This is a genomic window from Bacillus sp. ISL-55, from assembly GCF_018613155.1.
Lineage (GTDB): Bacteria > Bacillota > Bacilli > Bacillales > Cytobacillaceae > Mesobacillus.
Genome location: NZ_JAGGQU010000021.1, coordinates 1 through 115,343, shown reverse-complemented (window position 1 = coordinate 115,343; position 115,343 = coordinate 1). Strand labels below are relative to the sequence as shown.

The 115,343-nt window shown below is 44.2% G+C and carries 104 protein-coding genes, 1 tRNA gene, 1 other RNA gene, 1 riboswitch and 1 other annotated feature (1 of these 108 running past the window's edge); of the genes, 74 read left to right on the top strand and 32 right to left on the bottom strand.

The features are described from left to right. Together chrA and J7E32_RS11540 are read right to left on the bottom strand one after the other, a co-directional pair. Positions 1 to 802, bottom strand: the 5' portion of a protein-coding gene (gene chrA, locus J7E32_RS11545; RefSeq protein WP_214907380.1) for a chromate efflux transporter. The gene continues 392 nt to the left of window position 1, outside the view; the window shows 802 of its 1,194 coding nt (coding positions 1-802); the start codon lies at positions 800 to 802; its stop codon lies off the left edge, out of view. Positions 803 to 851: 49 nt separating this feature from the next. Next, positions 852 to 1,160, bottom strand: coding sequence for a PadR family transcriptional regulator (locus tag J7E32_RS11540; RefSeq protein ID WP_214907378.1), 309 nt, complete (start codon positions 1,158 to 1,160; stop codon positions 852 to 854). Positions 1,161 to 1,468: 308 nt separating this feature from the next. Between J7E32_RS11540 and J7E32_RS11535 the strand changes: the two genes are divergently transcribed. The 11 genes from J7E32_RS11535 to J7E32_RS11485 all read left to right on the top strand — a co-directional run bounded on the left by J7E32_RS11535 (position 1,469) and on the right by J7E32_RS11485 (position 15,233). Next, positions 1,469 to 1,990, top strand: coding sequence for a hypothetical protein (locus tag J7E32_RS11535; RefSeq protein ID WP_214907377.1), 522 nt, complete (start codon positions 1,469 to 1,471; stop codon positions 1,988 to 1,990). Positions 1,991 to 2,389: 399 nt separating this feature from the next. After that, positions 2,390 to 3,238: an ABC transporter permease subunit gene (locus J7E32_RS11530; RefSeq protein WP_214907375.1), complete on the top strand. Its 849-nt coding sequence runs from the start codon at positions 2,390 to 2,392 to the stop codon at positions 3,236 to 3,238. Continuing rightward, on the top strand, positions 3,235 to 4,167 hold the full coding sequence (locus J7E32_RS11525; RefSeq protein ID WP_214907374.1) for a peptide ABC transporter permease: 933 nt from the start codon (positions 3,235 to 3,237) through the stop codon (positions 4,165 to 4,167). The genes J7E32_RS11530 and J7E32_RS11525 overlap by 4 nt, the downstream gene beginning before the upstream one ends. 213 nt (positions 4,168 to 4,380) lie before the next feature. After that, positions 4,381 to 6,240: a GAF domain-containing sensor histidine kinase gene (locus J7E32_RS11520; RefSeq protein WP_286183029.1), complete on the top strand. Its 1,860-nt coding sequence runs from the start codon at positions 4,381 to 4,383 to the stop codon at positions 6,238 to 6,240. Next, entirely contained in the window at positions 6,215 to 6,871 is a 657-nt protein-coding gene (locus tag J7E32_RS11515) for a response regulator (RefSeq protein ID WP_214907373.1), read from the top strand. Before J7E32_RS11520 ends, J7E32_RS11515 begins: the two co-directional genes overlap by 26 nt. Before the next feature lie 610 nt (positions 6,872 to 7,481). Next, positions 7,482 to 8,912 carry a S8 family serine peptidase gene (locus J7E32_RS11510; RefSeq protein WP_286183027.1) on the top strand — a complete coding sequence of 477 codons (1,431 nt, stop codon included), beginning with the start codon at positions 7,482 to 7,484 and terminating at the stop codon, positions 8,910 to 8,912. Positions 8,913 to 9,362: 450 nt separating this feature from the next. After that, a complete protein-coding gene (locus J7E32_RS11505) occupies positions 9,363 to 11,819 on the top strand; it encodes a S8 family serine peptidase (RefSeq protein ID WP_214907372.1) in 2,457 nt (818 codons plus the stop codon). A gap of 236 nt (positions 11,820 to 12,055) precedes the next feature. Next, complete coding sequence (locus J7E32_RS11500; protein WP_286183025.1) at positions 12,056 to 12,742, top strand: HAD family hydrolase; 687 nt, start codon at positions 12,056 to 12,058, stop codon at positions 12,740 to 12,742. Beyond that, complete coding sequence (locus J7E32_RS11495; protein WP_214907371.1) at positions 12,729 to 13,136, top strand: GNAT family N-acetyltransferase; 408 nt, start codon at positions 12,729 to 12,731, stop codon at positions 13,134 to 13,136. Before J7E32_RS11500 ends, J7E32_RS11495 begins: the two co-directional genes overlap by 14 nt. A 147-nt stretch (positions 13,137 to 13,283) precedes the next feature. Further along, positions 13,284 to 13,850 (top strand): helix-turn-helix domain-containing protein, encoded by a 567-nt coding sequence (locus J7E32_RS11490; protein WP_286183024.1) that lies wholly within the window; start codon positions 13,284 to 13,286, stop codon positions 13,848 to 13,850. Between the two features lie 141 nt (positions 13,851 to 13,991). Continuing rightward, positions 13,992 to 15,233 carry an EAL and HDOD domain-containing protein gene (locus tag J7E32_RS11485; RefSeq protein ID WP_214907370.1) on the top strand — a complete coding sequence of 414 codons (1,242 nt, stop codon included), beginning with the start codon at positions 13,992 to 13,994 and terminating at the stop codon, positions 15,231 to 15,233. A gap of 61 nt (positions 15,234 to 15,294) precedes the next feature. On the opposite strand, the gene J7E32_RS11480 is transcribed toward J7E32_RS11485, so the two are convergent. Beyond that, entirely contained in the window at positions 15,295 to 15,432 is a 138-nt protein-coding gene (locus J7E32_RS11480) for a hypothetical protein (protein WP_214907368.1), read from the bottom strand. A 281-nt stretch (positions 15,433 to 15,713) separates the two neighbouring features. On the opposite strand from J7E32_RS11480, the gene J7E32_RS11475 reads away from it, so the two are divergent. Next, positions 15,714 to 18,344, top strand: coding sequence for a PAS domain-containing hybrid sensor histidine kinase/response regulator (locus tag J7E32_RS11475; protein ID WP_214907366.1), 2,631 nt, complete (start codon positions 15,714 to 15,716; stop codon positions 18,342 to 18,344). Positions 18,345 to 18,399: 55 nt separating this feature from the next. Here J7E32_RS11475 and J7E32_RS11470 read toward each other — a convergent pair whose 3' ends face one another. Next, positions 18,400 to 18,762 carry a PilZ domain-containing protein gene (locus J7E32_RS11470; protein ID WP_214907364.1) on the bottom strand — a complete coding sequence of 121 codons (363 nt, stop codon included), beginning with the start codon at positions 18,760 to 18,762 and terminating at the stop codon, positions 18,400 to 18,402. A gap of 168 nt (positions 18,763 to 18,930) precedes the next feature. Further along, on the bottom strand, positions 18,931 to 19,686 hold the full coding sequence (locus J7E32_RS11465) for a sporulation initiation factor Spo0A C-terminal domain-containing protein (RefSeq protein WP_214907362.1): 756 nt from the start codon (positions 19,684 to 19,686) through the stop codon (positions 18,931 to 18,933). A gap of 337 nt (positions 19,687 to 20,023) precedes the next feature. Here J7E32_RS11465 and J7E32_RS11460 point away from each other — a divergent pair, with 337 nt between their 5' ends. After that, entirely contained in the window at positions 20,024 to 21,136 is a 1,113-nt protein-coding gene (locus tag J7E32_RS11460; RefSeq protein ID WP_214907361.1) for a SpoIIE family protein phosphatase, read from the top strand. Between the two features lie 149 nt (positions 21,137 to 21,285). Here the strand turns inward: J7E32_RS11460 and J7E32_RS11455 are convergent, their stop codons facing one another. Continuing rightward, a complete protein-coding gene (locus J7E32_RS11455; RefSeq protein ID WP_214907359.1) occupies positions 21,286 to 23,850 on the bottom strand; it encodes a sensor domain-containing protein in 2,565 nt (854 codons plus the stop codon). Between the two features lie 488 nt (positions 23,851 to 24,338). Here J7E32_RS11455 and J7E32_RS11450 point away from each other — a divergent pair, with 488 nt between their 5' ends. Further along, entirely contained in the window at positions 24,339 to 26,345 is a 2,007-nt protein-coding gene (locus J7E32_RS11450) for an ATP-binding protein (protein ID WP_214907356.1), read from the top strand. Between the two features lie 14 nt (positions 26,346 to 26,359). Then, complete coding sequence (locus J7E32_RS11445; protein ID WP_214907354.1) at positions 26,360 to 27,100, top strand: LytR/AlgR family response regulator transcription factor; 741 nt, start codon at positions 26,360 to 26,362, stop codon at positions 27,098 to 27,100. Positions 27,101 to 27,199: 99 nt separating this feature from the next. Here J7E32_RS11445 and J7E32_RS11440 read toward each other — a convergent pair whose 3' ends face one another. Beyond that, on the bottom strand, positions 27,200 to 27,379 hold the full coding sequence (locus J7E32_RS11440) for an aspartyl-phosphate phosphatase Spo0E family protein (protein WP_214907352.1): 180 nt from the start codon (positions 27,377 to 27,379) through the stop codon (positions 27,200 to 27,202). 204 nt (positions 27,380 to 27,583) lie between these two features. Here J7E32_RS11440 and J7E32_RS11435 point away from each other — a divergent pair, with 204 nt between their 5' ends. The 7 genes from J7E32_RS11435 (at position 27,584) to J7E32_RS11405 (ending at position 36,775) form a co-directional block, all read left to right on the top strand. Further along, complete coding sequence (locus J7E32_RS11435) at positions 27,584 to 30,988, top strand: MHYT domain-containing protein (RefSeq protein WP_214907350.1); 3,405 nt, start codon at positions 27,584 to 27,586, stop codon at positions 30,986 to 30,988. 436 nt (positions 30,989 to 31,424) lie between these two features. Next, positions 31,425 to 32,159, top strand: a complete 735-nt coding sequence (locus tag J7E32_RS11430) for an EAL domain-containing protein (protein ID WP_286183020.1) — start codon at positions 31,425 to 31,427, stop codon at positions 32,157 to 32,159. A gap of 87 nt (positions 32,160 to 32,246) precedes the next feature. After that, positions 32,247 to 32,888 carry an ATP-binding protein gene (locus J7E32_RS11425; RefSeq protein WP_214907346.1) on the top strand — a complete coding sequence of 214 codons (642 nt, stop codon included), beginning with the start codon at positions 32,247 to 32,249 and terminating at the stop codon, positions 32,886 to 32,888. Positions 32,889 to 32,929: 41 nt separating this feature from the next. After that, entirely contained in the window at positions 32,930 to 35,035 is a 2,106-nt protein-coding gene (locus tag J7E32_RS11420) for a flagellar assembly protein A (protein WP_214907344.1), read from the top strand. A 213-nt stretch (positions 35,036 to 35,248) separates the two neighbouring features. After that, positions 35,249 to 35,566, top strand: coding sequence for an STAS domain-containing protein (locus J7E32_RS11415; protein WP_214907342.1), 318 nt, complete (start codon positions 35,249 to 35,251; stop codon positions 35,564 to 35,566). A gap of 174 nt (positions 35,567 to 35,740) precedes the next feature. Continuing rightward, complete coding sequence (locus J7E32_RS11410) at positions 35,741 to 36,475, top strand: LytR/AlgR family response regulator transcription factor (RefSeq protein WP_286183017.1); 735 nt, start codon at positions 35,741 to 35,743, stop codon at positions 36,473 to 36,475. A gap of 102 nt (positions 36,476 to 36,577) precedes the next feature. Next, on the top strand, positions 36,578 to 36,775 hold the full coding sequence (locus tag J7E32_RS11405) for a hypothetical protein (protein ID WP_214907340.1): 198 nt from the start codon (positions 36,578 to 36,580) through the stop codon (positions 36,773 to 36,775). A gap of 189 nt (positions 36,776 to 36,964) precedes the next feature. Here J7E32_RS11405 and J7E32_RS11400 read toward each other — a convergent pair whose 3' ends face one another. From J7E32_RS11400 to J7E32_RS11385, 4 genes are all read right to left on the bottom strand, one after another. Then, complete coding sequence (locus tag J7E32_RS11400; protein WP_214907338.1) at positions 36,965 to 39,043, bottom strand: HD domain-containing phosphohydrolase; 2,079 nt, start codon at positions 39,041 to 39,043, stop codon at positions 36,965 to 36,967. Between the two features lie 7 nt (positions 39,044 to 39,050). Continuing rightward, complete coding sequence (locus J7E32_RS11395) at positions 39,051 to 39,560, bottom strand: DUF5317 family protein (RefSeq protein ID WP_214907336.1); 510 nt, start codon at positions 39,558 to 39,560, stop codon at positions 39,051 to 39,053. A gap of 279 nt (positions 39,561 to 39,839) precedes the next feature. After that, a complete protein-coding gene (locus J7E32_RS11390; protein ID WP_214907334.1) occupies positions 39,840 to 40,619 on the bottom strand; it encodes a PP2C family protein-serine/threonine phosphatase in 780 nt (259 codons plus the stop codon). Further along, the gene (locus tag J7E32_RS11385) at positions 40,616 to 40,924 is read right to left on the bottom strand and encodes an STAS domain-containing protein (RefSeq protein WP_214907332.1); all 309 of its coding nucleotides are present in this window, start codon (positions 40,922 to 40,924) and stop codon (positions 40,616 to 40,618) included. The genes J7E32_RS11390 and J7E32_RS11385 overlap by 4 nt, the downstream gene beginning before the upstream one ends. Positions 40,925 to 41,020: 96 nt before the next feature. Further along, positions 41,021 to 41,103: riboswitch (cyclic di-GMP riboswitch) on the bottom strand. 403 nt (positions 41,104 to 41,506) lie between these two features. On the opposite strand from J7E32_RS11385, the gene J7E32_RS11380 reads away from it, so the two are divergent. The 8 genes from J7E32_RS11380 (at position 41,507) to J7E32_RS11345 (ending at position 49,808) form a co-directional block, all read left to right on the top strand. Further along, entirely contained in the window at positions 41,507 to 41,740 is a 234-nt protein-coding gene (locus J7E32_RS11380) for a CsbA family protein (RefSeq protein ID WP_214907506.1), read from the top strand. 513 nt (positions 41,741 to 42,253) lie between these two features. Continuing rightward, the gene (gene uvrB / locus J7E32_RS11375) at positions 42,254 to 44,233 is read left to right on the top strand and encodes an excinuclease ABC subunit UvrB (RefSeq protein WP_214907330.1); all 1,980 of its coding nucleotides are present in this window, start codon (positions 42,254 to 42,256) and stop codon (positions 44,231 to 44,233) included. A 7-nt stretch (positions 44,234 to 44,240) separates the two neighbouring features. Continuing rightward, positions 44,241 to 47,120 carry an excinuclease ABC subunit UvrA gene (uvrA, locus tag J7E32_RS11370; RefSeq protein ID WP_214907328.1) on the top strand — a complete coding sequence of 960 codons (2,880 nt, stop codon included), beginning with the start codon at positions 44,241 to 44,243 and terminating at the stop codon, positions 47,118 to 47,120. Between the two features lie 374 nt (positions 47,121 to 47,494). Continuing rightward, complete coding sequence (locus tag J7E32_RS11365) at positions 47,495 to 47,695, top strand: hypothetical protein (RefSeq protein ID WP_214907326.1); 201 nt, start codon at positions 47,495 to 47,497, stop codon at positions 47,693 to 47,695. A 94-nt stretch (positions 47,696 to 47,789) separates the two neighbouring features. Next, positions 47,790 to 48,104: a magnetosome magnetite crystal formation protein family gene (locus tag J7E32_RS11360; RefSeq protein WP_214907323.1), complete on the top strand. Its 315-nt coding sequence runs from the start codon at positions 47,790 to 47,792 to the stop codon at positions 48,102 to 48,104. Between the two features lie 14 nt (positions 48,105 to 48,118). Further along, positions 48,119 to 49,228: a DUF4097 family beta strand repeat-containing protein gene (locus J7E32_RS11355; protein ID WP_214907321.1), complete on the top strand. Its 1,110-nt coding sequence runs from the start codon at positions 48,119 to 48,121 to the stop codon at positions 49,226 to 49,228. Between the two features lie 29 nt (positions 49,229 to 49,257). Next, positions 49,258 to 49,449: a PspC domain-containing protein gene (locus tag J7E32_RS11350; protein WP_214907319.1), complete on the top strand. Its 192-nt coding sequence runs from the start codon at positions 49,258 to 49,260 to the stop codon at positions 49,447 to 49,449. Positions 49,450 to 49,451: 2 nt separating this feature from the next. After that, positions 49,452 to 49,808, top strand: coding sequence for a phage holin family protein (locus J7E32_RS11345; RefSeq protein WP_214907317.1), 357 nt, complete (start codon positions 49,452 to 49,454; stop codon positions 49,806 to 49,808). A 35-nt stretch (positions 49,809 to 49,843) separates the two neighbouring features. Here the strand turns inward: J7E32_RS11345 and J7E32_RS11340 are convergent, their stop codons facing one another. From J7E32_RS11340 to J7E32_RS11305, 8 genes are all read right to left on the bottom strand, one after another. Next, positions 49,844 to 50,584 carry an N-acetylmuramoyl-L-alanine amidase gene (locus tag J7E32_RS11340; protein ID WP_353654036.1) on the bottom strand — a complete coding sequence of 247 codons (741 nt, stop codon included), beginning with the start codon at positions 50,582 to 50,584 and terminating at the stop codon, positions 49,844 to 49,846. Positions 50,585 to 50,735: 151 nt separating this feature from the next. Next, positions 50,736 to 50,963, bottom strand: coding sequence for a DUF2164 domain-containing protein (locus J7E32_RS11335; RefSeq protein ID WP_214907315.1), 228 nt, complete (start codon positions 50,961 to 50,963; stop codon positions 50,736 to 50,738). A 185-nt stretch (positions 50,964 to 51,148) separates the two neighbouring features. Further along, positions 51,149 to 51,874, bottom strand: coding sequence for a GntR family transcriptional regulator (locus J7E32_RS11330; RefSeq protein ID WP_214907314.1), 726 nt, complete (start codon positions 51,872 to 51,874; stop codon positions 51,149 to 51,151). A 40-nt stretch (positions 51,875 to 51,914) separates the two neighbouring features. After that, positions 51,915 to 52,640 carry a glucosamine-6-phosphate deaminase gene (nagB, locus tag J7E32_RS11325; protein ID WP_483297606.1) on the bottom strand — a complete coding sequence of 242 codons (726 nt, stop codon included), beginning with the start codon at positions 52,638 to 52,640 and terminating at the stop codon, positions 51,915 to 51,917. A 26-nt stretch (positions 52,641 to 52,666) separates the two neighbouring features. Continuing rightward, the gene (gene nagA / locus J7E32_RS11320; protein ID WP_214907313.1) at positions 52,667 to 53,836 is read right to left on the bottom strand and encodes an N-acetylglucosamine-6-phosphate deacetylase; all 1,170 of its coding nucleotides are present in this window, start codon (positions 53,834 to 53,836) and stop codon (positions 52,667 to 52,669) included. Positions 53,837 to 53,966: 130 nt separating this feature from the next. Next, positions 53,967 to 54,881 (bottom strand): N-acetylmuramic acid 6-phosphate etherase, encoded by a 915-nt coding sequence (gene murQ, locus J7E32_RS11315; protein WP_214907312.1) that lies wholly within the window; start codon positions 54,879 to 54,881, stop codon positions 53,967 to 53,969. Then, a complete protein-coding gene (locus tag J7E32_RS11310) occupies positions 54,862 to 55,947 on the bottom strand; it encodes a DUF871 domain-containing protein (protein WP_214907311.1) in 1,086 nt (361 codons plus the stop codon). The genes murQ and J7E32_RS11310 overlap by 20 nt, the downstream gene beginning before the upstream one ends. Positions 55,948 to 56,028: 81 nt before the next feature. Continuing rightward, a complete protein-coding gene (locus J7E32_RS11305) occupies positions 56,029 to 57,405 on the bottom strand; it encodes a PTS transporter subunit EIIC (protein WP_214907310.1) in 1,377 nt (458 codons plus the stop codon). Positions 57,406 to 57,677: 272 nt separating this feature from the next. Between J7E32_RS11305 and hprK the strand changes: the two genes are divergently transcribed. The 5 genes from hprK (at position 57,678) to J7E32_RS11280 (ending at position 61,747) form a co-directional block, all read left to right on the top strand. Then, positions 57,678 to 58,613, top strand: a complete 936-nt coding sequence (hprK, locus tag J7E32_RS11300; RefSeq protein WP_214907309.1) for an HPr(Ser) kinase/phosphatase — start codon at positions 57,678 to 57,680, stop codon at positions 58,611 to 58,613. A 129-nt stretch (positions 58,614 to 58,742) separates the two neighbouring features. Further along, entirely contained in the window at positions 58,743 to 59,555 is an 813-nt protein-coding gene (lgt, locus tag J7E32_RS11295) for a prolipoprotein diacylglyceryl transferase (RefSeq protein ID WP_214907308.1), read from the top strand. Positions 59,556 to 59,627: 72 nt separating this feature from the next. Beyond that, positions 59,628 to 60,572: a nucleoside recognition domain-containing protein gene (locus tag J7E32_RS11290; RefSeq protein WP_214907306.1), complete on the top strand. Its 945-nt coding sequence runs from the start codon at positions 59,628 to 59,630 to the stop codon at positions 60,570 to 60,572. Next, entirely contained in the window at positions 60,562 to 61,206 is a 645-nt protein-coding gene (ppaX, locus tag J7E32_RS11285; protein WP_214907304.1) for a pyrophosphatase PpaX, read from the top strand. The genes J7E32_RS11290 and ppaX overlap by 11 nt, the downstream gene beginning before the upstream one ends. A gap of 1 nt (position 61,207) precedes the next feature. Continuing rightward, positions 61,208 to 61,747 (top strand): acyltransferase, encoded by a 540-nt coding sequence (locus tag J7E32_RS11280; protein WP_214907302.1) that lies wholly within the window; start codon positions 61,208 to 61,210, stop codon positions 61,745 to 61,747. A 590-nt stretch (positions 61,748 to 62,337) separates the two neighbouring features. Here the strand turns inward: J7E32_RS11280 and J7E32_RS11275 are convergent. Further along, positions 62,338 to 62,697 carry an HAD hydrolase-like protein gene (locus J7E32_RS11275; RefSeq protein WP_286183013.1) on the bottom strand — a complete coding sequence of 120 codons (360 nt, stop codon included), beginning with the start codon at positions 62,695 to 62,697 and terminating at the stop codon, positions 62,338 to 62,340. Beyond that, entirely contained in the window at positions 62,661 to 62,888 is a 228-nt protein-coding gene (locus J7E32_RS22875; RefSeq protein ID WP_286183012.1) for an HAD hydrolase-like protein, read from the bottom strand. Before J7E32_RS22875 ends, J7E32_RS11275 begins: the two co-directional genes overlap by 37 nt. A 231-nt stretch (positions 62,889 to 63,119) precedes the next feature. Here J7E32_RS22875 and J7E32_RS11270 point away from each other — a divergent pair, with 231 nt between their 5' ends. The 8 genes from J7E32_RS11270 (at position 63,120) to hisIE (ending at position 69,846) form a co-directional block, all read left to right on the top strand. Further along, complete coding sequence (locus J7E32_RS11270) at positions 63,120 to 64,295, top strand: ATP phosphoribosyltransferase regulatory subunit (protein ID WP_214907299.1); 1,176 nt, start codon at positions 63,120 to 63,122, stop codon at positions 64,293 to 64,295. Between the two features lie 20 nt (positions 64,296 to 64,315). After that, entirely contained in the window at positions 64,316 to 64,915 is a 600-nt protein-coding gene (hisG, locus tag J7E32_RS11265; protein WP_286183040.1) for an ATP phosphoribosyltransferase, read from the top strand. A gap of 29 nt (positions 64,916 to 64,944) precedes the next feature. Further along, on the top strand, positions 64,945 to 66,213 hold the full coding sequence (hisD, locus tag J7E32_RS11260) for a histidinol dehydrogenase (protein WP_214907295.1): 1,269 nt from the start codon (positions 64,945 to 64,947) through the stop codon (positions 66,211 to 66,213). A gap of 24 nt (positions 66,214 to 66,237) precedes the next feature. Beyond that, positions 66,238 to 66,825: an imidazoleglycerol-phosphate dehydratase HisB gene (gene hisB, locus J7E32_RS11255; RefSeq protein ID WP_214907293.1), complete on the top strand. Its 588-nt coding sequence runs from the start codon at positions 66,238 to 66,240 to the stop codon at positions 66,823 to 66,825. Positions 66,826 to 67,035: 210 nt separating this feature from the next. Then, positions 67,036 to 67,677: an imidazole glycerol phosphate synthase subunit HisH gene (gene hisH / locus J7E32_RS11250; protein ID WP_214907291.1), complete on the top strand. Its 642-nt coding sequence runs from the start codon at positions 67,036 to 67,038 to the stop codon at positions 67,675 to 67,677. After that, positions 67,674 to 68,405, top strand: coding sequence for a 1-(5-phosphoribosyl)-5-[(5-phosphoribosylamino)methylideneamino]imidazole-4-carboxamide isomerase (gene hisA / locus J7E32_RS11245; protein ID WP_214907289.1), 732 nt, complete (start codon positions 67,674 to 67,676; stop codon positions 68,403 to 68,405). Before hisH ends, hisA begins: the two co-directional genes overlap by 4 nt. Next, positions 68,405 to 69,163: an imidazole glycerol phosphate synthase subunit HisF gene (gene hisF / locus J7E32_RS11240; protein WP_214907287.1), complete on the top strand. Its 759-nt coding sequence runs from the start codon at positions 68,405 to 68,407 to the stop codon at positions 69,161 to 69,163. The genes hisA and hisF overlap by 1 nt, the downstream gene beginning before the upstream one ends. Further along, positions 69,160 to 69,846 carry a bifunctional phosphoribosyl-AMP cyclohydrolase/phosphoribosyl-ATP diphosphatase HisIE gene (gene hisIE, locus J7E32_RS11235; RefSeq protein ID WP_214907285.1) on the top strand — a complete coding sequence of 229 codons (687 nt, stop codon included), beginning with the start codon at positions 69,160 to 69,162 and terminating at the stop codon, positions 69,844 to 69,846. The genes hisF and hisIE overlap by 4 nt, the downstream gene beginning before the upstream one ends. A 220-nt stretch (positions 69,847 to 70,066) precedes the next feature. On the opposite strand, the gene J7E32_RS11230 is transcribed toward hisIE, so the two are convergent. Continuing rightward, positions 70,067 to 71,038 carry a nuclease-related domain-containing protein gene (locus J7E32_RS11230; protein WP_214907283.1) on the bottom strand — a complete coding sequence of 324 codons (972 nt, stop codon included), beginning with the start codon at positions 71,036 to 71,038 and terminating at the stop codon, positions 70,067 to 70,069. A gap of 394 nt (positions 71,039 to 71,432) precedes the next feature. On the opposite strand from J7E32_RS11230, the gene J7E32_RS11225 reads away from it, so the two are divergent. The 7 genes from J7E32_RS11225 (at position 71,433) to J7E32_RS11195 (ending at position 78,341) form a co-directional block, all read left to right on the top strand. Further along, positions 71,433 to 72,941: a tetratricopeptide repeat protein gene (locus tag J7E32_RS11225; RefSeq protein ID WP_214907281.1), complete on the top strand. Its 1,509-nt coding sequence runs from the start codon at positions 71,433 to 71,435 to the stop codon at positions 72,939 to 72,941. Positions 72,942 to 73,154: 213 nt separating this feature from the next. Further along, the gene (trxB, locus tag J7E32_RS11220; protein WP_214907278.1) at positions 73,155 to 74,105 is read left to right on the top strand and encodes a thioredoxin-disulfide reductase; all 951 of its coding nucleotides are present in this window, start codon (positions 73,155 to 73,157) and stop codon (positions 74,103 to 74,105) included. A 493-nt stretch (positions 74,106 to 74,598) separates the two neighbouring features. Beyond that, positions 74,599 to 75,057 (top strand): NUDIX hydrolase, encoded by a 459-nt coding sequence (locus J7E32_RS11215; RefSeq protein WP_214907277.1) that lies wholly within the window; start codon positions 74,599 to 74,601, stop codon positions 75,055 to 75,057. Positions 75,058 to 75,088: 31 nt separating this feature from the next. Next, a complete protein-coding gene (gene rapZ, locus J7E32_RS11210) occupies positions 75,089 to 75,982 on the top strand; it encodes an RNase adapter RapZ (RefSeq protein ID WP_041967462.1) in 894 nt (297 codons plus the stop codon). Continuing rightward, a complete protein-coding gene (locus tag J7E32_RS11205; protein ID WP_214907275.1) occupies positions 75,979 to 76,962 on the top strand; it encodes a gluconeogenesis factor YvcK family protein in 984 nt (327 codons plus the stop codon). The genes rapZ and J7E32_RS11205 overlap by 4 nt, the downstream gene beginning before the upstream one ends. Before the next feature lie 151 nt (positions 76,963 to 77,113). Further along, entirely contained in the window at positions 77,114 to 78,061 is a 948-nt protein-coding gene (gene whiA / locus J7E32_RS11200; RefSeq protein ID WP_214907273.1) for a DNA-binding protein WhiA, read from the top strand. 22 nt (positions 78,062 to 78,083) lie between these two features. Further along, positions 78,084 to 78,341 (top strand): HPr family phosphocarrier protein, encoded by a 258-nt coding sequence (locus J7E32_RS11195; RefSeq protein WP_041967465.1) that lies wholly within the window; start codon positions 78,084 to 78,086, stop codon positions 78,339 to 78,341. 68 nt (positions 78,342 to 78,409) lie between these two features. Here the strand turns inward: J7E32_RS11195 and clpP are convergent, their stop codons facing one another. Further along, positions 78,410 to 79,015, bottom strand: a complete 606-nt coding sequence (gene clpP / locus J7E32_RS11190) for an ATP-dependent Clp endopeptidase proteolytic subunit ClpP (RefSeq protein WP_214907271.1) — start codon at positions 79,013 to 79,015, stop codon at positions 78,410 to 78,412. Between the two features lie 365 nt (positions 79,016 to 79,380). On the opposite strand from clpP, the gene J7E32_RS11185 reads away from it, so the two are divergent. The 16 genes from J7E32_RS11185 to ssrA all read left to right on the top strand — a co-directional run bounded on the left by J7E32_RS11185 (position 79,381) and on the right by ssrA (position 96,374). Further along, positions 79,381 to 79,452, top strand: a tRNA-Arg gene (locus J7E32_RS11185). Between the two features lie 199 nt (positions 79,453 to 79,651). After that, positions 79,652 to 80,746 (top strand): hypothetical protein, encoded by a 1,095-nt coding sequence (locus J7E32_RS11180; RefSeq protein WP_214907269.1) that lies wholly within the window; start codon positions 79,652 to 79,654, stop codon positions 80,744 to 80,746. 145 nt (positions 80,747 to 80,891) lie between these two features. Continuing rightward, complete coding sequence (rpoN, locus tag J7E32_RS11175; protein ID WP_214907267.1) at positions 80,892 to 82,235, top strand: RNA polymerase factor sigma-54; 1,344 nt, start codon at positions 80,892 to 80,894, stop codon at positions 82,233 to 82,235. Between the two features lie 333 nt (positions 82,236 to 82,568). Next, the gene (locus tag J7E32_RS11170; RefSeq protein WP_214907266.1) at positions 82,569 to 82,829 is read left to right on the top strand and encodes a glutaredoxin family protein; all 261 of its coding nucleotides are present in this window, start codon (positions 82,569 to 82,571) and stop codon (positions 82,827 to 82,829) included. A gap of 123 nt (positions 82,830 to 82,952) precedes the next feature. Beyond that, a complete protein-coding gene (locus tag J7E32_RS11165; protein ID WP_214907265.1) occupies positions 82,953 to 83,981 on the top strand; it encodes a sugar-binding transcriptional regulator in 1,029 nt (342 codons plus the stop codon). Between the two features lie 49 nt (positions 83,982 to 84,030). Then, entirely contained in the window at positions 84,031 to 85,038 is a 1,008-nt protein-coding gene (gene gap / locus J7E32_RS11160) for a type I glyceraldehyde-3-phosphate dehydrogenase (protein ID WP_079506865.1), read from the top strand. 129 nt (positions 85,039 to 85,167) lie between these two features. Further along, positions 85,168 to 86,352 carry a phosphoglycerate kinase gene (locus tag J7E32_RS11155; RefSeq protein WP_214907264.1) on the top strand — a complete coding sequence of 395 codons (1,185 nt, stop codon included), beginning with the start codon at positions 85,168 to 85,170 and terminating at the stop codon, positions 86,350 to 86,352. 180 nt (positions 86,353 to 86,532) lie between these two features. After that, positions 86,533 to 87,294 (top strand): triose-phosphate isomerase, encoded by a 762-nt coding sequence (tpiA, locus tag J7E32_RS11150; protein ID WP_214907263.1) that lies wholly within the window; start codon positions 86,533 to 86,535, stop codon positions 87,292 to 87,294. Beyond that, the gene (gene gpmI, locus J7E32_RS11145) at positions 87,287 to 88,825 is read left to right on the top strand and encodes a 2,3-bisphosphoglycerate-independent phosphoglycerate mutase (protein WP_214907262.1); all 1,539 of its coding nucleotides are present in this window, start codon (positions 87,287 to 87,289) and stop codon (positions 88,823 to 88,825) included. The genes tpiA and gpmI overlap by 8 nt, the downstream gene beginning before the upstream one ends. A gap of 12 nt (positions 88,826 to 88,837) precedes the next feature. Next, positions 88,838 to 90,136 carry a phosphopyruvate hydratase gene (gene eno / locus J7E32_RS11140; protein WP_214907261.1) on the top strand — a complete coding sequence of 433 codons (1,299 nt, stop codon included), beginning with the start codon at positions 88,838 to 88,840 and terminating at the stop codon, positions 90,134 to 90,136. A 434-nt stretch (positions 90,137 to 90,570) separates the two neighbouring features. After that, positions 90,571 to 91,419 (top strand): polysaccharide deacetylase family protein, encoded by an 849-nt coding sequence (locus tag J7E32_RS11135; RefSeq protein WP_214907259.1) that lies wholly within the window; start codon positions 90,571 to 90,573, stop codon positions 91,417 to 91,419. A gap of 89 nt (positions 91,420 to 91,508) precedes the next feature. Next, positions 91,509 to 91,742 (top strand): preprotein translocase subunit SecG, encoded by a 234-nt coding sequence (gene secG, locus J7E32_RS11130; RefSeq protein WP_214907258.1) that lies wholly within the window; start codon positions 91,509 to 91,511, stop codon positions 91,740 to 91,742. A gap of 172 nt (positions 91,743 to 91,914) precedes the next feature. After that, positions 91,915 to 92,661, top strand: a complete 747-nt coding sequence (locus J7E32_RS11125) for an alpha/beta hydrolase (protein WP_214907256.1) — start codon at positions 91,915 to 91,917, stop codon at positions 92,659 to 92,661. Positions 92,662 to 92,748: 87 nt separating this feature from the next. Next, positions 92,749 to 95,139, top strand: a complete 2,391-nt coding sequence (gene rnr, locus J7E32_RS11120) for a ribonuclease R (protein WP_214907254.1) — start codon at positions 92,749 to 92,751, stop codon at positions 95,137 to 95,139. Positions 95,140 to 95,414: 275 nt separating this feature from the next. After that, positions 95,415 to 95,882 (top strand): SsrA-binding protein SmpB, encoded by a 468-nt coding sequence (smpB, locus tag J7E32_RS11115; RefSeq protein ID WP_214907252.1) that lies wholly within the window; start codon positions 95,415 to 95,417, stop codon positions 95,880 to 95,882. 156 nt (positions 95,883 to 96,038) lie between these two features. Next, positions 96,039 to 96,374: a transfer-messenger RNA gene (gene ssrA, locus J7E32_RS11110) on the top strand. Positions 96,375 to 96,738: 364 nt separating this feature from the next. Here ssrA and J7E32_RS11105 read toward each other — a convergent pair. Further along, the gene (locus J7E32_RS11105) at positions 96,739 to 96,942 is read right to left on the bottom strand and encodes a hypothetical protein (RefSeq protein WP_214907250.1); all 204 of its coding nucleotides are present in this window, start codon (positions 96,940 to 96,942) and stop codon (positions 96,739 to 96,741) included. A 183-nt stretch (positions 96,943 to 97,125) separates the two neighbouring features. Between J7E32_RS11105 and J7E32_RS11100 the strand changes: the two genes are divergently transcribed. The 3 genes from J7E32_RS11100 to hpaB all read left to right on the top strand — a co-directional run bounded on the left by J7E32_RS11100 (position 97,126) and on the right by hpaB (position 99,802). After that, positions 97,126 to 97,566 (top strand): GNAT family N-acetyltransferase, encoded by a 441-nt coding sequence (locus J7E32_RS11100; protein ID WP_214907248.1) that lies wholly within the window; start codon positions 97,126 to 97,128, stop codon positions 97,564 to 97,566. 148 nt (positions 97,567 to 97,714) lie between these two features. Next, a complete protein-coding gene (locus J7E32_RS11095; protein ID WP_214907534.1) occupies positions 97,715 to 98,152 on the top strand; it encodes a hypothetical protein in 438 nt (145 codons plus the stop codon). Positions 98,153 to 98,365: 213 nt separating this feature from the next. Further along, entirely contained in the window at positions 98,366 to 99,802 is a 1,437-nt protein-coding gene (gene hpaB / locus J7E32_RS11090; RefSeq protein ID WP_214907247.1) for a 4-hydroxyphenylacetate 3-monooxygenase, oxygenase component, read from the top strand. Positions 99,803 to 99,885: 83 nt separating this feature from the next. Here the strand turns inward: hpaB and J7E32_RS11085 are convergent, their stop codons facing one another. Beyond that, a complete protein-coding gene (locus J7E32_RS11085) occupies positions 99,886 to 100,620 on the bottom strand; it encodes a YwaF family protein (protein ID WP_214907245.1) in 735 nt (244 codons plus the stop codon). Positions 100,621 to 100,854: 234 nt separating this feature from the next. Here J7E32_RS11085 and J7E32_RS11080 point away from each other — a divergent pair, with 234 nt between their 5' ends. Then, positions 100,855 to 101,769 (top strand): ABC transporter permease, encoded by a 915-nt coding sequence (locus tag J7E32_RS11080; RefSeq protein WP_214907243.1) that lies wholly within the window; start codon positions 100,855 to 100,857, stop codon positions 101,767 to 101,769. 113 nt (positions 101,770 to 101,882) lie between these two features. Further along, entirely contained in the window at positions 101,883 to 102,446 is a 564-nt protein-coding gene (locus tag J7E32_RS11075) for an FAD-dependent oxidoreductase (RefSeq protein WP_214907241.1), read from the top strand. A 99-nt stretch (positions 102,447 to 102,545) separates the two neighbouring features. Here the strand turns inward: J7E32_RS11075 and J7E32_RS11070 are convergent, their stop codons facing one another. The 4 genes from J7E32_RS11070 to J7E32_RS11055 form a co-directional block, all read right to left on the bottom strand. After that, positions 102,546 to 102,812, bottom strand: a complete 267-nt coding sequence (locus J7E32_RS11070) for a DUF2188 domain-containing protein (protein ID WP_214907240.1) — start codon at positions 102,810 to 102,812, stop codon at positions 102,546 to 102,548. Positions 102,813 to 102,926: 114 nt separating this feature from the next. Continuing rightward, entirely contained in the window at positions 102,927 to 103,370 is a 444-nt protein-coding gene (locus tag J7E32_RS11065; RefSeq protein WP_214907238.1) for an Hsp20/alpha crystallin family protein, read from the bottom strand. A gap of 24 nt (positions 103,371 to 103,394) precedes the next feature. Continuing rightward, a complete protein-coding gene (locus tag J7E32_RS11060) occupies positions 103,395 to 103,637 on the bottom strand; it encodes a spore germination protein (protein WP_214907236.1) in 243 nt (80 codons plus the stop codon). 120 nt (positions 103,638 to 103,757) lie between these two features. Beyond that, positions 103,758 to 104,027 (bottom strand): spore germination protein, encoded by a 270-nt coding sequence (locus J7E32_RS11055; protein ID WP_214907234.1) that lies wholly within the window; start codon positions 104,025 to 104,027, stop codon positions 103,758 to 103,760. Between the two features lie 372 nt (positions 104,028 to 104,399). On the opposite strand from J7E32_RS11055, the gene J7E32_RS11050 reads away from it, so the two are divergent. From J7E32_RS11050 to J7E32_RS11040, 3 genes are all read left to right on the top strand, one after another. After that, positions 104,400 to 104,828, top strand: coding sequence for a cell wall hydrolase (locus J7E32_RS11050; RefSeq protein WP_214907232.1), 429 nt, complete (start codon positions 104,400 to 104,402; stop codon positions 104,826 to 104,828). Positions 104,829 to 104,982: 154 nt separating this feature from the next. Beyond that, positions 104,983 to 105,438, top strand: coding sequence for a MarR family winged helix-turn-helix transcriptional regulator (locus tag J7E32_RS11045; RefSeq protein WP_214907230.1), 456 nt, complete (start codon positions 104,983 to 104,985; stop codon positions 105,436 to 105,438). Between the two features lies 1 nt (position 105,439). Further along, on the top strand, positions 105,440 to 108,559 hold the full coding sequence (locus J7E32_RS11040) for an MMPL family transporter (RefSeq protein ID WP_214907228.1): 3,120 nt from the start codon (positions 105,440 to 105,442) through the stop codon (positions 108,557 to 108,559). Positions 108,560 to 108,606: 47 nt separating this feature from the next. On the opposite strand, the gene J7E32_RS11035 is transcribed toward J7E32_RS11040, so the two are convergent. From J7E32_RS11035 to brnQ, 3 genes are all read right to left on the bottom strand, one after another. Then, complete coding sequence (locus J7E32_RS11035) at positions 108,607 to 110,301, bottom strand: glycoside hydrolase family 66 protein (RefSeq protein ID WP_214907226.1); 1,695 nt, start codon at positions 110,299 to 110,301, stop codon at positions 108,607 to 108,609. Positions 110,302 to 110,418: 117 nt separating this feature from the next. Next, entirely contained in the window at positions 110,419 to 112,950 is a 2,532-nt protein-coding gene (locus tag J7E32_RS11030; protein WP_286183007.1) for a glycoside hydrolase family 31 protein, read from the bottom strand. A 489-nt stretch (positions 112,951 to 113,439) separates the two neighbouring features. Then, positions 113,440 to 114,783: a branched-chain amino acid transport system II carrier protein gene (brnQ, locus tag J7E32_RS11025; protein WP_214907222.1), complete on the bottom strand. Its 1,344-nt coding sequence runs from the start codon at positions 114,781 to 114,783 to the stop codon at positions 113,440 to 113,442. Between the two features lie 95 nt (positions 114,784 to 114,878). Continuing rightward, positions 114,879 to 115,121: a binding site (T-box leader), on the bottom strand. Positions 115,122 to 115,343: the final 222 nt, after the last annotated feature.

Below are 115,343 nucleotides of genomic sequence, written 5' to 3'. Positions count from 1 at the left end.
CAAGGAACGCTTCTTCACTAAGCCAGCCTGTTGGCACGAATTCGCGCTCAAGCAACGGTAGGACAACATGGCCGCCGCCGAAAACGAGTGAGCCTGATCGGTAAAAACTGTCGAACATCGCGACCCAGTTCAATGAAGTCGCTTCTCGTAAAATAGGCAGCAGGATGAGCAATCCGAAAAATAATGCCAGGCTGATATATCCAACGCCTTTTGAAATCGGGAAAGTCATCCTATTATCAGCGACGGCAGTGTGGGACTTGAATAAAACGTATCCTAATATTCCAGCGATAATAATGACGCCGATTTGTGTGAATGCAGTCTGCCACAGCAAAGTGACTGCCAGCGCGAATAAAGCAATCGTCTTCCGCGGTAAATCAGGAGTCAGCTTCTGAGCCATTCCTAGAATAGCGTGTGCAACGACAGCGACAGCGACGATTTTCAGGCCATGAATCCAGCCAGCGTCCCCAATATCAAAACCCTGTAAGATGATTGCGAAAATGATAAGTGCCAAAACAGAGGGCAGCGTAAAGCCAAGAAAGGCGAACAATCCCCCGAGCAATCCTCCGCGCATCAACCCTACTCCGATGCCGACCTGGCTGCTTGCGGGTCCGGGCAGGAACTGGCATAATGCCACCAAATCTGCATAAGTTTTTTCATCCATCCACTTTCTGCGGCGGACATATTCCTCATGGAAATAGCCAAGGTGGGCAACAGGCCCTCCGAATGATGTCAGGCCAAGCCTTGTCGAAACCATTAATATCTCAAGCAACGACTTGAATGTAACACTTTTTTTCTCTGTCATTTTTTTAACTCCTTCATAACTAATTGAAAACGGTTAAAGATTTATAATTTCAATCCTTGATTTCCCTGAACAATTCATAAGCCTTCTGTTGGGCTTCTACTAGCACGCTGTTCCCTTTTTCGGTTGTCCGATAGTATTTGCGAATTTTGCCCTCGACATTTCTCTCTTCTTTTACAAGCAATCCGTCAGATTCCATACTGTGCAATATCGGATATAGGGTGCCAGCGCTCAAACTGTAACCATGCTCCTTAAGCTCCTCCAGCATCCACAACCCAAAAATCGGCTGTTCCTTCGCATGATGTAAAATATGAATCTGGATGAAGCCAAGAAATAGCTTTCTGAGAACTCTTTCCTCCATAAAAAATTCCTTCTTTCGTTGATATAGGAATCCAATAACGAATTACGATATTATTCTACCTCAATCAAAACATACATCCAAGTAAATACATTTTGTAAATGCAGTTTTGGAATTGGTCCTGGCTTTTCGTACATGTTGTTTAAGTAATCGCGTGGGGCTATTATAAAGGTAATGGATAAGGAAGCAGCGAAGTTCACAAAAAAGACCTCAGCTAATTAATAGAATTGGCATATATTTTGCCATGGGTGTAAAAATGAGCATAAAGGCAATTTTCTTCTGTCATTCTCTTAATACAAGGAGTGGAACTGATGTCCCCGGTTGTTATTTCAAAATGGATCAGGTTTGGTGGCTACAGCGTTTTGGCGGTTTGTGCCGCACTATTGTTCCTCGGCTTAGTCATAGGTGAGACAGATTTGATGAGCGAGTTTTACGAGAAAATTGGAACTATAGCGGAAATAGGGGCAATCACAGCCTTTTCATTGTGGATCATCAGACTGCTGTTCCTGCAGCTGAAAAAACGGGATTTTGTTTTGCTGAAATGGATCCAACTGGCTTTCAAACTATTAAGGGAGCATCATACACTGATTGGCTGGGCAGCTTTTTCTGCGGCGCTGGCACATGGATCTTATTTTTTCCTGCAGACAAATGAGGAATGGGAAAGTATCTATAGCGGATTAGCCACTTTGATCGGATTTGGCGTACTTGCATCCTTTGGTTTGTTTTTGGATAAGCGGGCGAGAGGGAAGAAGTATCTTGCATATAAAAAGATTCACCAGGCAATCTCCATTGTATTTGGAGTTGCATTAGGCATTCATCTTTTATTTGGTTAAAGCTCGATCTTGACCCAAGCATACAGCTTCGAAGCTGTATGCTTATTTTTAATTTCAGATGTGTAGGATGCCTGGAGATGGACAGTAAAGAGTGTAAAACTTTTATTTAAGGATGTTTTTATGGCTCTTTCAATTCACATAACGATTAGCTCAAAATCATTCCTTATATCCTATTATGGTCGGCCCTCTCGATGCTGCTGGAGTATATTGGGCTCAAGGTCGGCCTGTTCCATTTTGACAAAGGCTATAAGATGTATTGGTCGTTCCCAATCTACCTGCTTTCTCAGACGATGATTATTGTCTTCTATTACTTAAGTACCAGTCATGAAAAAACTGGAAACAATCAAAAAACTCAATTATAATTTTAAGGACTAAGAGCAGAGGCTGTGGGGATTCGTTATGGTGGTAAAAAGTGCAATAAGATTCATAACTATTATTTTGCAGTACATAGCAGGTGTGCTCCTGTTTATAGCCATCGGGAGCCTGCCAGTCCTTTTGAGGGATTTGACGTTTGATACAGAGGGGTATTTTTACAACATAAAGGATTTGTTTTTGAAAATCTTCACCTTGAGTAATCTAACTTACGATGGAAAGCACGAGATGCTGCCGGCGGTGATGGACCGCTTTTTCTACTCGATGAAGACATTGGGGATTGCCTTTTTGACGGCGTTGGCCCTTGCATTCCTGCTTTCTTATTTGATCGTCCTCTTTTTTGAAAAGAAAAAAGACTATATTCTGAGTTTTATAGAGATCATTCGCTCAGTCCCTGATGTTTTGTGGATGTTCCTGCTGCAGGCGGCTGTGATTTGGGTATTTAAAACCTTCGGGGTGAAATTCGTCCAGACGACCTCGCTCGGCAGCGATAACCAGGCAGTCCTGCTTCCACTCATCAGTTTGAGCCTGCCAATTTCGCTTTTTTTGACGCAGATTGTCGTCCTTAAAATCTTTGAAGAACTGGATAAGCAGTACATATTATTGGCGAAAGCAAAAGGACTGTCCTATTTTTACATGTTGAATATCCACGTGGTCCGCAATATCAGTCAGGATTTGAAAGGGCACTTCAAGACGATTGTGTGGATGATGCTCTCGACGCTGGTCATGGTCGAATACATATTTAATCTGAATGGTTTGATGCTGTTCAATATCAGGTATGTTTCCGTCGAGCTTTTCGTGTTCAGCTGCATTCTGTTCTTTACGCCATTTTTCCTGATTTATAGACTAATAGATTTTAGAAGGTTATCGATATGATCAGATTGCTGAAAACGAAAAAATTCATATTTGGGATATCATTTCTGATGGTCCTGCTGACACTAAGCATTTTGAACACCGTTGTGAATGACGGGAAAATCAGGCAGGTCCAGTTCATTTACAATGAAGATGGAACCCTCGAAAAAGCGCCGCCATATCCGCCGTTTGATGTTTTTCTGTTTGGCTCGGATATGTATGGCTATGATATGCTCCACACCGTGATTGAAGGAGCAAAATATTCAATTGGCATCGTCCTGATCGTCGCTTTTTTCAGGATGGCGCTTTCCATTCTGCTCAGTTACTTTTTATTTCGTGTTCCAGAAAGAACTTTCAATCTGATAAAAGCAATCTCTGAGCCATTGTCTTTTTTTCCGCAAACGCTGATTTCTTACTTCCTTTTAAGCACAGTGGTCATTTATACAATCGAAGGCTTCCATCATCCTTTTTGGGTCAGAGCGCTGTATGAATTCATCATCTTGATTTTGATTGCGCTGCCGGCTCTGACTGTCCAGTTAATTGAGCAGAAACGAAGGGTGTGGAGGGAAGAGTTCATTGAATCGGCAATCACGCTGGGCGGAAGCAAACGGCATATATACTTCAAACATGTCCTGCCGCAGCTGTACGAGGAATGGATATTGATGTTCGGCCAGCAGTTTCTGCAAGTGCTGACACTTCTTGTCCATCTTGGCGTCATGATTATCCTATTTGGCGGAACCATCATCGGGGACGGCGACCCGCCAACTTCTGTGACCCATGAATGGTCTGGCTTAATCGGATTGAACAAGCGTTTCATGCTCGCATATGAATGGATCGTCTATGTGCCGATCCTGTTCTTCACATTGACCGCATTGAGCGTAGCGATGATCAATAAGGCTTTGAGCGACTTTTTCAACTATAAGGATATGGTGAGGAAGAACAGAGGGGTATAACACTTTCGTACTATAAAAATACCCCGTTTGATGAATAGTCTGCAGGCAAAAATTTTGCCATAATAGTGTTCAACAAAACTCTTCGGGAGTTTGGCCCATTCATTGGCTAGTGGTATCCCCATTCGGCCAGTGAGTGGGTTTTATTTGTGTTTTGGGCACTCCCGCGATAAAATTAATTAACTGAAAATTCTAAACTTAAAGGAGGTGCGCTGTTTGGAAAAGGCCCTTTCACAAAGAAGGGAAAAGACCGCAAAGTTGTTCATGAACTCGGTATCATTGATTGGCTGGCTGCTCATCCTTCTCTCTCTTGTAAAATTGGAACCGCCAGGCGAACCGGTTGTTTTAGCATTGTTATTTTTATTCCTGCTTATTAGCGAGTACTATCCGATGCCGGTTTGGAGAGGGCATACAGCGATCACATTCCCGGTGGTCTACGTTTTATTTTTGCTGTATGGATTTCCGTACACTGCAATCGCTTATGCTAGCGCGGTCCTGATCGTGAATCTCGTCCATAGGAGGCCGCTCAGGACAGTATTGTTCAACCCCGCCCAGCTCGTGATCAGTTTTTATGCTGCCGCAACGGCACTTCCTCTAATGGAACCTCTCTTGGAAAAGCTGGCACTTACTCCGATTATTGAGGGGATGTTAGGTTACATTTTCCTGCTGGCTGTCTATGTTCTGGTCAACAACGTGATTGTCGACCTTGTGCTCGTAATCAGGCCGCAGCATTATTCTTTTAAAATGTGGAAGCAAAAGAGTCTTACGGAACTGAATAGTGCCGGTATTTCGTTGATTTACGGAATTACCCTTTATGTCGTTGGCAGCCAAAATCGCGGCGAAATCGATGTCTTTGCATACTTCTTCTTTTTCTCGCCGCTAGTCGGCATCTCCCTCTTGAGTGCGACGATTGCCAGGCTGAAAAGAGAGAAGAACCGCTTGAAGCTTCTTTTTTCGATCACTTCCGAGTTGAATCAGATGCTTCCTTCACAGGGCTGGCTTTCGGCTTTACGAGGGAGCTTCAATGAATTGATTGGTGCAGAGGCCAGTTTATTATGGATCAAAAAAGATGGCGAATGGGAGCTTAGCTTTAAAGATGGCAGGACGGCATCAAATTGTGAGATGCCGCCAGAGGCGTTAGCTGAATTTGATAGAATGCGCAGCCCAGTGGTTTTTAATGATCGCAAAAAGGATGGCGGAGTTGCGGCTGCCTGTTTTGAAGAAGACGTTAAGGCTTTCGTCTATTCGCCCCTTGTCATTGAGAACGAAACAATCGGGATGTTCATCATCGCCAGGAGCAGGACGAAAAGCTTCGAGGACCACGATGTCCAGTCGATTGCAACGCTTGCCAACCAGCTGGCCGTCATCATCAAGACGCGGATGCTTTTTACCGAAAAAGAAAAGGTGATTGTCCTTGAAGAGCGGAACCGGATTGCCCGTGACATCCATGATGGGGTGGCTCAGACGCTTGCCGGGGCAGTCATGAAGCTGGAAACGGCGGGAAAGAAGTTCACAAAAAATCCTGAAGAAACAAGGAAGCTTGTGGACGAGAGTGTCATTGGCCTGAGAGAGAGCCTGAAGGAAGTGCGTGAATCCATCTATGCATTGCGCCCGTATCCGACTCAAAAAGCGACACTGGCTGAAGCGATTTTAAGAAAAATCGAAGCGGTTCAGAAGGAATACCGGCAGGACATCGAATTCGAGATCAGGGGCCAGGAGCAGGAGCTTAGCCCGATGGTCGAAAAAGTGCTGTTCGACACATTCCAGGAAAGCCTTCACAACGCCATCAAGCATTCACAGGCTACGAAGGTAGAAGTTCTCTTAAGCTATCAAACGGAGCATATACTGTTGAAAATCAAGGACGAAGGAAAAGGGTTCTCGCTGTTCCAGGCGATGCTGAAGGCGAGGAACCAGCCGCATTTCGGCATTTTGCAAATGAACGATGCTGCTGAAAAAATCAACGCCTCCCTGCAGATCGACAGCAAGGAAGGTTCAGGAACGGAAGTCAGCATCACCGTTCCTAGAATGGGAATCGAGGGGGAAACCACGAATGATCAGGCTCATGCTAGTGGATGACCATGCCGTGCTCCGCGATGGACTGCGGAATATTATATCTGTTGAAGAAGATATCGAAGTCGTCGGCGAGGCCGTATCAGGCGACGACGCACTATTAAAGGTGGAAAATTGCAATCCGGACATGATCTTGATGGATATCAACATGCCGATGAAAAATGGCGTTGAAGTCACAGGGATTTTGAAGAAGAAATACCCGCACATTAAAATCCTTGTGCTGACGATGCACAGCCATGAGGAATACTTCATGTCGGCGATCCGCGAAGGAGCGGACGGCTACTTATTGAAGGACGCGCCTTCCGACCAGGTCGTCGAGGCAATCCGGACCGTAGCCCGTGGAGAATCGGTCATCCATCCTTCGATGACGAGGAAATTGCTCGCCTTCCATCAGCAAAAAGAAACACAGCAGGAGGACACAACCCTGACCGAGCGTGAAAAGGAAGTGCTGCTCTGCCTGGTTGAAGGGCTCAGCAACAAAGAAATCGCCGACCGCCTGTTCATCAGCGACAAAACCGTCAAAATCCATGTCAGCAAAATCTTCAAAAAACTGAACGTCAAAAGCCGCTCCCAGGTCGTCATCCATGCCGTCCAGCACCAGCTAGTACCAATCCCGCCGACATCAAGCGGGGCATAGATTGATTTTTTGAGAGTCCCTGAGAAAGGGGCTCTTTTATGTTATGTAGGAAGCAGGGATTATTGACAGGATCTCGCGTCCTATTGTATCACTCCCGAATTTTGCGATGATCTGTGTCAGTCTATGCAAAAATGGTTCATTATTTGTACTTTGAGATGAATTCCGCATTTTTTGACAATCTACTAGCAGATTTGAGGAGAAAAAACTGTTCGAGAGCCGACGTGTCTGATCAGGAATCAATCTGGTAGATTAATCACTACGAAAATGATCAGAATCACTACGAAAATCGCGATAATCACCCCAAAAAACAAGATAATCACTACGAAATTTCCCATAATCACTACGAAAACAACCATAATCACTACTTTTTACATTTTTTTGTAAAATACATGAGGTGTATTTATTGGAAAAGCCACTCCAATTAATTGCAATCAAAATAGAATGCTAAGAGGAAAATCATAACATTCATTATCAGGCTATTCTTGGATACTACTTTAGTAGTATCCAAGATTAGTACAGAGGATATTATTTTTTAAATACAATGCAGAATGGTTTTCATGTGAATATTGTGGGAATATTAAGAAAAATAGCTAAGGAGCTGAAAAATTGAATGAAGTTTAAAGCTGCATTTTTATCATTTATTCTTATGGCTGCGACGGTCTTTGCCTCGATTATTCCTGGAACAACGACAAAGGCAGTTGAGCCTGTCAAAGCTGTGGTTGACTCTGAACTGACGAAAACGCTTTTGACAGCCATCTCCCCCGTTGAAGCAATCGTTACTTTTAAAAGTGATGAGGCTGTTCTGCCTGAGCAGGTAAATCTTCTGAAGACGCTTGGAATCACGAAAGGTTTGACGCTGAACAGCCTGCCGATCGCTGGAATTCTCGCAACTAAATCACAGATTGATAAGCTTGCTCAAAGTGATCAGGTCGTATCTATTTATCTTAATAAAAAGCTGAAATATGAAAATGGTGAAGCGACAGATATCACCGGAGTTGACCAGGTTCGTACAGATGACACGATGAGAAAGCTGAATGGCGGCTTGCCGGTGACAGGTAAGGGAATTGGCGTCGTCATCAATGACAGTGGAGTTGACGGGACGCATCGTGACCTGGAGTTTGGCAGCCATCTTGTCCAAAACGTATTGGGCTCGACAAACTTGAATGCTATTGATGCTACCTTGCTGCCAGTAACTTATGTTGAAAATGTACCGAACACCGATTCAAGCTCCGGACATGGTACACATGTAGCTGGCATTGTTGGCGGAACTGGCGAAATGTCAGGCGGGAAATATGAAGGAGTTGCTCCTGGCGCGAACCTGATTGGCTATGGATCAGGCGCGGCGGTCGCGATGCTTGATACTATAGGCGGTTTTGATTATGCACTGACCCATCAGCAAGAATATAACATCCGCGTGATCACGAATTCCTGGGGAGACACAGGCGACGCTGGAACGGACTTTGATCCATATAACCCTATTAATATCGCAACAAAAAAACTGTATGACCGCGGAATCGTAACGGTTTTCTCCGCAGGGAATTCAGGTCCGGACGCTAAAACCATTTCCGGAAACTATAAAAAAGCTCCATGGGTCGTTACTGTAGCAGCTGGAGATAAGTCCGGAAAGCTGGCAGATTTCTCTTCACGCGGCGAAGAGGGACGGGGAGGAACCGTAACTGTCGATGGAGAGACATGGAATTGGGTTGACCAGCCGACAGTGACCTCACCTGGAGTCGACATCATTTCGACGAGAGTCATCAGCCCGCTCGTAGCGCTGGGTGCTACTGCCGATGCTGAGTATATTGAACCGGCACATCTGCCGTATTACACGACGATGAGCGGAACATCGATGGCAGCTCCGCATGTCGCCGGCATCATCGCCTTGATGCTCGAAGCTAATCCGTTGCTGTCGCCTGCCGAGGTAAAATCCATCCTCGAAAAAACAGCAACATCAATGCCAAATTACGCTGTATGGGAAGTCGGCGCAGGCTATGTGAATGCTTATAATGCGGTCGATGCTGCTTTTAAAAAGAAAAAATGACGATTAGTTGATCTCCCTTGCTTGTGCAAGGGAGATTTTTACTCCGCCGCGTAGGTTTTTTTGCAGTGCTGAGGAGAAAACTCACGAATTAAGCGAGAAATCGGCCAGAAAATATTTTTATTACTGGAATAGGGACTCTAAATCTAGAAAATTTTCAAACTGGAAAAATTATTCTCTTGCTCAGCGGAGCTAATTGCGCGGAACTCCATCGGAATTGCACGTTCCAAGACAGTAATTGCACCAACCTTGCCGAAAATTGCACCGTCATCCTAATTTTGGAAAATCTTAACCAAAAAACATCAGCACTACCCATCTATAACTTTTGTACGATGCCAGAATAGACATTCCGGAATTTGATTTTATAACCTTTGAAGAATAGTTTTATTGCTGGGATTTCATGATAATTAAGTTAGGAATATTCGAAATTTTATAGAATGAGAGGAGAATATCATGAAACGTTTTATGTATCTGCTGTTAGCCTTGTTGCTCATTTTCCCGGTATTTGCTGCACCCCAGGGGAAGGCGAGCAGCCTGGCGGTTATTGATCCGCTGGTCAGCAAGGCACTCGACACTGCTAGCTCACTCGAGGTTATTGTTACTTTTAAAGGCGATGGTGCACCTACGAACACCCAGCTGTCGCTGTTAAAAACGCTCGGCATTGAAACGGGGATTAGTATGAAATCATTGCCGATTTCCGGAGTCATCGCTACAAAAACGCAAATCGAAAAGCTTGCGGCAAATCCGGAAGTACAATCGATTTACATGAACAGAAAACTTACTTACTTCAATGCGGATGCCACTGCAATCACTGGCGTCGATAAAGCGAGGACGGACGACAGCTTCCGCAAAGCGAACGGCGGCCTGCCTGTTTCCGGAAAAGGAATCGGTGTTGTCGTGAACGACAGTGGAGTTGACGGAACACATAAAGACCATGAACTTGGCAAAAACCTTGTCCAGAATGTAATGGGCTCCACAAACTTGAATGCACTTGCACCAGGCTTGCTGCCAGTAACTTATCAGGAAAACGTACCGAACACAGATACTAACTCTGGACATGGTACACACGTTGCTGGCACGGTCGGTGGAACTGGCGCAATGTCTGGCGGAAAATATGAAGGTGCTGCACCAGGTGCGGACTTGATCGGTTACGGTTCAGGAGCAGCGTTGTTCGTGCTTGATGGCATCGGCGGTTTCGACTACGCGATCACACATCAGTCACAGTACAATATCCGCGTCATCACGAATTCATGGGGTTCATCAGGAGACTTCGATTCCAACGACCCGATCAATATTGCCAGCAAAAAAGCGCATGACCGCGGAATTACGGTTCTTTTTGCAGCAGGGAATGAAGGTCCTGGAGAAAATACGCACAATCCTTATGCAAAAGCACCTTGGGTCATCTCCGTGGCAGCCGGAGTGAAGGACGGCAAACTGGCTGATTTCTCCTCACGAGGAACGAAAGGAGTCGGCGGAACTTTTACAATGGATGGAAAGGAATGGACGTGGAAGGACGAACCGACCGTAACGGCACCTGGTGTGGATATCGTTTCAACTCGTGTCATTAGTCCAGTCGCAAGCCTGGCGATCGATCAGGATGCCCAAACAATCGAAACGGCGTACCTGCCTTACTATACTACAATGAGCGGTACATCGATGGCGACTCCGCATGTTGCGGGTATTGTTGCATTAATGCTCGAGGCAAATCCATTATTATCTCCTGCTGAAATCAAGCAAATCCTTGAGCAGACAGCTACCAATATGCCAGGCTATGAAACATGGGAAGTCGGCGCAGGCTATGTGAATGCTTATGCTGCAATTGATCAGGCATTCAATGACATGGATTATGGTTCGACGTTGAATTCAAACCAGACCTTTTATAGCACTGTTGAATCTTCAACGGAACGCAAGGAATTTTCGGTTGACTACAACCCGCTGACATTTATTTCTGACAATCAATATGAATTTACAGTCGAAGAAGGAATGTCCAGCCTTGTGGCAAAAGTAGACGGAGCTGGTCTCATGGAACAAACGGGCAATCCGATCAACCTTGTGCTGAACGCTCCGGATGGCACAGAATACAGCTCGGGTGTCAGCCTGCTGTTCCCGCTCTACTATGATCGCACAGTATCGGTGACTTCTCCTGCACCAGGAGCATGGAAGGCTGAAATCCGCGGACTACGCGGCGCTGATTCGAATCCACTTGGCCTGGCATTGCCTGAAACGGTAAAAGGAGAAATGGCCTTCACAAAGGTCAGCGGTTTCTCCGGATTGAGCGATATTGCCGGACACCCGGCAGCCGATGCGATTAAAATGGGCGTAAGTGAACGATTATTCGACGGCTTTTCGAATGGAGCCTTCAAACCTGATGCGCTTTTAACAAGAGCAGAGCTGGCTAAATACCTGGTGATGGGAGCTGAAATTAAGCAGTCATTGCCAACAACACCGAGTTTCTCTGATGTCTCCAGTACAGACCTTCCATTCGTAGAAGCAGCCACAGCAAAAGGAGCTTCCTTCCGTGACCAGCAACACATCCAGAAGGGTGTCATCTTGCCGAGAGCAAACGGCAAATTCGCACCAAAGGAAGGCGTAACCCGAGCTGAGCTGGCATATTCACTGGTTCAATCATTAGGTCTGCAAAAAGAGGCAGAGGAATTCGATGGACAGCTGACAGTCCTGTATAATGACGAAAGAATTGCAATCTCGGACGCAACAGAAGTTCCTGACCATTTGAAAGGCTATGTCCAGGTGGCTCTCGACCTGAATATCCTTAATGCAAAATTCGCTGTCACACAGGGGCCTTATGATCTTAAACCTAAGGTAACAGCAAGCTTCAACCCTTCTGTAAAAAATACACGCGGTGACTTTGCGGTTGCAATGACACGCTACTATAACGCTTTCCTGAAATAAGGTAAAATGAGAACAGGCCGAAATGGTCTGTTCTTTTTTACACAGGAGCCCTGCATTACCCGAAAATCGTCCTGTAAGAGAAAAACGGTAAAAGTAGGAGCTCTGCTTTGGCCGAACTTCGCTCAAGAAGTCAAAAAACAGTAACCTAATAAATAGGCTCAAATCAATACCATATATCGTGCAGAAATCGACTATTATTCGTAAAGATCCATTCTTGTTAAAGAGGGGGAACTTGGTTGAGACATATAGAAGCATTCTTTTTTGATTTTGACGGAACCTTGCTTGACCGCGAGACATCTCTTGTGAAATTTATTGATGAACAATATGAACGCTTTAAGCCTGAATTGATTGGGATAGATGAGCAGCTTTATAAAAATAGATTCATTGAATTGGATGCCCGCGGATACGTGTGGAAGGACAAAGTTTACAGTGAGCTTTTACAGGAGTTTAACGTATTGGACCTGACATTGGAACAACTGCTGGAAGATTACATAATGAATTTCAAGCATTCATGTGCAGGATTCCAAAACCTGCATGAAGTTCTTGGGCAACTAAAGCAAATGGGTATGAAGCTGGGCATCATTTCGAATGGAAAAACCCACTTCCAGATGGCCAATATAAAAGCTTTGGGGATCGAGGGTTACTTTGATTCCATTCTAATCTCGGAAGCAGTGGAGTTGAGGAAGCCGGATTCCCGGATCTTCCAGAAGGGGATGGAGGCTCTTTCAGTATCAGCAGCTGGCAGTATATTTGTAGGTGACCATCCTGAAAATGATGTGGCAGCGTCCAAAAGGGCCGGAATGATAGGGATTTGGAAGCGAGATGACTATTGGCACAGTTCGGAAGCGGATTTTACCATCGAGGAGCTGGAAGAATTATTAGGTATTATACAAAAGGGAGTTGAACTGAATGACCGATTTTAATGTTTCATATGATGCCCCGAGCCCCTCAGCCTACATCAATCTTCGTCTTGAAGCGGGGATGAGCGGGAAATCACAGGAGGCGGCGCGAATCGGACTGAAGAATTCATTGTTTGCTGTCACAGTTTATGATGAGTCGACGTTGGTGGCGATGGGCCGGATTATTGGTGATGGTGGCTCATTTTTTCAAGTAGTCGATATCGCCGTCAAGCCTGCCTTTCAGGGGAAGGGACTTGGGAAACTGGTGGTGGGGGAGCTCGTGAAATACCTTGATAAACACACCTATGAGGGTTCATACGTCAGTCTAATTGCGGATGCCCCGGCAGACAAGCTGTATGAACAATTTGGTTTTGACTATACATACCCTAATTCATATGGGATGTATCGAAAGTACTAACCATTTTCATATGGAAAAAAATCCCTCGGTTATTAAATGGTAGGAAAGGGTGTATTTATACTGGGCGAGGTATTCTTCTTGACCTTTAAATGTGTTTTAATAAGCCAAGTGAAACTCAATAACTGGTAATTTTAGATTAAAGGATGGATGAAATCTAAGATGAAATATGCACCTGAAGATATACAGATGATCAAAGACCAGCTTGGCAGCCAATCGTTATCTATTATTGCCAGAAGGCTGAATCGCAGTATCGTAGCCCTTGAAGTAAAAATCACTAGAATGGGTCTTTCCCACACAAAATCCTACACAGGTATGCTTACAGCAGGAGAACTTGCTAAAATCCTCAAGGTTGACCGAAATACCGTCATGCAATGGATCCTCAATCATGACCTTGATTCCCATCTGCGAATTACCCGAAGTAAGAAGAAATTCACATTTATCAATACCGATGATTTTTGGGCGTGGGCAGAGAAAAACCGTCATAAAATTGATTTCTCCAAGCTCGAACCGGACGCACTTCCGCCTGAACCCTATTGGGTGGCAGAAGAACGTAAAATTCCACGGCAAGTCACGAATTACAAAGCATGGACCAAGCACGAAGAAAATCTCGTCCTTGAATGGCATTGCTGCGGAAAAACGCTGGCAGAGATTTCTGATATGCTCGGGCGGACAAGAGAGTCCATCCGCAAAAAAATCAAACGCCTCACTGAATGAATTCATTATGAAAAAGCCTGCAATATATGGTAAATATTTTTAGACTCTTGTAATACTTGTAAAATAATAGTATATTTTTCCTACAAAAGTATTGTTTTATATTTACAGAAATGTCGTCTCACGTCCTCGGGAGGAGTCTTTATGGATATTTATGTTGCCAGGCAGCCTATATTTGATATAAATGAAAAGACAGTTGCTTATGAATTGCTATACAGGAACAGCTCGGTCAATAATTATCAGCACACTGATGGGGACCAGGCTACAACAGATGTAATCGTAAATAGTTTCTTGAATATTGGAATTAAAGAATTATCGAATGGCAAGCCTTGTTTTATTAATTTTACTGATAAACTATTAAAACTCGGTGTACCTTCCTATTTCAATCCATTATCCATCGTTGTCGAGATCCTGGAAACAGTGGAGCTGAATGAAGACATTCTGGGGATTTGCAAAGAGCTGAAGAAGCATGGATACACGATTGCGCTTGACGATTTCTTTGTTTCTCAGTGGAACGAATTGACTGTTCGAATTTTAGATTATGTAGATATTATCAAGATTGATTTCCGGACGACGAGCCGAAGTGACAGGCAGGAAATGATCCGTTTTATTAAGGAGCGTAACATTCAGTTTCTTGCTGAAAAAGTCGAAACGATTGAAGAGTACATAGAGGCAAAAGAAGACGGATTTGTCTATTTCCAGGGTTTTTATTTCAGCAAACCAGTCATTCTGAACAGCTATGATATCCCATCTTACTATCATTCGTATTTTCAAATCTTAAAAGAAATAGAGAGTCCGGAGCCTGATCTTGAAAGGATAAAGGATGTTATCGAAAAGGATATATCCCTTTCCTATAAGCTTCTGAGGCTGATCAATAACCCGGTTTTCAGGCCAAGGAATGAGGTTTCCTCGATAAAGCAAGCCATCATTCTATTAGGTCTCAATGAAATCAAAAAGTGGATTTATGTATTAGCGATCAGGGGAGCCGACAAAGGTTCGGGCGATACCAAGGAACGGGAAATCATCGAGTTGTCGCTAAAGCGCGGGAAACTAGGCGAACTGATCGGCAGGAAAGTAGGCAGAGAAGTGCTGGCGTCAAAATACTTCCTGCTCGGAATGTTCTCCTTGATGGATTCCTTACTGCACCATCCGATGGAGGAGCTGCTTGAAGACCTGCCGTTAAGCAATGAGCTGAAAGATGCCTTATCCGGTGAGAAGAACGACGAATATGTCATGCTCCAATTTTTAAAAGACATCGAACACGCCTTTCACGAAGATGTGGAGCTGACCTTCAATCCAACCCCTATGCCGGTGGAAGAGCTATTCAGGCTCTATGGCGAGGCGAGTGACTGGGCGACCAAGGTTTTAAGTGAAGTGAATATATAAATAATAAGCATGCATCCGCATGCTTCAGACTGTAGACAAACTCGATGAAAATCATTTTTGTTTACAGTTTTTTTGTTGTTAAATAAATTATAAAAATTTCTATTTGTGGATAACTACGTGTAGGCTTCTTAATCCAGCTCCAGCGCCTAGCCCCTCGAGTCGCTTCGGTCCGCCCCATGAAGTTAAAGAACGACTTCACTGGTCGGCCCTCCAGCGCTTGTCGGGGCTGAACGAGGCGCTTGCGCTTTTTGTTCGTTGGAAGGGAAATGGGGCGGTTGATTTCCGTTCCAGGCGCTTCGCTTTCCGCGGCGCTGGCGCTGAGCCGCATTTCTCTCTGGAGGATATTGAAATAAATCTTAAGTTGTTCAATTGTAATCGTAGGAACTCTGAAATTATAGTAAAATAGAACTAATATAGATTCCGTGGAAACGAAGAAAATAACGGATCCCTAATAAACTGCTGCAGGGGGAGAGAAGGAACATGAATTTTTTGCAAATGGGACTGGAAGGGCTTGAACAAGGGATTATCATCATTTCGAAGGATCATTCCATTCAATACATAAACCAAGCCTTCGAGCGGCTGTTGAAAACAAACCGTGAAGATGTGATAGGGAAGACTATGTTGGAGGCTTTTCCGAAGGCTCCCGAAGATATCCGTATCATCACAAGGTCCTTAGTGTTAAAAAAAGAGCATTCGCTACATTTTCATCCCATTTTGCTCAGGGATTTGAATATCCATGTCAGTGTAGAAACTAAATTATTGGAAAACCAAGGTGAGTTCCAGGGAGTTATGGCCATCTTTACAGACAAGACTCTGCAGGTAGAGTTAGCCCAGGAGCACCAAAAGAAAACTGACAGCTGGAAGATGCATTTTGAAACCATCCTGCATCATGCAGGTGATGCGATGTTTTTAGTTGACTTTGATAAATCAATGCCGAAGTTCATTGAAGTGAACCAAAAGATGCTAGAAGTGCTAGGTTATTCAAGGGATGAATTTCTTGCCCTGAATGTTTTTGATTTATTGCATCCGGATTCTTACGACATAACGATAGAGGTATATCACTCATTAAAGGAGAAGGGGACGGCGACGATCCAATGCCAGTATTTGACGAAGGAGAAGTCAGCTGTGCATGTCCATGTGACCTTCACGAAGTATATGACAGATGAAATTCGTCTGTTGGTTATTGTGCGCGATATTTCGCTGCAGCAAGCGATCCATACAGGGCTCAAGGAAGCGTTGACTTTTGATGAAACACTGCTCGATTCCTTGCAGATGTGCATGACGGTCATAGAAGATGATTATGTTAAACTGTCGAATCAAAAGAGCTATGAATTATTTGAGGTGAGCAGACAGGAGAATTCATTTATTGGCCAATCATCCCTAGTATGGCTAGAAAGGATTAGCAGAAGAATGGTCGATGGTGAAGGAGCAATAAGACAAGCGGTATCAATTATGGAAGGGCATGAGCTCGTCAAAGACTGGGAGATTGAACTCTTTAATAACAAGTATCTGAGTGTCGATTATATCCCCTTACATTTGAATAGCAGCAAACGAATCCATATATGGGTAGGAACGGATATTACCGAGAGGAAAAGGGATGAACAAAAACTTCGGGATGCCCATCATATCGAAACCAAGCTGATTAACTCCCTGCAGGAAGGGATTTTGCTTATTAAAAATGACACTATAGAACTGGTTTCTGAAAGTTTATCCGCGTATTATCCTTTCGAAAAAGAAATCTCTTTCAAGCAACGACATATTAAGGAATTTTATAAACATCTGCTGCAGATTGTTAAATATCCTCATTCTGAAATGAAAAAAATTCAAACGATTGTCCAGCAGAATGAATTGGTGACAGGACAGGAACTGGAACTGGTCAATGGTGCATTTATAGAATACGATTTTATTCCATTCGTACTGCAAGATGAAACACAGGCGAGGCTATGGGTATTCCGCGATATCACAAAGTCGAAAAAGACGATGGAATCGCTCGAAGAAGCTACACGCAGCGCGGAAAAAGCCAATCAGTCGAAAAATCTGCTTCTATCACAAATTAGCCATGACTTAAGAACACCTTTGAATAGTATTCTTGGTTATTCGCAGCTGCTGACATTGGATCAGTCGATAAATGAAAATGTCAGGCTTCAATTGGAAAGAATTCATTATTCTGCCCAATTATTAAATGGATTGATCCAGGATATCCTGGACTTTACGATGCTGGAGACAGGCCATGTGAAAACCGAGCTGCAATCTTTGTCTGTCGGAAAGTCGATTAATGATGTGACCCATATAGCGCAGGGACTGGCTGCAAGTAAAAAGATTAATTTTAAAGTGGAAAAACTAAATCTGGATGGATTCGTTGAAGCCGACCCAATCCGGCTGACCCAAATCCTGCTCAATCTGATTTCAAATGCCATCAAATACAATTCCCCCGGTGGAAGCGTCATATTGAAAGTGACAAAAGAGAATGACACTATTACCTATACAATCATTGACGATGGAATTGGCATAGAGCAAGAGCACTTGGAATATATAAAGCAGCCATTTTACCGGGTGAAAGGCCAATCAACAGAGGATGGATCGGGTCTTGGACTGGCTATAGTGGAAAAGCTGACCAGGAATATGAATGGTTCGTTCGGAATCGAAAGCAAATTGGGAAAAGGAACCACGGTTTGGGTACGGTTTCCTGTCAAAGAATGCGATGGTCAGTGTGATAACCGGCCATTCAGCCTGAATCAGGAAGAAAGTTCTTTAAAAGTTTTGTATATTGAAGATACGCAGATGAATATCGAAGTGATGAGGGGAATGCTGGAATCCATTACGAATGTTCAGTTGTTGACAGCAAAAGAAGGGAAGCATGGGCTTAAGCTGGCTGAAGAAACACAAGTCAATTTCATCCTGCTCGATTTGGGCCTTCCTGATATAGACGGCATGGAAGTTCTCCGGGAGCTGAAGGGTAAGCCACAAACAAAGGACATTCCTATCATTATTGTCACCGCCAACTCACTGGAGGAAATCAAAGAAGAGGCCATGCGATCAGGAGCATCCGACTACATCACAAAGCCGATTGAATTAGCAAAGATTAGAGAAGTTGTAAACCAATTCAAATAACAGAGGGAGGGTAACCTGGATTGCAAGTTGCAAACTGGGTGCCCTCCCTTTGCTTCTATGTTCTTTTCTTGGCAAAGATTTTGAGTTCTTCAATCAGTTTCTCTTGCTGACCTTCTTCAAAATGGGCCTGAATACCATAATGGAAGTCTTTGTACTGCTGTTTTTTCCAAAGGATTTCGCCTTGCGTGACAAAGTGAGTATCATTCAAGGTAAAGCGGATGCCCAGGAAGACGGTTTTATCGGTTATGGGTACATCCAGTGAAGTAGATAGCTTCATTCCATTCGGACTAATATCAACCAAGAAGGCAGAACCCTCCGAAGTGTCCATCAGCTCCTGGTCGATTTTAACGATGGAAAAATAGGCGGGAAGTGGGCTGCCGAATGCAAACCGAAAGCTTTCACCTCTTTTATATCTCATTTATACCACCTCGAAAAAGTTATTTTAATGGCTCATGCCTATGTGATGATGGCTCTTCTATTAAACAAGGAAAAACCGTACCATCTAATAAGTTTTCTTTTTGCTGAAGACTTAGAATGTTACTGTGTTTTTTAGCTTGCTGCCAATTTAGATCAGACAGCCGACACACTAGTTTTTTTCCTGAGGATAGAGAATCATAGCATTGACGACAAACCGGATGAATTTTTTTAATGATGGAGAGGATTCATCGGGACTCAAAGTTTGAAATCTTTGCTTAATGGGATTGGTGTTCTTGTATCTTTGATCCCATGCAGCTTCAATCGCGTATTCCATCCGGCGCATGACATTCAGCGTGGATGTTCTGTTTTTTTCAGCGATGAGTGGAAAGAGTTTATTAGTAAAAGAGTCATGAATTGATATGTTGTCATGATTTAAGACTATGGCTTCCTGAATGTAATGAAACCCTATTAAATGGTTTGGGATTCCGATTGCTTCGAGAGTATCTTTTATCTTTGAGTTTAAGTCCCTTAAGGAATCGGAGGAGACAGGCTGTTGTCGCTTGGATTTCCTGATAACAGCCAGTAATTCCTCAGGCTTGACAGGCTTTGGGAGAATGAAATCGACCTGCTGTTCTGCAGCCAGTTTTTGGACATAATCATTAATAAATGTTGTGATAAGAACCACGATGGATGGAGTAATACCATGTTCGTGCATCTTTTGCAATAAAGAGAAACCATCTATATGGCTCAGGATATCATTAAGAACCAATACATCAGCTGAAGGCAATTTTTCCGATGTGAGGCAGCTCATCCCATCATTCGCTACTCCGGCAACTTCCATATCTGGTTCGGAACCGATCACGCTAGATAATTCACTAGATAGGAGCGGATCATGTTCAGCGATAAAAACTTTTAATTTACCCAACTATAAGACATCTCCCTTCTGATGGACTTACTTAAATAGTAGAAAGGATTGTCCTCTGATTCAATAAACCTGCGCGAAATGTCCTATTTTCCTACTGATATGTATGTATTACAGAAGATGGGGAGGGTTCTTCGGTTCGGTATGGTTGAAAGTATCTTCCCCATTTTGCAATAGGAAGGTTTTCAAGTTACAAAAGCATATATCCCCTTAGTTCACATATTCCATTCTCTTGTCAGGAATGATAAGATATTCCTATATAATCATATGTCGAAATAAAGCGCTGTGTGTCGGCCCTTCAGCGCTTTATATCGTTGAATAGGTCGGGGTGAAATGAACTATGAGGACATTGGTTGAGACAGGTTTGGGGCACGTGAATACAGGAGAGTTTGACCTGGCTGTTCTCGATTCGCTTATCTATCAGGTAGCGGTTATTGACTTGCAGGGGACGATCATCGCAACAAACAGGGCTTGGAATGAATTTTGCCTTGAGAATGGCGGGACTCTTCAGCACTGTGGTCGAGGCGTGAATTATTTCCAGGCAGCCAATCAGGGAACCGTGCAGGGGATTGTTGAAGTGCTCTCAGGTAAAATAGATAAGTACCGGGAAGAATATCCTTGTCATTCTCCAAATGAGATGCGGTGGTTCATCATGACCGTTACACCATACAAGAAGAAACAAGAATCTGACCAGATCGATGGCGCCGTTATCATTCATTTGAATAACACCGATCGGAAGCTTCTTGCCCTTGCACATGAAAAGGAAATGGAACTTGCCAGGCAGCTGCAAAAAAGCGTCCTGGTACCTCCAATGAAGAGTATTGATATTGAGGTTGAGGGAGTGTATCTACCTTCTCATCAGCTATCGGGAGACATGTATGCCTGGTATCAAATCAATGATCACCAGTATGGAATCATTTTGCTCGATATCGTCGGTCATGGAATCACTTCCAGCTTGATCAGCATGTCAGTCAGGTCATTGTTGGAAGGCATCATAAAAAGAGCGAGTAACCCGATTGATGTCTATTTAGAACTGAACAAGCACTTCAATCAATTATTCCATTCGAAGGTGAAATATTGTACTGGTATCTACTTGCTGGTCGATACAAATAAAAAGTCAGTTCACTATTTCAATGCAGGAAGTCCGAATGGATTAGTATTTGGCAGGAATGGCGAAGCGGTGGAGTTGAATGTTAAAACTGTGCCAATCGGTCTGGCAGCACATCCGAACATCAAGGTTGGTTCAATCAACTACACGTACGGAGACATGATCTTTCTATTTACTGATGGTATTGCAGATACCCTGAAAGTGAGACCCTCAGAATGTGAGGATCTGCTAAAAAGAGAAGGACTGTTTAGTCTTCATCGTATGCGTCTTGAACATTTTGTCAAGGGCATTCTCGCGGGTGCTGAGCAGGCAGATGATGTTACAGTGGTGTCTGTGCGGCTATAATGTCGATACATCATAAGAAAAGGATGGGAGTTCAAGGCTCCCATCCTTCTTGGCTTCCGGTATTGCAAATCATAATCCATATCTTTAAGGGCTTTTTTGATCTTAGTAGCATTCACTTAACGCTTTTATGGATATTTTCGCTCGCTGTTTCATCTGTTTTCTATCAAATCATAAGCATAGGGAGAGAAGCTGCTAATACAGCCGCTTTTCTTTATTTTGTTTGCCGTCATCGGTTTATAGTAATAGTAACCCTGTGCCAGCTGGCAGCGGTTCTGTTTAAGGAACATCACCTGATCTGCTCTTTCGACTCCTTCACAAACACATTCCATGCCGATTTCCTCCACCAGCGCCATAATGGATTGAATGATGGCCTTGTCTTTCCTCCCATTAGTACCGTTGATATCGTGAATGAAAACACGGTCAATCTTTATTTTATCAATCGGCAACTGCCTGAAGTAGCTTAATGATGAATACCCAGAACCGAAATCATCCAGGGCAATGGAAACTCCTGTTTTTTTCAATTCTTGCAGTTTGATTGCGACTTGATCCAAATCATTTAAAAAGGCCTGTTCAGTAATTTCGAGTTCTAAATACTCAGGAGAGATTCCTGCTTCTTTTATTGCCTTGCTGTACAGAGTAGTGAAATCCTTGCTTTTAATGGAAACGGGAGAGAGATTGATAGAAAATTTAACTGGATGGTATCCTTCAATCATCCACTGATAAAATTGTTTTCCTGCTTCTGCAATAATCCACGTCGTTATTTCATCGATGATGCCTAAACGCTCGGCAATCGGAATGAACTCTGCTGGAGAAATCAATCCCAGATGAGTGTGGTGATAGCGCAATAAGACCTCGAGGCAATGAGTTTCACCAGTAAATACGTTGACTTGGGGCTGGTAGACGATTTGAAATTCTTTGTTAATAACCGCTGATTTCAACCCTTCCTCAAGTCTCATCATCCGAAGATAATTCTCCTCGATATCTGCCGTGAAAAATTGATACATATTGCGGCCGGATTCCTTTGCCTTATATAATGCTTGGTCAGCCTGGGAAATCAGCTTTTCGCATCGATCCGCCATTAATGGATAAACACTAATGCCAATGGAAGAGGTCGTTACAAATTCATGATCCTGTATTTTCCACGGTTCCTGAAGAGCGTTTATCAGCCTTTCGGCAGCCATGGTAATGTCTTCTCTTGAGGAAATTTGGGGCAACACGACCATGAATTCATCGCCGCCAAGTCTGCCGATCACATCAGAAGGACGAATCACTGCCTGGATTCGCTGTACGAATAGCTTCAGCAGTTCATCTCCGATATCGTGTCCCATTGTATCGTTGACCCATTTGAACCGGTCAAAATCCAAAAAGAGAAGGGCCACTTGCGAATCTGTTCTGCCAGCATCTCGCAGCGTTTCTTCAAGTAGCTGCTGAAAATACCTTCGATTCGGCACGCCTGTCAACGAATCATAATAGGCGTAGAACTCAAGCTTTTCCTTATGTTCTTTTTTCTCGGAGACATCCCGCGATACAACGATATAATGGCTTAATTTCCCCGCATCGTCCAATACGGGTGCGGTATTCGCCTCGACCCAGATATACTCCCCTTTTTTGTTCCTTTTCCTGTATTCCATTACCACTGGTTGGGGGTCATCATTATTCCTGAAAAAGTGTTCTCTGATTTTCTCCTGGTCTTCAGGGTGGATATAGAGGTCGAAACGACTTCCCTCCAGCTCCTCTGGTTTATATCCGAGCAGGACTTCATGTGAAGGTGAAGCATATTTTACAATTCCTTCAGCGTCTATCATCCTAATCAGGTCGTCGGAATTCTCGGCAATCAGCCTGTACTTGGCCTCTTGTTCTCTTACCTCTATTTCGGCTTTCTTCCTCAATGTCTCATCCCTTGTGATTGCGGTAAACGCTGTTACCTTTTGGTTTGCATCGCGCAAAGGAGTCAAAGTGACACTGACATCAAGAAATGCACCGTCTTTGCGGATAAATTGAGTTTCAATGATATTGATACTTTTTCCCTTAATTAATTCCTGCCGCTGCCGATCTTCTTCCTTTTTCAATTCGTCAGGGATGATTGGGAGTGGTTTTCCCAACAGCTCTTCGGCCTTCCAGCCATACATCTTTTCAAATGATGCATTCATATATAGGACATTTCCGTTTAAATCTGTGATGTTAACAGCATCCTTTGTGTTTGCAAGAAAGGATTCCAATCGCCCGTTTGTCTCTGTTAGTGAATCCTCTGTCCATTTCTCTTTTGTCAGGTCATGGACAATCAGATATTCGCCAATCGTTTTGGAATCCAGGATGAGGGGTACAGATTTAATGCTGACAAAGATATTCCCGCCATTCTTCGTACTGCACCAGATGGCTCCTGTTGACTCTCGTTGCGGAAGGTTCGTCTGAAAAGAAAATGAATTTCCATCATGTCTCACTAGAGATGAAAAGGGTCTGCCTTTGATTTCTTTTTTTTCATAGCCTGTCAATTCAGTGGCAGCAGGATTCAAATTGATAATCTGTCTCTTATCATTGAGGATGAAGATGCCATCCGGGTGGTTTTTGAATAAAGATTTATATTTCTGGCCTTTCAGCTTGACGTATCCAAACTGTTTCTCCCTATATAAGTAAAACAAAAATGGAAGGACCGCGATGATGGTAATGAAAATGGAAAATGCGGCTAAAACATATTCACTTACTGGCATAGCCATTGTCCATCCCTCCTAATGTTGTGGTAAATCTATCTTAATTCTCTTTTGGTGATCCGACAATGAGTCTATCTTAAAATGTCCTTATAAAGGGATGAAGTGTCCTAATCGCTAAAGTGAATGTGTCTTTTGAAAGAATTCCAAGTAGGTCTTCCTTCCTGAATTGACTTGAAGCAGAAAGAAGATGGGATTTGTGGCAGAGTTTGGTTAAAGAAACTACGAGGAGAAGTAAAACGTCCATTTCGGAATAGCTTTACGACATTTTAGGTGATCAAAATGACATTTCGGGATATGTATGTGTCATCTGCCAGTTAAATATTGTAATGTTTTTATACATATTAATGCACTTTGGATGTAGTGAAAAGGTCATAAATTACCATTAACTTACATGCGCGAAGGGTTAAAAAAAAGGTGGATTTATTGTAGGATAATAAAGGTGAATAGTTTTCACTATTAGCTTGTTGTTAATCCTCTTGATAAAGGTGATAGAAATGAATTCATTAGATGTGACTCAAATTGAATCTTTTTTAATAGAATGTATATCCGATAGTTTGATTGTGGTCGATCGAGAATTGAACTTAGTTTATGCCAATGAGGAAGCAAAAGAGCTGTTCTCATTGAACAGTTATGGAAATCATTTTTTAATGTTGCTTGATAAAGGTCCCGCGCAGATTATTGGGGAGAAGCTTTTGAAGGCGAAGCAACAGAACGAAGCGGTTTATTTTGATCTTTATTTGGATCGAAAAGAGCGGCTTTGGTTTGATGTGCATTTGTATCCATCTGACAAAGGCGCAACAATCCTTCTCAGAGATATCACGGCCAAGAAACAGGTTGAGGAAACGATTGAGCAACAAAATAATAAACTGCGGATTTTAAGTGAGGCGGCCAATCACATCCTGGTCAAACAGGAGCCGGGAGAGCTGTTGGAATCCTTGTTCAAAGAGCTTAACAGTTATTTGGATCTCGATGTGTATATCAACTATATGTTTAATGAAACGACGAAGCGATTGGATTTAATGTACTTTCATGGAATTGATGAACATGATGCAGAGGATATCCGCTATCTGGATTTAGGCATGGCTGTCTGCGGTACTGTAGCGCGCGATCAAATAAGAATTGTTGTAGAAAATATCGAACAATCCACTGATCCAAGAGTAACAATCGTGAAAGAGCTTGGGATAAAGACTTATGCGAGTTATCCGCTTCTCTCAGGCGGGAAGCTTCTTGGAACTCTTTCATTTGGATCCCGGAATCGAACAAGCTTTAGAGAAGAAGAACTAGAGCTATTGGACACGATATGCAGCCAGTTAGCTATCATGTTCGAACACACACTCCTTATCATGGAATTAACGAAGAAAAAAGAAGAAGCAGAAGCTGCAAATGCGGTAAAGAGCAATTTCCTTTCGATGATGAGTCATGAGTTAAGGACACCGTTGAATTCCATTTTGGGCTTTGCTCAAATCCTTCAGGATGATCCAAGCGAGCCTCCGACTATCAGGCAAAACCAAAAATTGTCCAAAATTATGAAATCCAGCCGCCATCTTCTTAACCTGATCAATGATCTGCTCGAATTGGTCAAGTCGGGTGTGCACGATCCGGAAGTAAAAAAAGAATCTATATCAGTGGAAAGCATTGTAAATGATGCATTGAAAATCCTCCAGCCGCAAGGAAAGGAAAAGGATATCCGGATTTATGACAGGACGCATTCCTGCTCGCATATCCATGTACTTGCGAATCGGACCAAAGTAAATCAGATCCTATTAAACCTGCTGGAAAATGCATTTAAATATACACCTGCAGGTGGGCAGGTTCTAATTGCCTGTCAGGTTGAAGGACAAAAGTTGAAGTTCTCAGTCACTGACAATGGTGTGGGTATCCCGAAAAAAGAGCAGGACAAGATTTTTGAATCCTTTTATCGAATTTTCCATCTTGAGAATAATATTGAAGGAACTGGGATTGGCCTGACACTTGTTAAGCAGCTTGTCGAGCAGATGGGTGGAAGTGTTGGCGTTAAAAGTGCTATTGGTTTTGGAAGCAGCTTCTGGTTCACTCTTCCAATTGACGGTGAAAAAGTTTCATATGATCATACGTATGAAACCAAGGGTAACAAAGAATTGGTTCTGGATGGGCTGGACGGGAAGATTTTATATATTGATGACAATTATAACGATCTTTCATTGCTTGAGACCATTTTTGAAAACCATTCTCGCGTGCAATTCATCTCTGTCCTGACAGGAAAGGAAGGAATGAGTCTAGTAACTGAAACTGTTCCTCCCAATCTTATTTTACTGGATATCCATCTTGCTGATATTCATGGGTTTGAAGTGCTTAAAAAGCTGAAAAGCGATCCTGAAACTCGTGACATCCCAATTATCGCTATCAGTGCGGATACAAGCAAGGAGACAAAATCCCGAGCAATAGAATTGGGAGTCTGTGAATTTTTAATAAAGCCACTGGATCTTACGGAATTGTTGATGACGATCAGAAAGTATCTATAGAAAGAAGGTAAAGAATGGAGCCCATCCGTGTCGTGTTGGTAGATGATCATGAAGACTCCATTGAAATATTGCGTTTTTTTATCAGTGGAATGAGTTCTTTTGAAATTGTTGGAGAATGTTCGAATGGGGAAGAACTGATTGAAGCCGTGATGCTTCAAAAACCCGATCTTGTACTGTCAGATATCAATATGCCGAAAAAGGACGGGATTCATGCCGTAAAGGACTGCTTATCTTTCCAGCCTAACCTGAAATTCATCTTTATCACTGGATATGATAATCATGCGATTACCGCCTTCCAGATGGCAGCCATTGATTATATTGTCAAGCCAATTGAAAAGGACCGGCTCCTCAAAGCGCTGGAAAAAGCAGAGAATGTGATTCGTTATGAACAAGGGAGCATCGAAAACGTTGTTAAGGAAAGGTCAATCAAGAATCTTGTAATAAAAGATCCTCAATGCACAAGATACATCCCGTTAGAGGATATATATTTCATTGAGAAATCAGGAAAGAAGTGTTTTATCCATACAGCGGATGAAATATATGAAACCTATGAAAATATTGGCAAACTATATGAAAAGTTGACGGATGATATCTTTTATTCTGCACATCGCTCTTTTATCATTAACTTGAAAAAAGTTACACATATCACACCGCACCATGAAACGTATATCGCTTATTTTCAACAATATGATCAGCAAGCCAGCATTTCAAAATTGAAAATTAATGATGTGAGAGAAAAAATCGCTTCACTTTAGCAGGGTTCGTTTAAGAATCACACTTAAAAGAGTTAAAAGAGGCTCTCCTAACGGGTAACTGGAAGAACCAGATGCCCTAAGGAGAGCATCGTTTTACATTCATCGTTTTTGTATGTCAGTACACTCAACAGCTGAATGCTTTTCATCCATCATCACATGGATCAGAACATCCAGCTCCTGGCTGCATTTTATTACTTCACTGGAACTCATCCCATGCAGCTTAGAAAGCTCTATCATCTTTTTGCGATTCAATTCAATCAGCGTCGTCAAATGGCTCATAGCTAAGTCACTCCTTTTAGTTGTAAGTGGTATGCCCCAGGGTCTATCTATTAAGTTACATAATATCAAAAATATTCCTTTCGTTAAGCCGCTAGCATTCAAATGACGGATTCATTGCCTGATATGTCATAATATCGGTGTCACATGCGTAAATGATGCTGTCAAAAGTGCCAATATCGAAAGACTGTGTTAGGAGAACTTTTTATGACGGTAACCCCATCCTATCTGCCAGAAATCGTCGTGCTCTCGATCATTGTTTCAGTGATATCCTCTTACTTTGGATTGACCCAGCTTAATAAAACCTACCGTAATAAAAGTGATTATGGCTCTTCTACACTAGTAAAAGGAGCAATCATATCAGGTGCAGGTATATGGACCATGCATTTTATCGCAATGCTCAGTTTCTACCCATACACCCCTGTTAGCTACAACATATGGATTATTATGTTGTCTTTATTGATTGCTATTTTCATGAGTCTCTTGTCCTTTGCCCTTGTCCTTCGCTCTGAAGGGGAAAAATGGCTTCTTTTTCATAGCTCAACCAGTCTGGCATTAGGGGTTGCGATCACCCATTACGCTGCCATGGGAGCGATGAGAATGGGCCATGATGTCGACTATCAGTTGGAGTATGTACTGGCATCCATTCTGATTGCGATTATTTTTTCCTATGGAGCATTCATCTTCACGTTTGCAAATTCTATAAAAAAATTACAATCCAAGCAATCGCTCATTCTCGGGACTCTTCTCCTCGCTATCGCTATTTCCGGAATGCATTATACCGGCATGTATGCCATGGAAATCCATCAAGAATCGAGCAGTCTGAAACCGAATGAGATTTATATTCCAAATGACGCTTTCACGATTACGGCTGATACACTCGCATTATGGCTTGGCTTGTTTACACTGTTTTTCTTCATTGTCATATTAGCCATTGCCATTAAGGCTAAAAACAACTTTGAGAAGAAGCTGAGATATTCTGAGTTGCAGTACAGATCCTTGATAGAAAACAGTCCTTATACGGTCATTGCTTTTGATATTGGACTTAAAATCACCAGTGTGAATCCTAAGGGGAAAGAAGAATTGAGGGTTGAGAGCAATGAAATAGTCGGCATGTCCCTTTATGATTTGTTTGTAGAGCAGGAGAAACTACGGAATATTATCGAAAACTTGACTACAGAAGGTCCGCTAGAGCATGCACTTAAGATAAAAACCATGGATGGTAGACAACTCCCGATGGCGATCACTTTTGTGCCCGTCATTATTGACCAGAAAATCGAGGGTTTTTTTGCCGCTGGTAAAGATATATCTGAATTGATTCAATATAGAGAGCGGATTAAGAAGGTACAGAAGGAATTGCTCGATACGGTCCGATTGCAGCAGGGGATGATCTTCAAGTACATCAATTATAACGGCCATTTTATCCATACATTAGGTGATGGGGAGTTGTTGAGAAGGCTGGGGGTTGAACCAGGGATGTTGATAGGCAAATCATTATATGATTTGTTCCCCTATGAAATGGCCGCAAGGAAATCGAAAATCTACCAGGAAGCTTGGGAGGGCAAAGTCGCTCATTATGAAGGTAATATCAATGGGGTCGACTACTTTGCAAGTTTAACTCCTGTTTTTAAAAATGGACAAGTAATTGAGGTCATTGGATCTGCTGCCGACATCACCGAGCGGAAGCGAATTGAAGCCAGCCAGAAGCGAAATGAACAATGGTATAGGAATCTGCTAGGAGTAATGACTGAAGGAATTCTGTTATATGATGAAAATGACCAGATGACAGTGTTAAACGATAATGTGTATGACATTTTTGAAATGGATAAAGAAACGTTCCATGCCCAGTCTTTGGCCGATAACGAAATTGTGTTTATCGATGAAGCAGGGGAGATTCTTACAATGGAACAATATCCTATTGTCCAAACATTCAGGACTGGTAAGTCTTTTAAGCAAAAGACACTTGGAATCAAAAAGAAAGATGGAAGGGTTACCTGGATTAACACTTCCACCAAATTGCTTGAACCATTTGAGCCAGGGGACTTGGCTAAAGTTTTGCTTACTTTTTCGGATATCACACTGCAAAAAGAACAAGAAATGAAGCTCACTGAATCTGATGCGCTGAGGAAAACGATTCTGAATAGTCTTCCGGTCGGGGTCTTGGTCGAGAATATTGACCGGAATATCGTCCTGGCGAATGATTTCTTCAGGAAACTGTTTAAAATTGAGAAAACTCTAAGTGAAATAGCAGGGGAGGCTTCGACTCCATTCCACTTATCTTTGTTGTCTGATCCTGAACGCAATCAGCAAGATATTACTGATATCATACAGAATCAGCGTCCGCATGAAGAGGAGATCGCCACTGCTGATGGCCGGACACTAAGGCGAAAGTATGTACCATTTTATATGGATAATGAATTGAGGGGGCATCTCTGGACGTTTGAAGATTATACCGAACGAAAGCAAATTGTCCAGGAATCTATTTTTGCGAAGGAAGAAGCGATCAAGGCCAATGATGCCAAGTCGACGTTCCTGTCCAATATGAGCCATGAATTGCGTACCCCGCTGAATGGGATCCTTGGTTTTTCACAGCTGCTGGAAATTGATGAAAAGCTTAATGGACAGCAAAGTCTATATGTCGATGAAATCCTTAAGGGCGGCAGGCATCTTCTAGATTTAATTAATGAAATTCTTGATCTTTCCAGAATTGAGACCGGCAAATTGAAAGTGGCGTTTAAATTAATCAATGTCAATTCTTTGATTGAGGAGTGCATAAGTCTTGTCAGCCCAGCAGCGCAAAAAAGGAGGATTTCAATTGAAACTCATTTATCTGGCTGCCAGGATGCTTATGTCAAAATTGATGAAATCCGTTTTAGGCAGATCATACTGAACCTATTGGATAACGCGTTGAAGTATAACCGTGAAGCGGGGACCATCACGATAAAGTGCCTTAACAAAGATGGATTCCTTGAAATCCATGTGTTGGACACGGGGATTGGGATCGCTGAAGATCATCTATTTGATATTTTTGAACCATTTTTCAGAGTAGGCAACACGACTGCCGAGGGAGCTGGGATAGGTTTATCACTTGTAAAGAAACTGACGATGCTGATGGGGGGCAATGTCGGTGTCGTCAGTGAAGTTGGGAAGGGCAGTGATTTTTGGATCAGTCTGCCGGTTGTCCGCCAATCTGCTTTCAAACAGGGGAGAATTGTTGAAGAGCCCCCACTTCTAATACAAAATGGAGACAAGAAGAAGATCGTGTATATTGAAGATAATCCATCCAATATTGAATTGATGGAACATGTCATGAAGCAAATACCTAACATTAAGCTCAGTACAGCACGGAGTGGGAGGGAAGGGATCCAGCTTTTGGAAGAGGACAAACCAGATGTCATCTTGTTGGATATACAGCTTCCGGATCTAAACGGTTTTGAAGTCCTGGAGCAGCTGCAATCGAAAGGACTTGTAAAAGAACTGCCGGTCATCGCAATCAGTGCGAATGCAATGCCCGCAGATGTGGATGCTGCTTTAAAGGCAGGTTTCAATGAATATATTACGAAACCAATCAATATCTCCAGCCTATTAAAATGCCTTTCTGACTATCTGTGAATGGCTGACTGAAAAAACAGGACCTACGTGACTTAGATTCAGAATATTAAATGTGGATTCTAAAACTTTATATATGAATCTCTGTTCAAACTATTCTTTAAAAACCGCTGTACTGCAAATTGGCAGTACAGCGGTTTTTTATTTCTCCAATTAAAATGTACGTATTGCTGCAGGTGTAGCTGATGGATGATACAGAAGTATAGAAGGGCACCAATACTAAAAAAAATGACGCTCACCAAAAGGCCCGCTATTCAGAAAAATGTCGTTAAATGTACCATTTGTGTCTTATTCTGTCAGTTTATCAGGGTGAGATGTCTTGATATACACCTGATATGTCCTTTGGTGATTAGACAATATATAGGACTAAAGTTACATTTATTGTATACCTGATTATCACTATTAATATATTCGAATTGAAGGAGGGGAAATCATGAGGATGTTAAATAAAGCGGACATTAGGCATATCTATCAGCCAATGTGGAATCTGGATGGATGGAAAGTATTTGGATACGAAGCCTTGATGAGAATCTCAAATCGCGCAAATGTGGAAATAGAAAATGTTTTTATTGAAGCAAGAATGAAAGGCCGATTATTTGAACTGGATACAATCGCAATCGAGAGTGCCATCAGACATTTCCCGCTGCATATACTTGAAGAAGGACTCCTATTTATTAATTTTTTCCCCTCTACTTTGATGGATGAACGGTTTTTAACTTTTGTTATGAATTTGATAGATCAATACTCAATTCGGCCAGAAAATATCGTTTTTGAATTGAATGAGACGATAGAAGAAGAGCATATATGGAATTTGCCCGAATTTAAAGAAAGAATGGCCACTTTAAGGGACATGGGATTTAAAGTCGCACTTGATGATATAGGCAAAGGTGCGGCTACAATACAGAAAATAGTTGAATTTTCTCCAGATTATATCAAACTTGATCGTTACTTCTCAGAAAACCTATCGACTTCCAAAGAAAAACAAGAAATGATCACATTACTTATTGAATATGCCAAGCAGAAAATGGGCCTGATTTTAGAAGGCATTGAAACTGATGTTGATTTGGCGTATGCCAAGATGATTCGTGTTCCTGTCGTACAGGGCTATCTGCTTGGCAGGCCACAACGGATGGATGAGCCATCCGGTTTGTCCATGAAAGCATTGAATTTTTAATAGATGACAGAACAAGATAAACGGCAGCAGAACAGCCACTTTTTTTAAAGTGGAAATAGAAACAATCATGAAAGTAGGTGAAAGAAAATGACCGGAAAATATACAATACCTAAAACGAACATAAAGGAAGCGACATTCAGTGAATCTAAACTGACTATTGGTAAAAAGGAACAAAATATTAAAATTAGCCACCTGGCAGAATTTCGTTATTTTCGTGAGGAAATATATGCGGCAACTGAAAAGAAGATGCTCCTTGTAACAGAACAGGAAATCAAAGAGCATAGTGTGGGAAGGCTTCTCTTCTTTAAAAAATTGAGAACGACAAAAGATATTCCCAAGACGCGAGAAATGCTGAGTAAGGTTTTAGAGACGAAAAATGTAGAAGATGGCTGTTACATGAACATGCTGCTTGCTGTTTCAGAACTGACCACGAATGTCATTAAGCATGCTGAGCGAGGCAGTATCATGGTCATTGAAACAGACGAAGAATATATTTGCTTGATTCAGGACAAAGGACCAGGCTTCGAGCTGAGAGATTTGAAGGATAAAACACTGGCTGCTGGTTACTCGACAAAAGATTCTCTTGGGTTCGGGTTTAGCATCCTCCTAAAACTGACGGATCAGCTTTTATTAGCTAATACAGACCATGGTTCGATCATCGCAGCCAAGTTCCGGAAGGATGCAAGTGACAGAATTTTTTATGGTGACCCGTTCCCATTGGCAAAATAAAAGCAGCGGATTTGGGACTTTTATAGAAGGGCAGAGGGAAAATGAATCAATCCATTCTTTCTAGAGGTAAAGATGTCATTGAAGCGGTTGATATTGGATTAGAGATTCTAAAGACAGACCGAAATCAAGTATCTATAGAAATCGTTCAGCATGAAAAAAAAGGATTCCTTAAGCTCGGCACTCAGCCAGCCATTGTTAAGATCACAAAGATAGAAAGTAACGAGCCCCTCCAGAATCAGAAAGATGCTGCCCCCGATGAAAATCAGACGGGCCGGAAGCTATCCCTCATTCATGAAATGGAAAAGGCAATAAACGAACTGCATGTTGAAGAAATCGAAATGAATGAACGGAAAAACAGGGATGATGATGATTTAGATAAAACCGAAGAGGAACAAACAGCAGGCAAGGTGTGGGTCAGGGACGGCATTCTCTATGGAAAACCCTCGGCTTTCCAGTATCCGACGATTACACCGGGGAAGCATGTGAAAATTTATAAAAATCAGGAGCCTGTCACGGAAACGACCCTTGTGACGGGCTCTGACAGGTTTGAGATAAAAACAGAAGAAGAAACAAAGGAAACAAAATGGCATATTACTTGTGATTCGCACTATCTCAATGTCACCTTGCATGTTGAGCCGGGGATGAAAAAGTATTACAAAGTTGTGGATCAAGACCCTGACACTCATCTCGTCATTGAGTCGGAGGAAATCATTGATATACAGAATGAGTTGGAATATAAGGTCATTTTAGGCGAGCTTGAGAGATTAAAAGTCGTACATGGTTTCAACCATGCTGAAATCATGAAGGCGATCCATGCGGAAGAACAGGGGGACTTCATTATTGCCTCTGGCACTAAACCCAAAGAGGGAAAACATGGGGTGTATGAGCTTTTGGTGAATACAAGCCGGATGAAAGGTCCGCAGCAACGTTCGGACGGGACCATGGATTTCAGGGAGGTACAGATCATTCCAACAGTCAACAAAGGACAAGTGATCGCTGTCATCCATCCCCCGATTCCTGGAATCCCTGGAGTAAGTGTATCCAATACACCCATTCCCCCAGAACCTACTTATCCATTGATTGTCCAGGCTGGTAAAGGAACGGCCCTGATCGAGGAAGGAAATAAGGTTGTGGCTACCGAAACAGGGAGGCCTATGGTAGAGCAACGGGGGCTACTGGCAAAGTTCTCAATCATTCCAAAACTTGTGCACTACTCTGATGTGGATATTACCTCGGGCAATATTCGTTTCAAAGGAGACGTTGACATACTGGGAAACATCGAAGAGGGAATGGTCGTCGAAGCTGATGGCCATATCAATATCCTACACAATGCAAATAAGGCTATTGTTTCTTCGAAAAACTCCATTATTCTCCAGAAGAATTCGATTGGCAGCACACTGTCTGCCGGTAAACACAATATTTTTGAATCTGAAATGATCAATCTGCTGGCTATCATTCTTGAAGAATTCAAGAAACTGCTGAATTCTATTCATCACCTGCTGCTTTTGCCGGCTTTCAAAATGACTGATTTTCAGAAAAAAGGGCTATATCCAGTCATCAAGCTTTTGTTGGAGCAAAAATTCAAAACAATCATTCCGCCCACAAAGCAATTAATTGAAGTCTGCACGCAAGGCAGCCATGTCCTTGGACTAGAATGGATGACGATTGCTGAACAGCTTAAACTTAGCCTTTTATCGAGCATTACGAATGAGTACCACTCGATGCACCGGCTGGAGGAGCTGGCAGAGCGGATGGAACTGCTGATTGAAAAGCATAAAAATCTAAATGATGATGATTGCCAGATTTCAATGATGTATGCCATCAACAGTACCATCTATTCAGGAGGGAACGTGTCCATCCATGGGCAAGGGTGTTATAATTCAAAAATACATGCAGGTGGAATGTTAGTGGTATCAGGGGTTCTACGCGGTGGCGAGGTCTATGCCCGCAAAGGAGTTTCCATAAAGGAAGCGGGTTCGGATGGGGGAGCGGTAACGAAGATAATGGTACCGGCCAATAAGAAAATATTGATCGATCTAGCCAATGAAGGTACAGTCATTCAGATTGGAAAAGTAAAATACACCTTCCAGGAACTGCAGAAGAACATAACAGCCTTTTTAGATGAAAAAGGAAAATTGTGTTTCTAAATAGAAGGTTGTTTTCGTAAAGATTGTAGTTAAAATCCTAAAGCCGATTTTAACGTGATAAAAAGCCATTTTATTGTTCGGTATTGAGTGTGCAAGCTCTTTTCTCATAATAAGTTTTAATTTTATGAATAAACATAGTTCATCCAATCCTATTTTGTAGTTTATAGCAACGAAGTTTGAGAAAAGAGCCAAATAGAAAGAAGGGGAACATATATGTTTTCATATAATATTGAAGCGAATGAAAATGAAGTAAGTGTTAAGATGTTCGGGGATTTGGATATAGATGTTACGGAGATGGTAGAACAGGAAATTCTGCCTCGACTGATCCCTTATCAGACTGTTACCCTGAACTTAGGTTCCGTTCCCTTTGTGGATTCGACTGGTATCGGTGTTTTGATCAATCTTGTTGAAACTTTGAGAAGCAGCGGTGAGGAACGACAAATTTTTATCAAGGAAGTACAACCACTGGTGCAAGAGGTCTTCGAGATGATTCAATTGAAAGAGATTTTGGGCGAAGAGGTTTTAGTGTAGCCTATTGGGAAATGACATTTCCAGCAGCTTATCCGCGGTCGCGTTTTGTCGAAATTTTTGATATTATTGGTATTATTGGTATAAAGCGTATTCAATAAGTATCTGTCTCATACACCTTTTTGAGAGCATTTGCCTGATGAGCAAATGCTCTTGTAATAGAGAGAAAGAGGGATAATGATGGAAAAAATAAAAATGATCATTGCTGATGATGATTCCTCATCGAGATTGTTACTGGAGCATATGATTAAAGTATTTTCAGATTTTGAGATCATCGGAGAAGCCACTAACGGAGAAGAACTACATCAGCAGGCAATAGAGTTAAAACCGGATTTGGTACTCGTTGATATAAACATGCCAGGCCTGACAGGGCTTGAGGCTGTGAAATTGTGCAAAGAAACCATGCCATCTCTTCAAGTCATTTTTACAACTGGTTACGAGGAGTTTGCTGTTGAAGCTTTCAATATGTCTGCAGTTGATTATTTAGTGAAGCCGATTGATCGGACTAGACTGTTCATCGCATTAGATAAAGCAAAGAAAGCGATCCAATTGGAACGGACACTCTCCCAGAAATCAAAACATTATAATAAACTGTCGATTAAGTCGAATAATAGTTTTTTATATATACATATTGATGAAATTCTTTACATTGAGAAAGAGGGAAGGAAGACGATTCTGCATACGAAAGACGATCGCCATGAAACGACAGAATCGTTAGCAGATCTCGAAAGGCTGCTGCCAGACTATTTCTATAAGACACATCGCTCCTATTTAGTTAATCTCTCCAGGATTACACGCATTGAGCCTTCTGGTGAGACTTATTTAGCCTATTTCGCTAACACGAAAAAAAATGCATACATATCCAAATTGAAAATTAACGAGGTCCAAGAACAAATTGAGATGAAAAAATAAGAAAATATCAATTTTATAGAAGGAAACTCGCCTTGCATGTAGAAATATAATCTCTATGCGAAATATTGGGAAAATTTTAATTAACTAGGTAACGGGGGATAAATGGTGAAAATGGCTAATCGATACATAGAATTGATTGATAAATATCAATCTATGCTAGACCGCGATTTGACAATTGAAGAAATCCAGTTCGTTAAATGGGTTGTGGCAAAAGAATTCAACCAACATGCTGATTATACTTTTACCAACATAAAAGAAAAACTCATCGATGAAGCTCCTGTGTTATCCAGCATCATGTAATTCCCTCATTTGATTGAACAACTCACTTCATTCTGCAAATTCCAACAAATGGTACTATTCGTGAATGCTAAGTTTACAGGCTTCTCTAGCAGCGTTTTTGATGGCGTTTTGTTTTGCTGTTCCAACGCCGTACTTAAGCTACAATGTAATACCAGAAAGCAAAGACACTGCCGCTAAGCAGTGTCTTTGTTAATGATTTTTGATCCCCATGACCAACTTGCCATTTTGTTTGGTTGAATCGTTTTGGAGTTGGAACTCTATTAACATGCATGTCCCCTCTGAAGCTGTGTGAATTTGCACTCCATCCGAGTAATTTCCTATCAAGTTGAAACCTCGTCCCAATGACCTTTTACTAGAGTAACCTGCAATCAGGATAGCAGTCGGTATCTCATGCAGAGGGATGCCAGACCCACGATCGGAAAGAAGAAGCTGAAGTTTCGTTGAGCTATGGTAAATAGCGAACCGGCCATCTGATGCATGCTTGACGATATTTGATGTTGCTTCTGAAACAGCTACTAATGCCTTCATATTCGAGATTGTCACCGGATATTGCTCGAGTATTTCCTTCATGAATGCGCGGCTTTTCGGAACATCTGACGCACTTCTTATGCACATCTCACCAACTAAATCTCCTAATTGTCCTTGGAGAATTTCAATGGAGGTAAGCAATTTGATCTTTCCTTGAGAGAAGACGTTAATTACGTTAACATAGGACTCCAGAACGCTCATCTCAAGTGTTTTCCTGTACTCCATATACGGAGTTATATTATGGACGAACACAACGACATCCTGACTTGAAACAGGGAGTGCATGAAGATAATAGAGTTCTTGATGATGGACACATGTTTCAAGAACGGCTCCTTTTCTTTTAAGAGCTGTCTCAGCCAGTTCCTGAACAAATTCATGGGACGGTTTTCCCCTTTTATTGAACACGACTCCATTTTTGACAAGAAGGTAGAAGGTTTCCCCGATTTGTGTGTATGTATCTGTTTCATGATAGATGTCCTCGGATGTTTCCGAAACTTCAGTCAATTCCTCGCGCACTAACTCCTTTTCCAGGCTTATAAGCATTTCCTCTATATGCGATAGGGTGATTTTCTCCACTAGCTTAGGGTCCAGAACTGTTCCGCTTTTATCATTGATTAAATTCAAGACGGTTTCTGGGTCCTGATGGCGTTGTAGGAGATGTTCCAATTCATTGCCGGTGGCTAGAATTCGCGCACCCAGAGGGATGTCTGCACCTGCCAATCCCGAAGGAAAACCATCTCCATCCCAGCGTTCATGATGATGCAGGATCCATTTGGAAAAAGACTCCTTTGGGAACATCGTTTTTACAATTTCCATGGCCTTTTCGGGATGTTTCTTATATTCACGTTCTTCTGATAAGGTGAGCGCGCCTTTTTTTCTGAAAATATGCGAAGGCAAAATGGCTTTTCCAATATCATGGATGATGGCTGCCTGGATAAGATCATGGCGCTTGCGTTTGGGATAAGCGAAATCGTCAAGCAGGACCTCGCATATCGCAGCAACCCTGCTTCCGTGACCAGTTAAATCGGATTTGATACGTCCCTCCATAACCTGTATAAAAGCGTTGGAAGTGGCCTTTCGCAGCTCAAGCTGTTTAATATACTCATGAGAAAAAAAGATGACAATCAGCAGGAAGAACAAAGTGTAGATCATTAAATGAATCAGTTCGATTTCCCCTGAATGGGCAGTGAACATTGTCAGGACAAAGATACTGATCAAGATTGGAATGATCAGTTCGATAAATTTTTGTTTGAAATGGCTAAACATTCTTTTGCCAAAAACAGTAGCTTCGATGCCTTCGATGAAAAGAAAGTTGGCGAATTCAAAAGTGATGGCGGCAAAGGCTATTTCGATGTAGTTATGTTGCCATTCAATAAAGTGGATAGCACTGCTGGCAATCAATAAAGAACCGGAATACATCCCAATGGTGACGAATAAGCGGATGGGATGGGGAGCCCCTCGTCTTATGTTTTTTAAATAATAAGCAAAAGCGGCAAGGTAAATCGCTAAAATTGAATGTGAAAACCCGCTGTACAGCAATAAAAATAAAAAGCCGATGCTTCCTGCTGAGTAGTGATCACCACTTGGAAGGCGAAGGGGAAGAACTTCAAGGATGATGACAATAATCACAGCAACTATGAAAACATTGTTATCTACCCACTGGATTTCCGATATGGAGTAAATGAGGGCAGCAAAAGCTAATATGACTAGACTGATAGTATACCAATTGATGAGTTTCATATGCTCCCTATTTCCCCCATACAGTGGAATTAAGATAAACAAGTGTGATTATGCCTGTGCCTACTAAAAGATCCCCTGGACTTAATACATATTTCAAGACGGGTATCCAGTCGCCGAGAATCCAGGTAAAAGTGGAGTCCATCAGCTGGTGTCGAGAATCATTCCCGAGGGAGGATACATCCTGTCCTGTCAGAGTCATCGCTTTTTCGGAGACAGGCATCAGGCCGCCATGTAACAGCAAAGCGAGTAAATTCAAGGTGGAGCCTGCCAGTATGAACTTAAGTCCTGGGATTTGACGATTTTTCCATAGCCACAGGATGATACCTGAAAAAGTAGCGATCAGCACCAATTCCAGCTTTACCGCTGTCCTTATAGTGAAAAAAGCCAGGGCAATTTGTGCACCAAAGCTGACAATGATGAGAAGAGGCCATTGAAATTCAACATTTTTAAAGAATGTTAGTGGGTTTTTTTTAAGAGAAAATGTGATGACAAATGCCAGCAATAAAAAATATTTCAATTTCAATGACCTCCTTTGAATTTCAAATCCATTTTTGTACTCAATAGCAACAAAGTTTTAGAAAAGAGCCTAGAAAATAAAGACTTGGATGATTATCATGCCGGCCGTCAGGAAAATCACCAAGTCTTTATCTGGATCTTACCACCAAGGCTTTCCAACAACCGGACCTAGAGCCAGGGCGATCAATGCAGCAATCTGAAGAGTGTACTTTACCTTTGCCTTCATTATTAACACCTCCTTTCAAAGGTTCATTGACAATCATCAACCAGTGAAACAAAATTAATGTGCCATTCGTCGGATCGTCACCAGCGTTACATCGTCTCGCTGATCGAAATTCGAGAATGATAGTACTTGCTCAGTAATGGTTTTTACTAATGAAGGGTAGTCAGAGTGCTGGTTTATCATTTTGATTATTCTGTCTTTTCCGAACTGATTTCGCTGATCATCCATTGCCTCCAAGATACCGTCAGTGTATATACAGACATAATCATTGGGTCCAAGAATCACTCTCTCTTCTGTATATTTACGGTTAGGCAGGAAACCGATCGCAATTCCATTTGCTTTCAGGAATTCGCTAGGATGTTTTTCCCTCTTCAGAATCGCACTTGGATGCCCGGCGGATGCGTAGGTAAATGTGTTTTCAGCTAAATCATACATTCCGCAAAATAAGGTCGCGAAGGACTTGAGCAGTTTTAAATCTTCATATAAAATCATGTTCACTTTCTGCAATAATTCAGAGGGGCTCGAGCTTTGAGGAACGAGCGTCCGGATCGCGGTTCTAAGCATCGCCATTTTAGCGAAAGCAGGAATTCCCTTTCCCATCACATCACCCGTGAACACCCAATATCTCTGTTTTTCCTCTTCATAGATAAAACCATAATAATCTCCCCCTAAATAATGGGCTGGAATAGAGACACCTTTGCATTCTAGAGATTCACAAGCAGGGGGCTCGTGCTGGAGCAGGACACTTTGGACATTGGCTGCTTCCTTCAAATCAGCACTTAGTCTGTTTTGTTGTATATATTTATTTGTGTTTTTTTCTTCGGAATGGATCATCATTGGCTATAAACTTCCTCTAGTATTATGAATGCTCCCATTTCTTCCATCACCTCATGGACAACAGGCTGAAAATCGGAAATGGTTAAAGTGCGGCCATTCTCTTTCCAATCCATGACTTTCCTGATCAATAAACCAATTCCAGAAGAATCAATAAAAGATACTCCATTCAGATTCACATTGCATTCAGGAGCTGAAATCGAATCGATCTTTTGGATAACGGATTCGATTGTGAAAATGTCTAATTCTCCTTCAAGGAAGACATTAACCTGATCATTGACACTCTCTTCAGTCATCTTAAAAGACATTTCTCATCACCTTTCATGAGTTCCGGGTAATAATACCTATAAAGGGTATAAAAAAATCCCCCTCGAAAAAAGGCGGATTGATAGATTTCCGTCTTCTTCGGCGGCCCGGCTGCCCTAGCAATTGCTTTAGGCCCGTGGCTTTGCGTCCCTGCCTTTCAACAGGTTTGCCTTTATCGGTAAGATAAAGAGTATTTATTTTAAGTACTTTATTAATATCATATATAGGTATAAAGTATCAAACCAATTTTTGTCAGAAACAATTGAAATCACTCATTTTTCCATCATTTCAGACAGGAAAAGAGGTCTTCCATTTGTCTAAAAGGACATAACAGGTTGGATTTTAGGCATTTCAATACTAAACTCATATATCCTTGGTAATAAGGTTTATGGTCATCACCTTTTTCGTAATTCCCCTAGACTTAATAGCTTTTACTACCACAGTAAAAAAAGCATGCGGATGCATCCAATGCGAAAACAAACTTCTTTTAAGAGGAGATTCTTGTAACCAGCCTCTAAAAAAGTTATATTTTAAAAAGATGATTCTAAATTTTCGTTATTTCTCTGAATGAGGTGTTTAATCAATTGGTGCTGAAATATTTGTCCGCACTGTTACTGCCTGGTTTAATGGTTGTGTTTTTCACCAGGGTTGCCTATAACCACATCCTTGCGCTCGTATTGACGGTCGCGTTGATTGCGGCTTCTGTTTATAAAGGTTACACAGATTCCTTCCTGCTGATTGTCGTCGATGCCTTTTCATTGACCGTGGGTTTCTATCTGGCGAACCGGATGATGAAGCGCAACAAGAAGCAGTCATAATTTAAAAAGTAGGTCTCTTTTCTCACTATTTGTTGCTATTGAATACAAAATTGGATTGAATTACCTATATTCCATCGTTAAGTTGACGCTTCTTATGAGAAAAGAGCATGCAAACTTATTACCGACCTACAAAATGGGATATATTACGTTAAAATCGGCTTGAGGATTTTAACAACACCCTTTACGAAAACATACTAAAAGTAAGCCTGTCGGATTGTGTCCGGCGGGTTTTTCTTATGAATAAAGGGATGGCTCCACTTTAATCAAACGTTTGATTAACGAGGATTCGACAATCTACAGCATTCTCTTTTAAAACAAAGATATAAATTCGAATGTTTGTTCGCTTTTTGTTGGTTTGTTTTCCCTTCTTTGTGGTAGAATGAGGATATGACTTTTTGACAACTATGTAAGGCTTATATATAGGAAAGTTCTTTTCGAAAAAGTTTCTGAATCAAAGAATGCGACTAAGTTTACGAAAAGAGCCTAGAAATTTAAATTACAGGAGGCTTTTCTGTGAAGGACCAATTTGAATTAGTCTCGAAGTATTCTCCGCAGGGAGACCAGCCTGCAGCAATCAAAGAGCTGGTACAAGGAATCCGCGATAATAAGAAGCATCAGACGCTCCTTGGCGCAACGGGAACAGGAAAGACGTTCACGATTTCCAATGTGATCAAGGAAGTGAACAAGCCGACGCTTGTCATCGCCCATAATAAAACCCTTGCCGGCCAGCTGTACAGCGAGTTCAAGGAATTTTTCCCGAACAACGCGGTTGAGTATTTCGTCAGCTATTATGATTATTATCAGCCAGAGGCTTACGTGCCGCAGACGGATACATTCATTGAAAAGGACGCAAGCATCAATGATGAGATTGACAAGCTGCGCCACTCGGCTACATCGTCGCTATTCGAGCGCAAGGATGTCATCATCATTGCCAGTGTTTCCTGCATCTACGGTCTCGGTAATCCGGATGAATACCGCGACATGGTCGTGTCACTCCGGACTGGCATGGAAATTGAGCGCAATAAGCTTCTTCACAAGCTGGTTGACGTCCAGTATGAACGAAATGATATCGACTTCAAACGCGGGACGTTCCGTGTCCGCGGCGATGTCGTCGAGATTTTCCCGGTCTCACGTGACGAGCATTGCATGAGGATCGAATTTTTTGGCGACGAGATTGACCGGATCCGCGAGGTTGATGCGTTGACTGGTGAGATTATCGGCGAACGTGACCATGTCGCGATCTTCCCGGCATCCCACTTCGTAACCCGCGAGGAAAAGATGAAGATTGCGATCGAGAACATCGAAAAAGAGCTGGAGGAGCGACTGGAAGTAATGCGCGCCGAAGAAAAGCTTCTTGAGGCGCAAAGGCTCGAACAGCGCACAAGGTATGACCTTGAGATGATGCGTGAGATGGGCTTCTGCTCCGGCATCGAAAACTATTCGCGCCATCTGACCTTAAGACCTGCTGGTGCGACTCCATATACATTGCTTGATTACTTCCCGGATGACTTTTTGATTGTGATCGATGAGTCGCATGTTACATTGCCGCAAATAAGGGGAATGTTTAATGGTGACCAGGCCCGTAAACAGGTGCTGGTTGACCATGGTTTCCGCCTGCCGTCAGCAATGGATAACCGGCCGCTGACATTTGCTGAATTCGAAAACCATGTCAAACAGGCTGTTTTCGTATCGGCGACTCCAGGTCCATATGAGCTGGAGCATACTCCAGAAATGGTACAGCAGATCATCCGCCCGACAGGATTGCTTGATCCGACGATTGATGTAAGGCCAATCGAAGGCCAGATTGATGATTTGATCGGAGAAATCCATGAGCGGACGAAGCGGAATGAGCGTGTGCTTGTCACGACATTGACGAAAAAAATGTCTGAGGATTTGACCGATTACCTGAAGGAAATCGGCATCAAAGTCCAATATCTGCACTCAGAGGTCAAGACGCTCGAGCGGATTGAAATCATCCGCGAACTCCGCCTTGGCAAATATGATGTTCTCATCGGAATCAATCTGTTAAGAGAAGGACTTGATATTCCTGAAGTTTCACTCGTGGCCATTCTCGATGCCGATAAGGAAGGCTTCCTTCGTTCTGAAAGATCACTCATCCAGACAATGGGCCGGGCAGCCAGAAATGAACGCGGGCATGTCATCATGTATGCAGACAAGATGACGAACTCGATGGAGCTTGCGATCGGCGAAACGACACGGCGCCGTGCGATTCAGGAAGCATATAATGAAAAGCATGGCATCACACCACAGACCATCCAGAAGGAGATCCGCGATGTGATCCGCGCAACGATGGCTGCAGAGGAACAAGAAGACTACAATCCGTCAGAGGGTATGAAGAAGCTCACAAAGAAAGAGCGCGAGCAGGTAATATTCAACATGGAAAAAGAAATGAAGGATGCGGCAAAGGCCCTCAATTTCGAACGGGCCGCTGAATTGCGCGACCTTATTCTTGAGTTAAAAGCGGAAGGATGACGATAACATGGCTATGGATAAACTGATAGTTAAGGGCGCCAGAGCTCATAACTTGAAAAATATAGATGTCACCATTCCGAGAGATAAGCTTGTTGTATTGACAGGACTTTCCGGTTCAGGAAAGTCCTCGCTGGCGTTCGACACCATCTATGCTGAAGGACAGCGCCGTTATGTAGAATCACTTTCTGCCTACGCGCGCCAGTTCCTCGGCCAGATGGACAAGCCGGACGTAGATTCAATTGAAGGATTGTCCCCGGCGATATCGATCGACCAGAAGACGACGAGCCGAAATCCCCGTTCAACAGTTGGTACGGTGACAGAGATTTATGATTATTTGCGTTTGCTATTCGCCAGGGTGGGACGTCCAACCTGCCCGGTGCATAATATAGAGATTTCATCGCAGACAATCGAGCAGATGGTCGACCGTGTGCTCGAATATCCCGAAAGGACAAAGCTGCAGATCCTTGCTCCGCTTGTTTCCGGAAGGAAGGGGACACACGTCAAAGTTCTTGAAGATGTGAAAAAACAAGGCTATGTCCGAGTCCGTATTGACAGAGAGATGCATGACCTCGGAGACGATATTGAGCTGGAGAAAAACAAAAAGCATTCGATTGAAGTTGTCATCGACCGGATTGTCGTCAAGGAAGGGATTGCTGCCCGCCTGGCGGACTCGATGGAAGCCGCGCTTAAATTAGGTGAGGGCAATGTGCTGATTGATGTAATCGGTGAAGAAGAATTGATGTTCAGCGAAAACCATGCCTGCCCGATTTGCGGCTTCTCGATCGGCGAGCTTGAGCCCCGGATGTTCTCATTCAACAGCCCATTTGGCGCATGCCCTGAATGTGACGGTCTTGGTGCGAAGCTGGAGGTCGACGTTGATTTAGTCGTCCCGAACAAGGAGCTTTCATTAAAACAGCATGCAATCGCTCCGTGGGAACCGACGAGCTCACAGTATTACCCGCAGCTTCTTGAGGCGATCTGCAATCATTATGGAATCGATATGGACGTACCGGTAAAAGACCTCCAAGATCATGAAATGGATAAAATCCTTTACGGTTCAGACAAGGACCGGATTTATTTCCGCTATGAAAATGACTGGGGACAGGTTCGTGAAAACTATATTGTTTTTGAGGGCGTTTTGAAAAATATCGAGCGCCGTTATAAGGAAACAGGCTCTGATTATATCCGCGAGCAAATGGAGAAGTATATGGGCGAGCATGCCTGCCCAACTTGTAAAGGATACAGGCTTAAACGTGAAACGCTGGCTGTTCTTGTTGACGGCCGCCATATCGGTGAAGTGACGGCATTGTCGGTAGAGGAAGCACACCAATTTTTCGAGAGTCTTGAGCTTTCGGAAAAAGAAATGAAGATTGCTAATATGATTTTCCGTGAGATTACGGAACGTCTCGGCTTCTTGATCAATGTCGGGTTGGATTACCTGACGATGAGTCGCTCGGCTGGAACACTATCAGGTGGTGAGGCCCAGCGAATCAGGCTGGCAACCCAGATAGGATCACGCCTCACGGGTGTCTTGTATATCCTTGATGAGCCATCCATCGGTCTTCATCAGCGCGACAATGACAGATTGATCGATACGCTGAAAAACATGCGGGACATTGGCAATACACTGATTGTCGTTGAGCATGACGAAGATACGATGCTCGCAGCGGACCACTTGATTGATATCGGTCCTGGAGCAGGTGTTCATGGTGGTGAAATCATCTCCCAGGGAACCCCAGCAGAGGTAATGGATGATCCAAACTCACTGACAGGTCAGTACCTGTCCGGTAAAAAGTTCATCCCGCTGCCGATCGAGCGCAGAAAACCGGATGGCCGTTATATCGAAATCAAAGGCGCAAAGGAAAATAATCTTAAAAATGTAAATGTGAAGTTCCCTCTTGGAACCTTCATGGCCGTGACGGGTGTTTCCGGTTCCGGTAAAAGTACACTGATCAATGAAATCCTGCACAAATCGCTCGCAATGAAGATTCACCGAGCAAAAAGCAAGCCAGGGGAATTCAGGGAAATCAAAGGTGTCGACCACCTTGATAAGGTCATCGATATCGACCAGTCGCCAATCGGCCGTACACCAAGATCCAATCCTGCTACCTATACTGGCGTGTTTGATGATATTCGCGACGTGTTCGCATCAACCAACGAAGCAAAGGTCCGCGGCTATAAAAAGGGACGCTTCAGCTTCAATGTAAAAGGCGGGCGCTGTGAAGCATGCCGCGGTGATGGAATCATCAAAATCGAGATGCACTTCCTGCCCGATGTGTACGTCCCTTGTGAAGTGTGCCACGGCAAACGCTACAACCGTGAGACTTTGGAAGTAAAGTACAAAGGCAAAAACATTTCCGATATCCTTGATATGACAGTTGAGGCAGCGGTTGAATTCTTCGCTAACATCCCGAAAATCGCCCGCAAGCTGCAGACGATATACGATGTCGGACTCGGTTATATCACACTTGGCCAGCCAGCGACGACCCTTTCCGGAGGGGAAGCGCAGCGTGTCAAGCTGGCGTCCGAGCTGCACCGCCGTTCGACCGGCCGTTCGCTTTATATTTTGGACGAGCCAACAACTGGTTTGCATGTCGATGACATTGCCCGCTTGCTGACGGTCCTTCAGCGTCTCGTCGAAAATGGCGACACGGTGCTCGTAATCGAGCATAACCTCGATGTCATCAAGGCTGCCGACTACATCGTCGACCTCGGACCCGAAGGCGGTGACCGCGGCGGAACAATCGTCGCCACCGGAACACCGGAAAAGATCGCCGAAGTGGAGGAATCCTATACAGGCAAGTACCTGAAACCGGTACTGGAACGAGACAGGCTGCGAATGAAAGCACAAATTGAGGAAAAAGAAAAAAGCACAAGCAATGCATAGCCCTTCCCATCAGGAAGGGTTTTTCTTTTTGTGGAGCGATGTTGGATTCCAAAATTAGGTAAACGGTGCAATTATTATGGCTATCGGTGCAATTATGATTAACATCCGTGCAATTAACACCCATCTTCGTGCAATTATCATGATTATTGGTGCAATTAATAAGGTTGAGTAAGAGAATAATTTTTCCAGTTAACGAATTAAGGAGAAAATAGTCACTCATGAAGCTCATTGGCGCCCGAAATAATTAGAAAGTGGAAAAAGAGGTCACCAATGAAGGCCATTGGCGCCCGAAACTCCGAGAAAATAGAAAAAGAGGTCAGCAATGAAGCCCATTGGCGCCCAAAATTGCGAGAAAATACGAAAAGAGGTCACCAATGAAGGCTATTGGCGCCAAAAATTACGAGAAAATAGAAAAAGAGGTCACCAATGAAGCCCATTGGCGCCCAAAAAAGCGAGAAAAAGAGAAAATAGGTCACCAAAGAAGCCAAGCCACAATTCCCTCTGAATCTAATACCCAAGGAAATCCCCCATATCTCCCATTCACACAACTTTCACCAGCCGGAATACGACTTTGACAAGGTTTCCTTTCACATTTTGTCGAACTCTTTTCATAAAGAAATGAAACTTCTCAGGTTCCCGAGCGTATTAATTTTTAAGGAGATGAAGAGGATGGATACGAAAAGGATTCTGTCTGCTTTGTGCTATTTTAGTATTATGTTTGCCGGGATTTTGTTTCCCCTAGTTGCTTATTTTGTATCAGAGGATAAGGATGTAAAGGTTCATGCGAAGAAGGCGCTGCTGTCGCATTTGATTCCGCTGATCCCGCTGCCGCTTATTCTTATTGATGTATTCATCGATATGAGCGGAGGAACGGGGGATTTCCCAGCGCTTATGTTTAGCAGTGCTATATTGATGGTAATATTGAGTTTCATTGTATTGATTTGGAACCTGGTTAAAGGGATAAAAGTACTTAATATAAAATGAGGGGGATAAATCTTATGAAGGAAGAACGGAAGCGAATTCTCAAGCTAGTTGAGGAAGGGAAAATGACGGTTGATGAAGCTTTATTTTTAATCGAGCAGCTGGAGCAGGGAAAAACGCCTCAGCAGGAAAGCTCTACGTATCTGTCAACGGATGTAAAGTTTGAAGAAGCGAAGAAAGAAGAGTACAAAAAGGAAGATTTTAATACTTACAAATTTAACTCTATGAAAGACAAAGTGCTGGATTTTGTCGATTCAGCATTCAAGAAAATAAAGGATTTCGATTTGGATCTTAACTTCGGCCAGTCCGTGGATATCTCTCACATTTTCCAGCAGGGAGATGCTTATTTGAACCAGGTCGATATTGATATGGCGAATGGTTCGGTAAAAGTCGTGCCATGGGAGCAAAAGGATGTACGTATCGAGTGCAGCGCGAAAGTGTATCGTGTCGAAAACCAGGATGAAGCGCGCAGGAAGTTCTTAGAGGACGCCATTTTCACAATTGAAAATCAGAAGCTGCGGTTTTCCGTTCAACAGAAGTGGATGAAGGTTGATGCAGTCATCCATATTCCGAAAGAAGAATATGAAAATGTTCGAATCCGTTTGTTTAATGGATCCATTGAAGGTGAAAACTTAACAGTGAAGGATTGCCGGGCAAAGACTGCAAACGGGAAAGTTTTGCTTGGAAATCTTGAGTGCGGCAAGCTGGAAACTGAAACAGCGAATGGAACAATCAATATCTCAAGAAGCGCAATCAAGGATCTTGAGGCTGAAACAATCAACGGAGCAATAAAGGCTGATGGCTCTTTTGACCATGTCGATCTTCAGTCATTCAATGGAAATGTGACTTGCACTGTAAATAACAATGATTGCGAAAGTGTGGAAGTGAAGGCTACCACTGGAAGCATCGAAGTCTTCCTGCCAGAGAAGACGCCAGCGAGTGGCGAGTTGAAATCGAACCTTGGCGGCTTTACGATTGAACTCGACGGCATCCAGGTTGTTGAAGAGAAGAGCGACATGGTTCAAAAAAATCTTCGCTTCAAGCCGGCTGATTCAGGCCAAAAAGCTGTCAGGCTGCATGCGGATACCAAAACCGGCTCAATCACCGTAAAAAAAATAATCCATTAGTAATGTTGAAATAGGAAGGGTGATATGAAATGAAATTAACCCGCTCACGTAAAAATCGAATGCTGGCAGGGGTGCTCGGAGGAATGGCTGATTCCTTCGGGATGAGTCCTGCGCTGTTACGCATATTGTTTGTAATCTTGACGTTCAGCACGGCATTCTTTCCCATGGCTATGATCTACCTTGTGCTTGTGTTTGTGCTGCCAAACAGGGAAGGGTATTAAAAATGAGATGGTTGTTAGGAATTGTCATTAACGCCGTTCTCTTCATGGCGCTTGCTGGTTACTTCGAGAATGAAATTTATCTATCTGGTTTTGGCGCCGCTTTAGGAGCCAGTTTCATTCTCTCGATATTGAATGTTCTCGTTAAACCGATCTTGATATTGCTGACGCTGCCTGTAACGGTGCTCAGCCTGGGACTATTCTTGTTTGTCATCAATGCAATCACACTGATGCTGACAGATAGTTTGATGGGGAGTTCATTTGAAATATCCAGTTTTGGGATGGCGCTGCTTACGGCGATCATTATGTCAGCCGCAAACTTGATCATCCAGAACACGTTCTTAAGAGAATCAAAAGACTAGGCTAAAGGCCGGCACATATATGTGTCGGCCTTTAGCTATTCTTTATCAATATAGACATCAAAACCGGCTTTCCTTAAACGGTCGGCAAGCTCTTTAGCGTTTTCCTCATTATCGAACGCTCCTGCCTGGACCTTATATAGTCCGTCCTTCTTGGCTGGCGAAGGAGATTTGGCCGGTGGCGGAGTGGGCGCAGGTGCAGGTGCAGCATTTGCCTTCCTCTGCAGTTTGAATTGCTCTGCCAATGCTTTAACAATGCCTTCTGCTATTGTTTTGCGGTATGTTTCGGAACGCAGCAGCTTAATTTCATTGCGGTTAGTCATGAATCCGCATTCCACTAGCACGGCATCCATTTTCGTTTCCCTCAGGACGTGGAAATCGGCTGTTTTTACACCGCGGTTATCGAGACCCGTTGCGATGACAAGATGGCGCTGAATCTTTTGGGCTAACTGATAAGCCACAGGCGGTCTGGTTGGATAGACAAATGTTTCAATACCGCCGACATTGCTCCAGCCGCCTCCGCCAAAAGCATTGGCATGAATCGAAACAAATATATCTACATTCAGGCTGTTTGCCTTATCTGTCCTGGCCTTCAATGATACATCTCGCTGATCGGAATGAGAAAAATACACTGTCACATTCTTATAGTCTGCCAGCAGCTGTTTGGCATAATTCGCCACAGCCCTGTTAAACTCATATTCTCTCATACCATCAGGACTTCGCTTACCCGGGGTGTTGTAGCCATGCCCAGCATCTAGCATGATCTTCACTATTTTCACACCTTCCGATAAAAGATTTCCTCATCAGTATATATATATGACCAAAGGCGGAAAAAGGACATAGTGACATCAGATATAGGCGGTTTTAAAACTGAGTATTCTATAAACCGTTTGGCTTCAGAGTATCCATCCACCCACGAAACGCAAATGATCACTTATTCAATTCAAAGATATCTTCCACCCGCTGCGACAGGAACTCATGGGCATCCTGGATTCCAATGTTATAAAAATGAGGAGCGAGTTTGTCAGCAACAAATTCAAGAATCAGCAGTGCAGCCAGGTCTCCCAATTCTTCCCCGCGTTCTTCAAGGAAATACCTTTTTATCTCATCTGTCATCTGGTTCTTTACATGATCATCAACCTGGAAATTCTTTAGCATAGTATCTGCTCCTTCTCTATGTATTACCCTCATTTTAAGCTAATCAGACAAATAATTCGACAAGAGGGTTCGATTATTTCCGTGGAAATAAGCTGAATGTTATTTTCTATTTCGACATTTCGCGAGGACCTATTAATGGAATATCTGCAAAAAAAAAGAGACCCGGATAGGATCTCTGCTGATAATTAGCTGCGCTGCATCGTGTGCACGAATTTGTATCGGTCAGCGCGATAGGCTGATTTGACGAATTCAAATGGCGTGCCATCCTTTAAATGCGAAGTCCTGAGAATCAGCAAAACAGGGGAGCCTTTTTCAATTTCGAGGAGGCGCAGTTCCTGTTCCTTAGCAATCGACGCTTCGATTTGCTGGGTGGCTTCGTGGATCGTAAGCGATAATTTTTCTTCAATATACTGGTAAAGTGACTGGTTGATGATTTCCTCTGTCAATCCCTTGACTAGATTAGCCGGAAGATAAGTGGTCTCGAGGGCCATCGGAACATTGTCTGCAAGCCTGACACGTTTGATTTCATATACTGGAGTATTTTCACTGAGTCTCAGACGTTCGGCTATTTCCCGTCCTGATGAGATGATTTCAAATGAAACCAGTCTGCTTCCAGGGGTAAATCCGCGTTCTTTCATATCTTCAGTGAAACTTGTCAATCCGTGCAAGCGCTGTTCGACCTTCTTTTTGTTCACGAATGTGCCTTTGCCTTTTTGACGGTACAAATATCCGTCATTGACAAGGATCGTCAATGCCTGCCTGATCGTCATCCTGCTGATCTGGAACATATCGGCATAGACGCGTTCGGAGGGAATGGCTTCATCTGGTTCGATGTCACCATTATCAATCTGGGCTTTTATGTATTCCTCAAGCTGGTGGTAAATAGGTATTGGTGAATTTTTATCAATCATAGGTCATTCTCCTGACTGCTTACAATTTTTCAGAAGATGCTTAAAGTAATGCTGCCGCATCTTTATCAGCGAATATCGTGACATTTCCATGGTTTTTGAGAGCCGAGGCAGGGAAATCTTCGCTCACATCGCCTTTCACTAAAGCAGCGAGTGCCTTTGCCTTGGAAGCACCGGAAATAAGCAGGAAGATTTCCTTGCTGTCCATAATTGAGGCAATCCCCATGGTAATTGCTTGCTTAGGAACGTCTTCCAGTGATTCAAAAAATCTTGAGTTCGCCTTGCGCGTGCTTTCTGCCAGGTCAATGATATGCGTTCTGCTGTCAAAGGGGGTTCCTGGTTCGTTAAAGCCGATATGGCCGTTCTGTCCAATTCCGAGAATTTGCAGGTCGATGCCGCCATGCTCATGAATGAACTGTTCATAGCGTCTGCATTCCTCATCAAAATCCTTGGCTGTTCCATCTGGTATATGCGTCTGTTCAAGCGGAATGTCAATGTGCTCGAATAAATGTTCACACATAAAGTAGTGATAGCTATTCCGGTCTTTTTTCGAGATGCCGATGTATTCATCAAGGTTGAACGTGTTGATTTTCTTGTAGGAGGTTTGGTTCTGCTTATGGTCCCTTATGAGCTCCTGATAAAGGCCTGTTGGTGTGCTTCCGGTAGCAAGTCCAAGATTTAGCGCTGGATTGCTCTTGATTCGCGTGATTATTTCCTCTGCGGCTTGTTGGCTAAGCTGCTCGTAATTTGAAGTTGTAATCAGTTTCAACGTCATCACCTCTTTCAAAGCAGAATTTATCGGGTATAACTCGCAACTCCCCGGCAAAACGCCATGGAAACTTCGTGGTTGGAGTCGAGTACGACAAGATCTGCGTCTTTTCCTGAAGCAATGCTCCCTTTCCTGTTAAATATCTTCAGCTGCCTGGCGGGATTCTCACTGGCTAGCTTCACAGCTTCTTCAAGACTGATGCCTGTGAATTCCATCATGTTTTTTAAGGAATCTTTCATTTTTAAAATACTGCCGGCAAGGGTGCCATCAGCTAAAAGTGCTTTTCCATCTGCAACACTAACTTCCTGTCCGCCGAGATCATAGCTGCCATTTTTAAGACACTTGGCTCGCATCGAGTCGGTGATTAAAATAACACCATCAGTTCCTTTGGCGCGAATCGATAAATCCAGCATTTCGGGAACGACATGGATTCCGTCTGCAATCATCTCTATTTTCAATTCATCAAAAAGCAGGGCGGCACCAGCGACACCCGGATCTCGATGATGCATTCCGCGCATGCCATTGAACAAATGGGTCACATGGGTAGCTCCTGCCTTCACGGCTTCAGCCATCTGTCCGTAAGTGGCATCCGAATGGCCAACCGAAGCGATGACCTCATTTTCAGCCAGGTATGCAATAAGCTCAAAGCCATTTTCCTTTTCCGGAGCGAGTGTCACGAGCCTGATATTATTGCCAGAAGCCTTCTGCATTCTCGCAAACAGCTCGATATCAGGTGTAATGATGTGTTCGGCAGGCTGTGCTCCTTTGCGGGATTCATTGATAAATGGCCCTTCTAAATGGAGCCCGAGCACCTCAGCCTTACCTGGGGTGTTATGGTGGCTGATATAATGTGCGGCATTCTCCAATGCTTTGATAATTGCCTTTTGATCCTGGGTGATTGTCGTTGCCAGGAAGCTCGTTGTACCTTCCTCAGGCAGGATGGAAGCCATCGTCGTCAAGGCTTCAGTGGTACCATCCATCGTGTCCGCTCCGCCAGCTCCGTGGATATGCACATCGATGAATCCTGGAACTACCGTGCTGTCCTCAGGAAGCTCGATGATATCAGCCTGATAATGGGGGAGGGAGGAGGCCAGCCCTGTTTCAGCAATCTTCCCATCCTTTATATAAATGTAACCTTTTTCAATCATGCCATCTTGAGTTAAAACTCTAGCGTTCATTAGGAATAAATCGTTCATTCTATATCACCTGAAAGTTATGTCCTCTTTTTTCTATACCCTCTGTTAATTATATTATACAAATACCTGTAGGGGTTGTCTATACCACAGTGTGTTAAGTATGGTAACCTTATTGGTGGTATAGACAATCTTAATTTGCGCTCCCTTTGTAAAAGTCCCTTATCGCATCCCGCAGGTAGCCATTGTGCTTTTCCAATAGTCCTTTTACCTCGGTACCCTTGAGTCCTGTCGTGATTTGAAGGATGGCGGCTTTCGTATGGTAGTTTTGCTCCTTGATTGCCGTTCGTGCTTCCTCATCAGAAGCCCCGGTTGCCATCTTGACGATATTGACAGCGCGGTTATGTAGTTTTTCGTTCGTCATCTGCACATCAACCATCAGGTTGCCGTACACTTTGCCCAGTTTGATCATTGCAGCGGTGGAGAGCATGTTTAGAATCAATTTTTGGGCAGTACCGGCTTTCATCCTTGTGGAACCGGTAATGACTTCGGGACCGACGACCGCGGAAATGGTGTGGTCGGAGATTTTCTCCATTTTGGAATCCTTGCTGCAAACGACTGATACCGTTAATGCACCGATTTCCTTGGCGTGCTCCAGTGCTCCGATTGTATATGGGGTGCGCCCGCTGGCAGCGATCCCGACAACGATGTCATCAGCGGTAAGACCGATATTTTCCAGATCAGCCTGCCCCTGTTTTTTATCATCCTCGACGCCTTCAAGTGCCTCGGTCATTGCTTCCTTGCCACCCGCAATAATACCAACAACAAGCCCGGGATCGGTTCCGAACGTCGGAGGGCATTCGGAAGCATCGATGATTCCGAGTCGTCCGGAAGTCCCTGCACCGATATAAATCAGACGGCCGCCTTTTTTGAAGGCAGCGACAATCCTGTCAACGACCTCCGAAATGTTCGGAACCTGCCTTGCGAGCACGTTCGGAACGAGGGTGTCCTCCTGGTTGATGACGGTGATGATTTCCTCTGTCGACATCAAGTCGATATTCATTGTTTTCGGATTTTGCTGTTCTGTATTAAGCTTTGCGATCTCCATGTCCATCCCTCACAATAAATTGAAATTTTTGCCCTGCCTTGATTTCCTTAAGCAAAGGCAGATCTTCTTTGATAACTTTTCCGATACAATTCACTTTTTCATCCAGTGGCAGGTCATGAATGGCTATTTGCAATTCGCCTGCATACCGTCCATAGCGTTCGTTGTCGATGGTGATTGTCCCGCGTGGTCTTTCCTGCTGATTAGAAGGGGAGACCCGTTTTTCCCCCATTGAAGCGAAGGAACGAGATTCAACTGCTCTGATGACATCGCGGGCAGGATCCATCCGGTTGGTCAGCGGCCTGCTCAATAGGTCGGAATGCTCCCGACTATCGGTCACAATACGAAGTGGAATTACTTTTTTATCAAGGAAAGCCAGTAACTCCAACTGTTCATCCGATGCAGCGTGATCTCCAATCGAAATTTTATCGGTAAAACAAGAGACCATCAGCTCTGCAGCAGCTATGTGCGGCTGTTGGCCGCGGTGCTTCTCAAGTGTAGGGAGACCAGAAAACACAGGTCCACGCAAATCTTTGTCCCCAGGCACAAAAGCCATTGTCGTAATGCCGAGAGAACGAAGCATGTTATTCCTTTCAATTAGGAACTCCTTGTCCAACCCCGTTTCAGGTCTCGGGTAAAAATTGTGCCATGCTTCGACGTTCCCAGTATTTAAACCAGCATCAATCCACGCCTGAAGTTCATCTCTAGTTACCGTGCTGGCATTGATTCCTATCTTCATTTTATGCGAAAGCTCCACAATCTGCTGTGATGTGAACCCATAATCAGCCCTGATTCCTGATAGCCCCCAATGAAGCAGTTCATCATATTGCTCCCAATCCAGTCCGAGGTAATCCAATGAGCGGGGAGATACATCCGCCATCAGCTCCATGTTGTGCTTTTTCGCAAGTTCTCCAACCCTTTGTAAAAGTTCTTTATACTCAGCTGGATTATCTTCTGGTATATGTAAGGAAGTGAAAATCGATTTAAGTCCGTACTGAGCCGCTTTTTCAATCCAGGCAGCATTTTTCTCCATCATATCCTTTTTCAAATATACGGAAATGCCAAGCAAGGGCAAGCCCTCCAATCTAGAGAAGTTAATAGAATAGAAGAAAGGAGGAAAATAGCTCTCCTCCTTTTCTTTATTTGCATCTTAAATATCTTTAGCCATTTCTTCCTTGAAGCCAAACGTCCAGGTGAAGATGAACCCGAATACATAGGCAAGCAGAAGTCCAAGCAAGTAGAGCAGTATTTGATTTGTATGGACCAGGAAAGCAAGCGGGATACCCGAAACGCCGATCGCAATCGTTGCGATTTTAAAGAATGCCTGGAATGCTCCTCCGACTGCTGCCCCTAGACAGGCCGTGATGAATGGACGGCCAAGCGGCAGGGTGACACCGAAAATAAGCGGTTCACCGATACCGAGCATACCAACTGGCAGCCCGCCCTTGATGACTTTTTTAAGTCTTTCATTCTTCGTTTTAAAGTAAATTGCGAATGCTGCACCAACCTGGCCGGCACCACCCATTGCGAGGATTGGCAGCAGCGGGTCATCACCAATCGTGTTGATCAATTCCATATGCACAGGAGTCAAGCCCTGGTGCAAACCTGTCACAACAAGAGGAAGGAATGTTCCGGCAAGGACCAGTCCTGCCAGGATTCCGCCGACATCAAGCAGGCCAAGCAAGCCCTTTGTGATCAAATCGGAAATCAAGCCGCCAACAGGCTGAAGCACGAATAGTGTAGCAATACCAGTGATTAATAATGATAGAGTAGGAGTAATGATGATATCTAAAGAAGACGGAACGAATTTACGGATTCGTTTTTCAAGCATCGCGATGAAAACTGCAGCAAGCATAACTCCGATCAGTCCACCACGGCCAGGAACCAGTGCTTCGCCAAACAATGTGATGTTTGCCAGACCCGGGTTGATGATCAGGATACCGGCAGCACCGCCAAGAGCAGGTGAGCCCCCAAATTCACGAGCCGTATTGATGCCGACAAATACACCGAGATAACTGAAGATACCCCAGCCGATCAGGTTAAGAACCTGGATGAAAGCAGACTCTGGGTCAATGATTTCAGAACGGACAATGACATTCGTAATTCCCGCAATCAAACCGGATGCGACAATCGCTGGAATCAGCGGAATGAAGATACTGGCGATTCTGCGCAGGAATAGTTTGAACGGAGTCGCATTTTTCTTGTTGAGTTCGTCCTTGGTGCGGCCGGCAAGTCCTTCGAAAGGATCCGGGTCGGACTCGTCTACTAGACTGGCAGTCTTGCCGGTAATCTCAGAAACTTCATTTGCCACTTTGGTGACAATTCCCGGTCCCAAAATAATCTGTAATGTCTCTTCTTCTACGACACCAAGCACGCCATCAATTTTTTTGATGCCGGCGATATCCACTTTGCTGTAGTCTGCCGGCTTGACGCGCAGGCGGGTCATGCAAGACGCAACATCAGCAATATTGTTCGCGCCGCCAAGCTGCTCAAGTATCTCTCTTGCCAGGCGTTCTTCATTACGCATGGTGTTTCCCCCTCTTATTGTATAATAGTCAGAAAAAAATGAATTCGCTTACAAAATGATGATAACAAGTCTACTGTATAGTTGTCTATACCTTTTCTGAAAAATATAGCTTTGGTACTAGCAGGAAGGGGTGGATCATACCGATTCAGATAATCTCAGGAAACTCAGCTTGTTTTTTATCTCCTTATATTTGGTTCTTCTTAAAAAAGTGCTAAAATAAAAGGTATTGTTATCATGTGGGAAATAAACGTTCTAATAAAGGAGGAACTTCTTTGCCTAAAGTCCGTACTAAAGACCTCATCAAGAAATTCGACATGGAATTGATCAGTGGAGAGGAAGGAATCAACCGTCCGATCACCACGACTGACATTTCTAGACCAGGACTAGAAATCGCTGGTTATTTTGAATATTATCCTGCAGAGCGATTGCAGCTTCTTGGAAAAACAGAGCTGACCTTCTTTGAAAAATTGAATCCCCGCGACAGAGCAGAGCGTATGGAAAAGCTTTGTACAGATATTACGCCAGGAATCATCGTCACAAGAGACATGGAGATTCCTGTTGAACTCGTCGAGGCAGCCGAAAGGGAATCAGTTCCACTCTTGCGTTCGAAGCAGAAAACAACAAGGCTCTCGAGTCATCTGACAAACTATCTCGAAAGCAAGCTGGCACCGACGACTGCAGTCCATGGGGTACTGGTCGATCTCTATGGAATCGGTGTCCTGATCACCGGCAAGAGCGGAGTTGGTAAAAGTGAAACCGCGCTTGAATTAGTCAAAAGGGGACACCGTCTTGTAGCGGATGACTGCGTAGAAATCCGCCAGGAGGATATCGGGACCCTGGTTGGAAATTCACCTGATTTAATTGAGCACCTTCTCGAAATCCGCGGCGTCGGCATCATCAATGTGATGACGCTGTTCGGTGCTGGTGCCGTCCGTTCGCATAAACGGATTTCCCTGATCATGGATCTAGAGATTTGGGACCAGAAAAAATCATATGACAGGCTGGGACTTGATGAAGAGAAAATGAAAATTCTCGACACCGATGTCACCAAGCTGACGATTCCCGTCCGTCCGGGCCGAAACCTCGCTGTCATCATCGAGGTAGCAGCGATGAACTTCAGGCTGAAGCGCATGGGCGTCAATGCCGCTGAACAATTCACCAACAGGCTTTCAGACGTCATTGAAGACGGCGATCATGACGAACATTAAGCAGTAAGGTGCTTTATGAATAACTGCGGCACTCGCAGTTTTACGAAAATTATTCTTAATCAAACGTTTGATTAAGAACGGCCAAAGTGCTGGTGCGACTGACTTTTATATAGAAAAAGGGGAAATGATATGGAAAAAAATATTCAGCCAATCGACCCGATTGCCTTTTCGCTGGGACCGATCGAGGTGCACTGGTATGGTGTCATCATTGGACTTGGAATTGCTCTCGCATTGTGGATTGCCATGCGTGAAGGCGAACGCCGCGGACTGCCGAAAGATATTTTTGCGGACCTGATGCTCTGGGCAATTCCGATCGCGATCCTATCTGCAAGGCTTTATTATGTAATCTTCCAGTGGGATTACTACAGCCAGTATCCTGGCGAGATTTTCAAGGTTTGGAATGGCGGCATTGCGATCCACGGTGCGTTGATCGGTTCCGTTGCCACAGCTTATTTTTACACGAAGTCAAAGAATGTTTCGTTCTGGAAGCTTGCTGATATCGCAGCGCCAAGCATCATCCTGGGACAGGCAATCGGGCGCTGGGGCAACTTTATGAACCAGGAAGCACACGGCGGTGAAGTAACAAGGGCATTTTTGGAAAACCTGCACCTGCCTGAGTTCATCATCAACCAGATGTATATTAATGGAGCATATTATCATCCAACGTTTTTATATGAATCAATCTGGAATCTGCTCGGTTTCATCCTGCTCATGTCATTGCGCAGAGTCAACCTTGGCCGCGGGGAGATTTTCCTCAGCTATGTCATCTGGTACTCAATCGGCCGCTTCTTTGTTGAAGGAATGCGGACTGACAGCTTGATGCTGACAGAATCATTGCGGATTGCCCAGACCATTTCGATTGCATTGGTTGTTTTTGCAATTGGATTATGGATTTTCAGAAGAGTCAAAGGTTATTCGAAGGTACGATATTTAGAGAACTAGAATTTCGGATTACTAAAAAAGAAACTCAATCAATAAAATGAATCAAGGCTGAAAAATGGGAGAGATGATTCAATGGGTTCTACATTAAAAAGAGGGTTGATGGTTGGCTTGAACACAACATGGGCGCTCGGGAAGGTCATCTTTCCCGTCACCTTGATTGTGTCGATCCTGCAATACACACCAATCCTGCCGTGGGTAATCAAACTGATCACGCCTTTGATGTCGCTGCTTGGGTTGTCAGGAGATGCGGCGATTCCGCTTGTCATCGGGAACTTCCTTAATCTTTATGCGGCCATCGGAGCGATCCTGACGCTTGATTTGACGGTAAAAGAAGTCTTCATCATTGCGGTGATGCTGAGCTTTTCACATAATATGCTTGTGGAATCAAGTGTGGCTGTCAAGGTCGGCGTCAAGCTTTGGATTATCGTCCTCGTCCGCCTCGGGCTTGCGTTCATATCTGCTGCAGTCATCAATCTTGTTTGGAACGGCGGTTCTGAAATCGCACAATATGGAATGGTCCCTGCTAAAAGTGAAGAGGTCTCTGGATGGGGAGCGATTTTGCTTGAAGGAATCACGAAGGCGGGAATCGGCATATTCCAGCTGGCCATCATCGTCATCCCGCTGATGGTCATCGTGCAAATCATGAAAGATAAGCAATGGCTTGCCGTTTTTTCAAGATGGCTGGCGCCGGCAACAAGAGCGCTTGGCATGAAGGAGAACACTTCGACGACAATGGCAGCCGGACTGCTGATCGGGCTTGCGTACGGCGCAGGTGTGATGATTCAGGCAGTCCAGGAAGATGGAGTCAGCAAAAAGGATGTCACGCTGGCATTTATTTTCCTCGTTGCCTGCCACGCCGTCGTTGAAGATACTTTGATTTTTGTTCCGCTTGGCATTCCAGTCTTGCCGCTGCTGCTGATCCGTCTTGGAGTGGCAATATTACTGACAATAACAGTCGCGATCATCTGGAACCGCGCGGACATTGCAAAAAGAAAGGAAGCAGTATATGAGCAATAAAATAGATACAGTCCTGTTCGATCTTGACGGGACTCTGATTGATACAAACGAGCTGATTATTTCATCTTTTCTCCACACAATGGAGACCTATTATCCCGGCCAATACAAACGGGATGACGTCCTTCCGTTTTTAGGGCCGTCTCTTCAGGATACGTTCCAGCCAATGAATCCTGAAGGCTACGAAGAAATGATCACCACTTACCGGACATACAACCTGGCTAATCACGACCTCTTGGTAAAAGGATTCGAGGGAGTATATGAAACGGTCCGAACATTGAAGGAGCGCGGCTTCCATTTAGGAATAGTGACTACGAAGCGTTTGGATGTCGTCCAGATGGGCATGAAGCTGACAGGATTGGACGAGTTTTTCGAAGTCGTCGTTGCGCTCGACCACGTTGAAAAAGCGAAGCCGGATCCTGAGCCGCTTTTAAAAGCATTGGACATGCTAGGTTCCTCTCCAGACCGTGCGATCATGGTCGGCGATAACCACCACGATATCCTTGGCGGCAAAAATGCTGGCACAAAAACGGCCGGAGTTGCCTGGTCCATCAAGGGAAAAGAGCATCTTGAGCAGTACAACCCGGATTACATGTTAGAGAACATGGCTGACATCCTGCCAATCTTGGGAGTATAACATGAGAAGGACGACTCGTTATCGAGTAGAAGGAGCAAACTCGCTCTGGCATGTGTATAAAACCGTCCCGTTCTGGAAAGTCGTCAAAAATTTCGTCGTCATCCAGGTGGCACGCTACACGCCGTTTCTCGGCATGAAAAACTGGCTGTACCGCAATTTTTTGCGGATGAATGTCGGCGACCAAACATCCTTCGCGCTGATGGTCATGCTTGACGTCATGTTCCCGGAAAAAATTTCCGTTGGCCGCAACACGGTCATTGGCTATAACACAACCATTCTGGCTCATGAATACTTGATCAAGGAGTACCGACTCGGCGACGTCGAAATTGGCAGCGAAGTCATGATCGGCGCCAATTCCACGATCATGCCAGGCATCAGGATCGGCGACGGCGCCATCGTCTCCGCCGGAACACTCGTCCACAAAGACGTTCCAGCCGGAGCCTTCGTCGGCGGCAACCCAATGCGTGTGATCTACACAAAGGAAGAGCTTGCTGAACGCTGGGCTGATGATGAGATTTATGGAATGAATTCCACTAAATAAAAGGCTCTGTTAAAGCTAAATGTTGTTTTTACATCCTGTTGATTGTAGTGGAAGGCGCGAAGACTCCTGCGGGATGAGCAAGTCATGGGGAGACCCCGGAGGCGCTTAAGCGCTGAGGAGGCTCCCCGACTGCAAGGAAGAATTTGATCTTTGAAAAATCCGGATTTTGGGATTTTTCATAATTCTTCCCCGCGGAAAGCGAAGCGCCTGGAACGAAAATCAACAGCCAAGTTTAAAAGAGCCGAATAAAAAAAGCGAAACGGAATGAACAGCTCCGTTTCGCTTTTTTTGTGCATTTTTTGTACATATTTGATCATCGGATTGACGATATTTGCAACCGAGCGAGGCACCTGGCTCGTTTCTGAGCATTATGAACTGGAAAAAATCAACGATAATTTCCAAGTCGCCAATAAAAATTGATTTTCGCCAATAAACAGTTCATTATCGCCAATAAAATCAAATTATCGCCAATATATTTTGAAAATCGCCAATAAAAATATTTTTCCCCCAATAAAAGTCTCATCCCTCAAAAACAGGCAGCCGACAACACTCAAACCATACAAGAAAAATATACTTTGGGCCATTTTGGTCTATTTATAAGGGAATTCTGAATAACAATAGATGGTTTTGTCGGCAAACTCGTTTGCTTCACGGAAGGAGCAGGTCTTCAGGCCGATCTTCCTGGCCGGAATCAGGTCGGTGCTTTGGTCCCCGACAGCGAGGTCCAAACGATATCTGTCATGCAGGTACTTATATGCATGGATATCCGGCTTTAACGAATATCCATCATCAGCAGGGCAAATCACTTCCTCGAAAAATTGGCCCAGATTCCAGTGTTCCAGCAGCTCTTCTGTTGAGCGCCGATTGCGATGGGTCACGAGTACATTTGCGTCAGAGGCAGACAATACATCTTTTACATACGGGAAAAGCGGTTTTCGATCATTTGGCAAAGTGCGTTCAATTTCTCGGAATTCTCTACCTTATTTTTATCGACACCGTAAAAATCATATGCTGTACCATATTTCAGATGAGGAAGGACTTCTTCATACGGCAGGTCTTTTTTCGAAACGACCGTGAAGGCCTCGACCAATGTCGGCCATGTGTCAAGGATGGTCCCGTCCAGGTCCCAGAGGATTTTCATTGCACCCAGCCTCCTTAAAAGCAAAATAAATTTAGCACCAACTATTAATAGGCTTTCTGATTGCCACCATTCTACCAGCACCATTTTAAAAAGCAAACATGAAGAGCTTATGGTTGACGGATAATAGAATGAGCGATAAAATACTTATAACTTCATCTTGTTACCATATTAGCGAACTAAAGGATTTAGATAATTAAGATAGAAACACCAGCAACGAAGAGGGTGAAAAAAATGAGCAGATTATTCATGTTTGAAAAGCCGCTTGGCATGCGGGATACGCTCCCGGAATTATACGAAGCGAAGGAAAAAGTCCGCAGCTCAATTGAAAAAGAAATGAAGCAATGGGGTTTTCAATTTATCGAAACGCCGGCGCTAGAATATTACGAAACAATCGGCACGGCTTCTGCTATCCTTGATCAGCAGCTGTTCAAGCTGCTGGACCAGCAGGGGCATACGCTTGTACTGCGTCCGGATATGACCGCGCCGATTGCCAGGGTCGCGGCCTCAAAGTTATTCAAAGACCAGGTTCCATTAAGACTGGCCTATTCTGCAAATGTCTACCGTGCCCAGCAGCGTGAAGGAGGCAGGCCGGCGGAATTTGAGCAGATTGGCGTCGAATGTATTGGCGACGATTCGATCAGCGCTGATGGCGAGATGATTTCGCTGGCGATTTCCTCGCTGAAAAAAGCTGGATTGGAACAGTTTCAGCTTTCTGTGGGGCATGTTGGCTTCGTCAATGAATTGTTCGTTCAGATTCTTGGCACAGAGGAACGAGCCAGGGAATTGACGAAATTTTTATATGAGAAAAATTATGTCGGGTACCGCGAGCATGTCAAATCACTGCCGCTGTCATCAATTGATTCACAAAGGCTTCTGGCTTTCCTTGAACTGCGCGGCGGTCCGGAAGTGATTGGCAAAGCATCCGAACTGATCGAGAACGGAAAGGGCAGGGCAGCACTTGATGAATTGAAGCTGCTCTGGGAGATCATTGAAGACTTCGGTGAAAACAGCCGGATTAAATTTGACTTAACGATTGTCAGCCACATGAGCTACTATACAGGCATTTTATTCGAGGTTTACGCAGGAATGGTTGGCTTCCCGATCGGCAATGGCGGCCGTTATGACAGATTGCTGGAGAAATTCGGGAAATCGACAGGGGCAACAGGATTTGCGATCAGGCTCGACCGGCTGCTTGAAAGTCTCGGCAACCTGGGTGAACCCGAGCCTGTCACTTGCATTCTTTTCAGCCCTGAACGAAGAAAAGAAGCTTACCAACTTGCAGCACAGCGCAGGGACGACGGGGTACGGGTTATCCTACAGGATATCAGCTCCGTACGCAATCTTGATGCTTGCTCTGATACGTTTGCTAACGTCGTTTACCTTGTTGGGAAGGAGGGAGTGCAGTGAATGAACAATTGACCATTGCGATGCCAAAGGGCAGGATTTTTACCGAAGCAGTTGATCTGTTGCGAAACGCTGGCTTTGATTTGCCTCCTGAATTTGATGATTCCCGCAAGTTGATTATTGATGTAAAAGAAGAGAATTTCCGATTCATCTTAGCGAAGCCGATGGATGTGGCTACATATGTTGAACATGGTGTCGCGGACCTCGGGATTGCCGGAAAGGACGTCCTGCTTGAGGAGGAACGTGATGTGTATGAGCTGCTAGATTTGAAAATCAGCGGCTGCTATCTTGCCGTCGCCGGACTTCCGGATACAAAAATGAATGATGTCGCCCCGAAAATCGCGACGAAGTACCCAAATATCGCTGCAGCCTATTTCCGTGAACAGGGTGAGCAGGTAGAAATCATCAAATTGAACGGATCAATCGAGCTTGCGCCATTAATCGGGCTCGCCGACAGGATTGTCGACATCGTTTCAACCGGCAGGACCCTGAAGGAAAATGGCCTGGTTGAGTACGAAACGATTACAAACGTAACATCGCGGCTGATTGTCAATCCAGTCAGCTACCGGATCAAGGATGATCGGATCAGCGAGCTTGTTAAAAGGCTGAACGCAGTGATATAGATTGTGAATCTGAAAGGATTTGATTCCCGATGGATATTTTACAGATAGATGGAAGCTTGTCATTAAAACGGACCGTTGATGGCGGAACCGAAGAGCAGCGGAAAGCCGTGCAGGCCATTATAGCGGAAGTCCGTGCTTCCGGTGACCAGGCACTCAGGAATTTTACCGAAAAATTTGATTCTGTTGTGCTGGATGAATTTCTGGTGACGAAGAATGAAATTTCAGAAGCCTATAAAAATGTAAGCAATGAGCTTGTGGACATCATAACTGAAGCTGCCTCCAATATACGAAAATATCATGAAAAGCAGCTGCGGCCTTCATGGATGACGACGGAGGAAAATGGCACAATGCTGGGCCAGAAGGTGACACCGCTCGATTCTGTCGGTGTCTATGTGCCTGGTGGAACGGCTGCCTATCCATCCTCGGTTTTGATGAATGTCATCCCGGCAAAAACTGCGGGTGTCGAGCGGATTGTGATGGTATCACCGCCTGGCCGGGACGGGAAGCTTCCGGCAGGCGTGCTCGTTGCAGCAGATATTGCCGGGGTAAAAGAAATCTATAAGGTCGGCGGAGCGCAGGCGATTTCCGCACTCGCTTACGGAACTGAAACAATCAAGCCTGTTGATAAAATCACTGGTCCGGGAAACATCTATGTCGCTCTCGCCAAGCGTGAAGTATTCGGTGACGTCGCCATTGATATGATCGCTGGACCAAGTGAAATCGGAATCCTGGCTGACGAAACGGCACGCGCCAATGAAATTGCTGCCGACCTGCTTTCACAGGCAGAGCATGACCCACGGGCGTGTGCGGTTCTAGTAACCACATCACGTACGCTTGCCGAAGACGTACAAAATGAAGTCTATAAGCAGCTTTCGCACCTGCCGAGAAAAGACATCGCCACAGAAGCCATCGAAAACTTCGGAGCGATTTATGTGGCAGCTGATATGGAAGAGGCTGTTGCCGCAATCAACCAGCTTGCACCGGAGCATCTTGAAATCGTCACGGAGAATCCGATGGAACTTCTCGGTAAAATAAAGCACGCCGGCGCGATTTTCCTGGGAAGATACAGCTCAGAGCCTGTAGGTGATTATTTTGCCGGACCGAACCATGTTCTGCCAACAAACGGAACAGCGCGATTTTCAAGCCCGTTGAGTGTTGAGGATTTCCAAAAGAAATCCAGTATCATCCTTTACAGCGAGAAAGCGATGAACGATAACGGTGCTAAAATCGCTGAATTCGCAAGGCTTGAAGGGTTAGAAGCCCACGCCCGGGCCGTGGAAGCAAGACTGAAATCGTAATGATAGTGGATGGAGGGAAATTTGATGGAACGCAACGCAACGGTGAATCGATATACAAATGAAACAAAAATAGATTTGGATTTTAGCATCGATGGCGAGGGTAAAACGGAACTGGAAACTGGAGTGCCTTTTCTTTCTCACATGCTCGATTTATTCGCGAAGCATGGCCAGTTTGATTTGAAGGTGGATGCGAAGGGCGATGTTGAGGTGGATGGCCACCATACAACTGAAGATATCGGCATCTGCATCGGACAGGCGCTTCGTGAAGCACTTGGCGATAAGAAAGGAATCAAACGCTACGGAAACGCATTTGTCCCAATGGATGAGGCACTGGCGCAGGTCGTCGTCGATCTTAGCAACCGCCCGCACCTCGAAATGCGCGCAGAATTCCCTGCCCAGCAGGTTGGCACTTTCGATGTCGAGCTAGTCCACGAATTCCTGTGGAAATTGGCGCTTGAAGCAAGAATGAACCTTCATGTCATCGTCCACTACGGAAAAAATACTCACCACATGATCGAAGCGGTATTCAAAGCCCTTGGACGCGCGCTTGATGAAGCGACGACCATCGACCCGCGGGTAAAAGGCGTCCCTTCAACGAAAGGCCTGTTGTAAGGAGCGGGAAACGTAGTAAAGAAATGTTGTAAAGTCAGGGGAAACGTAGTAAAGGGATGTTGTAAAGGGTCGGGAACGTAGTACGAAAGAGATGTTGCAAGGGAATCTCTACGGGTATTATAAGAGACATGATTATTCATTTTTTGGAGAGGCATGGAGCTCTTATGCCCCCCTGGTATGAAACCTCTGTAAAAGGAAGGAAGTTAACTTATGATTGGCATCGTCGATTACGGCATGGGCAATCTGTTCAGCGTCAGCAAGGCGCTCGAACGGCTTGGTGCGCCATATTTTATTTCACAACATAAGGGCAATTTGATGGATGCAGATGCACTGCTCGTCCCTGGCGTCGGTTCATTCCGTGATGCGATGCAAGTGTTGAACCGCACTGGTTTGACAGAATTGATCCAGGCTTTCGCAGCTAGCGGCAAGCCTGTGCTCGGAATCTGCCTCGGCATGCAGCTGTTATTTGAAGAAAGCACGGAAAATGGCCAGACGAAAGGCTTGAACCTGCTTCCTGGTAAAGTAGAGCGCTTCAGCGGCCAGACGGCAGAAGGGGAAAACTATAAAGTTCCGCATATGGGCTGGAATAAGCTTCGTTTTAGCGGTGATTCACCATTGGTGGCATCGCTTGAAGAAGATTATGTGTACTTTGTCCATTCCTATTATGTAAAAACAAACGACCCGGACGTCCTGATAGCAGTCGGTGATTATTATGATGTAGAAGTGCCGGCCATCGTAGGCCGGAACAATATATATGGGATGCAGTTCCATCCGGAAAAAAGCAGCGATATGGGGATGGCCCTGCTCCGCAATTTTGCCAACCTTGCAACAGAAAGGAAGACAGAAGAATGAAATTCACAATCTACCCGGCGATCGACATGCGCGGCGGCAAATGCGTAAGGCTGCTGCAAGGCGATTATGACAAGGAAACTGTATATGGTGATTCTCCTTTTGAAATGGCCAAGAAGTTCGCTTATGAAGGTGCAGAGTGGATTCATATGGTCGACCTCGATGGTGCACGGGACGGCAGGCGGGTCAACGATCAATATGTCATCCAGGCAGCAAAGGAGCTCGGCGTGAACATCCAGATTGGCGGCGGAATCCGCAGTGAAGCTGATATCACTCACTATCTGGATAACGGCGTCAACCGTGTCATCATTGGCAGCATTGCCGTTTCCAATCCAGAGTTCGCCGAGGAAATGGTCAGGAGATACGGTGACAGAATCGCGATCGGTCTTGATGCAAAAAACGGCTTCGTCGCAACTCATGGCTGGCTGAACACTTCTGAAGTGAGTGCTGTCGAGCTTGGCAAAAGATTTGCTGATGCCGGGGCGGAGACATTCATTTTTACCGATATCGCTACTGACGGCACGCTTTCTGGACCAAATGTGGAAGCAACCCGCCAGCTCGCTTTGGAAACAGGCAAAAGCGTCATCGCTTCCGGCGGCGTCAGCTCACTTGATGACTTGGCCGCTCTGCGACAGTTAAGTGATGATGGAGTCAACGGTGCGATTGTCGGCAAAGCCATTTATGAAGGCCGTTTTTCTGTAAAATCTGCGCTGGAAGCGGGTGGTGCCTGATGCTGAGCAAAAGAATCATTCCCTGTCTTGATGTAAAAGAAGGCCGCGTTGTAAAAGGAGTGCAATTTGTGCAGCTCCGTGATGCCGGCGACCCTGTCGAACTTGCACGTTTTTATGATGAGCAAGGAGCCGATGAACTAGTATTCCTTGATATATCAGCTTCCGTTGAAGGAAGAAAGACGATGGTCGAGGTAGTCAGGGAAGTAGCGTCAGAGCTGGCCATCCCGTTCACAGTTGGCGGTGGCATCAACACGCTTGAAGATATGAAGAGGATGCTCCGGTCCGGTGCTGACAAGGTTTCCTTGAACACCGCGGCTGTCAACAATCCGAAATTGATTTCACAAGGTTCCGATTTCTTCGGGGCACAGTGCATAGTCGTCGCCATCGATGCAAAATACGACCCGGAACTCGGGTCATGGCGAGTTTACACCCACGGCGGCCGGACACCGACCGATTGGGAAGTGATAAAATGGGCAAAAGAGGCTGTCCGTCTTGGGGCAGGGGAAATCCTGCTGACCAGCATGGACAGCGATGGTGAGAAGAAAGGCTTCGACCTAAAGCTGACCCGTGCCGTGAGTGAAGCGGTCACAGTCCCGGTCATTGCTTCAGGCGGTGCCGGAAACGCCGAACATTTTGCTGACGCTTTTAACGAAGGAAAAGCAGATGCCGCACTGGCTGCATCAATCTTCCACTATCGCGAAACCTCTGTAAAAGAAGTGAAATCCCACCTGCGTGAAAAGGGAGTGACCGTAAGATGAAAATGGAAGAATTGAAGTTTGATGAAAGTGGCCTGATTACTGCAGTCGTCCAGGATGCAGCAACACGTGAGGTCCTGACTGTAGCTTACATGAATAAAGAATCCCTTGGTAAGTCACTTGAAACACGAGAAACCTGGTTTTACAGCCGTTCCCGCCAGGAACTCTGGCACAAAGGCGCAACGAGCGGCAATACACAAAAAATCGTCGAGATGAAATACGACTGTGACGGAGATGCTCTCGTTGTGCTCGTCGAACCAGCCGGACCAGCATGCCATACCGGTGCAGTCAGCTGTTTTTCGGAAAATTTGCTGGAGCGTTCTGCAGCTTCCCTGGATTTTTCAGAAAACCCCATGGAGCGTCCCGCGGATCAGCTAGCGTCATTGAGTGATTTCGCCGTCATGCTCGAACTGGAAAAAACAATCCGCGTGCGCGAACAGGAGATGCCGGAAGGCGCGTACACCACTTACTTATTCGAAAAAGGCGTTGACAAGATTTTGAAAAAAGTCGGCGAAGAAGCATCGGAAGTCATCATCGCAGCGAAAAACCGTGACCCCGAAGAACTGAAGTGGGAAGCCGCCGATCTGCTCTACCACCTGATGGTCCTGCTGCAGGAACAGAAACTGCCGCTAAAAGAAGTATTGGCAGTGTTGAATAAAAGGAAGAAGCCCAGCGCAGAAGAGTAGTATTGCGCTGGGTTTTTTCTGCCGAAAATTAATCAAGGCTATTTTCGTAAAGATTATTGTTAAAATCCTAAAGCCGATTTTAACGTAATATAAAGTCATTTTGCAGGTCGGTATTAAATCTGCATGCTCTTTTCTCATATAAAGAATCAACTTTGCGAAGAAAAATAGGGCATTCAATACTATTTTTTAGTCAAAAGCAACAAAGTTTGAGAAAAGAGCATTAATCAAAGAAGCTTTTGCCCGGAAAGTAGGTGCGCCCTTTGGTTGTACCGTCAAACGTCAAACTCATAGAAGCTAACAGCCGTTTCGCAGTTGAAGGAGACCCAACTTTCATGTATTTACGGAATTGCTTGCTAGTAATAGAAGGGCCGTAAATAAGGAAGTAATCCCTCAATGCCTGAATATGAGCATCCGCCGTTTTATGTCCACAGCTAAAACAAGTCCATTTACCCTGGTGGTAGTCCATTCCGAATGCCTCGCAGGCAGGGCACTGCACACCCTGAATCATTCTATCAAATGGGAGGTTCATCAATTTTGGATCGGGAATCAACGGTTCATGCGCTTTAATTAAATGTCTGGTGAGTTTCTTCATGTCATTTTTTGAAAGGAGAGATTGGGTATATTTTTGATAGAAAGGAGGAATCTTGAAGGCGACATTTGAGGACCGAAAGACTCTATAACTAACCTCTTTGTCATTGGTAGGATTTTTAATGATGGCCAGCGTATTGCTAATTGCGACAAGATTTTCAATCGGCAAAGGTATAATATGAAGCTTTTTAAGAAATGCGTTTAATTGAGATGCCTGGATTTTTGTCTGGAGAATCGGGTCAGGAAAAACTTCTTCTATTTCGTTTTGGACTCTTATCAATTGATTGAATTCTGGAAGGAAAATAAGTGTGCCTGCGTAATTTTTGGCATCGATAATGAGAAGAAAATATGGGGTGATGATGAGGGTGTCGATTTGGAAGTGTGTCCTGTTGATCGGTATTCTTAAATCATGCAAAATCAACATCTCAGAATGGTCAATTTGCTCTAAAAAGTAATCCAGCGTCTTTTCACCTTTGTAACCTGCCCGTTTTCGGTAAAGTTTCTTCTCGAATTCAGCTTTTTTGAAGTCATCAGGAGGAAAACGCCTTACTATGGCTTCCAAAATCATGAGTTCTTTAGGATATTCTCTTGTTTTCCCAATCAAAGCTATCACTCCTATTAATTTTTACTGTAATTATTCGATTTCATCACTGAAAATACCTTCTTGTTTAAGTCGGATATAAATTTATTGGCGAAAATTAAATTAATTCGACCACATTTTGAATTATTTTGGCGGATTTTTAATTTATTCGACCACATCTAAAGATAATTCGACCACTTTTCCCAATAATTCGACCAACCGCTAATAAAACACGCTTTTTTAACCAACTGGATACACCCTCCAAACCACAAATTCAAATCCACACCTTCTCGAATACTCTGTCCGTATGTTATACTACATTAGTTAAAGTTGCTTCGATAAAACACTGTATGTGTATTCTTATACAAACAAAAGGTTCAAAGGATATAGTTTTACTAAAATATAAATGGAGGATCATATGGGAAAAGACTCTAAAGCGATGAAGCAAAAAGGTCAATTGCTGTCATTTGTTCCTACTGGTGAATATTACTTCACCAAAGGGGTCAAGGCTTTCCACAGGCGGGACCTAAAAAAGGCTGAAAAGTATTTCCAGCGTGCGATGCACCTTGAGCCTGGCGAGCCGATGATCGTTTGCCAGCTGGCAATCGTGCAGTCGGAGCTGGGTGAATACCAGCAGTCTAACCGTCTTTTGCACTTGGTCCTCGAAGAACTTGATGAAAACATGGCAGAATGTCACTATTTCTTAGCGAATAACTACGCTCATTTGGGCTTGTTCCGCGATGCGTTCAGGCATGCTAATCTTTATATGGAATTGAATGAAGATGGCGAGTTTGCCGAGGATGCAAGCGATTTGCTTGAGCTTCTCACGATGGAAGCAGAAGAGATGGATGAGGATTACTATGAAGAGGATGACCTGATCGTCAAGCAGGAGGAAGCACGCAATCACCTCGAATCAGGCGAATTCCCGAAAGCGATCGAGATTTTTCAGGAAGTCATCGAGGAGTATCCGGAATATTGGTCGGCTTACAACAACCTGGCATTGGCGTACTTCTATCTTGGTGAAACAACAAAGGCCCGTGACATCCTGAACGATGTCCTGCAGCAGAATCCCGGCAACCTGCATGCATTGTGCAATGCCCTCGTGTTTGCGCATTATCAGGGACAGGAGAAAGAAGGCCAGGACCTTAGAAACTCTCTTGAAAAAATCCACCCGATCCACGTGGAGCACCAGTTCAAGCTTGGTGCGACATTTGCGCTTGTCGGCGAATATGAACTGGCTTACCGCTGGCTGAAAAAACTGCAAAAAACAGGTTTTGAAGGCGACGGTGCTTTCTATTACTGGCTGTCTCATGCTTCTTATTTTACCGGCAGAGAAAATACAGCGCGGAATGCCTGGAAAAAGGTACTCGAGTTCAGTCCTGAAAAAGAAGGAATGGAGCCGTGGGCAGACAAATCGGGCGTAAAGTTCGAAGCGCAGGTTTCGGCCATCCTGAACCAGCTGAACAGTGATTATCCAGAGGAGCGCCTGTTTGCGCTATTCCTCACATCCGTTTCCGCGAAAAAGAAGGAAATTCTCGCAGCGGATACCTCAACGGATAAAATGACGGAAATGGAAAAATCATACCTAGATTATGTAACTTCAGGCAAACTGAGCAGCAAGGAAGAGGAAGTGAAGGGCGCACATGAAACAGCGAAGCTCCTTTATGACCACCACCAGCCGATCGGCAAAAATGAAGCTGGTGTCTACATCATGTGGTTCTCAGTTTTTGAGCAGGCAGCACAGGCTGGCTATGACTTCAAAAACAAAAAGGCATGGGCCGCAGCAGTTGATTATCTCTGGGATAAGCTTAGAAATATCAAGACATCGAAAGCAGCAGTAGCAAAAAAATACGGATTGTCTGTCTCAACGCTTTCCAAATATATTAATTTGGCAAACGAGTTTCTTCAGGAAGAAGACAGCATTTAAGAGGGTAAACTAAGTCTGTGATGAGCAGACGAGGTTTACCCTTTTTTCTCTTTTTAGAATATACAATTAAGGGTATAGAAAAACTATATGGCAATTCCGTGAACTTAAGCATATTTTTGGACTATGCGCGTCCTGTTTTATAGGATATGTTTAGGAAGGAAATACTATCTTGGATGAAAATACAGGGGATTTTTATAAAAGGAGTTGTACACCATGTCAGAAGAGAAAATTTATGACGTCATTATCATCGGTGCCGGACCAGCTGGTATGACGGCCGCTGTTTATACTTCACGTGCGAACTTGTCGACACTGATGCTTGAGCGCGGCGTGCCGGGCGGACAAATGGCGAATACAGAAGAAGTTGAAAACTATCCTGGTTTTGATCATATTCTTGGACCTGAGCTTTCAACGAAAATGTTCGATCACGCGAAAAAATTTGGTGCTGAATATGCTTACGGTGATGTAAAAGAAGTCATCGACGGCAAAGAATATAAAACAATCAAGGCTGGCAATAAGGAATACAAAGCACGTTCCATCATCATCTCTGCTGGTGCAGAGTACAAGAAACTGGGAGTTCCTGGCGAGCAGGAGCTTGGCGGCCGCGGTGTTTCTTACTGTGCGGTTTGTGACGGCGCATTCTTCAAAAATAAAGAGCTTGTTGTTGTCGGCGGTGGAGACTCAGCGGTTGAAGAGGGCGTTTACTTGACTCGCTTCGCTTCAAAAGTGACAATCGTTCACCGTCGCGATGAGCTTCGTGCGCAAAAAATCCTTCAGGATCGTGCATTTGCCAATGACAAAATCGATTTCATCTGGAATCACACTGTCAAGCAAATCAACGATAAAGAAGGCAAAGTTGGCAGCGTGACCCTTGTTTCAACACAGGACGGAGCTGAGCAGGAATTCGCGGCTGATGGTGTGTTCATTTACATCGGCATGGTTCCGTTGACAAAGCCATTCGAAAGCCTTGGGATCACGAACAGCAATGGCTACATCGAAACGAACGAACAAATGGAAACGAAAGTCCCAGGTATTTTCGCAGCTGGTGACATTCGTGAAAAAACACTCCGACAAATTGTCACAGCAACTGGCGACGGCAGTATCGCGGCGCAAAACGCTCAGCACTATGTCGAAGAATTGATGGAAGAATTAAAAGCAAACGTATAATACAATGCCAAACCCGCTGGATCTGATTCAGCGGGTTTTTCCAACCTGTTGGTAAAAACATCCCGTCTCGGCAAAAATTACAAAACGTAATTATATATTAATTCTCCTGTAACAGTAGTGAAACAATCGTGGGGTATTATAGGAGTAGAAATTGACCCCCTTTTAAAAATATAATCCTTTGACGGCACAGGTTATCCTGTGCTCTTTTTTTTACATAAAAATGAAACAGGCCCTAGTAAAGGATTATAACACCATTCGTTAGCAGGATTTTGAATCTGCATTTCCCACATACTTCTTAACAAAAATATCATCTTTGTATTCATTGTGGCGAAAAACTAAAAATAGTATAATGGAAAGAATAAAAGTTGAGCAGATTTTCAGAACTGCTCTTTTCAGAATGCTGTTTTTTGTTATTGATTTGAATCGAAAAACGGCAAATCATCACGAAGATTTTTAAAAGCCTAGTTGGCCTACATATAAAGAGGTGGATTGGATGCAGCGAGTGACGAATTGTGTTTTAGTAAAAGATGATAAGATTTTGCTGCTGCAAAAGCCGCGCCGAAATTGGTGGGTGGCTCCAGGCGGAAAAATGGAACCAGGAGAAACCGTGAAGGATTCATGTGTCAGGGAATTTCGCGAGGAAACAGGAATTTACCTGAGAAATCCCCAAATCAAAGGGATTTTCACATTTGTCATCAAGGAAGACGATCAAGTCGTTTCTGAGTGGATGATGTTCACGTTCTACGCGACGGAGGCAGATGGCATCAATCTCGATGTATCAGAGGAAGGCACGATTTCCTGGCATGAGCTTGATCACATCAAAGACCTGCCAATGGCAGCGGGAGATTATCACATCTTAGAATATATGGTCCATGGACAAGGAATTATCTATGGCACTTTCACTTATACACCGGATTTTGAGCTGATAAATTACAGGCTCGATCCAAATTGATAAATAACTTAATTTGCAGGGGGAAAGAGAAATGAGTACCGGTTCAAGCACTGATACCCAGCTCGTGATTATAACAGGTATGTCTGGCGCTGGTAAAACTGTCGCCATCCAGAGCTTCGAAGACCTTGGATTTTTCTGCGTCGACAACCTGCCGCCAACGTTGCTGCCGAAATTCCTCGAGTTAATGAAGGAATCTGGCACGAAAATGAACAAAGTGGCACTTGTGATGGATTTGCGCGGACGCGAATTTTTTGACTCTCTTTTCAAAGCGCTGGATGATCTGGCGGAAACGTCTTGGGTGACACCGCAGGTATTGTTCCTTGACGCGGATGATTCCACTCTTGTGCGCCGCTATAAAGAAACGAGACGTTCGCACCCGCTTGCTCCGTCAGGATTGCCGCTCGAAGGCATCCAGCTGGAACGAGAGCTTTTGGAAGAGCTGAAGGGCAGGGCACAGCTTCTTTATAAAACAACGGGCATGAAACCGAAGGACCTCCGCGAAAAAATCCTTGAGGAATTCTCGGTGAACAAGAAGACGATTTTTACCGTCAATGTCATGTCCTTCGGTTTCAAGCATGGAATACCAATCGACGCCGATCTTGTTTTCGACGTCCGCTTTTTGCCGAACCCGCATTATATCGAACATATGCGGCCGAAAACTGGTCTCGATGAAGACGTGTCGACATATGTTTTAAAATGGAACGAGACAAGTAAGTTCCTTGAAAAGGTGACAGATTTGCTGAGTTTCATGCTCCCGCATTATAAGCGGGAAGGAAAGGCCCAGCTCATCATCGCCATCGGCTGCACAGGCGGCCAGCACCGTTCCGTGGCATTGGCAGAACACATCGCCAAGTTTTTCGAAAAAGATTACCATACCCGTGTGACTCACCGTGATATCGAGAAAAGGCAGGGACATATAAAATGATGGCGGATGGATTGCCAAGAATCGTCATCATCGGGGGTGGAACGGGCCTCCCAGTCCTGCTGCGGGGGTTGAAAAAGCACCCTGTCGATATCACTGCGATCGTCACTGTTGCTGATGACGGCGGCAGTTCGGGCCGGCTGAGGGAGGATATGCAAATCCCTCCGCCAGGTGATATCCGGAATGTCCTTGCTGCACTATCAGATGTGGAGCCGCTGATCGAAGAGATGTTCCAGCACCGGTTCAATACAGCCAACGAATTGTCCGGCCACTCGCTCGGCAATCTGATTCTTGCTGCGATGACGTCGATCACCGGCAATTTTGTTCACGCGATCCAGGAAATGAGCAAGGTCCTGAATGTGCGCGGAAAAGTGCTGCCGGCAGCGAACAGAAGCGTCATGCTGAATGCCGTGATGGAAGACGACAGCATTGTCAGGGGAGAATCCAAAATTCCTTACTCAGGAAAAAGGATCAAAAGGGTGTTTTTGAATCCAGAGGGCGTTAAGCCATTGCCCGAAACGCTCCAGGCAATAAGGGAAGCAGATTTGATCGTGATCGGTCCTGGCAGCTTGTATACGAGCATCCTGCCGAATTTGCTCGTGAAGAGACTCGGCAAGGAAGTATGCAAAGCGAAGGCACGGAAAGTGTATATATGCAACCTTATGACCCAGGCAGGGGAAACACATGATTTTGCTGCCAGTGATCATATAAAAGCGATCTATGACCACATGGACTGTGCTTTTATCGATACAATCCTTGTCAATAGTGAGACCATCCCGCCGGATGTTGAGCTCCGCTATAAGGAGGAGCTTGCCCAGCCTGTCCATTTTGACCTCGACCGGCTGATGTCTCTGGGAATAGAAGTCGTCCAGGAGGAAATTGCTGAGCTCGATGGCAATGTTATCAGGCATGACACAAAAAAAGTTTCAGAAATTTTATATTCTATGATAATAGATGAAACCAAAAAGAGATATAACGCGTAAATATAGGATGCAAGCGTTTGTCTCTTTTTGAATAAGTGCTTTTTTTAGGCATCAAGCCTAAAAAGCCATTTTCGCAATAAAATAAAAAGACAGCTGCTGCGCTTGCTGATTTACCAGAGTGACAGCGCTATTGAAACAGGGGGGTGAGAAGGTGTCGTTCGCTTCGGAAACAAAAAAGGAACTCACGAATATTGACGTGAATGGCTGCTGCGCTGACGCGGAACTGTCCGCTTTAATCCGGATGAATGGATCCCTTTCCTTCTCAAATCGAAAACTCATCGTAGACATACAGACTGAAAATGCCGCGATTGCCAGGCGGATCTATACCTTAATCAAAAAAAGTTATCAGGTACAGGTAGAGCTGCTGGTGCGTAAAAAAATGCGGCTGAAAAAGAATAATGTTTATATTGTCCGCCTTAAGGAATCTGCCAGGGATATTCTGGAGGATTTAAAGATTATTGGAGAAGGCTTTGAAATTATCCATGAAATTTCACCTGAACTGGTGAAAAAGAAATGTTGTAAGCGTTCTTATTTAAGAGGTGCATTCCTTGCAGGAGGTTCTGTGAACAATCCGGAAACGTCCTCCTATCATTTGGAGATTGCCTCCATGTACCAGGAGCATAATGACTCATTATGTGAGCTGATGAATACATTCGGACTGAACAGCAAAACACTAGAGCGAAAAAAAGGCTTCATCACCTATTTGAAGGAAGCAGAAAAAATCACTGAGTTTTTGACCATCGTAGGCGCATATAATGCGCTTCTGCGATTCGAGGATATCCGGATTGTCCGCGACATGAGGAACTCGGTTAATCGTCTTGTGAATTGTGAAACAGCTAACTTGAATAAAACGATTGGCGCTGCACTTAGACAGGTAGAGAATATCCGCTTTATCAGGGAGACGGTCGGCCTGCAAATACTACCGGATAAGTTGAGAGAAATCGCTCAGCTCCGTGTCGACTACCAGGATGTCACCCTTAAAGAGTTGGGCGAGATGGTAAGCGGAGGTGCGATCAGCAAATCAGGAATCAATCACCGGCTGCGAAAGATCGATGAAATAGCAGATAAACTGCGTGCCGGACAAATTACAAATAAATAGAGGGCTAGAGGAGGAAAACGCAATGGTGGAAAAACAGGTGGAAGTAAAATTGAAGACTGGTTTACAGGCTCGCCCTGCGGCTTTGTTCGTACAGGAAGCAAACAGGTTCTCATCTGATATTTTTCTTGAGAAAGACGGAAAAAAGGTAAACGCGAAAAGCATCATGGGATTGATGAGCCTTGCCGTAAGTGCTGGAGCATCTGTGAACCTGATTGCTGAAGGCAATGATGAAGAAGAAGCTGTGGAAAAGCTGGCTGAATATATCCAGAAAGAGAATTAATTTTTTTAAAAAAATATAGCCCATTAAAAAACTCGCTTCTGGAAACCAGGAGCGAGTTTTCATTCAGCTTATTTATCTTTCTTTTCTTCAAGTACGTTGCGGGTGATGATCTGGTCAACAAGACCATATTCCTTCGCACGCTCAGCTGTCATGAAGTTGTCACGGTCAGTATCTTTCGCGATGACTTCAAGCGGCTGGCCAGTGCGCTCTGAAAGGATAGTATTCAGCTTTTCACGAAGGAAAAGAATGCGCTTCGCAGCGATTTCGATTTCTGTCGCCTGTCCCTGAGCACCGCCGAGTGGCTGGTGAATCATGACTTCTGCGTTAGGAAGAGCATAACGCTTGCCTTTTGTACCAGCAGCGAGCAGGAATGCACCCATTGAAGCAGCCATACCGATACAAATTGTTTGTACATTCGGTCTGATGAACTGCATGGTATCGTAGATTGCCATGCCAGCGGTGATGCTGCCGCCCGGGCTATTGATGTAGATGGAGATGTCTTTTTCCGGATTTTCAGCTTCCAGGAAAAGCAGCTGGGCTACGATTGAGTTGGCAACATTGTCATCGATTGCGCTTCCCAGCATAATGATGCGATCCTTTAAAAGGCGGGAATAAATATCATATGCCCTTTCGCCCCGATTCGTTTGTTCAATAACTGTAGGAATCAAGTTCATGTTTGTTTTCCTCCTTTAACGTAAAGATCTTTTTACTGCACTTTTTAAAAGCGGTTGCTGCCATAAAAGGGCAATGTACTTTCTTCTAAAAAGGCAAATTGCAGGCTGGCATAAACTGGTTCGCTTGCCAGAACACCTATGTAGTTTTATGATACACGCATGGTCAATAAAGGTCAAACGAATCGCTTGATTAGCCTGCAGAAACTGTTCGACAATAATGTATATTCCAATTTACTGTACCGTATCCATCTTACCCAAGAAAGTCTTTTTTAAACAAGAGGAACGCCTGACATCCCAAAAAATCCTCCTTGCAAAGCGAATAAACTTACCCTATAATAGGTAAGCGTAACGCTAACTTGAAACTTGCCCTCGTGGTGCAACGGATAGCACGTAAGATTCCGGTTCTTAAAATGGGGGTTCGATTCCCTCCGAGGGCGTCATTAAAATCCCGCTGAGCTTTTATATAGCTCGGCGGGATTTTTTTATTTTGCGCTGCAATAACATGTGAATCTTCCTACTTCATTCAAATTAATGAATACGGCTAGGAGCATTCACCTAAACAAGCTTACCCTTTCTTTCATAGAGTAATAGAGAGGTGCATAAAAACCTCTAATAATTTATGAAAGGAAGATGTAAATGCCACATTTTAATTTATTGCAGCAATTTCCGGAAGGCTGTTTTGAGCCGGTACCCATTGATGGCTTCGTTGTGACATTGGTTGATGTTGAGCGGTTTGGGAGCGGTTATCGCTGGATTTACCGAATTGACAACATTGATGCTCCTAACGCTTTAAGTGACTGGGTCTTGGCAATTGATTTACCGTGTCAGGATTTCATCGGCGATGCGTTTATCACTCCAGTATTTCCTTCTGAGGAATTGCCTCCAGAGCTTGTTTTGTATGGGGATGTTGGAACTGATGAACCCGCTCCTGACCCATGTCCTGATGATGCACCATGCAGCGCTGGTGAGGTTGTGCGCGGTTTTAAATTTGATAACTTGGGAACAGGCACCCAAGGAGAATTGGATCCTGGCGAGTCCCAGTTATTTGCCTTCGTCTTCAACCAGCCGCCGATTGCCACAGAAGCTTGTGCGGCGTTAAAGTTTGGTGATAACGAGGCTTGCGGATTGATTTGCGTTCCAGACTGTATTGAATGCCCAGATGCTTGCGAATGCGGTGAAGATACTTTTAACTGTGTTTTTGAATTTCCAGAAACTTGCTTTACCTTACCAGATGATGTGACTGTCGATGATGTATTAAGCGGCTTTTGTATTGGAGAGGTAAGTGATGTAGCGACGGAAGTTTGCCAAGGTGTTGCTGAAGTTTTTGTTTGTGGGGAGACATTGATTTGCTGTACCGATGTTCAAAGATATTTCCGTACAGCAACCTTCCAAGTCCAATTGAACCTGCCTAAAGTGGGAGATTGTGGAGGTCCAGTTTTTGAATGCTGCTTCCAGGAAGTCACAGTAACACAAAATTGCTTTACATGTATCGGTGACCCTGCTCCTGTGTTCCCGGAACTAACATGCGACAATGTCAGCATTGAAATCAATTCAATAACAGAAAATCCACAAACAGGAGATGTGACAGTTAACTACACTATTGTTCTGCCTGAATGCACAGAAGGATCGCCAACACCAGCAGTACAGCAACAAGCTACTCTGCGCAATACTCAATCTTCCAACAAACCAGCTGTAAACAATTCTATTCGACGCAGAAGATATAATTTGTGAGAAATGCAGCGGAAGCTTTGAGAAGACGGTAAATTTGCTGCTGAAAACCTCTTGCTGAAAACGGCGAGAGGTTTTTTATTCATACCAAATTCTTTCCATACACCAAAGCCTGTTTATCATGTAAAATGAGTGCAGGGGTGATTGGATGGATTTGAAAGCTGGATTATGGCAAAAGCAGACATTAAAATTGGCGATGACTCAGGAACTGACCCAGGCGATTGCACTTTTGCAATACTCCGCACAGGAGCTTGCCGCGTTTCTTGAAGCTAAATCAATGGAAAATCCCCTGATGCAAGTGGACTTTAAAAACATCTCCCATTTTGATGCCAATATGGATCGAACTCGAAAAACGAGGAAGAAGACGTTCGAGCGGGACCAGAAGAACTTGATCGAACAAATTGGCGAGGGGACGAGTGATACCCTTGAAGACTATCTCCTATCCCAATTAAACTTGTTAAAAGCAACACCTGAAGAGAAATTGATTTTACATGAATTGATTGAAAACATAGATGAAAACGGTTACTTGAATCTGCAAAGAGAAAACCTTGTTAAAAGGTTTTGTGTGGATGAAGAAATTGTCGATTGTGCTTTTTTTAAGCTTCAGTCCCTTGATCCGGCCGGAATCGGGGCCAATGACCTCAGGGAATGCCTTCTGCTTCAATTGACAAGGCGGAAGCGCACACCTGAAAATGAACTGGCAATAACGATTATCCGTGACCATTTCATGCTATTTGCTGAAAAAAAGTGGAAGGCACTAGCGAAGATGCTGAATATCGATGTAAAAGAAATTCAAAAAGTCCATGACGATATCCAGCAGCTTAACCCGAAACCGGGTGCTGCGTTCCAGCGAGAGAAACCTGCCTACATTGTCCCTGACGTAGTCGTCAAACGTGAAGGTGACGAACTCTCAGTGAGTGTGTTCGATGCGCTGATTCCCAAGATTTCTTTTAATGAAGGATATTTCCGGCAGCTATCTGGACATAAGGATCCGGAAGTGAACAAATTCCTCCAGGAAAAGCAGGGGGACTACCAATGGATTCAGCGCAGCCTGGTGCAAAGGAAGGAAACGCTCTTGAAAGTATCGATGAAAATTATCGAGAAACAGCAGGATTTCTTTTTGATCGGACCTTCGCATCTGAATCCAATGACGATGAGGGAGGTTGCCGAAGAGCTAGAAATCCATGAATCAACAGTAAGCCGAACGGTCCGGGAAAAGTATATGCAGACACCTGCCGGCACATACGAATTGAAATCATTTTTTACAAGTGCAGTCCAGACAACAGAGAACGACCAGGCTTCATCCCAAAAAGTAAAAGCAGCAATAGAGCATTATATAAAAGAAGAAGATAAAAAGAAGCCTGTTTCAGATCAGAAACTGGTAGAGATGCTAGAGGAACAAGAAGGAATGGTCGTATCCCGGAGAACCGTCGCCAAATACCGCGACCAGCTGGGTATACCATCATCTTCAAAGCGGAAGAGATTCGATTAATGCTCTGATGATCAAGTGTTTTATATATTTATTTTTCTGACGCTGTAAATTGATTGTTTGAACGAAAATCATTACTGATAAGTTGATTGGAACGGAAGGTGCGAGACTCCTCCGAAAATGCTAACGCATTTTCCTCGTGCGTGGGCAGGTTCGGAGAAGCTCAATCAATGTCCTGCGGGATCAGCGGGACAGGTGAGACCCCGCAGGCGCTTTAGCGCTGAGGAGGCTCACCGCACGCCCCGCGGAAAGCGAAGCATCCTGGAGTGGAAATCAACTTATTAGCATTACAAAGCATACGAAAAGCATTTTAAAGTTTAGTCGAAGGAGTTCAATATGAAGAAAACAGTCAAACTATACTCCCGTCCGCGCTGCCATTTGTGCGAAACAGCGCGTGAAATCCTGGAAGAACTTAAGCAAGATTGGAATATTAAAATAGAAGAGATCAATATCGACCTTGACGACGAGCTTGTGGAGAAGTATGGAATCATGATTCCTGTAGTGGAATTGGACGGGGAAGAACTTCAATACGGTATTGTGAACAAAAAGTTCATAAGTGAAGCGTTTTCACGAAAAAACCTTGAGTTTATAAGTTGATTAAGGTTTTCACTCCTGTTAGAATGAAATCTGTAGCAGGGGTGATTTTTTTTACCGCGAGCGGGACATAATATGTCTTAGCGGGACATTTTTAGTCCAATGCTGGAAAAGGAGAATATCAACATGGACTTTTCGCTCATTGATATTCAAAAAAGAATATTGCCCGATTTATTGCAAGTTATGCAAAAACGATACCTCATCCTCCAGTACATAAACGTGATGCAGCCGGTTGGCAGGAGAAACCTTTCAGTAAGCCTGAATTTGACTGAACGGGTTTTGCGTTCTGAGGTGGAATTTTTGAAAGACCAGAATCTAATCTCGATGTCGGGTCAGGGAATGACAATGACCCAAGAGGGAAAAGATATACTGGAAAGTCTTGATAGTGTAATGCGAGACATTATGGGTATAGACAGACTAGAGCGCCAGCTTCAGGAACGCATGGGAATCAGGAAAGTGATTGTTGTCCCAGGGGACAGCGACCAGTCACCGTGGGTAAAAAGTGAGCTCGGACGCGCGACAGCACATAGTATGAAAAATCTTCTTCAAAGCAAAAATATAATTGCTGTGACCGGAGGATCGACTATGGCGGCTGTGGCAGAAATGTTGACACCCGATGATTTCGGCGAGAAGGAATTGCTGTTCGTGCCGGCAAGGGGCGGAATTGGCGAGGACGTCAAGAATCAGGCAAACACAATTTGCGCGATCATGGCGGACAACACGAATTCACGAAACAGGGTCTTTTATGTGCCCGACCAGGTCAGCAGCGAAGTCTATAAAACCTTCATCAAAGAACCGCTGATTTATGAGGTTTGGAATTTAGTAAAATCAGCAAGCATGGTTTTACATGGTATTGGAGACGCTATTACAATGGCAGAACGTCGCAATACCAGCCAGGAGGATTTACAAAAGATCCTCAAAGGAAAAGCAGTTGGCGAGGCTTTTGGCTACTATTTCAACGAAGCCGGGGAAATCGTCCACAAAGTGCTGACGATCGGTCTTCAAATGGACGATCTCAAAAATATAGGGGATGTCATTGCAGTCGCCGGCGGAGCGTCAAAGGCAAAGGCAATCAGAGCCTATATGAAGCAGGCACCTTCCTCAACGATCCTGATTACGGACGAAGGAGCCGCTAAAACATTGTTACAAGGGTAACACCTTAATATAAACAACACCTTTATAGGAATCAAAGGAGGAAATACTCATGGCAGTAAAAGTTGGTATTAACGGATTTGGAAGAATTGGACGCGTTGTTTTCCGCGCGGCATTGAAGAACCCTAATGTGGAAGTAGTAGCAGTTAACGATTTAACTGATGCAAACATGCTTGCACACCTTTTAAAATATGATACAGTTCACGGAACATTGAACGAAGAAATCACAGTTGACGGTGACTACCTTGTAGTTGACGGCCACAAAGTGAAAGTACTTGCTGAAAGAGATCCTGCACAACTTGGCTGGGGCGACCTAGGTGTAGAAGTAGTTGTAGAATCTACTGGACGTTTCACTAAGCGCGCAGACGCTGCGAAGCACCTTGAAGCAGGAGCAAAGAAAGTTATCATCTCTGCACCAGCATCTGACGAAGATATCACAATCGTTATGGGTGTTAACGATGACAAGTACGATGCAGCTAACCACCACGTAATCTCAAATGCATCATGTACTACAAACTGCCTGGCTCCATTTGCAAAAGTATTGAACGACAACTTCGGAATCAAGCGCGGTATGATGACAACAGTTCACTCTTACACAAATGACCAGCAAATTCTTGACCTTCCGCACAAAGACTACCGTCGTGCACGTGCAGCTGCGGAAAACATCATTCCTACAACAACTGGTGCTGCAAAAGCAGTTTCTCTAGTATTGCCTGAGCTTAAAGGCAAATTGAACGGTGGAGCTATGCGTGTTCCAACTCCAAACGTTTCACTTGTTGACCTTGTTGCTGAGCTTGAAAAAGACGTAACAGTTGAAGAAATCAATGCTGCATTCAAAAAGGCTTCTGAAAACGAACTTAAAGGCATCCTTGGATACAGCGAAGAGCCACTAGTATCTAGCGACTACAATGGCTGTGCAAACTCTTCTACAATCGATGCACTTTCAACAATGGTTATGGAAGGCAGCATGGTAAAAGTAATCTCTTGGTATGACAACGAGTCTGGTTACTCTAACCGTGTAGTTGACCTTGTTGATTTCATCGCTAAAAAAGGTCTGTAAGCAAATATTGGATTAACCATCCATTAACGACTATAATGTAGTGGGATGAAAAGGGGAGCGGGGTAAATTCCCTCTCCTCTTTTTCTGCTTAATCGCGCAATTGCGCTATTCTAAAGGAGGTCTCTAGCCTTGAACAAAAAGACAGTAAAAGATGTGGATGTAAAAGGAAAACGAGTTTTTTGCCGCGTTGATTTCAACGTGCCGATGAAGAATGGACAGGTAACGGATGAAACAAGAATCCGTGCAGCGCTGCCGACAATCCAGTACCTGGTTGATCAGGGTGCGAAAGTCCTTCTTGCAAGCCACCTTGGCCGTCCAAAAGGGCAGGCTGTTGAAGAACTGCGTTTGACTCCAGTGGCAAAGCGTTTGTCTGAGCTGCTTGGCAAGGATGTAAAGAAAACAGACGAAGCGTACGGTGAGTCTGTGAAATCCGAAATCGACAGCATGAACGAAGGCGATGTCCTGCTTCTTGAGAATGTCCGCTTCTATCCTGGCGAAGAGAAAAACGATCCTGAACTAGCTAAAGCATTTGCTGAGCTGGCTGATGTTTATGTAAATGACGCATTTGGTGCAGCACACCGTGCGCATGCTTCAACAGAAGGCATTGCTAAGTACATTCCTGCGGTATCAGGCTTCCTCATGGAAAAAGAGCTTGATGTACTTGGAAAAGCTTTATCAAATCCTGAACGCCCATTCACAGCTATCATCGGCGGCGCGAAGGTTAAAGATAAGATTGGCGTAATTGACAATCTATTGGAACAAGTAGACAACCTGATTATCGGCGGCGGACTTGCTTATACTTTCGTAAAAGCACAGGGCCACGAAGTAGGTAAATCTCTTTTAGAAGAAGATAAAATAGACCTGGCTAAGAGCTTCATGGAAAAAGCAAAAGCGAAGGGTGTAAACTTCTACATGCCTGTAGATGCCATCGTTGCTGATGATTTTTCTGCTGATGCGAATACAAAGGTTGTTGGTATTGAAGAAATTCCTGCAGATTGGGAAGCTCTTGATATCGGGCCTAAAACAGCTGAAACTTATCGCGATGTCATTCAAAAGTCTAAATTGGTCATCTGGAATGGACCGATGGGCGTATTTGAAATTGACAAGTTCGCACAAGGTACAAAAGCTGTTGCACAAGCTTTAGCCGATGCTAATGATACATATTCGGTGATCGGCGGAGGAGACTCTGCAGCAGCTGTTGAAAAATTCGGCCTAGCTGAAAAAATGAGCCACATCTCCACAGGCGGCGGTGCTTCCCTCGAATTCATGGAAGGCAAACAGCTGCCAGGCGTCGTTGCATTGAACGATAAGTAAGATTTGAATTAAAGATTAGCAAGACGGTGCAGGCAGCAGTGTAAGGGTGCGGATCCTGACCGCTGTTGTCCTAGCCGCTCAAGCAAAGATAAAATAGTTTAGCCCAACATCCAGTGGGAACTTTTTTAATAAAGCATTACAAAGCTGTGAAAAATAGCAATCTTGAAAGGAAGTGTCAGCATGCGAAAACCTATCATTGCAGGTAACTGGAAAATGCATAAAACGCTGCCTGAAGCAAAGGATTTTATCGAAAAAGTAAGCGGACTTGTTCCATCAACGGACAAGGTTGAATCTGTTGTATGTGCTCCGGCTTTGTTCCTTGGACAGCTTGTCGAGCTAACACAGAATTCAGACGTTGAAATCGGCGCGCAAAACATGCACTTTGAAGAAAGCGGTGCTTTTACAGGCGAAGTCAGCCCGAAAGCATTGCAGGACATCGGTGCGAAGTACGTGATCATCGGTCACTCTGAACGCCGTGAAATGTTCAATGAAACAGATGACACAGTTAATAAAAAGACTTTGTCTGCATTCAAATACAACTTAACTCCGATCGTCTGCTGCGGTGAAACACTCGAGCAGCGTGAAAACGGCGAAACAAACGAGTTTGTTGGCGGACAAATCAAAGCTGCACTTAATGGCCTGACAGATGAGCAAGTGAAGCAAACGGTCATCGCTTATGAACCTATCTGGGCGATTGGAACAGGTAAATCTTCTACAGCAGAAGATGCAAACGAAACTTGCGCGCACATCCGTAAAGTGGTTGCAGAGCAATTTTCACCAGAAGTGGCTGAAGCGGTCCGCATTCAGTATGGCGGCAGCGTGAAGCCGGCTAACATCAAGGAATACATGTCACAGCCTGACATCGACGGCGCATTGGTCGGCGGAGCAAGCCTTGAGACAGATTCCTTCTTGCAGCTATTGGAGGCAGGTTCCAATGAGTAAACAGTCACCAACAGCTTTGATCATTCTGGATGGCTTCGCTTTGCGTGGCGAACGGATGGGAAATGCCGTTGCCCAGGCGAAAAAGCCAAATTTTGACCGCTACTGGAACCACTATCCGCACGCGCAGCTAATTGCGAGCGGAGAAGCGGTCGGCCTGCCAGAAGGCCAAATGGGTAACTCTGAGGTTGGACACCTGAACATTGGTGCTGGCCGCATTGTTTACCAGAGCCTTACACGCGTGAACATTTCAATTCGTGAAGGCGAGTTCGAAAAAAATGAAACCTTCCTTGCAGCAATCAAGCATGCAAAGGAAAAAGGCACTGCCCTTCACTTGATGGGCTTGCTGTCTGACGGAGGCGTGCACAGCCATATTGAGCACATGTTTGCTCTATTGAAGCTTGCTGCCAGCGAAGGTCTGGAAAAGGTATACGTACATGGTTTCCTTGACGGACGCGATGTCGGACCGAAGACGGCACCAGGTTATATCGAACAAACATTAGAAAAAATGAACGAAATCGGTGTCGGTGAATTTGCGACGATTTCTGGGCGATACTATTCTATGGACCGCGATAAGCGCTGGGAGCGTGTGGAGAAATCCTACCGTTCAATGGTGTACGGTGACGGACCTACGTATTCGAACCCTATGGAATTGATCGAAGATAACTATAATAACGGGATCTTTGATGAATTCGTTGTCCCATCTGTGCTTGTGCGCCCGGATGGTTCACCGGTTGCGACGGTCCAGAACGACGATGCTGTGATTTTCTACAACTTCCGTCCTGACCGCGCAATCCAGATTTCTAACACTTTTACAAATAAAGATTTCCGTTCGTTCGATCGAGGCGAAGGTCATCCTGAAAACCTTCACTTCGTGTGCTTGACGCATTTCAGTGAAACAGTTGACGGTTACGTGGCTTTCGAACCATCAAACCTTGATAACACTGTTGGTGAAGTGATTTCACAGGCTGGCATGACTCAGCTTCGCATTGCTGAAACGGAAAAATATCCGCACGTAACGTTCTTCATGAGCGGCGGACGTGAGCAGGAGTTCCCTGGTGAAAAGCGGATCCTGATCAACTCGCCAAAGGTTGCTACATATGACTTGCAGCCTGAGATGAGCGCTAATGAAGTGACAGATGCATTGATCAAGGAAATTGAAGCAGATAACTTCGATGCGATTCTTTTGAACTTTGCAAACCCTGATATGGTTGGACACTCAGGCATGCTTGAGCCGACGATCCAGGCGATTGAAACTGTTGACGAGTGTCTGGGGCGCATCGTTGACCTGATTGTTTCAAAAGGCGGTACTGCGATCATCACTGCTGACCACGGAAATGCAGATGAGGTCGTGACACTTGAAGGAAACCCGATGACTGCCCATACGACAAACCCGGTGCCTGTCATTGTGACGAAAGAAGGCGCAGAGCTTCGTGAAGACGGAATCCTCGGCGACCTGGCTCCAACTATATTAGAATTACTAGGACTGGATAAGCCAGCAGAAATGACAGGAACATCATTAATTAAAAAATAAGGAGAGATTACTATGCCATTCATTACAGACGTATACGCACGTGAAGTTTTAGATTCCCGCGGTAACCCAACAGTTGAGGTAGAAGTTTTCACTGAATCAGGAGCATTCGGACGCGCAATCGTCCCAAGTGGTGCATCTACTGGTGAGCACGAAGCAGTTGAACTTCGTGACGGCGACAAAGGCCGCTACCTTGGAAAAGGTGTTTTAAAAGCAGTTGACAACGTAAACGAAATTATCGCTCCATTCTTGATTGGCGAAGAGTTCAATGTTCTTGACCAGAACGGAATCGACATGGCGCTAATCGAATTAGATGGAACAGAAAACAAAGGCAAGCTTGGTGCTAACGCAATCCTTGGCGTGTCCATGGCTGTTGCACACGCTGCTGCAGACTACCTTGACCTTCCTTTATACCAATACCTTGGCGGATTCAACTCCAAGCAGCTTCCAGTTCCAATGATGAACATCGTTAACGGCGGCGAGCATGCTGATAACAACGTTGACATCCAGGAATTCATGGTAATGCCTGTTGGCGCTGAAAACTTCCGTGAAGCACTTCGTATGGGTGCGGAAATTTTCCACAGCCTGAAGTCTGTACTTAAAGAAAAAGGCTTGAACACAGCTGTAGGTGACGAAGGCGGATTCGCTCCAAACCTAGGTTCAAACGAAGAAGCACTTCAAACAATCGTAACGGCTATCGAAAAAGCAGGCTACAAGCCAGGCGAGCAAATCATGCTGGCTATGGACGCTGCATCTTCTGAGTTCTTCAACAAAGAAGACGGCAAGTACCACCTTTCTGGAGAAGGCGTAGTGAAGACTTCTGCAGAAATGGTTGACTGGTACGAAGAAATGGCTTCTAAATACCCAATCATCTCAATCGAAGACGGTTTGGATGAAAACGACTGGGAAGGCCACAAGCTGTTGACAGAGCGCCTTGGCGGAAAAGTTCAGCTTGTTGGTGACGACCTGTTCGTTACAAACACTAAGAAGCTTGCTCAAGGAATCGAGCAGGGAATCAGTAACTCTATCCTGATCAAAGTAAACCAAATCGGTACTTTGACAGAAACTTTCGACGCAATCGAAATGGCACAGCGCGCAGGCTACACAGCTGTAATCTCTCACCGCTCTGGAGAAACAGAAGATTCAACAATCGCTGACATTGCTGTTGCAACAAACGCTGGCCAAATCAAGACTGGTGCACCATCACGTACAGACCGCGTAGCGAAGTACAACCAGCTTCTTCGCATCGAAGACCAGCTTGGCGAAACAGCTCGCTTCAACGGAATCAAATCTTTCTACAACCTTAAGAAGTAATATTGCGAGGAAGAATCGCTATTGTTGCGAGGAAATCCGTTAGATCAGGACGCCGGTGGCATGACGATGCTGCCGGTGTTTTTTTGTGGATTGAGGGACATTATGAGTGCTGAGTATTTTAAATTGGCTAATAAGAGAGATATAAGGGACATCTCCGGAGGATGAGCTACACAAGATGTCTAATAAGCGAGGTTTAATGGACATTTTAAGAGGATGAGCTATTATAAATGTCTAATAAGCGAGGTTTAATGGACATTTCAAGAGGATGAGCTACTCAAAATGTCAATGATTAGAAAGGTATCTTATTTCCACAGTATCCCGCAATAGATCCCCCCTTCTACTAGTAAAAATAGGCAACCCTCCAGATATGAAATAAACTGGTCGAAAATCCACAATACTAACTTAAAACTCAACTAAGATGGGAGCAGGTAGTTATGAAAAAGTTTCTCGTCGCCGCAATCTTACTCACTTTCTCCACACCCTCAATCGGCTCGGAAGCCGCTGTAGCTAAAGCGGTGGAAAACTCCGATGAAACAACATCAACATTAAAAAAATCCGATATTAAGGAAGAGGCGCCTTCCTCATTGAAAAGAGCGAAATTTGAAAAGACAGGCCACGTTTTCTGGGATATCCCGGTAGAAGAGAAGCTTGTGGCGTTTACATTTGATGACGGACCTGATCCTACCTATACTCCCCAAATCCTTGACACCTTGAAAAAATACAAGGCCAAGGCGACTTTTTTCGTGATTGGCGAGGAGGCGGAAAGATACCCGGAAATCGTTAAACGGCAGGCAGCAGAAGGGCATGAAATCGGGAATCACACCTACAGGCACCGCTTCCGGGACGGCTATTCTCCAGCGATGCTCAAAAAGGAACTGGATAAGAACGCCGAGGTCATTCAAGGCCTGACTGGAAACAAACCCTCCCTGTTCCGGCCGATTGCAGGCTATTATGATAAGGAAATTGTCGATACCGCAATTGAAGGCGGCTACAATGTCATCCTCTGGTCATGGCATCAGGAGACTCGTGACTGGAGCAGGCCTGGTGCGGCAAAGATCACGCAAAATGTCATATCCGATACTCGGCCAGGAGACGTGATTATTTTCCATGATGCTGGGGGAGACCGTTCGCAAACCGTGAAGGCGGTGGAAGACATTCTGGAGATTTTATACAAGAACGGTTATCAATGCACCACCGGTTTCGGACCTGCTGTACAGATCAAATGCGCTGCTTCCCGCACCATTGCATTAAAAGTCATGGAAATCAAAGTACCTGCCCAATAAAATTCAGAACAATTCGGACAAGTATTGTTTCATTCCTGAAAATGTGATAAATTTAAAATACTGTTAGCAGTTTTATCGGGAGGTACGTCATGCATACATTATTAACTGTTCTTTTAGTGATTGTCAGCCTTGGGTTGATTGGAGTTGTTCTTCTTCAATCAGGCAAGAGTGCTGGTCTGTCCGGTGCGATTTCTGGCGGCGCTGAGCAATTGTTCGGTAAGCAAAAGGCAAGAGGCCTTGACCTTGTCTTGCACCGTGTTACAATCGTGTTGTCTGTTTTATTCTTTGTCTTGACTATTGCCGTTACTTATTTCGAACTATAATACACACAATGACCCGGCTTCAATAGAGGCCGGGTTTTATTGTGTTTACATAAGCGAAATCCTCACATATTTCTGGTGAATATGGGTATTTACATATTTAAAGGCTTTTAATTGAATGTTACAAGCAGGTTTGTTAAAACTAAGTAAGATATCTGATAGAGGGAGTAGGAAAATGAGAAAGTTAGTGCCAAGACCTTTTACATTTAAAGCTGGAAAAAGAGCGGTATTGCTGCTGCATGGTTTTACCGGCAATTCTGCGGACGTCAGGATGCTGGGACGTTTTTTAGAAGGAAAAGGGTATACCAGCCATGCGCCTGTTTTTAAAGGACATGGAGTCCCGCCGGAAGAACTGATACATACTGGGCCTGAGGATTGGTGGCAGGATGCGCTTGATGGCTATGAATTCCTGAAAAACGAAGGCTACGAAGAGATTGCTGTTGCTGGTTTATCTCTGGGTGGTGTACTATCGCTGAAACTCGGATATACCAAGCCACTCATGGGAATCGTGCCAATGTGCGCACCGATGCATCTTAAGACGGAAGAATTAATGTACCGCGGTGTGCTCGAGTATGCGCGCGAGTATAAGAGGATGGAAGGCAAACCTGAGGAGCAAATCGAGGCGGAAGTAAAAGAGCTTGAACAGAAATCGATGGCCACTCTGAAAGACCTCCAGGAGTTAATAAAAGAAGTCCGAGGAAGCATCGACCTGATTTATACCCCGACGTTTGTTGTCCAGGCGCGAAATGACATCATCATTGACCCTGACAGTGCGAATATCATCCATGACAACATCGAGTCTGAACATAAAAAGTTGAAGTGGTATGAAGAATCAGGGCATGTCATCACTCTTGATAAAGAACGTGATCAGCTCCATGAAGATGTTTTCGAGTTTCTCGAGTCATTAAATTGGAAAGAATAAAAACATATAAAAAAATTTATTGTGTTGTTTTTTACACCATGAGTTGACAAGATTACGAAAATAGCCCAATAAAGGAGGGATTTATTAATGGATGAGAATATTAAAGGCCATATAGACAGGCTATTGCATTATATGAAGGATGAAGCTTACAAACCTCTTACAGTTCAAGAATTGGAAAGCGCCTTTGGAATCGAGGACTCCTCGACATTCAAGGATTTTGTTAAAGCGTTAGTGGTTATGGAGGAAAAGGGGCTAGTCGTCAGGACTCGAAGTGATAGGTACGGACTCCCTGAAAAAATGAATCTCGTACGCGGACGCTACAGTGCCCATGCCAAGGGGTTTGCGTTTGTCATCACTGAGGAACAGGGCATGGATGATGTCTTCATTCCGCCGAATGAAACGAGCAATGCGATGAACGGTGACACAGTCCTTGTGCGAGTCTCATCGGACAGCTCTGGACAGCGCCGCGAAGGGACAGTTGTGCGCATTCTCGAACGTGGTGTATCGCAAATTGTAGGTACCTACACCGAAAGCAAGCACTTCGGTTTTGTGATTCCAGATGATAAAAAGTTCACAAGTGACATCTTCATACCGAAAGAGGCAGGGATGGGTGCAGTCGAAGGGCATAAGGTCGTCGTAAAATTGACGAGCTATCCTGAGGGACGCAAAAGTGCTGAGGGAGAGGTTACCGCGATTCTCGGCCATAAAAATGACCCTGGCGTCGATATCCTATCGGTCATTCACAAGCACGGACTGCCAATGGAGTTCCCGGATGAAGTTCTCAAGCAGGCGAATAATGCGCCTGACCAGATTAATGAGAGTGAGATTGCGAACCGCCGCGACCTGCGTGATGAAGTCATCGTCACAATTGACGGCGCCGATGCAAAGGACCTTGACGATGCTGTTCAGGTCACAAGACTTGAAAACGGCAATTATAAACTTGGTGTCCATATCGCAGATGTTACGTACTATGTAACCGAGGACTCACCGATTGACCGCGAAGCAGAAGAACGTGCAACGAGTGTGTATCTGGTTGACCGGGTAATTCCGATGATTCCGCACAGACTATCAAACGGAATCTGCTCATTGAATCCGAAAGTCGACCGACTGACGCTATCGTGTAATATGGAGATTTCTCCTGACGGCCAGGTCGTAGATCATGAAATCTATCAGAGTGTCATCAAGACGACTGAGCGAATGACATATTTTGATGTGAACAGGATTCTCGTTGATCAAGACGAAGAAACGCGCTCACGTTACGATTCTCTTGTTCCAATGTTTGAGATGATGGAAGAGCTGGCCGCTATCCTTCGTAAAAAAAGGATGGAAAGAGGCGCCATCGATTTTGATTTTAAAGAATCAAAGGTACTGGTTGATGAAGAAGGCCAACCAACGGATGTTGTTCTGCGAGAGCGTTCTGTCGCTGAAAAGCTGATCGAGGAATTCATGCTGGCGGCGAACGAAACGGTCGCTGAGCATTTCCACTGGCTGGATGTGCCATTCATCTATCGTATTCACGAAGATCCAAAAGAGGATAAGCTGAGAAAATTCTTTGATTTCATCACAAACTTCGGATACCTTGTCAGAGGATCCGCAAACGGAGTACACCCAAGAGCACTTCAGGAAATCATCGAGGAAGTCCAGGGCAAGCCGGAGGAAATGGTCGTTTCAACGGTCATGCTCCGTTCGATGCAACAGGCGAAATACTATCCTGAAAGCCTCGGACACTTCGGGCTTTCAACAGAGTTCTACACGCACTTTACATCACCAATCCGCCGTTATCCTGACTTGATTGTCCACCGCTTGATCAGAACCTACTTGATCGAGGGCAAGCTTGACCAGGCAACGAAGGAAAAATGGAATGCAATGCTGCCGGATATCGCCGAGCATTCATCCAATATGGAACGCCGCGCTGTCGAAGCCGAACGTGAAACCGATGAACTTAAGAAAGCGGAATACATGGAAGACAAGGTTGGTGTGGAATACGACGGCATCATCAGCTCTGTTACGAACTTTGGGATGTTTGTCGAGCTTCCTAACACAATCGAAGGCCTGGTACATGTCAGCTACATGACAGATGATTATTACCGTTATGATGAACGCCATCTGGCGATGATTGGCGAGCGAACAGGCAATGTCTTCCGGATTGGGGATGAAATTACCGTCCGAGTCATCAAGGTGAACAAAGATGAGCGCTCGATTGATTTTGAAATCGTCGGCATGAAGGGCACGCCAAGACGTGAGCGTCCGGCCCAGCCAAAAATCTTCAAAACCGGCAGCAGCGACAAAAAGCCGCGCCGAGGTAAAGAAGAAGAAGGCAAGCGAGGCAGCAGAGGTTCCGAAAGTGGTAGAGGATCAGGAGGAGGCAGAAATGGCTCCGGTTCCGGTTCAGGCTCTGGATCAAAACCGAAGAACAAGAAGAAGAAATTCTTCGAGAATGCCCCGGCCGCAAAACGTAAATCAAAAAAGAGAAAATAGGCAATTGAAAAAGAGAGCTCCTGCTGAAGGGGCTCTCTGTTGCCCTCTATTGCCGGCAGCGCTTGTCGGGGCTGACCAAGACGCTTGCGCTTTTCGTATTGTCTAGCTCCAGCGCCTAGCCCCTCGAGTCGCTTCGGTCCGCCAAATGAAGTCAAAGAACGACTTCTTTGGTCGGCCCTCCAGCGCTTGTCGGGGCTGATCAAGGCGCTTGCGCTTTTCGTTGTGGGAGAAGGGGATATTTGCTAAAATGAGAGAAATAGAAGGGGGAAGTTTTTATGCCAAAAGGTGAGGGAAAGGTCGTCGCACAGAATAAAAAAGCGAACCACGACTATTTCATCGAAGAAACATATGAAGCCGGAGTGGTCCTTCAGGGAACAGAGATCAAATCGATCCGCAACGGACGCGTCCAGCTAAAAGATTCCTACGCAAAAGTCCATAATGGTGAGTTATTCTTATATAACCTGCACATCAGCCCGTATGAACAGGGGAACCGTTATAACCATGATCCGCTGCGCACAAGGAAGTTATTGCTTCACAAACGGCAAATCGCTCAATTGATCGGTGAAACGAAGGAAGCAGGATATGCGCTTGTGCCGTTGAAGATTTATCTGAAGAACGGATTCGCAAAGGTTTTAATCGGTCTTGGTAAGGGTAAAAAGAACTATGACAAGCGTGAAACTCTTAAGAAGAAGGAAGCAGGTCGTGATATTGAGCGTGCATTCCGCGAACGCCAGAAAATGTAAGCTTGTCAGCTGAGGAAGAGTGTACCAGTTGAAAAAAGTACTCAGTGTGTTATAATAATAACTGTCACCACGAGTGACAACATAACTTAATGCTCGGCTTTCCGAGTTCTCCTAACGTCTGTATCATGGATACAGCAACCTTTTATATGGGGACGTTACGGATTCGACAGGGGTAGTTTGAGCTTAGGTGGCGAGTCGAGGGGATCGGCCTCGTAAAAACGTCAACGCCTATAACTGGCAAACAAAACAACAACTTCGCTTTCGCAGCTTAATACTGCATAGCGGTTCGCCCCTCCATCGCCCATGTGGTAGGGTAGCGGACTCACTCTAAGTGGGCTACGCCGGATTCCACCGCCTGAGGATGAAGGAAGAGAACAACCAGGCTAGCTGGCCGGCCGCCTGTCGGTAGGCAAAAGGACCAGCGAATCGCCAATATGCCGACTACACTCGTAGAAGCTTAAGTGCCAATATCTTTGGACGTGGGTTCGATTAGTAATTAGTCGCCTTGTGTGGCAACACGCAAGTGAAAATCCGGCTTTATCGGTGAAACCTAAGTCGCGAATAGCGATAGGGCAATGCCGAGTGGTATGTGGAGCAATCCAACAGCCATGTATCGACTTATAGGCTGCCAACCTGGCAGTACTAGGATGCGTGATCTATTCGGGAGTCCGGATAAAACTACATCTCGCATAATACGCCGGAGGACCTGTAAATGCAGGTTCAAGATATAGTCAGTGCCATGACGAAAGCATGGAATAGCACGTCCCACCGTCTCCACCAATACATATGTTGGTGGATTTTTATTTTGACTTTAAAACATCAGCTTTCTAGCTGATGTTTTTATTTTGGATTTTATTTACGATTGATCAAGGTTACAGCTCCAGCGCCTAGCCCTTCGAGTCGCTTGTCCAGTGTCACCTCCTAGAAACTCCGAAACTTCTACTCCGCTGGCAGAAGCAAAAAGCGCTTCTTTGTCGGAGTCTCCAGTTTCTGCGTTTCTGGGCAGTCGGCTATACATTTCGATTTCAGTCCTGCCAATGAAGTCAAAGAGCGACTTCATTGGCAGGGCCTCAGAGGCACACGATGTGCTAGACCCGCCAGCCACAGGACGTGGCGTTATCGGCGGGCAGCGCTTGTCGGGGCTGACCAAGGCGCTTGCGCTTTTTGTTCATCGATGACGGGCACCCGCTTCACGAAGCTTCAATATATTAGTACATAACATCTTTGAATTGGGGTTTGGTATATGGCGATCAGAAGAGCAACTCTGGAAGAGACGAACCATCTTATTCAGCTGTCCGGGAAAGTGATGAAGGAAAGCTCGATGGGCTATGCTGAAAATAATGCTCAGAATGCGTATAACCTTTTTATGTCCGTCATTCAAAATGGAGGCTATTTTCTCATCGATATAGAACAACGCAGACTGAGGGGATGGATTCTCCTGGTTACAGATTTGAATACTATGAAAGGCCAGGTCGTGGGAAATTTGCTCAGTGTATATGTTTACCCAAAGTACAGAAAATCGGGTGTCGCCCGGGAACTTGCGGTAGCGGCGATTAATGAGTTTAAGGCGTTTGGGATAAAGACAATCCAGCTTAATGTGTTCAATGGAAATCCCTCCAGGATACTTTGTGAAAGTTTAGGGTTTGAACCTGTCTCGACTGTAATGGAATTGAATATCCCATAATCCATTGGACATCTGTTCATGCGATTGATTTCACCTCTTGTTCCATCATTGCAGTTTTATTAGCAATGGTTTTGGGATACTGCATGCGTTGGGCCCAGACAAAGTAGGCAAAACATGCATAAACATGGAGAAGAGGAGGTTTTTAAAGATGCATCCATATGGAAATGGTTTTCGACGAAATGATTATAGATTTGGCACTGGTTTTGGCTGGTTGCCGTTTTTGGGCGGTTTAGCGGGTGGCTTCCTTGGCGGTGCTTTGGCCGCTCCCCGTCCATTGCCGCCACCACCTTTCGGATATCCTGGAGCAGGCTTTCCTGGAGGAGGTTACTTCCCTCCTGGCGGTTATCCTGGAGCAGGCTTCGGCGGTTATCCGGGTGGCAATATAGGCGGCTATCCAGGTGGTTATGGCGGCTACCCAGGAGTGGGGGCAGCAGGCTATCCTGGTTCGGCTGGTACCGGCTACCCAATGGCGCCTGGCGGGGGTGGATACCAGGAAAATGGTTATCCATTCTACGGAAATTCAGGTTTAGATTCGTTCGGCTCTGGATATCCGGAAAATGCTAATAAAGCTCTTTCTAAATTTTAGCTTGTGAAAAAGGCCTCAATTGGAGGTCTTTTTTCATGGCTATTTTCGCGTTATTTGTTTCTTTTTGTAGTATACCTGCACTTTCCGTGATATTTCTGGACAGGCTATCCCTCTACTTCCGCTCTTCTTTAAATAAACCAAGCAATTCGGCAGAAAAGCTTGAATAGATATAGGCATGACGATAAAAAGCAAGAAAAAGTCAGGAGTGGGGATATGCCTGCAATCAATGGAACTCAGTTGAAAGAAAGAATCAGGGATTTGAAAAGCAATTTCTGGTTTGATGGGCAGAAAATCACCGGAGACATCTTAGAACATCCTGCCTTTAAGGGAGTGATTAATAGCAAGGCCCGCTTGTATGATTTTCAGCTGGAAGAGGAAAATTTGCCGCTGATGACCTATAAATCGCCGACAACTGGAAACAGGGTTGGCCGGTCTTTTCATCCTCCCGCCAGAAAAGAAGATCTGGAACTCAGGAGGCTTGCTGCCGGGGAATGGGCAAAGCTGACAGGCGGAATGATGGGGAGGACCCCTGATTACATGAATACAGCCTTAATGGCTCTTGGTGCTACAGCACATGTTTTTGAAGGGAAAAATAAATTAGGCAGGAATGTGAGGGATCTTTATGAAAAGGCAAGAGAGAATGACCTTACATTCTCTCATACGTATGTCACCCCGCAGGTGAATCGTTCACTCGCGTATTTTGAAAATAAGGAGCAGCCTATTTCTGCGCGGGTTATCATGGAGACATCTGACGGGATTTTTATTAAGGGTGCCAGGTTGTTGGCTACACAAGGCGGCATTACAGATGAGCTGATGGTTTTGCCGGCCGGCGGGAAATTCATCGAGGAGGATTATGTATACGCTTTTTCAATTCCGAGCAATACAGAAAATGTAAAGTTTGTCTGCCGGGAATCCTTTGTCTATAATGAATCCCATTTTGACCATCCGCTCGGGTCACGGTTTGAGGAAATGGATACGATCGTGATTTTCGATAACACCTTTGTGCCATGGGAAAGGGTATTTTTATATAAGGATCTTAATGCAGCCATGAATCTCTACAACGAAACGGATTTTTATACCTTCCTGGTTCATCAGACATTATCAAGGCAGCTAACAAAATCAAGGCTGTTCCTGGGAACTGCCCAATTAATCACGGAAACGATCGGGATTGGCGAATATCAGCATGTAAAAGAAAAAATCAGTGAAATTATATGTGGTGTGGAAATCATGAAAGGGCTGCTTTTATCCTCGGAAATGCAGGCGAGGGAAAATAGTTCCGGCTTGATGGTACCAGATGCCAGCTCTCTTACTGTTGCGAGTCTGATGTTTCCAAAGCTTTATCCAAGATTCGTAGAAATCCTTCAGTTGCTGGGAGCCAGCGGAACCATCACCATTCCGACAAGCAATGATTTTAACTCCGATCTAAGAAGTGACCTGGACTTATATCTCCAGGGAGCAGAGACGGAAGCGAAGGAAAGAGTCCGATTGTTCAGATTGGTATGGGATATGTGCTCAAGTGCTTTTGCAGGAAGGGAAACGATTTACGAGCGATTCTTTTTCGGTGATCCGGCCCGGATTTCAGTGGGCCTGTATAATCAGTATGACAAGAAATCAGCGGTGGATTTGGTGAATGATTTATTGAAAAGTTGAAAGGGAGAAAAATGATTAAGCCCGGAGATCATCTCTGGGCTTTTTGCTGTCTTTTGGTCCAGAAAGCAATTAAGGTTCCGTATCTAGTTATGCTGATTTTCCCGATTCATCTGCCTGGCAACCCAGAACGGGAAATACAAAATCACAAAGGTGATCAGCGCAATAACCTCCAGGGAAAGGATATACCATGGCCACGGTCCGAGATAGTCAATAATGGATGGATTGACCGGCTTTTCGGAAATGTACATATAGTTTCCTTCAATCAAAAAGTTGACGATGAAGACGATGAGTGTATAGACGTTCAACCAGAGAAATGCTTTCCAGATGGATTTCCCGGTCGGTCTGTATCCTGCAACAAACACCATGAACAGGTTGGCAATCACTGTTCCGCCATGTGAAATGAAGAAATGGACATAGCGGTAGTGAGGGAAAGTATACAGGCTGATGTCAGGCGTGATCATTGCCTGCATTGCGCTGCCGACACCGACAAAATAGGTGAATTCAAATAATCTATAACTTTTAGTTAAAAGTAAAATGGCAGAGAGGATGAGTGAGATACTGCTCAGGTGAAGGGGCAGCGAATATTGATAGCTCCAATGGCCGCTCCACCATAGCCAAGCCTGCAGGCTAATTTCAGAAATAATCAGAACTAGAAATAATCCAACCCGTGCAATACGATTGATACTGGGATTTCTTAACGGTTTTCGGAACAAGAAGAGCAACATGATCAAAAGCAGGAAAGCTCCAAGTGTATATAGATGAACACTAGAAAATAACTGAAAGACATCTTCTGTACCCGGCACAAAAAGCTCTCTCATATGCTCTCCTCCAATCATTAAATAGTTCAATTTTTCCAGTTCACACTCTTACTTTAACATATTCTCTGCTGGCGTATATATGGTTAGAAAAACACTCTAATAAATTTTGTATATGAAAATATGTATTTCATCAGTAAAATAAAGGTAATGAAAAATGAATCTGGGCAGCTAGTTGGTGCTGCCTTGTTTCGAGTTCTTCATGATTAAAACAGCTGATGCTTGAGAGGGTTTGCTATGAAAGTATTGATTTTTTCCTTAAAAAGAATCTTGATCGCCGTTCCTAGTTTGCTGCTGACCTCAATGGTTGTCTTCTTTTTGTTCATGATGATGCCTGGGGTGATGGGGACTGATTATGAACTTACTATTCTATGGATGGAATATAAAAAGTGGATTGGCAGTTTTCTGACGGGCGATCTTGGAATGTCGTCGTATTATCGTGTGCCAGTTTCGCTGATTCTTCGGGAAAAAATGACCAATACCCTTGTTCTCGGAATTGTATCCTTGCTGATTACCTATGTGTTGTCTTTTTTCATGGGAAGGTACGCTGGCCGGAACCCTAATACACTGGGGGACAGGCTGATCAGCGGGTTGAATTATACTGGACTTTCCCTGCCGTTGATTGTTGTTTCTGTTTACTCGATCTATTTCTTTTCGTTCGAGCTGAACTGGTTTCCCTCCAATGGCTCGGTCGATATCACTGTGCCTGAAGGGACATGGGAATACTGGCTGGACAGGATCCATCATCTCATTTTGCCGGCAACTGTATTGGGAATTGTCGGGACAGCTACATACACACAATTTTTGAGAGATGATATCGTCGAAAACAGCCGAAAGGAATTTGTCAGAACGGCAAAATCCATTGGTGTTTCGGATAAGAGGATTTATAATGTCCACATTTTAAAAAATTCCCTGATTCCAATCGTCACTTTTCTGGGAATAGATTTAGTCAATATCGTGAATGGAGCAATCATTGTGGAAACGATTTTTACTTATCCAGGAATCGGCCAGCTGTTCATCAAGTCGATAAACATGCGGGACCATGCGATGGTGATGAATCTGACGATGATGTTCTCCACCATCATGATTATTGGGAACATGATTGCCGATATCCTCTATGGTGTGGTGGACCCGCGTATTAAGCTAGAGTAGCTCATCCAAATGGGTGAGTTTCTTTGTAATAAAACTCCTAGTTTTAAAACTTTCGTTTATAGAAGGATATCTGTTATGATTATATTGAAATAGAGAAAAGGAGGAATTTTCCTATGTATGATGTAGCAATTATCGGAGCAGGCCCAGCTGGCGGAAGCGCAGCGATTTTCACAGCAAAGGCTGGCAAGAAAACAATCGTGCTGGATAACAATAAAAGCGTAACGAAGCGTGCCTGGATGGAGAACCACTACGGAGCACCTGAAATTGCAGGACCAGACTTAGTTGAAACGGGCATCAATCAAGCCAAAAAACACGGTGCTGAATTCGTTGAAACGACAGTGACTTCTGTCAGTAAATCTGACAGCGGCGTTAAAGTGGTAACGGAAAATGGCGAGTATGAAGCAAAGCACGTCATCATCGCGTCAGGCATGATGACTGATGTAGCTGAAGCCTCAGGTCTTGCAACAAAAGACGGCACAGAGCCAAGAATCAAGACGATTTTTGATGTCGATGCTGCTGGTAAAACAAATGTAGAAGGCGTTTGGGCTGCAGGCACTTGCGCAGGCGTAAGCATGCACACAATCATCACAGCTGGAGACGGTGCGAAGGTCGCCATCAATGTCATCAGCGAACTGAACGGCGAGCGTTATGTCGATCACGATGTTTTTAAATCATAATAGACTTAAAGCCTTGCAGCAATGTGCAAGGCTTTAATTTTGTCTGAGATTCATATTTTTAGCAAAAGGAACAACATTGTCGTTGAAAAAAATCAACGACTAGTTGCTGTAGTTAAACTGGTCATCAATCTTCCCATCCTCATCATGGATGTAGGCCATAGTGCCAGCTTCTTCAGCCAATCTTTTTGCTTCCTTCACTGCCTCGGATTTTGAACCAGTGGTAAGTTCAGGATCATCTTGTCCCTCTTTTTTGACAGCCCACCCCTCTTCATCATGGGGCACGGCGTGGAATCTTGCATTATCCGTTCCAGCGCGGTCCTTGAAATAATCTTCACGTTCCATATTTTCATTCTTTTTTTGAGCCATCTTAATACCTCCTTGATTGTTTTGGTTGCACCTTGGAAAGGTATTAAGACTTTACCCGAAAAAAAATGTCCAAAAACGCTTCGGAAAATGATGAATATTTTTGGCGAGGAACACTTATAGTATTTTGTCATCTTGCTGGCTGTCTGCATTAGCAGCAACCTGCCGTGGGTATGTGACCTGCAAAATGCCATCATGGAAGCTGGATTGAATGAACCTCGCCTCGGCAGGTTCAGGAAGGGGAATCAGGCGCTCAAATTCACCATAAAACCTTTCTTTTTTAACCTCCATATCAGGAGGGAACAAGGATCTGGATCTTCCTTTCACCACCAGAGTCTCCTTATTTCTTAGAACCACAGAGAGGTCGCTTTTGCCCAAGCCGGGCAGTTCAATGATCAAGCAGATGGCTGAATCATTTTTGTATATATCATATAAAGGAAAATCTTCACCTGCTTTGACCACTCTCTCCGGGATACCATGATTGAATAGCCCCCGCCAAAAATCGTCTTTTTGATATTTATTCGTCAACTCAAGCCACATTTTCACTTTTTCCATATCCATCTCATGGCACCCCCAGTGAGAATTCTATATTTGATTCGCAATCGGGGCAGAAGGGTTGGCAATTTGATCCTGGTCACTGACGTCCGGATCCAGAATTCCGGTATTCTGGATGGAAGATGCTGGCGATAAATCACCTAGTGAAAAATTGACCCCAAAATTTTTGCTGTTAGCCGTGTGGCTATTATGGACTGTTGGCCCAACATCCAGGTTTCCGTTTTGAGCGATTCCATTCACTTTGATATTAAAAATATTTATTTGGTAAGGCATCGAAAACCTCCTTATCTTCCTCAAAGCAGCTGTTTGACTTCTAACTGTCTTCCAGGTTATTTATTCAGTCAAGAGGTGACAGACTTTTGAAAGCGAACCCTCCATGTAATCATTATGGGATTAAATAATGGGTTCATCAATTGGGGCCAGCGGAACTCCCTGATAGGTTGAATCTGCCGTGGCAATCGCAGCTTGGTCATTTACATCCGGATCAATATAGACATTATCCATTAATGCTTCAGTTGGTGAGGCATCTCCAAAAGAAGAATTTATTCCTTGTGACTTATCATTGGCTGTATGGCTGTTATGGATTGCTGATCCAATGGTAATGGAGCCATTTCCCGAAACACTATTAACTTTGAAATAAAAGAGGTTTATTGTGACTGGCATAATATTTCATCCTTATTCCGTCTTTGAGGTACTATATGCAGTCTTTGGCCCAAATGTTCATTTATATTGAGAGAGGATATTCTGCCGGAAAATGGACAAATACCTATAAAACTTTTGATGAGTGGATAAACACCCAGAAAATTTCTTTGTTTTTGCGTAATCTTTAGTAACCTTAGCCGCGGGACTGCTTGTTGCAGTGCTGTTCAGTCCGATCTATGGATATGATTTTGGTTATCCATACTATGCCCCATACCCTTATTCTTGGTGAGTATGAAAAAAAGCTTGCTGCCAGAAATGCTTGACACGGAATATTAGTGATAGCACAAGCCTTCTGAAAATAAGATGTAATATTAAAGGCTGGAGGTTTTAACCATGGCAGTTGTGAAGCATACGGACGCTGATGTCGATTTGTTGGCCCGATTGTTGCGAGCGGAGGCTGAGGCTGAAGGGCAGCAGGGAATGCTGATGGTGGGAAACGTAGGGATTAACCGGATACGTGCGAACTGTTCTGATTTTAAGGGGTTAAGGACCGTGCCGCAGATGATTTATCAGGAGCATGCTTTTGAAGCAACGCAAAAGGGTTATTTTTATCAGCGGGCAAGAGAGTCTGAGAAAAGACTCGCAAGGCGTGCGCTTAAAGGGGAGAGACTTTGGCCGGCAAAATTCAGCCTGTGGTATTTCCGCCCACCTGGGGATTGTCCGCCAACATGGTACAATCAGCCGCATGTCGGCCGATTTAAGCTTCATTGTTTTTATGAGCCAACAGGTGAAGAGTGTGCGAATATTTATAACACCTTTTAAATAGCTGGACTGTCCTGGTTTTAAACCTGGCAGTCTTTTTTTGTTTTCATATTGACAATAGGAATTGATTAGGATTAAAGTTAAAAGGGTTAATAGTTAAACAGTTGAACAGTTAAGGTGTGGAATAAGTTTTAGACGGGGTGAATATATAAACATGTGTGAGAAATCGATCAAGGATTTAGTGGACCATTATATCCATGTTTCATTTTCGGTCAACAAGATTGCCGAAGGTTTGATCAAGGAAGAAATAGGTTCTGATCTAACTAATGACCAGCATTATACACTGCGGTATATCAACAAAGTAGGTTCATGCACATCCTCTGAGCTGGCGGGAGTTTTTGATGTAAAAAAAAGCGCAATCACCGCGATTATTACGCGCTTGTGGGAGAAAGGCCTCATTCAGAGAACGAGGGATGAAAATGACCGGCGCCTTGTTTATCTGGCATTGACCGACAAAGGAAATGACCTGTTCCAAAAGACAGAGGAGCGGATTCATGCCCTTGTTGAATCGTTCATTACGCAGTTTGACCAGGATGAAATCGTCAGTTTCCTGAAGATGTACGACAAGCTGAATGATATTTTAATTGATAGAAAGAGCAGGGTGGAATAACGTGAAATTCATAATTAAGCAAAAATGGTTAGTCCTTATTGCGTGGATTTTGGTGGCTGCAGGCCTTTTCATGGCCGCACCGAATATGGCGGAACTTGTCCGGGAAAAAGGGCAGATCACAGTGCCTGATGAGTACTCATCAACATTGGCCGGTAAAATCATGGATGAGGTAAGGAAACAAGAAGGCGGCGGGGATGAAACCCAGGTCGCACTTGTTTTCCATAGTGAAAAGAAATTGACACAGGAAGAAATCAAGGAGGCGGAGAAGGCAATCTCCGAGCTTGAAAAAAATAGTGAGGAAATCGGTATCACCGATATCCTGACACATTTCAATGAAGAAAGTCTGAAGGATCAGCTTGTCTCCGAGGATGGAAAGTCCATCCTTACATCTGTTACGGTCAGCTGGAATGACCGTGAACCAGCAGAAGTCAGCAAGCTGCTCTATGAAACAATTGAAAACGTTGACGTTGACTATTATTACACAAGTCAGTGGCTAATAAACGAGGACTTGATGAACAGCTCTGAAGAAGGCTTGAAGAAGACAGAAGGCATTACGGTTGTCTTTATCCTTGTTGTGCTGCTGCTTGTGTTCAGGTCAGTCGTCGCACCTGTCATTCCGTTACTGACAGTGGGGATGTCATACCTTGTATCACAATCAATCGTAGCGATGCTTGTTGATCAATTCAACTTTCCGCTCTCGAACTATACGCAAATCTTCCTTGTGGCCGTTCTGTTCGGAATCGGCACAGATTATTGTATCTTGCTGCTAAGCCGATTTAAGGAAGAGATGACACATCATGAAAGCGTGCCGGCTGCGATTGTCGCGACATACAAGAATGCGGGACGTACAGTATTTTTCAGCGGTGTAGCTGTTATGATAGGATTTGCCGCTATTGGGTTCTCGCAATTCATTCTCTACCAATCTGCTGCAGCAGTAGCGATTGGTGTCGCGATGCTTTTGCTTGGATTATTCACGATTGTCCCATTTTTTATGGCGGTATTAGGACAAAAGATATTCTGGCCTTCTAAACAAAGCGCTGAACATGGTGAAAGCAAGCTATGGGGAACGGTCGGCAGCTTTTCACTGGCCCGCCCATTTCTCAGCCTCCTAATCGTAGCCGCGGTATGCGTACCGTTCCTGTTTGCCTACGATGGGGAGTTAAGCTATAACTCATTGGATGAAATCAGTGGCGATGTAAACTCAATCAAGGCATTCAATGCCATTGCCGATAGCTTTGGACCTGGTGAATCGATGCCGACACAGGTCATCCTGAAAAATGACGAAAGAATGGATTCAGCTGAATACATCGAGCTGGCTGAGAAAATCAGCTCTGAATTGGAAAAGGTCGACCTCGTTGATACAGTCCGCTCGGTCACAAGACCAACCGGTGAACCAATCGAAGACTTCTTTGTTTCAAAGCAAGCAGAAACCCTTGGTTCAGGCCTTGGAGAAGGAAAAGAAGGCCTGGATAAAATCAGTGAAGGCCTTCAGGAAGCAGAAGCTGAGCTGTCTAAATCAGCTCCAGAATTGGAAGGTGCTGCTGACGGCATCAACCAGCTGATTAATGGCACAACCGAAATCAAGTCAGGCCTCGGTGAAATCCAGAACAACCTGGCAAAAATCGAAAATGGCATCCGCCAGGGATCTGTCGGGTCTGATCAGATTCAGGCTGGATTAGCAGAAGCTAAGGCTGGAGCTGAGGCATTGCTGGCTGGGTATCAGGAGCTACAGGGGAAGTATGTGGAGATGCAGACTGGCCTTGCAAAGATTGAAGCTGGGTACAAGGAAGCTGACGCTGGTGTTGCTCAGCTATCGAATGGAATCTCAGAAACGAATGGACAACTATTCAGCTATTTGGAAAATAGAGACGGCACTTTAAAGACAGATGGAGATTACCAGAAGTTAAAAGGAGCCCTAGGTATATATCAACAAAAATTAGCTGGAGCATCAGATGGGATAAATGAATTGAACCAAAAACTTGCGCTGATTACTGGCGGCATGGCCCAAACAAACGAAGTCTTTGCCGGAGCCCTTACCCAGCAGGCAAACTTCGGCCCTGGCCTTCAACAGCTCATCGACGGAATCGAGCAGCAGCAGGCGGAATTGAATCAGCTCGCTGATGGACAGGGGCAGATTGTTGCTAACTTCCCTAAGTTATCGGATGGGTTGACTGGAATCAATGCCGGTCAGCAACAATTGCTTTCAGGATTTGGCGGTCTCGGCGGCCAGTTGAGCCAGCTCACAAATGGTCTTAGCCAGAGCACAGATGGCTTGAACCAGGTATCTGAAGGTCTTGTCTCTGCGCAGGAATATTTGGATGGACTGGCTGAATCGGATTCCAAGGGGTTTTATTTGCCAGCTGACGTTCTTGAGAGTGAAGAATTCACCCAGGTATTTGATGTTTATATGTCAAACGACCGTAAAGTCATGACGATGGACGTTATCTTTGAAGCAAATCCTTATTCAAATGAAGCGATGGCTCAGGTGGCTGAAATCGAGGAAGCAGTCAAGCGTGCGACGAAAGGGACGAAGCTTGAGAACGCAGATGTGGCAATCGGCGGTATCACGAGCACGAACGCGGACCTTGATACAATGTCAGGGCAGGATTATTCACGGACAGTAATCCTGATGCTGCTCGGGATAGGCATCATCCTGGTCTTCCTGTTCCGTTCGATCATCATGCCAATCTACATTATCGGCTCATTGATTTTAACCTATTATACTGCTATGGCTGTCAATGAGGTCATTTATGTAGATATCCTTGGTTATTCTGGCATCAGCTGGGCAGTACCGTTCTTTGCATTCGTCATCCTGGTTGCTCTTGGAGTCGACTACAGCATCTTCTTGATGGATCGTTTCAATGAATATAAGAATCTATCAATCTCTGAAGCGATGCTGCTGTCGATGAAAAAGATGGGAACTGTCATCATTTCGGCAGCCATCATCCTGGGCGGTACCTTCGCGGCGATGATGCCATCAGGAATGATGTCCTTGCTCCAAATCGCATCGATCCTCCTGGTAGGATTGTTCTTATACGCATTCATCATGCTGCCGCTGTTCATCCCGGTACTTGTGAAGAACTTTGGTGAAGCAAACTGGTGGCCGTTTAAACGAGCGTAAGTGAATGGGAAAAAAGAGGCTGCACGCTGCAGCCTCTTTTTATATCATTAATATTCAATGACCACCATATCCCAATATGTGAGCGACGGCAGAGTGAGAATGATTTTATCCCCATTTTGTCTAAAAGGAATGGAGATGGGTTTCCCGCCTTTGACATCCGGAGAAGCCATCCAGATCTTCTCTGCTTTTTTATCATCAGTCATTACAAAGGCAAGGTTTTTCTGCGTTTCCGGCTTTGCCTGGTCGCCGTTTGTATCTTGCCATTCCATTGAATTGGCATCAAGGAAATTAATGAAGTGAAGAACTTTTTTATTCTCTTTCTTCTTCGCAATGACCCAAAGTTCATTCTGCTTTGCTGCATCAATGGATAATGGCAATCCATCTTTTGATTCCAGTGAAACATCTGATTCAGTTACGGAATCTCTTAACAAATTTTCATATCCTGTCAGGAAATCGTAATAAGAAATCAGTTTCCTTTCTAAATTAGCTGGAAGCTGTAACTGGTTATGAGGGAAATATTCTTTGGACAGCATATGTTCTCCAAGCTCGAGATGGGCGCCTCCATTCGCAAAAATAACCGAATTCGCGAGCAATATACCAGGTTCATTGAATTCACCTGGCTGGTTGGAATGCTGGTAATTCATATAAGCAGCAAGAACCGAACTCTTTCCGCCTGAAAGAGAGGAGTTTTCATCAAGGATTTTTTTGAGGTCATTGAAATATCTAAATTCATCCCAGACTTCCGTATATAAGAAGGCTGGTGATGCCTGTGAGATCGAAGCTTGTCCATACTGGTTCACTGCATTCATGACAATCTGTTTGCCGGGAAAGTTGTTTTTGAACTTTTTTAAAAATGGAGCAAAGCTTTCATCGATCAATATTTGGTCTCCCCACTCATTAAAGACTTCGCCGCGATCACCTAGCTGGTCAATATGCCATCCGTCGAAGGGAAGGGCCTCATAAACCGAACGCTGCTGGTCAATCAGATAGTCCTGCCACCATGGATTGGTAGGATTCATGATGTTGATATTGCTTTTCCACTCATCAGGAAGGGGGTGCTGGTCAATCTCTGTCCGTTCACGGTCCTTGAACAAATGCCAGTCGTATTCAAGCCCTCTGTCTTCGAAAGAGCCATACAATAAGTTGTAGGCCATTGTTTCCATATTACGTTCGTGGGCGAAAAAAATGTATTGGTTTATGGTATGAAGTGATATATTCCGGTTCGCTACATCCTGCCAATGTAATGCAGGGACGTCAGAGTTCAGCTTGAGTGGCTGTTGATGTTCAAAATGCCAATCATAGAATTGCAATCCATTGAGGTGATATCGATTTAACGACGAGATCATTTTTTTTATGTTTTCGGAAGGCATATCGTCGAAGCCCGATAGGAAACCGTAACGGGGAAATTTGCGCCAGTTACTGGACACATCTACAGCTATTGTCTCGGTTTGTATTTCGTTTCCAGCAGATAATTCAACTTCAATCAGGTATCCTTTGAAATCGGTCTTCGGCGGAGCCCATGACCAGGAGCCTTTGTTTACGAAAATTTCCTCTTTCAATTTCTTATCTAAATGAAAATAGGAAACTTTGATATTATAAGCCGTGGCGTTTGTATTCAGTTTGAAGTCTACTTTTTCACCTGGAGAGTATCGAGCTTGATCTGTTTGCAAGTCTGTGAACAGGTTCTGCACATGAACAGGCTTTTGCTTTTGAGATTGCTCTTTTGGATTTGGGTTCATCATAATGAATACCAGAAAACAATAAAATAAGCCATTTCTTTTTTTGCTTCATCTCGTCACCACCAATTATCAAAAATAATAGAAGGGACTAATCACAATTATGATTAGTCCCTAAATTCATTAAAATTTAATTTGTACTTTTTTGCTTTCCTCTGCTGGAACGTTTACGTACAGAGTTTTCGTTTCAGTTTCATAGAAATATGAACGTTGAGTATCTGTCATCTCTTTCATTGACTTAGCTGCTTTGTAATGATTTTGAGCTGCCTGGACTTTTCTAGGCGCTTTTTCATTATTCAGCTTCAATGTGTATTGCTTGATCGCTGAATCGTAATTGTCAGCTGACATCGTTTTAGAGAACTCGATTTTGTTACCGTTTTTCTTGATCTGGAAATCCGTTACATCAAATTCACCCATGCGATGGTCAAGTGATTCACCGTCATCTTCATAGAAGCTGTATGTTGCTTCATTTTTAAGGTATGTGTCCAATACAAGATTGGTCAGGTCTTTTTCACCTGTATATTGCTGTATTTCACGAGTCGGAATCATTGAATCCTTCTTCACGAAGATTGGCAGGTGACCAAGTGGTGCATCCACCTTGATTGTTTGTCCACCGTCATACTCTTTGTTTGACCAGAAATCTACCCATGTTTCACCCTGTGGCAGGTATACGTCACGGCTAGTCTGGCCTTGTGTAACAACAGGAGCAAGCATCATCGAATCGCCAAACATGAACTGGTCGTTGATGTCATAAGTGTTCTCATCTTCCTGGTAATGGTAGACAAGCGGCTGCTGGACCGGTGTGCCCGTTTCAGAAGAATCCCTGAATGCATTGTAAAGGTAAGGCATCAACTGGTAACGCATTTCGATGTATTTCTTGGAGATTTCTTCAACTTCCGGACCAAATGCCCAAGGCTCCTGGCCCTGTTTGATCGCGGCTTTGGCATCACTATCATAATGGATACGAGAGAATGGCAGGAATGCTCCGACTTCAATCCAGCGCGCAAACAATTCAGCATCCGGACGCTGAGCGAAACCGCCGATATCGTTTCCTACGAATGATACCCCAGAAAGACCGATATTGGTGTTCATAGGGATAGACATTTGCAAGTGTTCCCAGTTACTTACGTTATCGCCAGTCCAAAGTGCAGCATAGCGCTGTGTTCCGGCAAACATGTCACGAGTCAGAACGAAAGGACGTACATTTGGCTTGTGCATTCCCCAAGCATTATAGGTTGCTTCTGCTTCATCATGTCCGTATAGATTATGGTATTCAGTATGCAGTTTTTTATCATTTTCATAGCCAAAATAAGAATCGAGCGGCATCGTATGATTATGCTTTTCATCATCAAGGAATACAGCAGGCTCATTCATATCGTTCCAGATACCGTCAATTCCTTCATCAAACAAGATGTTGTGGTTCTTAGCCCACCATGTGCGGACTTCTTCTTTTGAGAAGTCAGGGAAAGCAGATTGTCCTGGCCAGACTGGACCAATGAACGGTGTCCCGTCTGCATTCTTTCCCCAGTAATCATTTTTCGTGCCTTCCTGGTACAAACGGTAGTTTTCATCCTGCTTAACAGCTGGATCATTGATTGCGATTGCGTGGAATCCAGGCATGGACTTCAGCTGTTTCAATGCTTGCTTGTATTTCTCGTCCCAAGTGAATACACGGTATCCATCCATGTAATCAATGTCAAAGTGCATCGTATCCAAGGGAATATTCTTTTCGCGGTATGTTTTCGCCACATTCACGATCTCATCCGCTGTGTATCCCCACTTACTTTGGTGCAGACCTAATGTCCATTTTGCAGGCATGTCCATTTTACCGGTTAATTCTGTATAAACATCCAGTACATCCGAGATTTCAGGTCCGTTCATGAAATAGTACGTAAGAGGGCCGCCATTGGCATAAAAGTAATAGTAGTCATCTGACTCGCTCGCCATTTCATAGTAAGAACGGTAGGAATTATCGAAAAGTATTCCGTAAGCTTTTTTATCCTTCAAACCGATGAAGAAAGGAATAGAAGTATAAACATATTTCGTGTCTTTTTCATATGAATAAGCATCTGTGTTCCACATGCCGATACTTTCACCGCGCTGGTTGAAGTTCAAGCCAGCCTGCTCACCGAAACCATAGAAGTTCTCGCCTTTTTCGGTTTTCTTGAAAACATATGGCTTGCCGTCTTCATAACCAGCGGCCGAACCATTTTGCAAGTAGTCTTCATTAATGACATTCCCTTGCTTGTCCATAAACTTCACACCAAATGGTGCTTTGCTGATTTTGATGGTCAATTCATCCGTTGAAATGGTGAATTCCTTTTTGCCATCCTGTGTCTTGAATCTTGGAGTCTCCCATTGTTGCTTTTTAATCGCAGGAGAAAACTCTTCCTTCTCTCCATCTTTTAAAATAGAAACTTTTACAAGATCTTTTGAAAAAATACGAATAAATGCATTGTATTCTCCTAAGTCGAATTGAACACCATTGTCCAATTTCTTGACGCTTTGAGCTGACAGCTTTTGCAGATTTTCCTTTTTCAAAGGTGTATCTGCTTCTGGCTGTGTAACAGCTGCAAAGGCAGAGTTTAAGTTCGCTGAAAGTGCCAGCATGATCACAGTGCTGATCATGACAAACAATCTTAGCGTTTTGTTCATAGGTCTCATGTCTACAACTCCATTCAATTTTTCTACCTCACTGACTCTATTGATTTAGCAGACTGCCGTCAACACCTGTATATACTTGTTTGGAGGCAGGTGTCATAAGTCCCGAGTGTGGGCTTGAACGGGAATGAAAACGATTCCGTTAAAAAATGGAAGCGGTTTGAACGGGATTTTAAATTAGTGCGATGGTCTGATGCTGTAAAAAAAGAAATCTAATGCAGGTCATTATCGCTAGGTTTTGTAATGTACTGAAATAATGTGTTTTAAAAAAAACGATCTGAAGACAATATTTGTTTATTTTTGGAGGATATATGGAAATGTTGTGTGTATGATGGGGAAGTGGAAGGAGGATGCAATGTATTTGTAATATATATCTAACGTTTACTGAATTCCCGATAATAAAAAACCGGACATATTTTCATGTCCGGTTCAGTCTTTTAAAGGTGCTTTTGCTTAATCAGCCAGGAGTTTATGACTAATTTGCTATTCTGAAGCTGTATTTAAATTCCTGGGTAATCCCAACTTTGTGAAGATCCAGCCAGCAAGTGCGCCAACAAGAGCGCCAACAAGAGCGGGCAGCAGCCAGCCGAGTCCCTCCGCATACAGCGGCAGTGATTTTAAAAGTGATGCTAATGCTTCAGACTCAACTCCGAATGTTTTCAAACCGTCAACTACGCTAACAAGTGTCGTTGCAAACACCGCACCGACATAAACTCCACGAGATCCCTTGAAAAAACGGTCCAGGAAAGATAGCATAACAAGCACGATAGTGATCGGGTATAGAACGATCAACACTGGAACTGAAATCGAAATGATCTGGTTAAGACCAAGATTCGCAATTAATAAGCTAACCACGGTTACAACTAGTGTGTAAGTTTTATAAGGAACCTTTGGCATCATTTTAGCGAAAAATTGGCTTGTCGCCGCAACAAGGCCAACAGCGGTTGTGAAGCAGGCCAGCGTTACAATCAAGCCGAGCAGCAGCATGCCAGGTGCCCCGAACATCAGCTTTGCCGACTCTGTTAAAATAGCACCGCCATTTTCGTATTCGCCAACTGAGGCCATTTTAGCACCGAGAAGGCCGACTGTTACATATACAAAAGCCAGTCCAACACCAGCAATTACGCCAGCTTTCAGTGTTTCCCTAACAACCTGCTTTCGTTCAAGAGATTTTTTCTGCTGGATAGCCCCAACAACAATGATTCCGAAGGCCAATGCAGCGATTGTGTCCATTGTTAGGTACCCTTCAAGGAAACCAGTGGCAAATGGTGCTGCCGAGTATTTTTCAGATACCTCTCCAAACGATCCATCCAGTTTTAAAAAGCTGCCAATCACAAGCAGGACGATAGCTGCAAGCAAAACAGGCGTCAGGATGCTGCCAATCCGCTCAACCATTTTTGAAGGGTTTAACGTAACCCAGAAAACGAGTGCGAAAAAGACTAATGTAAACAGTAAAAGTACTAGAGAATTTGTTCCGGATCCACCAAGGAACGGTTTAACGGACATTTCAAAAGCGACATTTGCGCTTCTAGGAATACCGAAGAAAGGCCCAATCGACAAATAAACAGCAGCGCTGAAAACGACTGCAAAAACCGGGTGTACCCTTGAACCGATTTCCTTTACCCCATCCTTAGCCATTGAAATGACAACCACAGTCAATAATGGGAGCCCCACTCCCGTAACAACAAAACCAAGCATCGCTGGCCAAAAATTCGCTCCGGCTTCCTGCCCCAGGAACGGCGGAAAAATCAGATTCCCTGCTCCAAAAAATAATGCAAATAACATCAGACCGATCGTGAGTGTTTCTTTACCTCTTAAGCTTCCCATCCTTTTTTCTCCTCCTAATATAATGTTCTGGCACTGAGAGTATAGGAAATTCGGAACGGAATGTTATAAAATGAAAAACAAAAAACTCGCCCCAAATTAGGGACGAGTTGTGCTCGCGTTACCACCCTGATTCCGCACAAACATGCGGCTCTCATCAACGTACCATCATACGTGTTCCATCTAACGGCGGACAAGCCGGCAAAAGCTTACTGCAAATAAGTTTCAGCTTTGCATCTCGGAGAGGATGTTCCTCTATAATCTGAACACCGGCTTGCAGCAATCACCGGCTCTCTGGGGATCAGGTTCCATAAAGGACGTGTTCTCGTCATTGATTTTTATTATTGTAAAATATATTTACAAGAACTATATTAATATTCAGATAATAATATGTCAATACTATTAGCCAAGGAAAGTTTTTCATTTTCAGACCGATACCCTCGGAATGTCTATGAGCCCCTGCATAATAGACACTTTGAAGCCCGTTTACTTCGAAATGTCTAGGAAATGCTGTTTAATAGACATTTTGAAGAAGGTTACTCTTGAAATGTCTAATAAGTGCT

Excerpts from the sequence above, each read along its gene's own strand:
- J7E32_RS11450 (WP_214907356.1), top strand. The coding sequence starts at position 24,339 with ATGAATTCATTAGATGTGACTCAAATTGAATCTTTTTTAATAGAATGT.
- J7E32_RS11490 (WP_286183024.1), top strand. The coding sequence starts at position 13,284 with ATGAAATCTAAGATGAAATATGCACCTGAAGATATACAGATGATCAAA.
- hisA (WP_214907289.1), top strand. The coding sequence starts at position 67,674 with ATGAAATTCACAATCTACCCGGCGATCGACATGCGCGGCGGCAAATGC.
- J7E32_RS11215 (WP_214907277.1), top strand. The coding sequence starts at position 74,599 with ATGCAGCGAGTGACGAATTGTGTTTTAGTAAAAGATGATAAGATTTTG.
- J7E32_RS11195 (WP_041967465.1), top strand. The coding sequence starts at position 78,084 with ATGGTGGAAAAACAGGTGGAAGTAAAATTGAAGACTGGTTTACAGGCT.
- J7E32_RS11365 (WP_214907326.1), top strand. The coding sequence starts at position 47,495 with ATGAAGGCTATTGGCGCCAAAAATTACGAGAAAATAGAAAAAGAGGTC.
- J7E32_RS11335 (WP_214907315.1), bottom strand. The coding sequence starts at position 50,963 with ATGCTAAAGAATTTCCAGGTTGATGATCATGTAAAGAACCAGATGACA.
- J7E32_RS11430 (WP_286183020.1), top strand. The coding sequence starts at position 31,425 with ATGTTAAATAAAGCGGACATTAGGCATATCTATCAGCCAATGTGGAAT.
- J7E32_RS11535 (WP_214907377.1), top strand. The coding sequence starts at position 1,469 with ATGTCCCCGGTTGTTATTTCAAAATGGATCAGGTTTGGTGGCTACAGC.
- J7E32_RS11540 (WP_214907378.1), bottom strand. The coding sequence starts at position 1,160 with ATGGAGGAAAGAGTTCTCAGAAAGCTATTTCTTGGCTTCATCCAGATT.
- J7E32_RS11455 (WP_214907359.1), bottom strand. The coding sequence starts at position 23,850 with ATGGCTATGCCAGTAAGTGAATATGTTTTAGCCGCATTTTCCATTTTC.
- smpB (WP_214907252.1), top strand. The coding sequence starts at position 95,415 with ATGCCAAAAGGTGAGGGAAAGGTCGTCGCACAGAATAAAAAAGCGAAC.
- J7E32_RS11460 (WP_214907361.1), top strand. The coding sequence starts at position 20,024 with ATGAGGACATTGGTTGAGACAGGTTTGGGGCACGTGAATACAGGAGAG.
- J7E32_RS11225 (WP_214907281.1), top strand. The coding sequence starts at position 71,433 with ATGGGAAAAGACTCTAAAGCGATGAAGCAAAAAGGTCAATTGCTGTCA.
- J7E32_RS11180 (WP_214907269.1), top strand. The coding sequence starts at position 79,652 with ATGCCACATTTTAATTTATTGCAGCAATTTCCGGAAGGCTGTTTTGAG.
- gap (WP_079506865.1), top strand. The coding sequence starts at position 84,031 with ATGGCAGTAAAAGTTGGTATTAACGGATTTGGAAGAATTGGACGCGTT.
- J7E32_RS11345 (WP_214907317.1), top strand. The coding sequence starts at position 49,452 with ATGAGATGGTTGTTAGGAATTGTCATTAACGCCGTTCTCTTCATGGCG.
- J7E32_RS11045 (WP_214907230.1), top strand. The coding sequence starts at position 104,983 with ATGTGTGAGAAATCGATCAAGGATTTAGTGGACCATTATATCCATGTT.
- J7E32_RS11525 (WP_214907374.1), top strand. The coding sequence starts at position 3,235 with ATGATCAGATTGCTGAAAACGAAAAAATTCATATTTGGGATATCATTT.
- J7E32_RS11515 (WP_214907373.1), top strand. The coding sequence starts at position 6,215 with ATGATCAGGCTCATGCTAGTGGATGACCATGCCGTGCTCCGCGATGGA.
- J7E32_RS11305 (WP_214907310.1), bottom strand. The coding sequence starts at position 57,405 with ATGCGTAATGAAGAACGCCTGGCAAGAGAGATACTTGAGCAGCTTGGC.
- J7E32_RS11330 (WP_214907314.1), bottom strand. The coding sequence starts at position 51,874 with ATGATTGATAAAAATTCACCAATACCTATTTACCACCAGCTTGAGGAA.
- J7E32_RS11080 (WP_214907243.1), top strand. The coding sequence starts at position 100,855 with ATGAAAGTATTGATTTTTTCCTTAAAAAGAATCTTGATCGCCGTTCCT.
- uvrA (WP_214907328.1), top strand. The coding sequence starts at position 44,241 with ATGGCTATGGATAAACTGATAGTTAAGGGCGCCAGAGCTCATAACTTG.
- gpmI (WP_214907262.1), top strand. The coding sequence starts at position 87,287 with ATGAGTAAACAGTCACCAACAGCTTTGATCATTCTGGATGGCTTCGCT.
- J7E32_RS11390 (WP_214907334.1), bottom strand. The coding sequence starts at position 40,619 with ATGATGATCCATTCCGAAGAAAAAAACACAAATAAATATATACAACAA.
- J7E32_RS11085 (WP_214907245.1), bottom strand. The coding sequence starts at position 100,620 with ATGAGAGAGCTTTTTGTGCCGGGTACAGAAGATGTCTTTCAGTTATTT.
- J7E32_RS11100 (WP_214907248.1), top strand. The coding sequence starts at position 97,126 with ATGGCGATCAGAAGAGCAACTCTGGAAGAGACGAACCATCTTATTCAG.
- hisB (WP_214907293.1), top strand. The coding sequence starts at position 66,238 with ATGGAACGCAACGCAACGGTGAATCGATATACAAATGAAACAAAAATA.
- J7E32_RS11050 (WP_214907232.1), top strand. The coding sequence starts at position 104,400 with ATGGCAGTTGTGAAGCATACGGACGCTGATGTCGATTTGTTGGCCCGA.
- J7E32_RS11065 (WP_214907238.1), bottom strand. The coding sequence starts at position 103,370 with ATGGATATGGAAAAAGTGAAAATGTGGCTTGAGTTGACGAATAAATAT.
- J7E32_RS11055 (WP_214907234.1), bottom strand. The coding sequence starts at position 104,027 with ATGCCAGTCACAATAAACCTCTTTTATTTCAAAGTTAATAGTGTTTCG.
- J7E32_RS11360 (WP_214907323.1), top strand. The coding sequence starts at position 47,790 with ATGGATACGAAAAGGATTCTGTCTGCTTTGTGCTATTTTAGTATTATG.
- J7E32_RS11495 (WP_214907371.1), top strand. The coding sequence starts at position 12,729 with ATGACCGATTTTAATGTTTCATATGATGCCCCGAGCCCCTCAGCCTAC.
- J7E32_RS11510 (WP_286183027.1), top strand. The coding sequence starts at position 7,482 with ATGAAGTTTAAAGCTGCATTTTTATCATTTATTCTTATGGCTGCGACG.
- secG (WP_214907258.1), top strand. The coding sequence starts at position 91,509 with ATGCATACATTATTAACTGTTCTTTTAGTGATTGTCAGCCTTGGGTTG.
- J7E32_RS11035 (WP_214907226.1), bottom strand. The coding sequence starts at position 110,301 with ATGATGAACCCAAATCCAAAAGAGCAATCTCAAAAGCAAAAGCCTGTT.
- J7E32_RS11280 (WP_214907302.1), top strand. The coding sequence starts at position 61,208 with ATGAGAAGGACGACTCGTTATCGAGTAGAAGGAGCAAACTCGCTCTGG.
- J7E32_RS11165 (WP_214907265.1), top strand. The coding sequence starts at position 82,953 with ATGGACTTTTCGCTCATTGATATTCAAAAAAGAATATTGCCCGATTTA.
- hisIE (WP_214907285.1), top strand. The coding sequence starts at position 69,160 with ATGAAAATGGAAGAATTGAAGTTTGATGAAAGTGGCCTGATTACTGCA.
- eno (WP_214907261.1), top strand. The coding sequence starts at position 88,838 with ATGCCATTCATTACAGACGTATACGCACGTGAAGTTTTAGATTCCCGC.
- J7E32_RS11530 (WP_214907375.1), top strand. The coding sequence starts at position 2,390 with ATGGTGGTAAAAAGTGCAATAAGATTCATAACTATTATTTTGCAGTAC.
- trxB (WP_214907278.1), top strand. The coding sequence starts at position 73,155 with ATGTCAGAAGAGAAAATTTATGACGTCATTATCATCGGTGCCGGACCA.
- J7E32_RS11095 (WP_214907534.1), top strand. The coding sequence starts at position 97,715 with ATGCATCCATATGGAAATGGTTTTCGACGAAATGATTATAGATTTGGC.
- J7E32_RS11385 (WP_214907332.1), bottom strand. The coding sequence starts at position 40,924 with ATGTCTTTTAAGATGACTGAAGAGAGTGTCAATGATCAGGTTAATGTC.
- nagA (WP_214907313.1), bottom strand. The coding sequence starts at position 53,836 with ATGAACGATTTATTCCTAATGAACGCTAGAGTTTTAACTCAAGATGGC.
- J7E32_RS11105 (WP_214907250.1), bottom strand. The coding sequence starts at position 96,942 with ATGAAGTCGCTCTTTGACTTCATTGGCAGGACTGAAATCGAAATGTAT.
- hisF (WP_214907287.1), top strand. The coding sequence starts at position 68,405 with ATGCTGAGCAAAAGAATCATTCCCTGTCTTGATGTAAAAGAAGGCCGC.
- J7E32_RS11270 (WP_214907299.1), top strand. The coding sequence starts at position 63,120 with ATGAGCAGATTATTCATGTTTGAAAAGCCGCTTGGCATGCGGGATACG.
- tpiA (WP_214907263.1), top strand. The coding sequence starts at position 86,533 with ATGCGAAAACCTATCATTGCAGGTAACTGGAAAATGCATAAAACGCTG.
- hisH (WP_214907291.1), top strand. The coding sequence starts at position 67,036 with ATGATTGGCATCGTCGATTACGGCATGGGCAATCTGTTCAGCGTCAGC.
- J7E32_RS11420 (WP_214907344.1), top strand. The coding sequence starts at position 32,930 with ATGAATCAATCCATTCTTTCTAGAGGTAAAGATGTCATTGAAGCGGTT.
- J7E32_RS11070 (WP_214907240.1), bottom strand. The coding sequence starts at position 102,812 with ATGGCTCAAAAAAAGAATGAAAATATGGAACGTGAAGATTATTTCAAG.
- clpP (WP_214907271.1), bottom strand. The coding sequence starts at position 79,015 with ATGAACTTGATTCCTACAGTTATTGAACAAACGAATCGGGGCGAAAGG.
- J7E32_RS11415 (WP_214907342.1), top strand. The coding sequence starts at position 35,249 with ATGTTTTCATATAATATTGAAGCGAATGAAAATGAAGTAAGTGTTAAG.
- lgt (WP_214907308.1), top strand. The coding sequence starts at position 58,743 with ATGGAAAAAAATATTCAGCCAATCGACCCGATTGCCTTTTCGCTGGGA.
- J7E32_RS11075 (WP_214907241.1), top strand. The coding sequence starts at position 101,883 with ATGTATGATGTAGCAATTATCGGAGCAGGCCCAGCTGGCGGAAGCGCA.
- J7E32_RS11350 (WP_214907319.1), top strand. The coding sequence starts at position 49,258 with ATGAAATTAACCCGCTCACGTAAAAATCGAATGCTGGCAGGGGTGCTC.
- J7E32_RS11400 (WP_214907338.1), bottom strand. The coding sequence starts at position 39,043 with ATGAAACTCATCAATTGGTATACTATCAGTCTAGTCATATTAGCTTTT.
- J7E32_RS11505 (WP_214907372.1), top strand. The coding sequence starts at position 9,363 with ATGAAACGTTTTATGTATCTGCTGTTAGCCTTGTTGCTCATTTTCCCG.
- rapZ (WP_041967462.1), top strand. The coding sequence starts at position 75,089 with ATGAGTACCGGTTCAAGCACTGATACCCAGCTCGTGATTATAACAGGT.
- brnQ (WP_214907222.1), bottom strand. The coding sequence starts at position 114,783 with ATGGGAAGCTTAAGAGGTAAAGAAACACTCACGATCGGTCTGATGTTA.
- J7E32_RS11125 (WP_214907256.1), top strand. The coding sequence starts at position 91,915 with ATGAGAAAGTTAGTGCCAAGACCTTTTACATTTAAAGCTGGAAAAAGA.
- J7E32_RS11135 (WP_214907259.1), top strand. The coding sequence starts at position 90,571 with ATGAAAAAGTTTCTCGTCGCCGCAATCTTACTCACTTTCTCCACACCC.
- hisD (WP_214907295.1), top strand. The coding sequence starts at position 64,945 with ATGGATATTTTACAGATAGATGGAAGCTTGTCATTAAAACGGACCGTT.
- rpoN (WP_214907267.1), top strand. The coding sequence starts at position 80,892 with ATGGATTTGAAAGCTGGATTATGGCAAAAGCAGACATTAAAATTGGCG.
- ppaX (WP_214907304.1), top strand. The coding sequence starts at position 60,562 with ATGAGCAATAAAATAGATACAGTCCTGTTCGATCTTGACGGGACTCTG.
- J7E32_RS11060 (WP_214907236.1), bottom strand. The coding sequence starts at position 103,637 with ATGCCTTACCAAATAAATATTTTTAATATCAAAGTGAATGGAATCGCT.
- J7E32_RS11485 (WP_214907370.1), top strand. The coding sequence starts at position 13,992 with ATGGATATTTATGTTGCCAGGCAGCCTATATTTGATATAAATGAAAAG.
- J7E32_RS11030 (WP_286183007.1), bottom strand. The coding sequence starts at position 112,950 with ATGAACAAAACGCTAAGATTGTTTGTCATGATCAGCACTGTGATCATG.
- J7E32_RS11435 (WP_214907350.1), top strand. The coding sequence starts at position 27,584 with ATGACGGTAACCCCATCCTATCTGCCAGAAATCGTCGTGCTCTCGATC.
- J7E32_RS11355 (WP_214907321.1), top strand. The coding sequence starts at position 48,119 with ATGAAGGAAGAACGGAAGCGAATTCTCAAGCTAGTTGAGGAAGGGAAA.
- J7E32_RS11475 (WP_214907366.1), top strand. The coding sequence starts at position 15,714 with ATGAATTTTTTGCAAATGGGACTGGAAGGGCTTGAACAAGGGATTATC.
- J7E32_RS11445 (WP_214907354.1), top strand. The coding sequence starts at position 26,360 with ATGGAGCCCATCCGTGTCGTGTTGGTAGATGATCATGAAGACTCCATT.
- hisG (WP_286183040.1), top strand. The coding sequence starts at position 64,316 with ATGCCAAAGGGCAGGATTTTTACCGAAGCAGTTGATCTGTTGCGAAAC.
- J7E32_RS11470 (WP_214907364.1), bottom strand. The coding sequence starts at position 18,762 with ATGAGATATAAAAGAGGTGAAAGCTTTCGGTTTGCATTCGGCAGCCCA.
- J7E32_RS11405 (WP_214907340.1), top strand. The coding sequence starts at position 36,578 with ATGGTGAAAATGGCTAATCGATACATAGAATTGATTGATAAATATCAA.
- hpaB (WP_214907247.1), top strand. The coding sequence starts at position 98,366 with ATGCCTGCAATCAATGGAACTCAGTTGAAAGAAAGAATCAGGGATTTG.
- murQ (WP_214907312.1), bottom strand. The coding sequence starts at position 54,881 with ATGGAGATCGCAAAGCTTAATACAGAACAGCAAAATCCGAAAACAATG.
- J7E32_RS22875 (WP_286183012.1), bottom strand. The coding sequence starts at position 62,888 with ATGAAAATCCTCTGGGACCTGGACGGGACCATCCTTGACACATGGCCG.
- rnr (WP_214907254.1), top strand. The coding sequence starts at position 92,749 with ATGGATGAGAATATTAAAGGCCATATAGACAGGCTATTGCATTATATG.
- J7E32_RS11205 (WP_214907275.1), top strand. The coding sequence starts at position 75,979 with ATGATGGCGGATGGATTGCCAAGAATCGTCATCATCGGGGGTGGAACG.
- J7E32_RS11290 (WP_214907306.1), top strand. The coding sequence starts at position 59,628 with ATGGGTTCTACATTAAAAAGAGGGTTGATGGTTGGCTTGAACACAACA.
- J7E32_RS11425 (WP_214907346.1), top strand. The coding sequence starts at position 32,247 with ATGACCGGAAAATATACAATACCTAAAACGAACATAAAGGAAGCGACA.
- J7E32_RS11170 (WP_214907266.1), top strand. The coding sequence starts at position 82,569 with ATGAAGAAAACAGTCAAACTATACTCCCGTCCGCGCTGCCATTTGTGC.
- J7E32_RS11440 (WP_214907352.1), bottom strand. The coding sequence starts at position 27,379 with ATGAGCCATTTGACGACGCTGATTGAATTGAATCGCAAAAAGATGATA.
- J7E32_RS11410 (WP_286183017.1), top strand. The coding sequence starts at position 35,741 with ATGATGGAAAAAATAAAAATGATCATTGCTGATGATGATTCCTCATCG.